General features: G+C 66.1%; 84 protein-coding genes, 2 pseudogenes and 1 riboswitch (1 of these 87 running past the window's edge). Of the genes and pseudogenes, 52 read left to right on the top strand and 34 right to left on the bottom strand.

Annotated elements, in window-relative coordinates; genetic code table 11:
- The 4 genes from EO174_RS18775 to pbpC all read left to right on the top strand — a co-directional run.
- Nucleotides 1-1921, top strand: partial view of a TonB-dependent receptor gene (locus EO174_RS18775; protein WP_126946670.1) — the 3' portion only. 1205 nt of this gene lie to the left of the window's left edge; only the last 1921 of its 3126 coding nucleotides appear in the window; its start codon lies beyond the left edge, outside the window; the stop codon is at nt 1919-1921.
- 155 nt (nt 1922-2076) lie between these two features.
- Entirely contained in the window at nt 2077-3024 is a 948-nt protein-coding gene (locus EO174_RS18770; RefSeq protein ID WP_164740265.1) for a glycerophosphodiester phosphodiesterase family protein, read from the top strand.
- A 136-nt stretch (nt 3025-3160) separates the two neighbouring features.
- Nucleotides 3161-3937 carry a CPBP family glutamic-type intramembrane protease gene (locus tag EO174_RS18765; RefSeq protein ID WP_232099325.1) on the top strand — a complete coding sequence of 259 codons (777 nt, stop codon included), beginning with the start codon at nt 3161-3163 and terminating at the stop codon, nt 3935-3937.
- Between the two features lie 179 nt (nt 3938-4116).
- Complete coding sequence (pbpC, locus tag EO174_RS18760) at nt 4117-6468, top strand: penicillin-binding protein 1C (RefSeq protein ID WP_343132551.1); 2352 nt, start codon at nt 4117-4119, stop codon at nt 6466-6468.
- 313 nt (nt 6469-6781) lie between these two features.
- On the opposite strand, the gene EO174_RS18755 is transcribed toward pbpC, so the two are convergent.
- Both EO174_RS18755 and EO174_RS18750 read right to left on the bottom strand, forming a co-directional pair.
- Entirely contained in the window at nt 6782-7339 is a 558-nt protein-coding gene (locus tag EO174_RS18755) for a ferritin-like domain-containing protein (RefSeq protein WP_104649799.1), read from the bottom strand.
- A 43-nt stretch (nt 7340-7382) separates the two neighbouring features.
- Complete coding sequence (locus EO174_RS18750) at nt 7383-7865, bottom strand: peroxiredoxin (protein WP_104582349.1); 483 nt, start codon at nt 7863-7865, stop codon at nt 7383-7385.
- Between the two features lie 162 nt (nt 7866-8027).
- Between EO174_RS18750 and EO174_RS18745 the strand changes: the two genes are divergently transcribed.
- The 8 genes from EO174_RS18745 (at nt 8028) to EO174_RS18710 (ending at nt 16184) form a co-directional block, all read left to right on the top strand.
- On the top strand, nt 8028-8504 hold the full coding sequence (locus EO174_RS18745) for an Hsp20/alpha crystallin family protein (RefSeq protein WP_104582350.1): 477 nt from the start codon (nt 8028-8030) through the stop codon (nt 8502-8504).
- A gap of 140 nt (nt 8505-8644) precedes the next feature.
- Nucleotides 8645-9535: a DnaJ C-terminal domain-containing protein gene (locus EO174_RS18740; protein WP_115676307.1), complete on the top strand. Its 891-nt coding sequence runs from the start codon at nt 8645-8647 to the stop codon at nt 9533-9535.
- A gap of 386 nt (nt 9536-9921) precedes the next feature.
- Nucleotides 9922-10308 (top strand): twitching motility response regulator PilH, encoded by a 387-nt coding sequence (pilH, locus tag EO174_RS18735; RefSeq protein ID WP_115676308.1) that lies wholly within the window; start codon nt 9922-9924, stop codon nt 10306-10308.
- A gap of 586 nt (nt 10309-10894) precedes the next feature.
- On the top strand, nt 10895-12034 hold the full coding sequence (gene hflK / locus EO174_RS18730) for an FtsH protease activity modulator HflK (RefSeq protein ID WP_115676309.1): 1140 nt from the start codon (nt 10895-10897) through the stop codon (nt 12032-12034).
- Nucleotides 12034-12897 carry a protease modulator HflC gene (locus EO174_RS18725; protein ID WP_039523939.1) on the top strand — a complete coding sequence of 288 codons (864 nt, stop codon included), beginning with the start codon at nt 12034-12036 and terminating at the stop codon, nt 12895-12897. Before hflK ends, EO174_RS18725 begins: the two co-directional genes overlap by 1 nt.
- Before the next feature lie 431 nt (nt 12898-13328).
- The gene (locus EO174_RS18720; RefSeq protein WP_126946666.1) at nt 13329-13793 is read left to right on the top strand and encodes a transposase; all 465 of its coding nucleotides are present in this window, start codon (nt 13329-13331) and stop codon (nt 13791-13793) included.
- 495 nt (nt 13794-14288) lie between these two features.
- Nucleotides 14289-14474, top strand: a complete 186-nt coding sequence (locus EO174_RS18715; protein WP_126946664.1) for a DUF2065 family protein — start codon at nt 14289-14291, stop codon at nt 14472-14474.
- A 417-nt stretch (nt 14475-14891) separates the two neighbouring features.
- The gene (locus EO174_RS18710; protein ID WP_046341959.1) at nt 14892-16184 is read left to right on the top strand and encodes an adenylosuccinate synthase; all 1293 of its coding nucleotides are present in this window, start codon (nt 14892-14894) and stop codon (nt 16182-16184) included.
- Between the two features lie 264 nt (nt 16185-16448).
- On the opposite strand, the gene EO174_RS18705 is transcribed toward EO174_RS18710, so the two are convergent.
- The 3 genes from EO174_RS18705 to bdcA form a co-directional block, all read right to left on the bottom strand.
- Entirely contained in the window at nt 16449-17774 is a 1326-nt protein-coding gene (locus tag EO174_RS18705; protein ID WP_164740264.1) for an XVIPCD domain-containing protein, read from the bottom strand.
- 27 nt (nt 17775-17801) lie between these two features.
- Nucleotides 17802-18665 (bottom strand): hypothetical protein, encoded by an 864-nt coding sequence (locus EO174_RS18700; protein WP_126946662.1) that lies wholly within the window; start codon nt 18663-18665, stop codon nt 17802-17804.
- Nucleotides 18666-18920: 255 nt separating this feature from the next.
- Nucleotides 18921-19634, bottom strand: a complete 714-nt coding sequence (gene bdcA / locus EO174_RS18695; protein WP_126946660.1) for an SDR family oxidoreductase — start codon at nt 19632-19634, stop codon at nt 18921-18923.
- Between the two features lie 71 nt (nt 19635-19705).
- On the opposite strand from bdcA, the gene EO174_RS18690 reads away from it, so the two are divergent.
- The 10 genes and pseudogenes from EO174_RS18690 (at nt 19706) to EO174_RS18640 (ending at nt 30583) form a co-directional block, all read left to right on the top strand.
- Nucleotides 19706-20296 (top strand): TetR/AcrR family transcriptional regulator, encoded by a 591-nt coding sequence (locus EO174_RS18690; RefSeq protein WP_126946658.1) that lies wholly within the window; start codon nt 19706-19708, stop codon nt 20294-20296.
- Between the two features lie 259 nt (nt 20297-20555).
- Nucleotides 20556-21086: a MarR family transcriptional regulator gene (locus EO174_RS18685; protein ID WP_126946656.1), complete on the top strand. Its 531-nt coding sequence runs from the start codon at nt 20556-20558 to the stop codon at nt 21084-21086.
- 147 nt (nt 21087-21233) lie between these two features.
- Nucleotides 21234-21641: pseudogene (locus EO174_RS18680) on the top strand (hypothetical protein); the annotation flags it as partial.
- Nucleotides 21642-21856: 215 nt separating this feature from the next.
- Nucleotides 21857-22120, top strand: a complete 264-nt coding sequence (locus EO174_RS18675) for a YlcI/YnfO family protein (protein ID WP_126946654.1) — start codon at nt 21857-21859, stop codon at nt 22118-22120.
- 6 nt (nt 22121-22126) lie between these two features.
- Nucleotides 22127-22435 (top strand): type II toxin-antitoxin system RelE/ParE family toxin, encoded by a 309-nt coding sequence (locus tag EO174_RS18670; protein WP_126946652.1) that lies wholly within the window; start codon nt 22127-22129, stop codon nt 22433-22435.
- Between the two features lie 274 nt (nt 22436-22709).
- A complete protein-coding gene (locus EO174_RS18665; protein WP_126946650.1) occupies nt 22710-25724 on the top strand; it encodes a type I restriction endonuclease subunit R in 3015 nt (1004 codons plus the stop codon).
- A 22-nt stretch (nt 25725-25746) separates the two neighbouring features.
- On the top strand, nt 25747-26958 hold the full coding sequence (locus EO174_RS18660) for a restriction endonuclease subunit S (RefSeq protein WP_164740263.1): 1212 nt from the start codon (nt 25747-25749) through the stop codon (nt 26956-26958).
- Nucleotides 26955-28073 (top strand): AAA family ATPase, encoded by a 1119-nt coding sequence (locus tag EO174_RS18655; RefSeq protein ID WP_126946646.1) that lies wholly within the window; start codon nt 26955-26957, stop codon nt 28071-28073. Before EO174_RS18660 ends, EO174_RS18655 begins: the two co-directional genes overlap by 4 nt.
- 303 nt (nt 28074-28376) lie before the next feature.
- Entirely contained in the window at nt 28377-29984 is a 1608-nt protein-coding gene (locus EO174_RS18650; protein WP_126946644.1) for a type I restriction-modification system subunit M, read from the top strand.
- Nucleotides 29985-30313: 329 nt separating this feature from the next.
- Nucleotides 30314-30583 carry a hypothetical protein gene (locus EO174_RS18640; RefSeq protein ID WP_126946642.1) on the top strand — a complete coding sequence of 90 codons (270 nt, stop codon included), beginning with the start codon at nt 30314-30316 and terminating at the stop codon, nt 30581-30583.
- A 5-nt stretch (nt 30584-30588) separates the two neighbouring features.
- Here the strand turns inward: EO174_RS18640 and EO174_RS18635 are convergent, their stop codons facing one another.
- The gene (locus tag EO174_RS18635; protein WP_104582370.1) at nt 30589-31218 is read right to left on the bottom strand and encodes a TetR/AcrR family transcriptional regulator; all 630 of its coding nucleotides are present in this window, start codon (nt 31216-31218) and stop codon (nt 30589-30591) included.
- Between the two features lie 173 nt (nt 31219-31391).
- Here EO174_RS18635 and EO174_RS18630 point away from each other — a divergent pair, with 173 nt between their 5' ends.
- The 3 genes from EO174_RS18630 to EO174_RS18620 all read left to right on the top strand — a co-directional run bounded on the left by EO174_RS18630 (nt 31392) and on the right by EO174_RS18620 (nt 34949).
- Entirely contained in the window at nt 31392-32180 is a 789-nt protein-coding gene (locus tag EO174_RS18630; RefSeq protein ID WP_126946640.1) for a histidine phosphatase family protein, read from the top strand.
- Nucleotides 32180-33049, top strand: coding sequence for an NAD(P)H-hydrate dehydratase (locus EO174_RS18625; protein ID WP_126946638.1), 870 nt, complete (start codon nt 32180-32182; stop codon nt 33047-33049). Before EO174_RS18630 ends, EO174_RS18625 begins: the two co-directional genes overlap by 1 nt.
- 583 nt (nt 33050-33632) lie before the next feature.
- On the top strand, nt 33633-34949 hold the full coding sequence (locus EO174_RS18620) for a glycoside hydrolase family 30 protein (RefSeq protein ID WP_126946636.1): 1317 nt from the start codon (nt 33633-33635) through the stop codon (nt 34947-34949).
- 343 nt (nt 34950-35292) lie between these two features.
- On the opposite strand, the gene EO174_RS18615 is transcribed toward EO174_RS18620, so the two are convergent.
- Complete coding sequence (locus EO174_RS18615; RefSeq protein ID WP_104582375.1) at nt 35293-36195, bottom strand: SDR family oxidoreductase; 903 nt, start codon at nt 36193-36195, stop codon at nt 35293-35295.
- Nucleotides 36196-36378: 183 nt separating this feature from the next.
- On the opposite strand from EO174_RS18615, the gene EO174_RS18610 reads away from it, so the two are divergent.
- Nucleotides 36379-37083: a DUF429 domain-containing protein gene (locus tag EO174_RS18610; RefSeq protein WP_126946634.1), complete on the top strand. Its 705-nt coding sequence runs from the start codon at nt 36379-36381 to the stop codon at nt 37081-37083.
- Between the two features lies 1 nt (nt 37084).
- Here the strand turns inward: EO174_RS18610 and EO174_RS18605 are convergent, their stop codons facing one another.
- Nucleotides 37085-39439: a GH92 family glycosyl hydrolase gene (locus EO174_RS18605; RefSeq protein WP_126946631.1), complete on the bottom strand. Its 2355-nt coding sequence runs from the start codon at nt 39437-39439 to the stop codon at nt 37085-37087.
- A 308-nt stretch (nt 39440-39747) separates the two neighbouring features.
- On the opposite strand from EO174_RS18605, the gene EO174_RS18600 reads away from it, so the two are divergent.
- Nucleotides 39748-40386, top strand: coding sequence for an alpha-ketoglutarate-dependent dioxygenase AlkB (locus EO174_RS18600; protein ID WP_126946628.1), 639 nt, complete (start codon nt 39748-39750; stop codon nt 40384-40386).
- Nucleotides 40387-40810: 424 nt separating this feature from the next.
- On the top strand, nt 40811-42505 hold the full coding sequence (locus tag EO174_RS18590; protein ID WP_104649775.1) for an FAD-dependent oxidoreductase: 1695 nt from the start codon (nt 40811-40813) through the stop codon (nt 42503-42505).
- Between the two features lie 248 nt (nt 42506-42753).
- Here EO174_RS18590 and EO174_RS18585 read toward each other — a convergent pair whose 3' ends face one another.
- Nucleotides 42754-43500: an EAL domain-containing protein gene (locus tag EO174_RS18585; protein ID WP_104582379.1), complete on the bottom strand. Its 747-nt coding sequence runs from the start codon at nt 43498-43500 to the stop codon at nt 42754-42756.
- A 148-nt stretch (nt 43501-43648) separates the two neighbouring features.
- On the opposite strand from EO174_RS18585, the gene EO174_RS18580 reads away from it, so the two are divergent.
- Nucleotides 43649-44293, top strand: coding sequence for an HD domain-containing protein (locus tag EO174_RS18580; RefSeq protein ID WP_126946622.1), 645 nt, complete (start codon nt 43649-43651; stop codon nt 44291-44293).
- 670 nt (nt 44294-44963) lie between these two features.
- Complete coding sequence (locus tag EO174_RS18570; protein ID WP_126946619.1) at nt 44964-47507, top strand: excinuclease ABC subunit UvrA; 2544 nt, start codon at nt 44964-44966, stop codon at nt 47505-47507.
- Between the two features lie 527 nt (nt 47508-48034).
- On the opposite strand, the gene EO174_RS18565 is transcribed toward EO174_RS18570, so the two are convergent.
- On the bottom strand, nt 48035-50317 hold the full coding sequence (locus tag EO174_RS18565; protein ID WP_126946616.1) for a glycoside hydrolase family 3 N-terminal domain-containing protein: 2283 nt from the start codon (nt 50315-50317) through the stop codon (nt 48035-48037).
- A gap of 171 nt (nt 50318-50488) precedes the next feature.
- On the opposite strand from EO174_RS18565, the gene EO174_RS18560 reads away from it, so the two are divergent.
- The gene (locus EO174_RS18560; RefSeq protein WP_126946613.1) at nt 50489-50986 is read left to right on the top strand and encodes a YetF domain-containing protein; all 498 of its coding nucleotides are present in this window, start codon (nt 50489-50491) and stop codon (nt 50984-50986) included.
- A gap of 81 nt (nt 50987-51067) precedes the next feature.
- Here EO174_RS18560 and EO174_RS18555 read toward each other — a convergent pair whose 3' ends face one another.
- From EO174_RS18555 to EO174_RS18535, 5 genes are read right to left on the bottom strand one after another with little or no spacing between them, the layout of a single operon-like run.
- Entirely contained in the window at nt 51068-52231 is a 1164-nt protein-coding gene (locus EO174_RS18555) for an SGNH/GDSL hydrolase family protein (RefSeq protein WP_126946930.1), read from the bottom strand.
- 35 nt (nt 52232-52266) lie between these two features.
- Nucleotides 52267-53019, bottom strand: a complete 753-nt coding sequence (locus tag EO174_RS18550) for a glucose 1-dehydrogenase (protein WP_126946610.1) — start codon at nt 53017-53019, stop codon at nt 52267-52269.
- Nucleotides 53020-53069: 50 nt separating this feature from the next.
- Nucleotides 53070-54380: an MFS transporter gene (locus tag EO174_RS18545; protein ID WP_126946607.1), complete on the bottom strand. Its 1311-nt coding sequence runs from the start codon at nt 54378-54380 to the stop codon at nt 53070-53072.
- Nucleotides 54377-56620, bottom strand: a complete 2244-nt coding sequence (locus EO174_RS18540; RefSeq protein WP_126946604.1) for an oligoalginate lyase — start codon at nt 56618-56620, stop codon at nt 54377-54379. Before EO174_RS18540 ends, EO174_RS18545 begins: the two co-directional genes overlap by 4 nt.
- Nucleotides 56617-58809, bottom strand: a complete 2193-nt coding sequence (locus tag EO174_RS18535) for a polysaccharide lyase 6 family protein (RefSeq protein ID WP_241240047.1) — start codon at nt 58807-58809, stop codon at nt 56617-56619. The genes EO174_RS18540 and EO174_RS18535 overlap by 4 nt, the downstream gene beginning before the upstream one ends.
- 313 nt (nt 58810-59122) lie before the next feature.
- On the opposite strand from EO174_RS18535, the gene EO174_RS18530 reads away from it, so the two are divergent.
- Nucleotides 59123-61957, top strand: a complete 2835-nt coding sequence (locus tag EO174_RS18530; RefSeq protein ID WP_241240046.1) for a TonB-dependent receptor — start codon at nt 59123-59125, stop codon at nt 61955-61957.
- An 83-nt stretch (nt 61958-62040) separates the two neighbouring features.
- On the top strand, nt 62041-62784 hold the full coding sequence (locus EO174_RS18525; RefSeq protein ID WP_104582388.1) for an FCD domain-containing protein: 744 nt from the start codon (nt 62041-62043) through the stop codon (nt 62782-62784).
- A gap of 262 nt (nt 62785-63046) precedes the next feature.
- Here the strand turns inward: EO174_RS18525 and EO174_RS18520 are convergent, their stop codons facing one another.
- Genes EO174_RS18520 through EO174_RS18510 form a run of 3 tightly spaced genes read right to left on the bottom strand, consistent with a single transcriptional unit; the run spans nt 63047 to nt 66980 of the window.
- Nucleotides 63047-65344, bottom strand: a complete 2298-nt coding sequence (locus tag EO174_RS18520; RefSeq protein WP_126946598.1) for a xanthine dehydrogenase family protein molybdopterin-binding subunit — start codon at nt 65342-65344, stop codon at nt 63047-63049.
- Nucleotides 65341-66429, bottom strand: a complete 1089-nt coding sequence (locus tag EO174_RS18515; RefSeq protein ID WP_164740262.1) for a xanthine dehydrogenase family protein subunit M — start codon at nt 66427-66429, stop codon at nt 65341-65343. The genes EO174_RS18520 and EO174_RS18515 overlap by 4 nt, the downstream gene beginning before the upstream one ends.
- Nucleotides 66402-66980, bottom strand: coding sequence for a (2Fe-2S)-binding protein (locus EO174_RS18510; RefSeq protein ID WP_126946592.1), 579 nt, complete (start codon nt 66978-66980; stop codon nt 66402-66404). Before EO174_RS18510 ends, EO174_RS18515 begins: the two co-directional genes overlap by 28 nt.
- A gap of 274 nt (nt 66981-67254) precedes the next feature.
- Here EO174_RS18510 and EO174_RS18505 point away from each other — a divergent pair, with 274 nt between their 5' ends.
- From EO174_RS18505 to EO174_RS18490, 4 genes are all read left to right on the top strand, one after another.
- The gene (locus tag EO174_RS18505; RefSeq protein WP_126946589.1) at nt 67255-68586 is read left to right on the top strand and encodes a DUF763 domain-containing protein; all 1332 of its coding nucleotides are present in this window, start codon (nt 67255-67257) and stop codon (nt 68584-68586) included.
- Entirely contained in the window at nt 68583-69173 is a 591-nt protein-coding gene (locus EO174_RS18500; protein WP_126946586.1) for a GIY-YIG nuclease family protein, read from the top strand. Before EO174_RS18505 ends, EO174_RS18500 begins: the two co-directional genes overlap by 4 nt.
- Before the next feature lie 69 nt (nt 69174-69242).
- Nucleotides 69243-69584 carry a cupin domain-containing protein gene (locus EO174_RS18495; RefSeq protein ID WP_126946583.1) on the top strand — a complete coding sequence of 114 codons (342 nt, stop codon included), beginning with the start codon at nt 69243-69245 and terminating at the stop codon, nt 69582-69584.
- Nucleotides 69585-69733: 149 nt separating this feature from the next.
- The gene (locus EO174_RS18490; RefSeq protein WP_126946580.1) at nt 69734-70411 is read left to right on the top strand and encodes a DNA-binding protein; all 678 of its coding nucleotides are present in this window, start codon (nt 69734-69736) and stop codon (nt 70409-70411) included.
- Nucleotides 70412-70491: 80 nt separating this feature from the next.
- Here the strand turns inward: EO174_RS18490 and EO174_RS23270 are convergent.
- A pseudogene (locus EO174_RS23270) lies at nt 70492-70815 on the bottom strand (hypothetical protein); the annotation flags it as partial.
- Between the two features lie 125 nt (nt 70816-70940).
- Here EO174_RS23270 and lexA point away from each other — a divergent pair.
- The 9 genes from lexA (at nt 70941) to EO174_RS18440 (ending at nt 87508) form a co-directional block, all read left to right on the top strand.
- On the top strand, nt 70941-71546 hold the full coding sequence (gene lexA / locus EO174_RS18480; RefSeq protein ID WP_104582395.1) for a transcriptional repressor LexA: 606 nt from the start codon (nt 70941-70943) through the stop codon (nt 71544-71546).
- A gap of 1 nt (nt 71547) precedes the next feature.
- Nucleotides 71548-72201 (top strand): translesion DNA synthesis-associated protein ImuA, encoded by a 654-nt coding sequence (imuA, locus tag EO174_RS18475; RefSeq protein WP_164739239.1) that lies wholly within the window; start codon nt 71548-71550, stop codon nt 72199-72201.
- Nucleotides 72202-72210: 9 nt separating this feature from the next.
- On the top strand, nt 72211-73629 hold the full coding sequence (locus EO174_RS18470; RefSeq protein ID WP_126946577.1) for a DNA polymerase Y family protein: 1419 nt from the start codon (nt 72211-72213) through the stop codon (nt 73627-73629).
- A gap of 166 nt (nt 73630-73795) precedes the next feature.
- On the top strand, nt 73796-77047 hold the full coding sequence (locus EO174_RS18465; protein WP_164740261.1) for an error-prone DNA polymerase: 3252 nt from the start codon (nt 73796-73798) through the stop codon (nt 77045-77047).
- A gap of 271 nt (nt 77048-77318) precedes the next feature.
- Nucleotides 77319-79289: an oligopeptide transporter, OPT family gene (locus tag EO174_RS18460; protein ID WP_104582397.1), complete on the top strand. Its 1971-nt coding sequence runs from the start codon at nt 77319-77321 to the stop codon at nt 79287-79289.
- A gap of 830 nt (nt 79290-80119) precedes the next feature.
- Nucleotides 80120-80962, top strand: a complete 843-nt coding sequence (locus tag EO174_RS18455) for a transporter (protein ID WP_126946921.1) — start codon at nt 80120-80122, stop codon at nt 80960-80962.
- A gap of 301 nt (nt 80963-81263) precedes the next feature.
- Nucleotides 81264-83690, top strand: coding sequence for a glucose/quinate/shikimate family membrane-bound PQQ-dependent dehydrogenase (locus EO174_RS18450; RefSeq protein ID WP_241240045.1), 2427 nt, complete (start codon nt 81264-81266; stop codon nt 83688-83690).
- Between the two features lie 234 nt (nt 83691-83924).
- The gene (locus EO174_RS18445; RefSeq protein WP_126946574.1) at nt 83925-85211 is read left to right on the top strand and encodes a carbohydrate porin; all 1287 of its coding nucleotides are present in this window, start codon (nt 83925-83927) and stop codon (nt 85209-85211) included.
- A gap of 176 nt (nt 85212-85387) precedes the next feature.
- Nucleotides 85388-87508: a S9 family peptidase gene (locus EO174_RS18440; protein ID WP_126946571.1), complete on the top strand. Its 2121-nt coding sequence runs from the start codon at nt 85388-85390 to the stop codon at nt 87506-87508.
- Between the two features lie 98 nt (nt 87509-87606).
- On the opposite strand, the gene EO174_RS18435 is transcribed toward EO174_RS18440, so the two are convergent.
- The gene (locus tag EO174_RS18435; protein WP_241240044.1) at nt 87607-88011 is read right to left on the bottom strand and encodes a hypothetical protein; all 405 of its coding nucleotides are present in this window, start codon (nt 88009-88011) and stop codon (nt 87607-87609) included.
- A gap of 322 nt (nt 88012-88333) precedes the next feature.
- On the opposite strand from EO174_RS18435, the gene EO174_RS18430 reads away from it, so the two are divergent.
- Complete coding sequence (locus tag EO174_RS18430; RefSeq protein WP_126946568.1) at nt 88334-88801, top strand: hypothetical protein; 468 nt, start codon at nt 88334-88336, stop codon at nt 88799-88801.
- A gap of 130 nt (nt 88802-88931) precedes the next feature.
- Entirely contained in the window at nt 88932-89657 is a 726-nt protein-coding gene (locus EO174_RS18425) for an AraC family transcriptional regulator (RefSeq protein ID WP_119129211.1), read from the top strand.
- A 723-nt stretch (nt 89658-90380) separates the two neighbouring features.
- On the opposite strand, the gene EO174_RS18420 is transcribed toward EO174_RS18425, so the two are convergent.
- From EO174_RS18420 to gcvP, 4 genes are all read right to left on the bottom strand, one after another.
- Nucleotides 90381-92489 carry a catalase gene (locus EO174_RS18420; RefSeq protein WP_126946565.1) on the bottom strand — a complete coding sequence of 703 codons (2109 nt, stop codon included), beginning with the start codon at nt 92487-92489 and terminating at the stop codon, nt 90381-90383.
- 206 nt (nt 92490-92695) lie between these two features.
- Nucleotides 92696-93550 carry an aldo/keto reductase gene (locus EO174_RS18415; RefSeq protein ID WP_126946562.1) on the bottom strand — a complete coding sequence of 285 codons (855 nt, stop codon included), beginning with the start codon at nt 93548-93550 and terminating at the stop codon, nt 92696-92698.
- 21 nt (nt 93551-93571) lie between these two features.
- Entirely contained in the window at nt 93572-95269 is a 1698-nt protein-coding gene (locus tag EO174_RS18410; RefSeq protein ID WP_126946559.1) for a carboxylesterase/lipase family protein, read from the bottom strand.
- Nucleotides 95270-95623: 354 nt separating this feature from the next.
- Nucleotides 95624-98497, bottom strand: a complete 2874-nt coding sequence (gene gcvP, locus EO174_RS18405) for an aminomethyl-transferring glycine dehydrogenase (protein WP_206515090.1) — start codon at nt 98495-98497, stop codon at nt 95624-95626.
- Between the two features lie 89 nt (nt 98498-98586).
- A riboswitch (glycine riboswitch) is annotated at nt 98587-98701 on the bottom strand.
- Nucleotides 98702-98968: 267 nt separating this feature from the next.
- Here gcvP and EO174_RS18400 point away from each other — a divergent pair.
- Together EO174_RS18400 and EO174_RS18395 are read left to right on the top strand one after the other, a co-directional pair.
- Nucleotides 98969-100222 carry a multidrug effflux MFS transporter gene (locus EO174_RS18400; protein WP_115676351.1) on the top strand — a complete coding sequence of 418 codons (1254 nt, stop codon included), beginning with the start codon at nt 98969-98971 and terminating at the stop codon, nt 100220-100222.
- A gap of 16 nt (nt 100223-100238) precedes the next feature.
- On the top strand, nt 100239-100640 hold the full coding sequence (locus EO174_RS18395) for a hypothetical protein (protein WP_126945872.1): 402 nt from the start codon (nt 100239-100241) through the stop codon (nt 100638-100640).
- Nucleotides 100641-100759: 119 nt separating this feature from the next.
- On the opposite strand, the gene EO174_RS18390 is transcribed toward EO174_RS18395, so the two are convergent.
- The 5 genes from EO174_RS18390 to EO174_RS18360 all read right to left on the bottom strand — a co-directional run bounded on the left by EO174_RS18390 (nt 100760) and on the right by EO174_RS18360 (nt 110003).
- Nucleotides 100760-102694, bottom strand: coding sequence for an XVIPCD domain-containing protein (locus EO174_RS18390; RefSeq protein ID WP_126946552.1), 1935 nt, complete (start codon nt 102692-102694; stop codon nt 100760-100762).
- A 131-nt stretch (nt 102695-102825) separates the two neighbouring features.
- On the bottom strand, nt 102826-104844 hold the full coding sequence (locus tag EO174_RS18385; RefSeq protein WP_126946549.1) for a M2 family metallopeptidase: 2019 nt from the start codon (nt 104842-104844) through the stop codon (nt 102826-102828).
- A 902-nt stretch (nt 104845-105746) separates the two neighbouring features.
- Complete coding sequence (locus EO174_RS18370) at nt 105747-107402, bottom strand: phosphoethanolamine--lipid A transferase (RefSeq protein ID WP_119132555.1); 1656 nt, start codon at nt 107400-107402, stop codon at nt 105747-105749.
- Nucleotides 107399-108163, bottom strand: coding sequence for a phosphatase PAP2 family protein (locus EO174_RS18365; RefSeq protein WP_104650293.1), 765 nt, complete (start codon nt 108161-108163; stop codon nt 107399-107401). Before EO174_RS18365 ends, EO174_RS18370 begins: the two co-directional genes overlap by 4 nt.
- Nucleotides 108164-108263: 100 nt before the next feature.
- The gene (locus EO174_RS18360; RefSeq protein WP_164739873.1) at nt 108264-110003 is read right to left on the bottom strand and encodes a glycosyltransferase family 39 protein; all 1740 of its coding nucleotides are present in this window, start codon (nt 110001-110003) and stop codon (nt 108264-108266) included.
- A 136-nt stretch (nt 110004-110139) separates the two neighbouring features.
- Here EO174_RS18360 and EO174_RS18355 point away from each other — a divergent pair, with 136 nt between their 5' ends.
- Complete coding sequence (locus EO174_RS18355) at nt 110140-110856, top strand: response regulator transcription factor (protein WP_104650291.1); 717 nt, start codon at nt 110140-110142, stop codon at nt 110854-110856.
- Nucleotides 110849-112132 carry a HAMP domain-containing sensor histidine kinase gene (locus EO174_RS18350; RefSeq protein WP_126946540.1) on the top strand — a complete coding sequence of 428 codons (1284 nt, stop codon included), beginning with the start codon at nt 110849-110851 and terminating at the stop codon, nt 112130-112132. The genes EO174_RS18355 and EO174_RS18350 overlap by 8 nt, the downstream gene beginning before the upstream one ends.
- On the opposite strand, the gene EO174_RS18345 is transcribed toward EO174_RS18350, so the two are convergent.
- The 5 genes from EO174_RS18345 to minC all read right to left on the bottom strand — a co-directional run.
- Complete coding sequence (locus EO174_RS18345; protein ID WP_126946537.1) at nt 112129-112944, bottom strand: sugar phosphate isomerase/epimerase family protein; 816 nt, start codon at nt 112942-112944, stop codon at nt 112129-112131. The two genes, EO174_RS18350 and EO174_RS18345, sit on opposite strands and share 4 nt — an antisense overlap.
- A 328-nt stretch (nt 112945-113272) precedes the next feature.
- The gene (locus tag EO174_RS18340; RefSeq protein WP_126946912.1) at nt 113273-113770 is read right to left on the bottom strand and encodes a hypothetical protein; all 498 of its coding nucleotides are present in this window, start codon (nt 113768-113770) and stop codon (nt 113273-113275) included.
- Between the two features lie 63 nt (nt 113771-113833).
- Nucleotides 113834-114091 (bottom strand): cell division topological specificity factor MinE, encoded by a 258-nt coding sequence (gene minE / locus EO174_RS18335; protein WP_005994583.1) that lies wholly within the window; start codon nt 114089-114091, stop codon nt 113834-113836.
- A 2-nt stretch (nt 114092-114093) separates the two neighbouring features.
- Nucleotides 114094-114903, bottom strand: a complete 810-nt coding sequence (gene minD, locus EO174_RS18330; protein WP_016901689.1) for a septum site-determining protein MinD — start codon at nt 114901-114903, stop codon at nt 114094-114096.
- Between the two features lie 36 nt (nt 114904-114939).
- Nucleotides 114940-115343 (bottom strand): septum site-determining protein MinC (gene minC, locus EO174_RS18325; protein ID WP_164740260.1); only part of this gene is annotated, 404 nt, incomplete at its 5' end.

Below are 115343 nucleotides of genomic sequence, written 5' to 3'. Positions count from 1 at the left end.
CAAGTTCGAGGTGCATCCCAGTGCTGCGCTCGAGGCCTATGCAACGGCCGGTTACTACTATTTCAAGGACAACATGGAGCGCAACGAGGTCATCATCGACCCGCGCAACCGTGGCCAGGTGTTCAACCAGACCGCCACCTCCGGCAGCTACCCCGGTGGCGATATCGAAGTGGGCTACTCGAACCAGATCGTCACCACGCGCACCAAGGTCGCGCAACTGGGCACGATCTGGCGGCCCACCGACCGGCAGCAGTTCTCCGCGCGCGGGGCGTGGTCGGATGCGACCTACGACGAGCCGATCCGCATGATCAAGTACGCCACCGGCATCACCCGCGCCGCGCCGGTACCGGTGGGCCAGACCGGCAGCGGCGTGACCGTCAATGCCACGCCCGATTACGCGTTCAACTACGATACCTCCGGCGTCGACCAGCGCTTCGGCGTGTCGCCGCGGGCCTATAACGATCTGGGCAACTACAGCCTGTCGTACTGGCGCCCGGACTACAAACGCACCGCCGCCGACCGCATTCTCACCGGCCGGCTCGACTATGGGTTTAACCAGGGCGAGAGCGACCAGGGCATCGGCTTTGCGGCAGGCGTGTCGTACACCACCGACAGACCGTCCTACGATATCTATCGCGTCGAGTACCAGCCCAATACCAGTGCGCCGGCGTTGGGCCTGGCCGATGTGGCAGGCACCGGCCGGGCGCCGATGCGCTATGCCGGCCTGAACCTGATCACCATCGATCCCGACAAGGCCAATCGCGCGTTGGCCGCCACGCCGCTGAGCGCCTTCAACAGCACCGACCAGCAGGCCTTCAGCAATCAGGACAACTTCACCCATACCGAAAAGACCTTCGGCAGCTATGGGCTGGTCAGCTATCGCAGCGAACGTTTCAACGTGCAGGGCGGCCTGCATTTCGACAGCACCAGGCTCAACACGGTCGGCCGCCAGCGCCAGCTGGATACCGCGACTAACCGCTATGTGTATATCGATAACCCGACCAACGCGGACTACGATTATCTGCTGCCCTCGGCCATCATGACCTACCACCTGAGCGATGCATTGGACCTGCGCGCCGGCGCAAGCCGCACGCTCGGCCGCCCGCCATACGATGCGTATGCGGCGCGCACTTCGATCGGCTTCGTCAACACCGCCGATGCCGGCAACCCGAATGCGCAAGGCGTCACCGTCACCATCGGCAACCCGGACATCAAGCCGCGCGTGTCCAATAACCTGGATTTGTCGCTGGAATGGCGCCTGCCCGGCGATTTCGACGCGTTCGCGTCCGCGGCCGTGTTCGACAAGCGCATCCAGGACGAGATCTTTACGCTCTCGCGCACCGACAGCTTCAGCTTCGACGGCACCACCTATGCCAACGCACTGATCAGCACGCCGGCCAATGCTGCCAAGGCGCGCATCCGCGGTGTGGAATTCAACGGCATCGTCAACACCCTGGCGCCGATTGCACCGTGGTTGAGTGGTGTGGGTTTCAGTGCGAACTTCGCGGTGCTCGATGGCAGCCTGGATGTGCCCTACAGCGTCGGCAGCGGCAGCAACGTGCGCCAGCGCGAGCGCAAGCTCGACAACCTGGTCGGCCAGCCGGACTACACCGCCAATGCCACGCTGTTCTACAACACCGGCGGGCTGGAGCTGCGTGCGGCCTACAATCGCCAGGGCAAGGCCTTGCGCGCCATCGTCAGCAACATCGAGTGGCAGGATCTGTACTGGTCGCCGCGTTCGCAGCTGGATTTCACCGCCACCTATGCCATCAGCAAGCAGCTCAGCCTGATCGGCCAGGTCAGCAACCTGACCCACAGCCGCATCACCAGCGTGACCGGTCCCGGGCAGAACCTGCTCAAGGACAGTTATTCGGTGCCTACGACCTACTGGTTCGGCCTGCGCTTTACGCCGACGCTTTGAGCGGCGACCGTACTGCGGCGAGCGGACGTCGGCAGCGTGCGGGCAGGGTGCAGCAAGCGAGGTCTACGCATGACAGATCTCGCATCGTCTGCCTGCCGCGCGCCCCTGACGAAAAGCGCAGTCATTCTGTTACTTCCTACAAGCGGAGTTGTTCGATGACCTTACGTTCTGTCGCCGCCGTCGCGGCCATGCTGGGCGCGGCGCTTGTCACCCCTGCCAGCGCAGCACCTGGCGGCGTCGCCGCGATCCAGGCCCGGCTGAGCAATCCCGGCGGCGGTATCGTGGTGGTGGCCCATCGCGGTTGCCATGCACCGGCACCGGAGCATGGTTTCAAGGGCAGCGCACCGGAGAATTCGCTGGCCGCACTGGAGCGCTGCATCGCCATCGGCGCCGACGTGATGGAGACCGACGTGCGCCGCGCCGCCGATGGCACCCTGGTGATGCTGCACGACGCCACCGTGGACCGCACCACCGACGGCACCGGCAAGCTGTCAGAGCTGACCCTGGCCGACCTGCAAAAATTGCGGCTGCGCAGCGACGAAGGTGGCGCGCAGGCGCCGCTGACCGACCAACGCGTGGTCACGCTGGAGCAGATGCTGGCCGCCTCCAAGGGCCACATCCTGCTCAACCTGGACGTCAAGGATGCGATCTACGTGCAGGTGGTCGATGCGGTTGCCCGTGCCGGCATGCAGCACCAGGTGATCGTCAAGGCCGAAGCCGGCATCGCCACGCCGCCACTGGCCGCGATGCTGCCGTTCGACAAGGTCTATTTCTTCCCGATCCTGATCAACGCACATGGCACTGCCGATCTGGCCGCGATTGCCACTGCGCAGACGCGCAACGCACATCCGGCTGCGTTCGAGCTGCCCAGGATGACCGCAGCGCAGTTGCCGGCGTTGGCGGCGGTCAGCAAGGCGCACAAGGTGCGGCTGATGGTCAACTCGTTGTGGGACGGCTTCATTGCCGGCTACGGTGGCGACGCCGATGCGGTGCGCGACCCGGACAAGGTCTGGGGCCGCCTGTACCGCGATGGCGTGTCGATCATCCAGACCGACGCGCCGGAAGCCTTGCTGCGTTATCGCGCCGCGCTGGAGCAGCAGTAGGCCACCCATTGCATTGCGGCAGGCAGCTGGCGCGCGATGCGAACCGGATCTGGCCGCGCCACATCAACCCCGGACGCTGCGCCGATGTCGCCGCCAGCGGTATAGTCACCCGCTGTTTGCACGCAAGGATGTCTGCATGCCGCTCGATACACCCCTGCGCCGCGTCGGTCGGCATGTGGTCTGGTTGGTGGTGCTGCTGGTCGCGCTGCAGGTGCGTGATGTGGCCAAGGCCCTTGGTTTTCCAATCCCGAAAATTCCGGTGCCCTACGGCGGCGGGATTGCCGACAATCTGCTCAGCGTGGTGGTCGTGCTGGTCGCAGCGGCATTGCTGCGTCCTGGGATGCCAGGCGAACTCGCGGCGCGTCTGGGGCTGCGCTGGAACGGCATACGTGGCCCTGCGCTGACGTTGCTGGCCACGCTGCCGTGCTGGGTTGGGCTGTGGACGCAGTCCAGCTCGGTCGGTACCGACGATCTGCTTGGCCTGCTGTGGCTGGCACTGCTGTTTCCGCTGGCCGAAGAAATCGTTTTTCGCGGTTTCGGCTTCGTCTTTGCCTGCCGTGCGCTGGCCTGGCGCCCGGCGATCGCCGCGCTGGTGCAGGCGCTTGTGTTTGGCGGTGTGCATTGGCTCGGGGCCGGCGGTGGAGGTGGCGAGGCGTTGTTGATCTTCGCCATAACCGGTATCGGTGCGCTGCTGTTTGCCATCGTGGACGCGCAGGATGGCTACACGATCTGGAGCGGCTGGGTGTTGCATGTCTCGCTCAACGCGGCCTGGACCGTCTTTGCAGTCTCCGATTCGGCGGCCAGTGGCTGGCTCGGCATTGCGTTGCGCCTGTCTGCGGTGTTCCTGGCGATGGGCTTGTTGCGGTTGTTCGCACGGCCGCCTCACCCGCTGCGCGCGGCGGTCGTGGGCTAGCGCGCGTGTCCTCGCCTAAGGCAGCAGCGTGCAGCAACGTTGATCGCGCGTTGCCACAGCATGCCGCGCGATAGTGGCCGAAATGCGTTTTGCCCTGCATCCTTGGCAGGATGGATGAGCAGCAGCACGTGCAGGCAAGGACCGACCGGACGCAGGAACGCGCCGCTGGCGACGATGGTGTGGCCCGGCATGGCCGCCGCTGGTTGACGGGGCTACGCTGGGGCGCTGTAGCACTGCTGTCTGCCGTGTTGCTGCTGGACCTGGCCTTCCCGCTGCCACTGCCCAAGTCGCGTGACACCTCCACGCTGGTGGTGGCACGCGATGGTACGCCGTTGCGCGCCTTCGCCGACCGCAACGGGGTGTGGCGCTATCCGGCCAGCCCGCAGAGTGTGTCGCCGCTGTACCTGCAGGCGTTGCTGAACTACGAGGACCGCTGGTTCTGGCGCCATCCCGGGGTCAATCCGTGGGGCCTGCTGCGTGCCGGCGGGCAGTGGATCGGGCAGGGGCGCATCGTCTCCGGCGGCTCGACGCTGACCATGCAGGTGGCGCGCATCCTGGACCCGCACACGCGCACACCGTGGGGCAAGGCCAAGCAGTTGTTGCGCGCGCTGCAGCTGGAAGCGCACCTGAGCAAGCGCGAGATTCTGACGCTGTACCTGGAGCGCGCGCCCTACGGCGGCACCATCGAAGGCGTGGAAGCGGCCAGCTGGGCGTATCTGGGCAAGCCGGCCAAGGCTCTGTCGCAGGCCGAAGCCGCATTGCTGGCGGTATTGCCGCAATCGCCCAGCCGCCTGCGCCCGGATCGCCATCCCGAGGCCGCGCAACGCGCGCGCGACAAGGTGCTCGATCGCATGGTGGAGCTGGGGGTGTGGTCGCGCGCGCAGGTGGACGATGCGCGGATCGAGCCGGTGGTGACGCGCTCGCTCACACCGCCATTGCATGCGGCCTTGCTCGCGCAGCGGCTGCACGGCGCGCAACCGCGTGCAGCGCGCATCGTCACGACGCTGGATGTCGAACTGCAGCGCACCCTGGAGGAGCGCGTGGCCACCTATTTCTCGCAGCTGCCCGAGCGCACCTCGGCCGCCTTGCTGGTGGTGGACAACGCCAGCATGGAAGCGCGCGCGTATGTGGGTTCGGCCAGCTTCGGCGACCGCAAGCGGCTGGGGCATGTGGACATGGTGCAGGCCTGGCGCTCGCCCGGGTCCACCCTCAAGCCGTTCCTGTATGGCATGGCCCTGGACGATGGGGTGATCCATTCCGAAAGCCTGTTGGTGGATGCCCCGCAGAGCTTTGGCAGCTACCGGCCCGGCAATTTCGATGCGGCCTTCAATGGCCCGGTGAGCGCGGCGACGGCGTTGCGGTTGTCGTTGAACGTGCCGGCGGTGGATCTGCTCGACCGGATCGGCCCGGCGCGGTTTGCCGCGCGGCTGTCCAATGCCGGTATCGGCCTGCGTTTCGCACATGGCAGCACGCCGTCGCTTGCATTGATATTGGGCGGCACCGGTGCGCAGCTGCAGGAGTTGGTCGGTGCCTTTGCGGCGCTCAATCGCGGCGGCATCGCCGGGCGCGTGCGCTATACGCCGGACGATCCGCGCATCGAGCGCCGGCTGATGTCGCCGGGCGCGGCCTGGATCGTGCGCGAGATCCTGCAGAGCAATCCGCGCCCCGGGTATGGCGGCGGGACCTTCGACACCACTGCGCGCCCGGGCGTGGCCTGGAAGACCGGCACCAGCTACGGCTACCGCGATGCGTGGGCGATCGGCGGCACGCGCCGCTATACGGTCGGGGTGTGGGTGGGGCGGCCGGACGGCACGCCGCTGCCCGGCCAGTACGGCGCCGTCACCGCGTTGCCGTTGATGTTCGAAGTCATCGACGCCTTGCCCCGCAGCGCCGGCGACAGCGCGCCGGTGCCGATGCCGCCCACCGTGCAGGCGCTGGCCATCTGCTGGCCGCTCGGCGGCGCGGCCGATCAGACACCACCGGCGCAATGCGCACGCCGCGCCGACGCCTACGTGCTCGATGGCGCCGTGCCGCCCACCTTTGCCGAACGCGATGCGCGGCTATGGCACGGCGGGCAGCTGCATTTCGATGTGGATGCGCGCAGCGGGCAGCGGTTGTCGCAGGAGTGCAGCCAGCCGCATCAGCGCGTGCCGCAGGCCGTGGCACGCTGGCCGGCGTTGGTGTCGCCCTGGCTCAGTGCGGCCGAGCGCAAGGCCGCGCAATTGCCACCACTGGCCGCGGACTGTCTGCCGGATGGACGCATGACCGGTGGCGGTGTGCTGCGGATCGACGGGCTGAGCGATCGCGCCACGCTGGCGCGTGCCAACGCCGCATCGCGCCCGGTGCGCCTGCACCTGCGTGCCCTGGGCAGCGATGCGCGTATCGACTGGTTGCTGGACGGCCGCTGGATCGCACAGACCAACGGACGCCAGGGATTTCAGCGCGATTTCGCGGAAGTCGGCACGCATACGCTCACCGCAATGGCCAGCGACGGTGCCTGGACACAGCTGCGCTTTCGCGTATTGCGCTGACCGGGTCGGTAACGGGCATGTGCGGTGGCCGGCACCCCCGTAGGAGCGCACCCGGGCGCGACAGGGCATTCCCGGTAACGCCCCGTCGCGCCCGGGTGCGCTCCTACGCGGCGCTTGGGCGGCACAAAAAAAACAGACAGGGCGCTCTAGGCGCCCTGTCTGTTGCATCATCGAGTCGACTTCGACTTCGACTTCGACTTCGACTTCGACTTCGACTTATTCGACGTCGATGCCGATGCTGATGTCGTTGTCGATGCGACGCCACCATCGATCGCAACGCATCGCTACGTTGCAATCACGGGGCTCGCTCAACTCACTCGCCGATCCAGCCTTCCAGCAGGTCCGCAAACTCGTCGGCATGCTCTTCTTCCTGGGCCAGGATGCTTTCCAGGATGCGCTTGGTGGTGGTGTCCTTGTCGCCGATGAAGTCGATCATCTCGCGGTAGCTGTCGATGGCGATGCGTTCGGCGATCAGGTTCTCCCTGACCATGTCGCGCAGGTCGGTGCCTTCCTTGTATTCGGCATGCGAGCGCTTGGTCAGCGTGTCCGGGTTGAGGTCCGGTTCGCCGCCCAGTTGCACGATGCGCTCGGCAAGCTTGTGCGCGTGTTCCTGTTCCTGCTGCGCATGCTCCAGAAACTCGCCCTTGACCGCGTCGGCAAGCATGCCCTTGGCCATGAAGTAGTGGCGGTAGTAGCGCAGGGTGCACACGTATTCGGTGGCCAGTGCGGTGTTGAGCAGGTCGATCACCGCCTCGCGGTCGGCGTGGTAGCTCTCGGTGATGGCACCGTCTTCGATGCTCTGGCGTGCGCGGCTGCGCAAGGTGGCGGTATCGGTAATGCCGGGGAGTTGCTTGGCTGGCTGGGTAGACATGGCTGGCCGGTTTCCTTCTGAGTGGACGGGGGGAATCAATGCATCAATCGGGCAGGTGCTGCAGCACGTAATCGGCGGCAGACACCTTGAATTCGCCAGGTTCTTCGACAAACAAGGCCTTGACCACGGCATCATCGGCATACAGCGCGTAGCGGCGCGAGCGCAGGCCCATGCCCGAGCCGCTGGCGTCGATCTCCAGGCCCAGCGCGCGGGCCAGTTCGGCGTTGCCGTCGGGCAGCAGGTGCAGGCCGTCGGGAATCAGCTGGCTGCGGCCCCAGGCCTGCATCACGAACGGGTCGTTGACCGCGGTGCACAGCACTTCGATGCCGCGTTTACGGAATTCATCGAAGTGCTCCACATAACCGGGCAGGTGCTTGGCCGAGCAGGTCGGGGTGAAGGCGCCCGGTACCGCGAACAGCAGCACCTTGCGCCCCGCGAACAGGCTGTGGGTGTCGACCGCCTCGATGCCCTCACGCAGGCGCTTGAGCACGACTTCGGGAATGCGGTCACCAACGTGGATGGTCATGGGGCGGGCTCCTGTGGCTGAACGAATTCTAGAAAGGGGCAGGGGAAAAGCGCGTCAACGCGCTTGAAATCCGCAGCCGCACGCCTATCTGACGCACATGGCCGGCGCAACGTGCGCACGCCGCGGCAGCCGGCCCCTCACCCAACCTTTTGGAGGCTCGCAATGAACATCGTTCGTTATCCCCAGTGGCCCACCCACGCGCTGCAAAACGAGATCAAGCACGTGTTCGACCGTTTCTTCGAGCACAACGGCGACACCGACGAATCGGCGGTGGTGACCGCGCAGTGGGTGCCACGCGTGGACATCAAGGAAGAGCCCAACCACTTCGTGCTGTATGCCGACCTGCCGGGCATCGACCCCAGCCAGATCGAGGTGCAGATGGACAAGGGCATCCTGTCGATCAAGGGCGAGCGCAACAGCGAGTCCAGCACCGAGACCGAGCGTTTCTCGCGCATCGAGCGCCGTTACGGCAGCTTCCACCGCCGCTTCGCGCTGCCCGACAGTGCCGACCCCGACGGCATCACCGCCGCCGGCCATAACGGCGTACTGGAAATCCGCATCCCCAAGCGCCCGGCGGCCACCCCGCGCCGCATCCAGGTCGGCACCGGCCAGGACACCAGCGGCGGCACCGTGCAGTAAGGCCGCAAAACCTGGAGCGAAGCGGCCTGCTTCGCTTCCCGGCGGCAACCGCACCGTAGAATAGGTGCGGTTGCCCGCCCGGCTGCGATATGACTGGCTCGTGGCCTCGGCTGCGGGCCGTTTTTTTCAGAGGTGATTAGATGGAATTCAAGGATTACTACGCAACGCTGGGCGTGGAGCCCAGCGCAGGCGATGCGGAGATCAAGACCGCCTACCGCCGGCTCGCGCGCAAGTACCACCCCGACGTCAGCAAAGAAGCCGGCGCCGAAGACAAGTTCAAGGCCATCAACGAAGCCTACGAGGCGCTGCGCGACCCGGCCAAGCGCAAGGCCTACGACCAGCTCAAGGCACAGGGCTTCCGCCCGGGCGACGAGTTCCAGGCCCCCCCCAGCTACGGCGGCGGGCAGGGCTACGACTTCGAGGAAGTGTTCGGCAATGGCGGCGCCGGTGGCGGCTTCAGCGATTTCTTCGAAAGCCTGTTTGCCGGCCAGCGCGGCGGCCGGCCGCGCGGCCCGGGGGCTGGTGCCGGCGCAGGGCCGCAGGCGCGCGGCGATACCCGCGCCAAGCTGGCGGTGCCGTTGGAAGCGGTGTATGCGGGCGACAGCGTGCGCATCACCATCAACGGCAAGCAGCTGGACGTGCGCGTGCCCAAGGGTGTGCAGCCTGGACAGGTGATCCGCCTGAGCGGGCAGGGCAATGGCGGCGGCAACCTGCTGCTGGAGATCGAATACGCCGCGCACCCGCAGTTCGAGGTGGACGGGCGCAACATCCTGTACACCTTGCAGGTCATGCCCTGGCAGGCGGCACTGGGCACCACGATCAGCGTGCCGACCCTGGGCGGGGCGGTGGAATTGAAGGTGCCGGCCGACTCCGACGCCGGCCGCAAGCTGCGCCTGCGCGGCCGCGGCCTGCCGGGCGCCACCCCGGGCGACCAGATCGTGGAGCTGGAGATCCTGGCCCCGGCCCCCACCGACGATGCGCAGAAGAAGGCCTACCGCAACCTGGCCAAGGCGTTCGGCGAGTCGGTGTAGGCGGCGTGGGGTGACGCGGAAAATGGATGAGGGTTCGGCAGGCAGGTGGTGCGCCAGTGAACGTCGATCTGCGCGGTTGAATCGCCGCCGTCCCCTCATCCGGCGCTGTGCGTCCCCTTCTCCCGATGGGAGAAGGGACCCGTCGTCCCCCTCGTATCGATGAGGGATTGAGGGCAGGGCAGCATGCACGTAATACGTGGGCGAGCGGCTTTCTGCGACGTTGTTGCATCCAGCTGCGTCTTGTCCAACGTAGTACGCATCGGCTGGGCAATCGCGCCGCGCCACTGGATCACGCCTCGTAACGGCATCGCCGGGCGTACCGTCTGGCCCAGCTACCGCAAGCGCGGCCGGCGCACTACACTCGCCGCGCACATTAGGGGAAACACATGGCACGCATTCTGATCGTCGACGACTCGCCGTCGCAGCTGCTGGGGATTCAGCGCATCGTCGAGAAGCTGGGGCACGAGACCATCACTGCAACCGATGGTGCCGCCGGCGTGGAAGCGGCCAAGTCGTCACTACCGGATCTGGTGCTGATGGATGTGGTGATGCCCAACCTCAACGGCTTCCAGGCCACCCGCACGCTCAAGCGCGAGCCGACCACCCAGCACATCCCGGTGATCCTGGTGACCACCAAGGACCAGGACACCGATCGCATGTGGGGCATGCGCCAGGGCGCACGCGCCTACATCACCAAGCCGTTCTCCGAAGACGAGTTGCTGGAAGTGATGGAGCGCGTGTTCAACCAGAAAGACGAACCGCCGATGGCGTGAGTGCGGCGACGAGGGGGAAGCAGGGTTGGCGGACGCGTTCCGGACTGCGTCGTGCCAGCGCAGCATCGCCCCAGCCGCATGCCCCTCAGCGCTGATGCCAACGTCAGCTGCGCCGCCAGTGCCGTTTGGACACCGATGCTCGCCTGCCATCGGCGGCATCCTGCGCCGCAACCCGGGGTCGGCAAAGCGCAGCGGTTGCTTGGCCTGACCGCGACCCTGGGCTATCCAGCCAGGCCAGACGCCGGATCGGTCGACTGACAATGGCCACGCGTCAGCGAGCAGCACGATGTCGTCGGCCTCATCGTGCAGCGCATCGCAGGCCGGGTCTGCGTCCAGTCTCGGCGTGATCCCCATTGGCCAACTCCAGAACGCGCGCCCGGTGCTTGCCCCCAGATCGCGCTGACACCGTGTCCTTCCCGTCTGCGAACCCGGCCATCGGCTCGATCCACCCCAGCGGCTAAACCGGGATGCACCAATTGGGGCCTTTCAAAACGGTCGGTCTGCCCCATCTAGTAGAATCAGCGAATCAAACAACACGGCGGCACTGCGGGACTGGCCCGCACAGCCCCTCGATCATGGAGCGTGCATGGCCTGGAACACACCCGGCAACAAGGGCGGAGACGGCCCGGACCCCAACCGTCGCAGGTCCTGGGGCCCGCGTGGTGGTGGTAACGGTGGTGGCTGGGGCAATCTGCCCGCCCCGTTGAAAGAGCTGTTCGATGGTGGCGTGGGGCGCTGGATCCTGGTCGCGGTGGTGCTGATGGTGCTGTTCTCCAGCTTCCAGCTCATCGGCGAACAGCAGCGCGGCGTGGTGCTGCGCTTCGGCCAGTTCTCGCGCATCCTGCAGCCCGGCCCGAATTTCAAGCTGCCCTGGCCGGTCGAGTCGGTGCGCAAGGTCAACGCCACCGAGATCAAGACCTTCAGCAACCAGGTGCCGGTGCTGACCCGCGACGAGAACATCGTCAACGTCTCGCTCAACGTGCAGTACCAGATCAGCGACCCGCGCAAGTACCTGTTCGGTTCGCGCAATGCCGATCTGGTGCTGGAGCAGGCCGCGCAGAGTGCCGTGCGTGAGCAGGTGGGCCGTTCCGACCTCAATACCGTGCTCAACAACCGTGGCCCGCTGGCCATCGCCTCCAAGGATCGCCTGCAGGCGGCACTGGACGCCTACAACACCGGCCTGGCCGTCACCGGCGTGACCCTGCCCGACGCCCGCCCGCCGGAAGAAGTGAAGCCGGCCTTCGACGAGGTCAACGGTGCCCAGCAGGTGCGCGAGCGCCTGATCAACGAAGCCCAGGCCTACGCCGCCAAGGTGGTGCCCGAGGCACGCGGCCAGGGCGCGCGCACCCGCACCGGCGCCGAAGGCTACAAGCAGGCGGTGATCTCCAAGGCCGAAGGCGACGCCGATCGCTTCACGCTGTTGCAGGAGCAGTACGCCAACGCGCCCGAGGTCACGCGCAAGCGCCTGTGGCTGGAAACGGTGCAGAAGGTGCTGTCGGAGAACCGCAAGGTGATCGGCAGCGATGGCCGCCAGGTCATCTACGTGCCGTTGCCGGCCGACGCCGGCAAGTCCGCCAGCAACAGCGGCACTACGGGCAACAGCGGCATGCCGTCGATGGTGCCGCAGGATGTGCTGTTGAATCCGCCGCAAACCAGCGGCGGCAGCGAGGGCATCCGCAATCCGGAGCGCGGCCCGCGCCCGACCGGCCGTGAGGGAACCGAATAATGAAGAATTCGCTAGTCATCGGCCTGATCGTCGCCGTGTTGCTGACCCTGATGGGCTCGGTGTTCGTGGTGCGCGAGGACCAGACCGCCATGGTGCTCAACCTGGGCCGTGTGGTGCGTGCCGACCTCAAGCCCGGCCTGCACTTCAAGATCCCGGTGGTGGAATCGGTGCGCGTGTTCGATCGCCGCTTCCAGGTGCTGGACACCGCCCCGGCGCGCTACTTCACCGCCGAGCAGAAAGACGTCAGCGTGGACTTCTTCGCCATCGGCTACATCTCCGACGTGCGGGCGTTCTATCGCGCCACCGGTGGTGAGGAGTCGGTCGCCAATTCGCGCCTGGCCCCGATCATCACCGACTCGCTGCGCAACCAGATCAACTCGCGCACCCTGCAGCAGCTGGTCTCCGGCGACCGCAGCGAATTGATCGCCAACCAGCTCAAGGGCATCAACGGCGCCATCAAGGGCTTAGGGATGCAGATCACCGACCTGCGCATCAAGCAGATCGACCTGCCGACCGACAGCCAGGTGATCACCGACGTCTACGAGCGCATGCGCGCCCAGCGCAAGCAGGAAGCCAGCAAGCTGCGTGCCGAAGGCGAAGAGCAGGCCCTGACCATCCGCGCCCAGGCCGACCGCGAATCCACCGTGATCGTGGCCGACGCCGAGCGCGATGCGCAGAAGCTGCGCGGCGAAGGCGATGCCGACGCCGCCCGCATCTACGGCCAGGCCGGTGCCAAGGATCCGTCGTTCTACGCGTTCTATCGCAGCCTGGAGGCGTACCGCGGCTCCATGACCGACGGCAACGGCGTGGTGGTGCTGGACAAGAACGACCCGTTCCTGCAGTACCTCAAGAGCGATCGTTGATCGCTGGCTGATCGCCATGCCTTGAAACGCCAACGCCCGCCTAACGCGGGCGTTGTCGTATGTGCCTCTCACTGCCGGGCAGACAGACGCGCGCCCAACCGTAGGAGCGCAGCCGGGCGCGACTGCTTTACCGGGAATGCCCGTCGCGCCCAGGCGCGCTCCTACGCGTGGCGCGTGTGGGCCGATGGATCGGGCCGATGGCGTTTCGTGGACTGCGATGGTGGTGGGTATGCCCGGAGTCCGCAGCTGCCTGGAGCGCCTCTCCCGTCGGGTTGGCCAGACTCGACCCGGTAGGAGCGCACCCGGGCGCGACGGGCCTTGCCGGCCGACCCCGCTGGTTGCCTTTGACAGTCAGCCGCCACATGGATCCCTAGCGCAGAACGCGGCAACCGCCGATATCTCGCGTGGTCCAAGGCCGTCAGCATCGCGCCATGGCCAACATCGACACTCCCGGGCATCGCGCGCTGCGCCGTGGCAGGCAGTCTTCGCCCAACAGCGCTTACCTGCTGACCACCACGACATGGCAGCGTCGCCCTGTGTTCGCAGATGTGCTGCTGGCCGCAGCGGCCTGCCGCGCGTTCACCGCGGCAACGCCCTCCGACGCCAGGCTGTTGGCCTGGGTATTGATGCCGGATCATGTGCATTGGTTGTTGCAGCTCGGAAGCACCACCGGGTTGACCAACGCCGTCTCACGCATGAAAGCGTGTGCAGCGCGCGCGGTGAACGATCAGCGCCAGCATCACGCACCGGTCTGGAGCCGCAGCTACCACGACCACGCGTTGCGCAAGGACGAGGACCTGCACGCAGCCGCGCGCTACCTCATCGCCAATCCCCTCCGTGCCGGGCTGGTCAGCCGCGTGGGCGATTACCCGTTCTGGGACGCAATCTGGCTTTGAGAGGTGATTAATGCGCATCCAAACCCCGGCATCCTCGTAGGAGCGCACCCGGGCGCGACTGCTTTACCGGCAATGCCTGTCGCGCCCAGGTGCGCTCCTACGAGGTGCGGCGTGTCGGGATGTTGATCCGGTGCCTTTCGTGGATCGAATGGTCGTGCGTCAGGCGGTCTGCAGATCTCGCGAGGCACGCCACCTCGCCGCGTAGGAGCGCACCCGGGCGCGACTGCTTTACCGGCAATGCCTGTCGCGCCCAGGTGCGCTCCTACGAGGTGCGGCGTGTCGGGATGTTGATCCGGTGCCTTTCGTGGATCGAATGATCGTGCGTCAGGCGGTCTGAAGATCTCGCGAGGCACGCCACCTCGCCGCGTAGGAGCGCACCCGGGCGCGACCGTTTTACCGGCAATGCCCGTCGCGCCCAGGTGCGCTCCTACGGTGTGGCGTGGCAGGCTGCCGAACCGGGCACACTGCAGCTCCCACGTTGTCCTGGTGTTGCTGATGCACGAGTTCCTGTCCGCGTTATGCCTGATCGCCGTCATCGAAGGCCTGCTGCTGTTCGCCGCGCCCGCCGCCTGGAAGCGGATGGTCGAGCAGCTGTTCAGCCTGCCAACGGCCCAACTGCGTGCCATCGGCGGTGTGACCCTGGCGCTGGGCGCGATCGCGCTGTGGATCGTGCGTCACTGAGTGGGTGGTCCATTCCGACCGCAACGGGCAGCGTAGGAGCGCACCCGGGCGCGACAGGCGTTAGCGGTGAAGCAGTCGCGCCCGGGTGCGCTCCTACGACCCGCGATGGGGGCTTGGGATTGCCAGGGACCGGCAGCGCCCGGAGCACCGCGCAACCGATGGCCAGCGGCAATCCGACGAGCCCCCCGATCCGCCGTTCGCCGGGGGTAGTGCACGTCACCGGAAACCCGGATAATGCACAAAAGCCGGCCGGGCACGCTCACACAGGGCACCTCGTTCGGCTTTTTCCGTGTCAGGGCTTTACGCGCCGCTGCAAGGCTCCCCGATGGAGCCGCGCGCCAGGCGACGCCGCCAGCCGTGAACCGGTCCCATCCCGCGGCCCCGATGGCCGCAGCAAAACTCAGGAGTTCACCCGTCATGGGTCAGTCAGTTGTCGTGCTCGGTGCCCAGTGGGGCGATGAAGGCAAAGGCAAGATCGTCGATCTGCTCACCGAAGAGATCGGTGCGGTGGTCCGCTTCCAGGGTGGCCACAACGCCGGCCACACGCTCGTCATCAATGGCAAGAAGACCGTCTTGCACCTGATTCCGTCCGGCATCCTGCGCGACGACGCGCTGTGCCTGATCGGCAATGGCGTGGTGATCTCCCCGGCCGCGCTGATCAAGGAGATCAGCGAGCTTGAAGGCGCCGGCGTGGAAGTGCGCTCGCGCCTGAAGATCTCTCCGGCTGCGCCGCTGATCATGCCGTACCACATCGCCCTGGACCAGGCGCGCGAGAAGGCCGCCGGCGGCAAGGCCATCGGCACCACCGGCCGCGGTATCGGCCCGGCGTACGAAGACAAGGTCGCCCGCCGCGGTATCCGCATCGCCGACCTGCACTACCCGCCGCAGCTGGAAGAGCTGCTGCGCACCGCGCTGGACTACCACAACTTCGTGCTGACCAAGTACCTGGGCGTGGAAGCGGTGGACTTCCAGAAGACCTTCGACGAGGCACTGGCCTTTGGCGACTACGTGCAGCCGATGAAGTCGGACGTGGCCGGCATCCTGCACGACCTGCGCAAGCAGGGCAAACGCGTGCTGTTCGAAGGCGCGCAGGGCGCGCTGCTGGACATCGACCACGGCACCTATCCGTATGTCACCAGCTCCAACACCACCGTCGGCGGCGCACTGGCCGGTACCGGCGTGGGCGCTGACGCCATCGACTACGTGCTGGGCATCGCCAAGGCCTATGCCACGCGCGTGGGCGGCGGCCCGTTCCCGACCGAGCTGGACGACGCAGTGGGCCAGGGCATCCGCGACCGCGGTGCCGAGTACGGCGCCTCCACCGGCCGCCCGCGTCGCTGCGGCTGGATGGACATCGTCGCGCTCAAGCGTGCGGTGGCCATCAACGGCATCTCCGGCCTGTGCATCACCAAGCTCGACGTGCTCGACGGCATGGAAAAGCTCAAGGTCTGCATCGCCTACGAATACCGCGGCAAGCGCACCGAATACGCCCCGCTGGACGCGCAGGGCTGGGAAGAGTGCACCCCGGTGTACCTGGAGTTCCCGGGCTGGACCGAGAACACCCACGGCATCACCGAGTGGGACAAGCTGCCGGTGGCCGCACGTGCCTACCTGCGCGCGCTGGAAGAACTGGCCGGCTGCCCGATCAGCATCGTCTCCACCGGCCCGGATCGCGACCACACGATGGTGCTGCAGGACCCGTTCGCCTGATCGGCTGACGCCTATCGCGGCATCGTCCAACGGCCCGGCTTGTCCGGGCCGTTGGCGTTTGAGGATTGCTGGTTTGCCATGAGTTCCAGCGGCGCCGGGGTGCAGCTGGCGCGGTTACGCCGGTGCATTGTCATCGTGGGGCACGCTGCGTTGTCGCGGATGTGCGCAGACCTACACTGGCTGGCTCCGGTAGGGCCAATGCCGCGCGTCATGCATCGAGATCGGCCGGAAGTAGACAGGGGAGGTACTCTGAGCAGCGCTGCCTTATCCCATGCGCATCGACGCGCTCTCACGCTGCCGGTTGTCCATTTCCTGCTGCTGGCTCTGTGCCAACGCCTGCTGGCGGTCGGTACTGGCCACCTCCAGCTGCTGCAGCGACTGCTCCACCGGCGTCTGCACGGCCACATCGGTCGGCATATGGGCGCGCAGGTGCGCCGGGTTGTTCAACTCGCCCTGCACCACAAACACGTGGCGGCCGGCCGGGCTGTCGGCGGTCTGTTGGCTCAGCACCACATGGTCGGCCCGGTCCAGGTTGTTCTGGCGGGCGAGGGTCATCACGCTGGCGATGAGACGCTCGCTGTTCTCGTCCGGCGTGCGCCCGGCTTGCGCATCGATCGCGCTTACGCCCGCACGTACCTGCTGCAGCAGTGCGTAGTCCCGGTGGTCAGGGCCGATATCGGTCAGTTTGGTGGGCGCCTGCGTCGGATCCGGCAGGCCGTCGGCCGACGCCGTGAACGGGCTGCGGGTGATGGAGCGGTACGGGTCGTCTTCGTGGAACTGCGTGGCTTTCTGCTGCCGCTCCAGGCGCACGGCGCGGGCATCGTCGAGTTCGGCGATACGGCCGGCATTGGTTTCTTCGCGCATGGACAGATGCCCGCCGCCTGCGCTGACGTTCACCCACTTCTGTTCTTTCTCGAAGTACATCGCGTAGAAGCTGTTGCTGCCGATGACGTTAGGGTCGACGGCGGAGCGGCCCTCCAGCATCTGGATCGCCTCGGTGGTGCCCAGCTTGGCCAGGTACTGGCTGCCGGCCGCCAGTCCCATCTGGGCAAAGGTCTCGTAGCCCGTGTTCCCGATACGAGTGGCGCCGGCGGCTTCGTTGTCGAGCATGTTGGTCCAGATCTGTTCCAGCTTCTGGGGGCCGCTTTTTTCCAGGGCGGCTTGCAGGAGCACGCGTGGGGTCCAGCAGTTGGGGTCGAGACGATGCTGCTCAAACGCGCGGTCGTGCGCGAGCATGACGGAGGCGCCTGGTAGGTTAAGTGCCAGATCCGGACGGTCTCGACGGAGCCATGCTTGCCGAAGTTCCAAATCCCTCTCCAGCAACGTCTGTCCGAAGCTCTCCCACTGACGTTCGCTCAGTTGAGCATTAGCAAAGCGCGAGCCGCTGTCGTGCTGCGTGTTCGCGTAATCCTGCGCGTAACTATTCGCAACGCGCCCCGGCAAACTGTCATTACGCACGACACCAAGCGCGAGCGTCCCGTAGCCGTCTGCACCGGGCAGTTGCGAGAGGTAGTTCCAGTACAGCTCACGATTGCCTGCTTTTGCGTAGCTGCGCAGGATCGTCAAGTCCTGCTGAGTTAATCCACCCATGATGTACTCCTTGCAAAAAAGTGTGGATCACCCAACTTTGGTGCGTGCCAAAACGTCCCGAATCGCTTTTTCCATACGTTTCCAGTCCCTTAGAAACGCGCGATGGTAGTTGAGCGTGATGGATAGTTTGTTCTCGACATCCACAAGGTAGTGCGTACATCCGGCGATAACTGGTTCTTCTTCGTCAATGACTTGGTCGCCCTCAAGCCGGATGCCGTCCTTACGAAACTTGGCGCTATCGCACTTGATGAAAGTGGTGAGATTGCCGCCGGAATCGCGCGCGACATACCAATCGTCCTCAAACGCAGGGTTGCGTGTCGGAGGTTTGCTGTAGCGGGCTTCGTACGCTTTAACGTACACCGCCATCTTTTCTTCATCGATGGCATAGGGCGTCAATCCGAGTGTTTCAGGCTGTGCGATACGCAGATCGAGTCTGTCGACGGGATCACCCCGTTCGACCGAATCAGGCTCGGTAATTGCTTCGTTAGATGAGTAGCGTGCCAGCAATGCCTCGATGGGGACGCGGTCGACATAGTCAACCGAGGCATGGATTTCCTTGCGGAAATCATTCGTACGCGGGTTGGCCCGTGCCCCGGGCGGGGTGGGGGTCATGCCTGGCCACTCGATGACAAGCGTGACGCCTTCACCCGGCCATGGCGCGATCTGGCTGTCCAGGTAGTTGGCGGGGATGCGGAAGGTGTTCGGCCCCAGCTTTACGTCAACCGGAGCGTCCGAATAGGTGTGCCCGTTGATGGTGCGGCCTGTGGTGACGTTGTCTGGCATGGGGGAAGTCCTTTTCTGTTCGGGTGATGGCGTCCGTGCACAGGCACTGCCGGTCACAGCAACGGCGAGTGCAAGGGCCAGGCACCGGCCGGATGACATCATGTGCATTGGTCAATCCATTGCAGGGTTCGCCGCAACTATAGGCAACCTGGGATCAGCGCGACAGCAAGGACCAGGCCTGCGATCACCCGTGCCATGCGCCGCATGACATGGGAATGCGATCACGCGCTGCCGGCAGGAGATACAGGCGGACCAGGAGGCTGGCCGTGCAACGGCAGCTCGCCATGTGTGTTGACGAAGGGCGTTTGCCGCCATCGGTCGCACGTGTCTAGCTGCAGTGCCATCAACGCAGACGTCGCCACGTCACGCCCCAAACGCACCATCGATCGTGTGCATCGCCCCGGTGACAAAGCCTGCTTCCGGGCCGGCCAGCCAGGCCACCATGCCGGCCACTTCCTCGGCGCGGCCGTGGCGCTTGATCGCCATGAAGCTGTGCATCAGGTCTTTCATCGGCCCGTTTTCCGGGTTGGCGTCGGTATCGATCGGGCCTGGTTGCACCACGTTGATGGTGATGCCGCGCGGCCCGAAGTCACGGGCCAGCCCGCGCGCCAGCCCTTGCAGGGCGGATTTGCTCAGCGCGTAGGACGCCATGCCGGGCAGCGGCATGCGGTCGCCGTTGACCGAGCCGATCACGATGATCCGCCCGCCGGGCGGCATCTGCCGCGCGGCCTCCACGGCGGCGTGGTAGGGCGCGTGCACGTTGATGCGGAACAGCCGGTCCACCGCGTCCGGATCCTGGTCCAGCGCGTCGCCGAACAAGGCGATGCCGGAGTTGACCACCAGCACATCTAGCGGCCCGCTGCGGCGCACCGTGGCGATCACCGCATCGCGGTCAGCGCTGTCGGCCAGCACCGCGGTGCTGCCGGTGTCGCTGGCCAGGCGCTGCGCCGCCTCGGCGGAGCCGGCATAGGTAAACGTCACCCGCGCGCCCTCGGCCACGAAGCGCCGCACGATGGCGGCCCCAATCCCCCGGCTGCCACCGAGCACCAACACCGACTTGTTTTTGAACGCTGACATGCACTCACCTCGCTATTAATGTAGCGAGTAATACATAATAGATTTCGCCTGCCGTCAAGGATTTTGTAACTATGACTACAGAAACATCCCGGGCCCGCGGCCGGCCGCGGGCGTTCGACCCGGACCAAGCGGTCGCAACTGCACAGCAGCTGTTCCATGCGCGCGGCTACGACGCACTAAGCGTGGCCGACCTCACCCAGGCCCTGGGCATCAACCCGCCCAGTTTCTACGCCGCCTTCGGCAGCAAGGCCGGCCTGTATGCGCGCATCCTCGACCGCTACGCGCAAACCGGTGCCATCCCGCTGCCGCAGATTCTGGACGCCAGCCGCCCGCTGGCCGACGCGCTGGCCGACGTACTGGAGCAGGCCGCCCGCTGCTACGCCGCAGACCCCGCCGCCACCGGCTGCCTGGTGCTGGAAGGCACGCGCAGCAACGACGCGCAGGCGCGCGAGGCCGCCTGCGGGTTTCATGTCGCCGCCCAGGAGCTGATCCGCTCCCACATCGCCAAACACTGCCCGCACGACGCAGACCGGCTGGCGGATTTCGTCAGCACCACCATGGCCGGGCTGTCCGCCAGCGCCCGGCATGGGCAGAGCCTGGAGCGTCTGCTGGCGAGCGCGCGGTTGGCGGGGGAGGCGATTAGGGCGGCGCTGCCAGGCTAGGCAGGTCGCGCGAGGTCGCAGGCGCAGGGGCGTTATCAGGTGGACCTACCTGCGTGCCAGCAGGTCCATCGGCGGATTAGTCAGCGCGCCGGTGGAGCGGTTGCTTCAGGTTGCAAGAGCTCGACGCACACACTGGCACAGACGCAAAGCCAATGAGCGCGGGAGAGATCGTTGTCGCAGATAGCGGAGACCGCTTGCAAAAACAGCTCGCTCGCTGGATATTCCATATTCCGGAATATGGAATAAGGCGGGCTCGGCTGTGGAACTGAAGCCCCAGGATCTGGTGGTGCTGTACAAGCAGGTCGCCCAGGCGGGCCAGGTCTGGACGTATGCATCCCTTGGAGAAGCGCTGGGCATGAGCCCTTCTCAGGTGCATCGCAGCGTCAAGCGCGCGGTGGCCTCCGGCTTGGCGCTGGAAAAAAGCCGCGGCGAGTGGGAGACGGTGCGCACGGCGCTGCACGAGTTTGCGGTCCACGGCGTGCGTTACGCCTTTCCTGCCGTCATCGGGCCGCTAAGGCGTGGCATTCCTACCGCCTTTGGCGTGCCCCCACTGTCCATTGCGATTGCCAGCTCCCCCGGGGATGCACCAGTGTGGCCAAGCGCGCAGGGCACGGCCAAAGGCCCCAGCTTGTCGCCGTTGTCGACCGGTGTGCCCAACGCTGCGCTGGCCGACCCTGCCTTGCACCAACTTCTGGCGCTGCAGGACGCCCTACGCAGCGGGCGTGCCCGCGAGCGCACGCTGGCAGCAAGCTATCTCAAACAATTGCTGAGGCTTGGCGATGCGCTCTGACGATCCTAACTACCGCATCTGCTTGTGATTGCGAATGCATTGGGCGAGCTTTGCGACCACGTAGTCTTCCTTGGCGGCGCAGTCGTTGGCCTGCTGGTATCCGATCCATTGGCTGAAAACGTCCGCGCCACCTATGACGTCAATGCGGTGGTCAATCTTGATTGGTCCCGGTTCCGCGGTATCGAGGCGCGTGTGGAATCGTAGGGCTTCGCGCGCGAGATGCAGAGCGGTGTCGTCTGCCGCTGGCTACACCAAGCGTCGGGCGTCCTCTTCGACCTGATGCCGGTGGATGCCGGCGTGCTTGGCTTCTCCAACCGCTGGTACGCCCATGCTGTAGAGACGGCCCAAGTGGTGGCCTTGAGCGATCGCCTGTCCATCCGTTTGGTGACAGCGACAGCATTCGTGGCGACCAAGCTCGAAGCCTTCGTTACCCGAGGCAACAGCGACTTCCTTTCCAGTCACGACCTGGAGGACGTGCTCAATGTCGTCGATGGCCGGGCCGAGCTGGTGGAAGAGCTTGCCGTGGAGCATGCAGACCTTCGGCAGTGGGTTGCCGACGTGTTTGTGGGGCTAGTGGCTACCCCGGCGTTTGTGAACGCGTTGCCGGGATTGGTCGCCGAACCGGAGCGCGCAAGCGTCGTGCTTCAGCGTCTAGGTACCATTGCATCAGCGTAGCTGCGACATCGTCGGCTTAGGTCTGCAAACAAAACCTTGAAGCACCGCCGCCCGCTTGCGATGATGCATCGCAATTGCAACGCACTGGGCCTGCCATGAAATCCGCATCTCTTCCATCGCTTCGGGTAGACCCGGCGCTGCGCGAAGCGGCTGAAGCCGTGTTGCAGGAGGGTGAGACGCTGTCCAGCTTCGTCGAGTACTCCGTGCGCGCCCAGGTGCAGCAGCGGCAGCAGCAGGAAGCCTTCATCGCACGCGGGCTGGCCTCGCGTGACAGCGCCAAGGCATCCAACCGCTACATCGACGCGAAGGATGTGGTGGCCGGGCTGCAGTCCCAACTGGACAAGGCGCGCAAGGGCTAAGCCAACGTGGGATTTTCCGTCCGCTTCACTCAGCAAGCGCGCGAGGATCTCGCGCGTCTTTACGACTGGCTGCTACAGCGTGCCGAAGGCGACTTCACCGTGGCCGAGCGTGCGCTGCAGGCCATCCGCGATGGCGTCACCGTGCTTGAACTGGCCTCGTTGAGCTGCCGCAAGGCGGGGGTGGCAGACCCGTTCTTGCGGGAGCTGGTGATCGGCTTCGGCGCCAGCGGCTACGTGCTGCTGTTTGAGGTGGAAAGCGACCAGGTCGTCACCGTTTTGGTGGTCAGGCATCAGCGTGAAGACGACTATCATTGAGCACGGCGTTAGCGCAGAAATCGGGAATTAGTGAAGCAGACGCCAACTATGAGCAGATGTCGCGCCGGGGGTGAAGAATGCACTTCTATATTCCGTCAAGAGGTGGCGGCAGAGCAGGCAGGAGCGGGGACAAGCTGTCTCCTAAAATCAGGGGCGGTTCAATAAGCCCTTCTGGAGCACTCTAAGCGGCGAAATATGTGCGCCTTAGACGCTAAAATGACTGTCGCCACACTCTCCGTCACCAGGGAGTCTGGCCACCTGCCACGAGGGTCTCATGTACGTCAAAGAAAGCGATATCGAGCGGGATCTCATCGCCAAGCTCGACGAGCTGAAGTACACGCTGCGCCCGGATTTGCGGGATCGCGCGGCACTTGAGCGCAACTTCCTAAGGAAGTTCGAGACGCTTAACCGCGTCTACCTGACGCAGACCGAATCCCAGCGGCTTCTTGAAGACATCGTGACCAGCGACGTCTACAGCGCGTCGCAACGTTTGCGCGAGACCTCAACATTCATCCGCGACGACGGCACGCCGCTGCATTACACGTTGGTCAACACTCGCGATTGGTGCAAGAACACCTTCGAGGTAGTCAATCAGCTGCGTATCAACAACGACAACAGCCATCATCGCTACGACGTAATCCTGTTGATCAACGGCGTGCCGGTCGTGCAGATCGAGTTGAAGACGTTGGGCATCAATCCACGTCGTGCCATGCAGCAGATCGTTGACTACAAAGCCGACTCGGGCAATGGCTATACCCGCACGCTGCTTTGCTTCATGCAGGTGTTCATTGTCAGTAATCGGACGGAAACGTATTACTTTGCCAACAACAACCCGCGCCACTTCAATTTCAGTGCGCAGGAACAGTTTCTGCCCATCTACCAGTTTGCCAACGAGGCCAACCGCAAGATTGGCCGCCTTGACGCGTTCGCCGATGCCTTCCTGCCCAAATGCACGCTAGGGCAGATGCTCAGCCGCTACATGGTATTGGTGGCGAGCGAACAGAAGCTGATGATGATGCGCCCCTATCAGATCTATGCGGTCAAGGCGATTGTCGACTGCATCGAGAAGAACGGCGGCAACGGCTATGTCTGGCACACCACAGGCAGCGGCAAGACGCTCACCTCATTCAAAGCATCCACCCTGCTCAAGGACAACCCGGACATCGAGAAGTGTCTGTTCGTGGTGGACCGCAAGGATCTCGACCGCCAGACCCGGGAGGAATTCAACCGCTTCCAGGAAGGGTGTGTCGAAGAGAACACCAATACCGAGGCTCTGGTGCGCAGGCTGGTGTCTGACGACAAGGCCGATAAGGTCATCGTTACCACTATCCAGAAGCTGGGCTTGGCGCTGGATGGCAGCAACCGCCGCAACTATGCGCAACGGTTGGAACCACTGCGTGACAAGCGCTTGGTCTTCATCTTCGATGAGTGCCATCGCTCTCAGTTCGGTGACAACCACCAGGCCATCAAGGAGTTTTTCCCGCGTGCGCAGTTGTTTGGTTTCACCGGCACGCCGATCTTCGACAAGAACGCCGCCAGCGTTCAGCGCGACGGCCAGAGCGGCCGCTACCGCACTACTCAAGATCTGTTTCAGCGCGAGTTGCATGCGTACACCATCACCCACGCCATTGATGACCGGAATGTGCTGAAGTTCCATGTGGACCACTTCAAGCCCGAGGGCAAACACCCGCCCAAGCCGGGCGAGGCCATCATCAAGCAAAAAGTAATCGAAACGATCCTGAGTAAACATGACGCGGCGACGTCCCAGCGCCGGTTCAATGCCGTGTTTGCCACCGCATCGATCAACGACGCGATCGAGTACTACGACCAGTTCGGCAAGATGCAAGCCGAACGCCAGGCAAAAGCAGCCGACTATCGTCCGCTGAAAATCGCGTGTGTGTTTTCCCCGCCGGCGCAAGCGGTGGCTGCCGAGGGCGGTGAAGACGCCGGCAAGAACGCCGCCGATGTGCGCCAGTTGCAAGAAGACCTGCCGCAAGAGCAAGCCGACAACCGCGAAGACCCGGAAGGCAAATATGCCGCGCTCAAACAGATCATTGCCGATTACAACGCCCAGTACGGTGGCAACTTCCGTATCGGCGAATTCGACGGGTATTACAAGGACGTGCAACAGCGTATCAAGCTGCAGCAGATCCCCGACACCGATCTGCCTGGCAAGGGTGCTGAGAAAATCGATATCACCATCGTGGTGGATATGCTGCTGACCGGCTTCGACTCCAAATATCTCAATACCTTGTATGTGGATAAGAATCTGAAATATCACGGCCTGATCCAGGCGTTTTCGCGCACCAATCGCGTCCTCAACGATGCCAAGCCTTACGGCAGCATTCTTGATTTCCGTCAACAGCAAGACCCGGTGAACGAGGCTATCAAGCTGTTCTCCGGCGAAGGCAACGAAGCGCCCGCGCGCATCTGGCTGGTGGATCCTGCGCCTGAGGTCATCGATCAGCTTACGGGCGCCATGCAGCGGCTGGAGGAGTTCATGCAGTCGCAGGGCTTGCATAACGCGCCCGATGAAGTGGCTAACCTGCGCGGCGACACCGCGCGCAGCCGCTTCGTGGAGCTTTTCAAAGATGTACAGCGGCTCAAGACCCAGGTGGACCAGTACACCGACATCACGCCTGAGCAACGGGTGCAGGTAGACAAGGTGATCAGCCCGGACGACCTGCGCGCCTGGCGCGGCACCTACTTGGACACCGCGCAGCGGCTCAAGGCTCAGCAGCAGGCCCAAGGCAGCGCCGCGTCGCAGGAGGTGCAGAACCTGGAGTTCGAGTTCGTGCTGTTTGCCTCCAACCTGATCGACTACGACTACATCATGGCGCTGGTGGCACGCGACAGCGCCAAGCCACCGGCCGAGCGCAGCATGACCCGCGAGCAGCTGATTGGCCTGATCCAGGCCGATGCCAAGTTCCTGGATGAGCGCGACCTGATTGCCGACTACCTGCGTAGCCTGCCCATGGATCAGCCGCTGGAGGAAGCCGCTATCCGCAAAGGATACGAGACCTTCAAGGCGCACCGCCGAACCGACGTGCTTAACGCCATCGCGCAGGCGCACGGACTGGAGCTTGATGCGTTCAAGGCCTTCGTAGACGATATCCTGCGCCGCCGCGTGTTCGACGGTGAGGCACTGAGTGCATTGATGGCGCCGCTGGGGTTGGGCTGGAAAGACCGCACGCGCCGCGAGTTGGAATTGATGGAGCAGCTGACGCCAGTGCTGGAACGGTTGGCGCAGGGGCGAGAGATTGCGGGGTTGAGTGCGTATGCGCAGTAGGGGCAAAGGCAATGTGTCAAAAGTGATTAGGACCCTGGAAATAGTCCCAAGGTGGCGCTTTCCAGATTATTTTGATGCTGGTGGCTGGGAATTCGATAAATTAGGAGATCATTTGGAATATCTCCAGCCGACACCGTACTTGGTGCGTTCCACAAAATACGATAATAATTATCCTGTGCCAGTGTTGACGGCTGGAAAGACATTTTTGCTTGGTTATACAGATGAGGTTGATGGAATTTTCGATCAAGATTTGCCCGTTATTATTTTTGATGATTTTACAACTTCATCAAAATTTGTAAATTTTCCATTCAAGGTAAAGTCATCAGCGATGAAGATTTTGCTGCCAAAGAATAATTCCAACATCAGATTCTTCTACGAGCTGTTGCAAGTTATTGACTACGAAGTGGCTGGACACGGACGGCACTGGATTTCATTTTTTGCAAATATGAAAGTGCCAGTCCCCGGTGCTGGCGAACAAAAAAAAGTTGCGGACTGCCTGTCATCCGTTGATGACCGTATTGGTGCAGAAACCCGTAAACTTGACGTCCTCAAGGCCCACAAGCAGAGCCTGATGCAGCAGCTGTTTCCCGCCGAAGGCCAGCGCTTGCCGCGCCTGCGGTTTCCGGCCTTTCGAAGCGATGTAATTTGGGTTTCAAGCAAAGTCGGCGATATTGCGGAAATTCGTTCCGGTGGAACTCCGCGCCGTACAAATTTGGATAATTGGGGCGGGGATATACCGTGGGTCACCACATCTTTGATTGATTCTAATATTATTAGAGATGCAAACGAATGCATCACCCAGATGGGACTAAAGGATTCTGCTGCAAAGGTTTTTCCCAAGGGGACCGTGTTGATGGCTATGTACGGTCAAGGAAAGACTAGAGGAAAGGTTGCTATACTGGGAATTGACGCTGCAACGAATCAGGCGTGCGCTGCCATTTCGGTGGGTGACCGAGTGAATGCCAATTTTCTATTTCATAATCTCGATTATCGCTATGCAGAAATACGAAGTATCAGCAATCCTGGTGGGCAGGAAAACCTAAGCGGAGAGTTGATTAAAAATATCAATTTCACCTATCCCAAAGAACGAGAGGAACAGCAGAAAATCTCTGATTGTCTTTCTTCTTTAGAAAGCCTGATCGCCGCGCAGGTTTGCAAGATCACACTACTCCAACAGCACAAAAGAGGGCTGATGCAGGGCCTGTTCCCAGCTCTAGAGACAACTGTTTCATGAGCCCACCGCCAAAATTTCCCGATATGCCCGCGCTCGCGGCCCACGTCCGCACAGCGCTGGTCGGTCAGGCGGGCGCGCCAGAGAATGCTAAACGCTTCGTACTGCTCTACGGCCATAACGGCGTTGGCAAGACACAGTTGTCAATGGCGTTCAAGAATATCGGCCGGCAAGGAGATGCCCGCGACACGCTGTACTTCAATGCCTATACCGAAGATCTGTTTGGCTGGGACAACGATCTGGCCGGAGACAGCGACCGCAAGCTGGTGCTCAATACCGCTTCCCGCCTCTTTGCGGGCCTCTCAGAGCTGGAGATGGATACCCGTATCCGCCCGCTGCTGCAGCGCTACGCCGATTTCGATTTCCAGATCGATGCCGAGGCCGGACTGGTGCGCTTCTACCCGAAAGGCGATGCGGAGCAGCCGATCAAGATCTCCCGGGGCGAGGAAACCATGTTCATCTGGTGCTTCTTTCTGGCCATAGTGCAATTGGCGATGGACGGGGCGGAGGCATACCAGTGGGTTAAGTACATCGTCATCGACGACCCCATTTCCTCGTTGGACGAACATAATGCCATCGTGGTTGCTAATCATCTAGGGCAATTTCTGGCGCGGAAGGATCACGCCATCAAGACTGTGATCTCGACGCATCACGCCTTGTTCTTTAACGTGCTTTGGAACGAGATCAAGCTGATCGACCGCAGTAAGTTCCAGCCATGGTTGCTGTCGCGATCGCGCGCTACGGGCGAATTCACGCTGACCTACAGCGGCGACACGCCGTTCTTCCATCATCTGGCACTGCTGGAGGACCTCTGTCGTGCCCGTGACTCGGGCCAGATCTATACACACCACTTCAATGCGCTGCGCGGTCTGTTGGAGAAGGCGCAGATCTTCCACGGCCATGACAAGTTCTCGGTCTGCATCCAGCAGGATGCCGATGGCGACCCCGACGCTACCTTGTACGGGCGCGTGGTGAACATCATGAGCCACGGAAATTACTCGTTCTACGACCCGGTGGAAATGTTGCAGGAAAACAAGGAGCATTTCGAAAAAGTGCTCAATGATTTCCTGGCTTTCTATCCGTTCAATAGGGCGCCGCTGCCCGGTACGGATGCCTGACATGCCGATTCTCGACACCACCGAAAGACGGCCGCAGTCAGATGCACCTGCAGGCCCGCCGGTAGACCGTCTGGCTCAGCCCTGCCGGGATTGCCGAGCTATTCGACACCAGCTAGCGGGACATTTTCCTGTACCTGAGACGATTTTGAAGACAACGAGTTAGAGGCGCTGGCAACTGTCAAGAAATTCTTGACAGTTGAAACAGAGGGCGGGAACGAGGCCGACGCCGACGTCCGATCACGCTCCACTCGCTAGAAGCCACACGGCAACAACTCAATCACCGCGAGAAATCCTAAAAACCCAATGACGCACGACGAAAAAAACAAGCTCGGTGATTTGCTATGGTCCATCGCCGACGACCTGCGCGGCAGCATGGACGCGGACGACTTTCGTGACTACATGCTCGCGTTTTTGTTTCTGAAGTATCTGTCAGATAACTATGAGGCCGCTGCACAGCGCGAGCTGGGCGACGAATACCCCGAACTGGAGCCTGACGACCGTTTTGCGCCGCTGTCGTTCTGGTACGCCGACAACGCTGGCGACGTACCGGCCTTCGAGACGCAGATGCGGCGCAAGGTGCATTACGTGATCCTGCCGGAGTACCTATGGACCAACATCGTCAATATGGCGCGCGAGCAGAGCGAGGACCTGTTGACCACGGTGGAGGAGGCGTTCAAGCATATTGAAGAAGACTCGTTCGAGAGCACGTTCGTTGGCCTGTTCTCCGAGATCAATCTCAATTCGGACAAACTGGGCAAAACGCGCAAGGCGCGCAACGACCAGTTGGTCAAAATCCTCGGCAAGATCGCCAAGGGCCTGGCCCAGTTCTCCACCGACAGCGACACCTTGGGCGATGCCTACGAGTATCTGATCGGCAAGTTCGCGGCCGGGTCCGGCAAGAAAGCAGGCGAGTTCTACACTCCACAATTCATCTCGGACATTCTGTCGGCCATCGTCACGCTGGACAGCCAGAACCCGGCTGCCGGTCCTCGCACGCATCTGGACCAGGTGCTGGATTTCGCCTGCGGGTCAGGGTCGCTGTTGCTCAATGTGCGCAGGCGCCTCGGTCCGCACGCCATCGGCAAGCTCGTAGGGCAAGAGAAGAACGTCACCACCTTCAACCTGGCGCGCATGAATATGCTGCTGCACGGGATGAAGGACACGGAATTCGACATCCACCATGGCGACACGCTGAAGAACGAGTGGGACTGGCTGCGCGAATCCAACCCCGCACGCATGCCGCGCTTCGATGCGGTGGTGGCCAACCCGCCCTTCAGCTACCGCTGGGAGCCGAACGAGGCGCTGAGCGAAGACATGCGCTTCCGCAGCCATGGTCTGGCGCCCAAATCGGCGGCGGATTTCGCTTTTTTGCTGCACGGGTTTCATTACCTCAAGGACGATGGCGTGATGGCCATCATCTTGCCGCACGGTGTGTTGTTTCGAGGCGGCGCAGAAGCGCGCATCCGCACCAAACTGCTCAAGGACGGGCATATCGATACGGTGATCGGGCTGCCGCCGAACCTGTTCTATTCCACCGGCATCCCCGTGTGCATCTTGGTGCTGAAGAAGTGCAAACAGCCCGACGACGTGCTCTTCATCAATGCGGCAGAGCATTTCGAGAAGGGCAAGCGCCAGAACCGACTGTTGCCTGAGCATATCGACAACATTGTCGAGACCTACCGCGACCGCAAGGAGGCACTACGCTACGCACGTCGCGTGGAGATGGCGGAGATCGAGAAGAATGACTTCAACCTCAATATCTCGCGCTATGTCAGCACCGCACAAGCCGCAGAGGAGGTCGATCTGCATGCCGTGCATGCGCAGCTCAAGCAGATCGAAGAGGAGATTGGCGAGAGCAAGGCGCGACACAACGCGTTCCTGTTGGAGCTGGGGCTTCCGCCGTTGCCTTGATGCTGATGTTCGCCATGGTTGTAATCAGGAGAGCAAGTGCGCAGACGCACGTGGGACGCCCTCTTGACGGGCCGCGTCTGCGGTAGCACGCTTACGGTACGGAGCCTCGAAACTCCGCTAACAGCGGTACCCACCTCCGACAAACCGGTGGGTTTTTTGTGCCTGCAACTTTGTAGGTGCAACCGACGTGATGCCTGCGTCGGGAGGGCGGCTAATACAACACCCGCAAGGGGAATACGCCCGCCGGCTGTTAGCGGTTTCGAGCCTCCCGACTTCCCGTCCGTCGCCTAGCGGCGGGCGGGCTGATTCCATGGAATGAGGAGCAGGCCATGTCGGACGTTGTACGTGATGCGCAGTCACACCCGGGCTACTACCTGCCAGAAGGCGCGCAGTACCGCTTGCAGCAGCTGCGCGACCATATGCGCTTTCTGGCGCGTTTGGCGCAGCCACGCACGCAGGCCGAAGAGCAGGCGCGGCAGCCGGCCATTTGCATGGACGAGCTGGCATTTTGTCTGGAGCTGCTTGCCGATCAGATGACCCATGCGCTGAAGCAGATGCAGTGGCCGGCGAGCCTGGAAGAATCAGGCGGAAAGAAGTAGCGCTCCTACACCGGCGCAGACTTCAAAATCCCCGACAGACTCTCGCGCAGAATCAGCTGCAGGTGCATGCGGTTGAGTTCCATGCCGCTGGTCATCACGCTGTGCAGGCCGCCGCACATGGCGGCAACGGCGAAGACGCGGGCCTGGAATTCCTGCTCGCTGCTGGCCGGGTCGGCGTGGCCGCGGAGCAGGCGTTTGAGCAGTGCGCTGAGGTGTTCGATCAGCGATGCGCTCTGCCGGCGCATGAAGGCGGCCAGCACCGGGTCGCGCAGGGTGGCCAGGTGCAGTTCCAGGTCGATGCGGGTGCGCTTGATGTTGATTTCCTGCAGCAGCCATTCTTCGAGCAGGCCGGCGATGAAATCCACCACGTGCACGTTGGCCGGGCGTTCCACCAACCACATCTGGCGGATGGCGCGCATGTAGTTGCGCTCCAGCAGTGCGCGCACCAGCGCGTCCTTGTCTTCGAAGCGTTGCAGCAGGCTGCCGCAGCTGACCCTGGCGCGCTCGGCGATCAATTCGAAACTGGTGGCGCCCAGGCCGATGGCGTCGATGCATTGCTCGGTGGCGTCCAGCACCTCTTCCAGCAGCAGTTCTTCGCGCTCTTTTGCCGTGCGCAGCAACAGGACGTTGGACATGGGCGGCGGGCTTGTGGGGGGCTGCAGTATAGCGGCGCGGCGTTCGTCGTCCGTTGCGTTCGCTTGTTGCTGTGCCATCAGTCATGGATGCGCGTGCGTATTGAAACGCCGGTCACGGATGCGCTGGTCGACCATGTTTTCACGGCGGCTGTGCGACACCTGAGGCCGACGTTGTGCAGGAGAAGCATGTGAGTGAGAACAGTGCGGTAGCCGGTGTCTCGGCGCAGTGGCCGGCGCGGTTGTGGGTGGTGCGGCATGGGCAGAGCGCGGGCAATGTGGCGCGTGATCTGGCCGAGTCCAACGGGGCGGCCTTGATCGACCTGGAGCACCGCGATGCGGATGTGCCGTTGTCGGACCTTGGCGAGCGCCAGGCCGAGGCGCTGGGGGCGTGGATGGCCGGCTTGCCCGAGCAGGAGCGCCCGACGCTGATCCTGAGTTCCACCTACATACGTGCGCGCCAGACTGCCGCCGCGGTGGCGCGTGCGCTGGGGCAGCCGGCCGATTCGGTCAGCGTGGACGAGCGTTTGCGCGAGAAGGAATTTGGCGTGCTCGACCGCTATACCACGGCCGGCATTCTTGCGACCTTTCCGGAGCTGGCCGAGCAGCGCAAGCTGGTGGGCAAGTTCTACTTCCGCCCGCCCGGTGGCGAGAGCTGGTGCGATGTGATCTTCCGCCTGCGTGGGGTGGTGGGCGATCTGCAGCGCAACCATGTGGGCGCGCGGGTGCTGATCGTGGGGCACCAGGTGATCGTCAATTGCTTCCGCTATCTGATCGAGCGGATGGACGAGGCCACCATCCTGGGAATCGACCGCGAGGGCGATGTGCCCAATTGCGGCGTCACCGAATATGCGGCTGCGGCCGATGGGCAATCGCTGGAGTTGCTGCGTACCAAGTTCGTGCCGCCGGAGCTGGCCGACGAGCCGGTGACCACCGAGTCCGACCGCCCGGCCGGGGCACGCTGATGGCCGCCCCGCGCATGCGCATGCTCACCGCTGCGGCCTTGCGGTCGATGCCGTTGCCGGCCCCGGGGGGCGACAAGGAGCAGCGCGGGCGCGTGTTGATCGTGGGTGGCTCGATGCGCGTGCCGGGCGCAGTGCTGCTGGCCGGCGAGGCGGCGCTGCGCACCGGTGCCGGCAAGCTGCAGATTGCCACCGCCGCCAGTGTGGCGCCGGGCATGGCCTTGGCGGTGCCGGAGGCGCTGGTACTGGGGCTGGCGCAGAACGGGCAGGGCGAGATCGTGCGCGGGCACCGCGCACTGGACGGGGCGATGGCGGCCTGCGATGCGGCAGTGATCGGGCCGGGCATGGCGTCGTCGGCCACCACCACGGCGATGGTCAGGCGCGCTGCCGAACAGGCGGTTTGCACCTTGGTGCTGGATGCCGGCGCGTTGTCGCGTGGCCTGCGGGCGCCGATCGGGCGGCCGTTCGTGCTGACGCCGCACGCGGGCGAGATGGCGACCCTGGCCGGCGACGACAAGGCAGCGGTGGAAGCGGCGCCGGGGGAGTACGCGCTGAAGTTTGCGCAGAAGCTGCGTAGCGTGGTGATCGTCAAGGGTGCGGATAGTTTTATTGCCGGGCCGGATGGTGCGCTGTGGATGCATCGTGGGGGCGCATCCGGGTTGGGCACCTCCGGGTCTGGCGATGTCCTGGCGGGATTGATTGCGGGTTTTGCCGCGCGCGGCTGCGATGCGTTGGGCGCTGCGTTATGGGGCGTGTTTGTGCATGCGGCGGCGGGCAGGCAGTTGGCCAGGCGGATCGGGCCGGTGGGGTTTCTGGCGCGCGAGCTGGGGTTGGAAGTGCCTGGGATTCTGGATCGGTTGGCGCGCCGCTGATCGCCGCGCGTCGCGGTGATGCCGCACGCTGACCAAAGTCCCTCTCCAGCGGGAGAGGGGTTGGAGTGAGGGTACGTTTGCTGAAAGCGTGGGGCTGTCTTTCCAGTTGGGGTTTAGGTTGTTGCCTTGATTGCAGGGGGCGGGTTGCACTCTTGGCAGACGTACCCTCATCCGGCACTTCGGGCCACCTTCTCCCGAGGGGAGAAGGGAAAGTCCGGCGATGGAAGGATGCATGGTTGCGCTCGTTTGTTGCGCGATGTTGCGCCGCGTTGGTCGGTTAGGCTTGGTCACCAACCTGGGAGGGTGCACGGTGAAGCGAGCGATTGCGTGGTCGATGGTGGGGGTTCTGGGAGTTTGGGGTGCTGCGACTGAAACGGTGTTGGCATCTGCATCTGCAACAGCAGCAACAGCAGCATCTGCAACAGCAGCAACGCCGATTCCGATGCCGGCATCGACGGCACCGTCTGCGTCCACGCCCGCATCGACGGCGGTAGAGGCTGCGGTTGCGGATGCTGCTACTCCGCCAGCCGCCGCCGGCGGCGCACTACGCGTCTACACCACCGCCCAAGGCGCAACGCAGCAGATGCGTGTCAGCACTGTCGATACGCCCAGGGCAGGGCATGCGCTGACCGAGAAGGAGAACTCCATCTTCGTCAATCCGCAGCGGCGCTTCCAGGAAGTGCTGGGCATTGGCGGGGCGATCACCGATGCCAGTGCCGAGACCTTTGCCAGGCTGCCCAAGCCTGCGCAGCGCGCCTTGCTCACTGCCTACTACGACCCGCAAGAGGGCATCGGCTATACGCTGGCGCGCACCACCATCCACAGCTCGGACTTCAGCAGCGGTAGCTACACCTACATCAAGGACGGCGATGCGGCGCTGAACAGCTTTTCGGTCAGGCACGATGAGCGTTATCGCATTCCGATGCTGCGCCAGGCCATCGCGGCGGCCGGCGGCACATTGACGACATTTGCCAGCCCGTGGAGCGCGCCGGCCTTCATGAAAGACAGCAACAACATGCTCAAGGGCGGCAAGTTGCTGCCCGCGTATGCGCAGGCCTGGGCAACCTATTACACGCGCTTCATTGCGGCCTACGAAAAGGCCGGCATCCCGATCTGGGGCATCAGCCTGCAGAACGAGCCGATGGCGGTACAGACCTGGGAGTCGATGGTGTTTTCCGCCGAGGAAGAGCGCGACTTTCTGAAAAATCATCTTGGTCCGACGATGGAGCAGGCGGGCTATGGCGACCGCAAGATCATCGTGTGGGACCACAACCGCGACATGATGCTGCACCGCGCGCACGTGATCTTCGACGATCCGGACGCGGCGAAATACGCGTGGGGCATGGGCTTCCACTGGTACGAGACCTGGGCCGGGTTCGCGCCGATGGTGGAGAACGTGGCGGCGGTGGCGCAGGCGTACCCGGACAAGCCGCTGTTGCTGACCGAAGCGGCGGTGGAGAAGTTCGACCCGGCAAAGCTGCAGCACTGGCCCAACGGCGAGCGCTATGGCACTGCCATCATCAATGATCTCAATCATGGGGCGGTGGGCTGGACGGACTGGAACATCCTGCTCGACGAACATGGCGGGCCGAACCATGTGGGCAACTACTGCTTTGCGCCGGTGCATGCCGATACACGCACCGGCGAGGTGATCTACACGCCGAGCTATTGGTATATCGGCCACTTTTCCAAGTTCATCCGCCCCGGTGCGCGGCGGGTGAGTGCGGCCAGCAGCCGCAGCAATCTCGCAACGACGTCCTTTCTCAATACCGATGGCAGCCTGGCGACGGTGGTGATGAATGCCAGCGACGTGGCGATCCGCTACAACCTGTATGTGGGCGCCGCGTCCAGTGAGTTGGAGATCCCGGCGCATGCGATCCAGACGGTGGTGATGCGGTAAGCGCGGACTGTGGGCGGAGTTTTAGTAGAAATTGCGTACCCTCATCCGCCCTTCGGACACCTTCTCCCGGGGGAGAAGGGGGAGCTTACGGGGTGCTCGTAGCCAGCGTTGCGTCGCCGGTTTAACCATCGTGCGTGTACGTCCCGCCGATGCGTCACCCGTCGATACCGTCGCCGGTACCAAGAACGCCACCGAAGAAACGCCGTCAAAGAAACCCGCCAAAGAAATGCCCTCCGAAGAAACGCCACCAAGGAAATGCCACCGAGGAAATGCCGATCGCTGCGCACGCAGCAATCGGCGGGGCCCTGGTGGCGCTAGGCTGGAAACGCGTTCGCTAGGCTGCTCAGGACAGCAACAAGCCGCCGGTGGCGCCGAACACTTCGCCGGTGACGTAGCTGGATTCCTGCGAGGCCAGGATCACGTACAGCGGCGCCATTTCCACCGGCTGGCCGGCACGCTTGAGCGGGGTTTCCGAGCCGAACTCGGGAATCTTTTCCGGCGGCTGGCCGCCGCTGGGCTGCAGCGGGGTCCACACCGGGCCGGGTGCGACCGCGTTGACGCGGATGCCCTTGTCGGCGACCTGCTGGGCCAGGCCCTTGGTGAAGTTGACGATGGCGGCCTTGGTGGAGGCATAGTCCAGCAGCGTCGGTGAGGGCTGGTAGGACTGGATCGAGCCGGTGTTGATGATGGATGCGCCCGGCGGCAGGTGCGGGATGGCCGCCTTGCACAGCCAGAACATCGCGTACACGTTGGTCTTGTAGGTGGCGTCGAACTGCTCGGTGGTGATGTCGGCGATGTCTTTCATCGCAGTCTGCTTGCCGGCGATATTGACCAGCAGGTCCAGCCCGCCAAGCTCCTTGACCGCGCGTGCCACCAGTTCGTTGCAGAACGCTTCGTCCTTCAGGTCGCCCGGGATGCTGATGGCTTTGCGGCCTTCGGCCTGGATCAACTTCACCACTTCCGCGGCGTCCTGCTCTTCTTCCGGCAGGTAGTTCAGCACGATGTCGGCGCCTTCGCGTGCGTAGGCAATCGCGGTGGCGCGGCCGATGCCGGAGTCGGCGCCGGTGATCAGCGCCTTGCGGCCCTTCAGGCGGCCGAAGCCCTGGTAGCTCTGCTCGCCGTGGTCGGCCTTGGGCTGCAATGCGTGGATGGTGCCTGGCGCTTCCTGGGTCTGCTCGGGGAACTTGGGCTGCGGAAACTGGGTAAGCGGGTTCTGCATTTCGTACTGGTTCTTGGTGCTGGACATGCACTGGCTCCTGCATTGGGGGACGACAAGGCCGCAGCGTGCTGCGGCCGATGCGGAGCAGTCTGGAAACCACCGCGATGCGTGCGGGTGAACGAATGTTGTGCATGATGTGAACGCGTCACGCAGCTAGCGTGCGGGCGATGCCGTAGCGCCGTGCACGCACGGCAGACCGGGAGGACAGCAATGCAGTGTGTAGGGATCGATGGCGCCGGCAGCGGCTGGCTGGCGGTGTGGGAGGCCGGCGATGGCTTGCAGTTCGCCGGCTACCCCAGTGTTGCCGCGCTGGCGAGCGCATTGGGCGGCGTCGCTGTGCTGGGCGTGGACATTCCGATCGGCTTGAGCGAGCACGCGCCCCGCGTTGCGGATGCGCAGGCGCGGCGCTTTGTCGGTGGGCGCCGCGCATGCAGCATCTTTTCCGCGCCGCTGCGGGGCATGTTGCATGCGCGTACGCAGGCGGAAGCCTCTGCGCTGCATCGGGTACTGGACCACGACGGCCAGCGTGGCTTTGGCGTGCAGTCGTTTGCGCTGTCGAAGATTCGCGACTGGGACGATGCCTTGCGCGCCGATCCGGCTTGGGCGCAGCGCGTGTTCGAGGTGCACCCGGAAGTTTCCTTCGCCGTGCTCGCTGGCGGGCAGGGCCTGGCGGCGGGCAAGAAGAGCCGTGCGGGCCATCAGCAGCGCGCCGCCCTGCTGGGCCAGTGCTACGGCGCCCGGCAGGTGGCTGCGTTACTGGAGTGTGTGCCGCGTGCGCTGGCCAAGCCGGACGATGTGCTGGATGCCTTGGTGGCCTGCTGGAGTGCGCAGCGCATTGCCGCGGGCACCGCCGGCAGCCTGCCGGCGGTGGTGGAGCGCGATGCCTGCGGGCTGCGCATGGGCATCCACTACTGACTCAGCGCGTCTGCGTCGACATCGAATACGGCCGCTGCGCCGGATCGGTGGCCCATTGCGTATTCGGCGTGGCCTGCATGCGGAAGCGCAACTCGCCACCGGCCTGGATTTCCTCGTGGGTGAGGTAGGCGCGATTCAATGCCTGGCCGTTGAGGGTGGCGCTGCCGATGTAGCTGCGCGCCTTGCTCAGGCCATCGGCGATCACGCTGAAGCGCTTGCCGTTGGGCAGGTGGAGCGTGGCGCGCGGCAGGAACGGTCGGCCGATGATGTACTGGTTGCTGCCCGGCGCCACCGGGTAGAAGCCCAGCGTGGTGAACACGTACCAGGCCGACATCTGGCCGAGGTCGTCGTTGCCGGCCAGGCCTTCGGGGCCGGCGTGGTACTGGGTGTCCATGATCTGGCTCAGCCGCGCCTGGCTGCGCCAGGGCTGGCCGGCGTAGGCGTACAGGTAGGCGACATGGTGGCTGGGTTCGTTGCCGTGCGCGTACCAGCCGATCAGGCCGGTGATGTCTTCCATGTGTGCGAACACCTTGGGGTCGACCTTGGCATCGAACACCGCATCCAGGCGCGCGAGCAGTTGGTCGTCGCCGCCATGCGCGGCTGCAAGCCCCGCGACGTCCTGCGGCACATACCAGGAGTACTGCCAGGCATTGCCTTCGGTGTAGTCGCTGCCGTAGCCGCTGGCCGAGGGGTCGAACGGCGCGCGGAAGTCGCCGGCACGGGTGCGCGCGCGCATGTAGCCGGTGGCCGGGTCGAAGGCGTGCTTCCAGTTGCCGGCGCGCTTGCTGAATTCCGCAGCGATGGCGGGCTTGCCGAGCTTGTCGGCCATGCGCGCGATGGTCCAGTCGTCGAAGGCGTATTCCAGTGTCTTGGAGGCGGCTTCGCCTTCTTCGTCGATGGGCACGTAGCCCAGTTCGCGGTACTGCGCGATGCCGTCGTAAGGGCCGTAGTTGGCGCTGGCGACCATGGCGTCCAATGCTTCGTTGGCATCGAAGCCGCCGATGCCCTTCATGTAGGCGTCGGCGATCACCGGCACGGCGTGGTAGCCGATCATGCACCAGGTTTCCAGGCCGTGGAACGCCCAGACCGGCAGGATGCCGTAGGCGCTCTCACGGCGCGAGGCGAGCAGGGAATTGACCATGTCGCTGCTGCGTTGCGGCGGCTGCACCAGGGTGAGCAGCGGATGCAGCGCGCGGTAGGTGTCCCACAGCGAGAAGGTGGAGTAGTTGGTCCAGCCACGCGCCTGATGCACGGCATTGTCCGGCCCGCGGTACTGGCCGTCGCTGTCCATGAACAGCGTGGGGCCGAGCAGGGTGTGATACAGCGCGGTGTAGAGCTGGGTGCGTTGTTGCGGCGTGCCTTGCGCGTCGATCGCCGACAGTGCCTGCGTCCATTGCGCGCGTGCCTCGGCGCGCACGCGGTCGAAATCGAAGCCGGGCACCTCCGCATCGAGATTGGCAATGGCACCGGCTTCGCTGACCGGCGACAGCGCAACCTTGACCACCAGCGGCGTGCCATCGTTGGCGACATCGAACACGCCGACCAGTTGCCGGCCTTCGATCTGTGCGCGCTGCGCGGGGTTCTTCTCGCCTGGCGGCGGAAAGCCCTTGTACGGGATGTCCTGCTCGGTGTCGTGCAACTGCGTGGCGGTGAGCGGGCGCGAAAAGCGCATGGCGAAGTACAGCTGGCGGCCGGGTGCCCAGCCGCGGGTTTCACGAAAGCCGGTGACGGTGCCGTCGCTGCGCACGCGCAGCCGCGACCACTGCACCTTGCCGGGGTAGTCGTACAGGCTGGTGCGCAGGTCCACCAGCACATGCGCCGGTACGCCCTTGGGGAACTGATAGCGATGCACACCCACGCGCGCACTGGCGGTGAGTTCGGCGCGGATGTTGCGGTCTTTCAAGGTCACCGCGTAGTAGCCGGGCTGCGCCTGCTCGCTGGCGTGGTCGAACTGCGCGGTATAGCCGCTGCCCGGTGTGGCGGCATCGCCGCGTTCGAGCTTGACCTGGCCGGTTTGCGGCATCAGCAGGATATCGCCCAGGTCCGAATGCCCGGAGCCGGAAAAGTGCGTGTGCGAGAAGCCGACAATCGTGCTGTCGCCATGCCGGTAACCGGCGGCCCAGCCATAGGCCTCCTTGCGCGGCTTGATCTGCGTGTCCGGGCTCAGCTGCACCATGCCGAACGGCAGCGTGGCGCCGGGATAGGTGTGGCCTTCGCCACCGGTGCCGATGAACGGATCCACCGCGCTGAAACCCGCGTCGTCCGCGCGTGGCGCCGCGTTGCCGGCGAAGCTGACGCAGGCGGCAAGCAACGCCAGCCAACGCAGGGGAGAGAAGGCGATTGAGCGATGCTGCATGCGAACGGTTCCAGGCGGATGCAGCGCCGGACCGTAGCACAGCTGTCGGGCCTGATCGCATGGCATCCATGGCTGCATCGTTGAGCTCGCTAACCCGTGCGCGGGCCGCGGTGGGCGCTGGACGCGCGGGCCGCCACGGGCTGCCAGCCTTGCGCGCCGGAGGCTGCGGGTGCGCAGGTCGGTTGCCCCGATACACGCAGCAAGGCCTCGCAGCAGATGCGAGACAGCGTGCACCTGCACTGCTCCGGTCGCAGGCAAGCGCAACGCCCGGCCGCTGAAATCGCGCAAACCGCCCGCATATCACTGCGATGGATCTGTTCGATGCTCCCACCGCGCCGGTGCAGCTGCTGCACGATGCGCAAGGCGGCGTGCGCTATTGGCCGCAGCTGCTGGCACCTGCCATGGCGCAGCAGTACTTTGCCGCGCTGCGCCAGGCGACCGACTGGCGCAGCCAGCGCCGCGAGATGTATGACCGTGTGGTGGAGGTGCCGCGCCTGCTGGCCTCGTATCGGCTGGATGCACCGCTGCCGCCCGGGCTGCCGCTGCAGGCGCTGCTCGCTGCGGTGCAGGCCGTGTTGCCTGCGCCGTACAACGCGGCGGGCCTGAATCTGTATCGCGACGGCCGCGACAGCGTGGCGATGCATCACGACAAGCTGCAGACGTTGCTGGCGCCGTATCCGATTGCATTGGTGTCGCTGGGCGCCACGCGGCGGATGCAGCTGCGCGCAAAGGACGGCAACACGCGTGCGATCGCTGTGGAGCTGGCGCCCGGAAGCCTGCTGGCGATGAGTCATGCCTCGCAACTGAGCCACGAGCACGGCATTGCCAAGACCGCACGTGCGGTGGGTGAGCGCATCAGCGTGGTGTTTCGCGTGCGCCCGGCCGAGCGCATGGCCGCCGGCCAGCACGGGCCGCACTGGGAGCAGGTGCAACCGGAGCGGGGCTGAGAAGGCGTGGTGCACGTTTGTCGGCATGCTGCGGAGCAACCGGAGTAACCAGAGCAACCCGAGCAACAGCAGCAACAGGAGTAACCGGAGCAACCGGAGCAACCGGAGCAATCGGAGCGTTCGAGCGCTGCGTACGGGCAGCGGCTCCAGGGCCGTGTTCGCTCGGCGGCCAGCGCAGCGGCTGCGTCAGTTACGTTCTGCGCGCACGGTTGCGGCTGGTCGTGCCGATCGCCGCTGGTGAGCGTGAGATGCGCTGACACCTGCGTGATGCGTTGTGCCTGCGCGAACACCGCACTGACGTACCCACCCGTGCTGGTCGTGCATGCGCGCTCTGTCGCGCCCGGCATGGCCCATTCGGGTGATTGCCATCGCCCTCACGGCTGGCCATGCTTGCATGCACTCCCCCCCTCAGCGTCGCCCCTCCATGTCCCTGGCCGATACCCGCCACCATCAGATGTTTCCCGAGCTGGACTCGGGCCAATTGGCGATCACGCGGCGTTTTGCCAGCGGGCCGGCGCAGCGTTTCGCTGCCGGCGAGATCGTCTTCGACGTGGGCGATGCGCACGCGCCGGTGTGGGTGGTGCTGGAAGGCGCCATCGAAGTGGTCCGGCGCGACGGGCTGGGCAACGAAAAGCCGGTCACCTCGCACACGCCCGGGCAGTTCACCGGTGAGGTGAGTCAACTCGCCGGGCGCGCGTCGCTGGCCGGCGGACGTGCCGGGCCGCAGGGCTGCCTGGCGCTGCCGTTCGATACTGCGCATCTGCGCGCGCTGATGATCAGCTCGGCCGAAGTGGGCGAGGTGGTGATGCGTGCGTTGATCCTGCGCCGGGTCGGCCTGATCGAAGGCGATGCCTCGGGCTCGGTGCTGATCGGCGAGCCGGACGATCCGCACCTGACCCGGTTGCAGGGCTTTCTGACCCGCAACGGTTACCCGAACACGGTGATCGATGCCTCCGACGAGGAAGGCCGCGCGCTGGTGCAGCGCTTCGGCATCCAGGAGCAGGAATTGCCGGTGATGGTGTGCCCCAGCGGGCGGGTGCTGCGCCAGCCCAGCGATGCCGAAGCGGCGCATTGCCTGGGCATGACCCCGGATATCGACCCGGACAAGCGCTACGACGTGGCGATTGTCGGTGCCGGCCCGGCCGGCCTGGCGACGGCGGTGTACGCGGCGTCCGAGGGCCTGTCGGTGCTGGTGCTGGACCAGCGCGCCATCGGCGGGCAGGCCGGCGCCTCGGCACGGATCGAGAACTACCTGGGCTTTCCGACCGGCATTTCCGGCCAGGCGCTGGCCGGGCGCGCCTACAACCAGGCGTTGAAATTCGGCGCCGAGCTGGCGATTCCGATCGAGGCCGGCACGCTGGAATGCGGGCGCGACGACGGCGCGCTGAAGCTGGATCTGGCCGACGGCAAGCAGCTGCTGGCCAGCACCGTGGTGATCGCCTCGGGGGCGCGTTACCGGCGTCCGGAGATCGACGGGCTGGAGCGTTTCGAAGGCCATGGCGTGTCGTACTGGGCCTCGCCGGTGGAAGCACGGCTGTGCGAGGGCGGCGTGGTGGCGCTGGTGGGCGGTGGCAATTCCGCCGGCCAGGCGGTGGCGTTCCTGGCACCGCGGGTGAAGGAGCTGCACCTGATCATTCGCGGCGAAGGGCTGGAATCGTCGATGTCGCAATATCTGATCGACCGCATCGCCGTGCTGCCGAACGTGCAGCTGCATGCCGGCACCGAGGTGTCCGCGCTGGAGGGCGATCCGGAGCGCGGCCTGCAGGCGGCGGTGTTGCGCACGCGCGCCGACGGGCAGACCACGCGGGTGGAGTTGCGGCATCTATTCCTGTTCGTCGGCGCCGACCCCAACACCGGTTGGCTGCAGCAATGCGTCGAGATGGACAAGCGCGGTTTCGTCGTCACCGGCAACGCGCGTGGGGATGGCGTGCCGGCCTGCCTGCCGCTGGAAACCAACCGCCCCGGCGTGTTCGCCATCGGCGATGTGCGGGCCGGCTCGGTCAAGCGGGTGGCCGCGGCGGTGGGCGAGGGCGCGGCGGTGGTTGCGCAGATCCATCAGTACCTGGCACATCAGGCCAACCCGGTGCCGGCTTCCGAGCTGGCCAGTGCCGGGGAATAGGGGAGCGGGAGTCGGGATTGGGGAATCGGGAATCGGGAATCGGGATTGGGGAATCGGGAATCGGGAATCGGGAATTGGAAGAGCGAGTGCTTTTGGCGGCTCGATTCCTCCATTCCTTGGCCATCCGGCTGTTACCACTCGGTACGCGCGATCTGAGGTCGTTGGCTCCACGCCTCGTCACACTGCGTGCGCCGGCAGCTGCCGGCGCGCAGCGGAGCTACACGCTGGCGTGGTGGCGCGCCTGATCCCTAGTCTGGCCAATGTACCTGCGGCAGTTCGCCGATCTGCGGGCGGGCGAACAGGTAGCCTTGCTGCAGGTGGATGCCCATGTCGCGCAGGGCGCGGCATTCGTCCGGGTGTTCGATGCCTTCGGCGATGACGGCGATCCCGAGTTCTTCGCACATGCGGGTGGTGTGGCGGACGATGGCCTGGCGGCTGCGGTCGGCGTCGATGCCGCGCACCAGGGCGATGTCCAGCTTGAGCAGGTCCGGCTGGAAGTCGGCCAGCAGGCCGAGGCCGGAATAGCCGGCGCCGAAGTCGTCGATGGCAGTCTTCAGGCCGCGTGCCTGGTAGGTGCGCATGATGTCGAGCAGATGCGCCGGCTCGGCCAGGTGTTCCTGTTCGCTGACCTCGAAGATGATGGCGTCCAGCGGCCAGCCGTACTGCGCGGTGGCCGAAAGCGTGGCGCGCAGGCAGTGTTCGGGGTTGTAGACCGCATTGGGCATGAAGTTGATCGACAGCAAGGCCGGCAGCGGGATCTGCGCGGCGCATTCGATCGCCTTGATGCGGCAGGCTTGGTCGAAGGCGTAGCGGTTGCGCTCATCCACGGCGGCCAGGATGCTGCCGGCCGATTCGCCATTGACCCCGCGCACCAGCGCTTCGCCGGCGTAGATGCTGCGGGTGGACACGTCCACGATCGGCTGAAACGCCATGGTGATGGCGGTGGGAAAGTCCTGGCCGTCGCGGCAGGCGTTGCAAACGGGAAGCGTGGGCATGGCTGGGCAATCGTGCGGCGTGGGGTGAGCCTAGCGGTATCGGCCGCAACGCCGCGTCATTGAGTCTGCACATGCACCCTCGCGCCATCCTCACCCGGCGCGTCACCGCGCTCGGCGATAATGCGTCCTCGCTCGCATCGGACGCCCCATGACCGCTCTCACCGAACGTTACGCCCTGGCCGTGGATTACGCGCGCATCGCCCATGCCGGGCAGGTCCGCAAGGGCACGCAGATTCCGTATCTGAGCCACTTGCTGGGCGTGTCCACGCTGGTGCTGGAATGCGGCGGCGACGAAGAACAGGCCATTGCCGGGCTGCTGCACGATGTGGTGGAAGATTGCGGCGGCGGCCATGAAGCTTCGATCCGCGCGCAGTTCGGCGATGCGGTGGCCGACATCGTGATGGCATGCACCGATGCCACCGCCGAAGACAAGGCCGAGGTGGACAACACCGACAGCGCACGCAAACGCGACTGGCGCGAACGCAAGCTGGCCTATCTGGACCACCTGCGCAACACGCCCGAGCGCGCCTTGCTGGTGTCCGGCTGCGACAAGCTCTATAACGCGCGCACCATCGTGCAGGACCTGGAAAACCCGGATGTGGGCCAGGACATCTTCAACGTGTTCACCGCCGGGCGCGCCGGCACGCTGTGGTATTACGGCGAGCTGGAAGCGATCTTCCGCACGCGCGATGCCGCCACCGCGCGGTTGTTCACTGGCGTGGTGACACGCATGCAGGCCTTGGCCGAGACCGGCGAGCAGCCGGTGCCGGTGCCGGCGCACGCGCTGGGCTGATCGCGTTTTACGCAGCTGATCTGCGACCTGGCAGCAGGGCCCTTGCCCGCCAGCTATCGCGGAACACGTCTCTGTAGGCGCTTATGCGGGATCCATGCCGCGTAGGTAGCTTGAATGAATGCGTGGTTGTTGGGTGATAGGGCTGCGGCCTGGCAGCAGGGCCCTTGCCCGCCCACCATCGCGAGACACGCTGCAAGTACGTCCATGTAAGCTCTTACGCGGCATCCATGCCGCGTAAGGTCCCGCGACGGTGAGCGGGCAAGGGCCAGTCGAGATGGTCGGTATGCGCAGTTACAAGCAGGGCATGGCGTGCGTTGTTCGAATCAGGTGCGTCCGACCAGTTCCCTGCGCAAGCCGAGCGAAACGCTTTCAATAAAATAGCCGACTAACTTCCTGGTGCAGTGTCCTTCCTGGTGCGGTGTCCTTGCCGGTTGCGGGACCGTGTGGCGGCGTGGATGCTGCCACCGAGCCCCCAAGGACGGGTTCACGGCGTGTCCCGCAAGCGGTGAGGGCACCGCGCTCTCGACGCTGCGCGTTGGCTGCAGGGCCTTCGACCGGCGGATGTCAAGGCGATCAGCGCCAGGCGCCGCAGCATTGGCCGTTGCCCCTGACATCGGCTGCATGCGTCCCGCGCTAGGCTAGTGCGTTGTCGAATGTCGGTCTGGTGGTCATGTCCAATCCAATCTCGTCATCCTCCGGCCTGGTGCGCGTGCGCGGTGCGCGCGAGCACAACCTCAAGAACGTGGACGTGGACATCCCGCGCGATGCGCTGGTGGTGTTCACCGGTGTGTCCGGCTCGGGCAAGTCGTCGCTGGCGTTCGGTACCGTGTTCGCCGAAGCGCAGCGGCGCTACCTGGATTCGATCTCGCCATATGCGCGCCGCCTGATCGACCAGGTTGGCGTGCCGGAGGTGGATTCCATCGAAGGATTGCCGCCGGCGGTGGCCTTGCAGCAGGCGCGCGGCGCGCCGAGTGCGCGCTCGTCGGTGGGCAGCGTCACCACCATCTCCAATTCCCTGCGCATGCTGTATTCGCGTGCGGGCAGCTATCCGCCGGGGCAGGACATCATCTATGCCGACGGCTTTTCGCCCAATACCCCCGCCGGTGCCTGCCCGACCTGCCACGGCCTGGGGCGCATCTACGAAGCGACCGAAGCGACCATGGTGCTGGATCCCACGCTGAGCATTCGCGATCGCGCGGTCGCCGCCTGGCCAGGTGCCTGGCATGGCCAGAACCTGCGCGACATCCTCACCACGCTCGGCCACGACGTGGACCAGCCGTGGCACAAGCTGCCGAAGAAGACCCGCGACTGGATCCTCTACACCGACGAGCAACCGGTGGTGCCTGTGTATGCCGGCTACAGCCTGGACGAGGTCAAGCGCGCGCTGCGCCGCAAGGAGGAGCCCAGCTACATGGGCACCTTCACCAGTGCGCGGCGCTATGTGCTGCATACCTTTGCCACCACGCAGAGCGCGCAGATGAAAAAGCGCGCGGCGCAGTACCTGATCAGCACGCAGTGCCCGCAGTGCGACGGCAAGCGGCTGCGGCGAGAAGCGCTGTCGGTGACGTTTGCGGGCCTGGACATCGGCGAGCTGTCGCGGCGGCCGCTGGACGAGGTGGCCGACTTGCTGCGCCCGGCTGCCGACGCTGCCGATGGCCAGCGCAAGCGCAACGACAAGCGCAGGCAGACCGACACGCACCCGGAACAGGCGATCGCCGCGCAACGCATCGCCGCCGACCTGCGCGCGCGGATCGCCGTGGTGCAGGCGCTGGGCCTGGGCTATCTCAGCCTGGAGCGCAGCACGCCGACGCTGTCGCCGGGCGAGCTGCAACGGCTGCGGCTGGCCACGCAGATCCGCTCGCAGCTGTTCGGCGTGGTGTATGTGATGGACGAGCCATCGGCGGGCCTGCATCCGGCCGATGCGCAGGCCTTGCTGGGCGCGCTGGATCAGCTCAAAGCCGCCGGCAATTCGGTGTTCGTGGTCGAACACGAGGTGGATGTGATCCGCCACGCCGACTGGATCGTCGATGTCGGTCCGGCGGCCGGCGTGCACGGCGGGCAGGTGCTGTACAGCGGCCCGCCGGCGGGACTGGAGCAGGTGGAAGCCTCGTCCACGCGCCGCTACCTGTTCGGCACCCCGCCGCAGGTGCACAGCCACGCGCGTGCGGCCACCGGCTGGCTGCAGCTGCGCGGCATCACCCGCAACAATGTGCGCGACCTGGATGTGGACCTGCCGCTGGGTGTGTTCACCACCGTGACCGGTGTGTCCGGCTCGGGCAAGTCGTCGCTGGTGAGCCAGGCGTTGGTGGAATTGCTCGGCGCCCATCTTGGACAGGCGCAGGCAGAGGACGACGAAGCGCTGGATCCGCTGGAGCGCGGCACGCAGGTGCCGCTGGGTGGCGCGATCGTTGGCGGGCTCGACCAGGTGCGGCGTCTGGTGCGTGTGGATCAAAAGCCGATCGGCCGCACGCCACGCTCCAATCTGGCCACCTACACGGGCTTGTTCGACCCGGTGCGCAAGTTGTTTGCGGCCACACCGGCCGCGCGCCGCCGCCGTTACGACCCGGGGCAGTTTTCGTTCAATGTCGCCAAGGGCCGCTGCGCCACCTGCGAGGGCGAGGGCTCGGTGCACGTGGAATTGCTGTTCATGCCCAGCGTCTATGCGCCATGCCCCACCTGCCACGGCGCGCGCTACAACGCCAAGACCCTGGAGATCGCGCTGCGTGGCCAAACCATTGCGCAGGTGCTGGAGATGACGGTGGACCAGGCCGCCACGTTCTTTGCCGACGATGCCAGCGTGTTGCGCCCGCTGCAGGTGTTGCGCGAAGTGGGGCTGGGCTATCTGCGGCTTGGCCAGCCGGCCACCGAACTGTCCGGTGGCGAGGCGCAGCGCATCAAGCTGGCGACCGAACTGCAACGCGCGCAGCGACGCGACACCGTGTACGTGCTGGACGAGCCGACCACCGGCCTGCATCCGGCCGACGTGGATACCCTGATGCGGCAGCTGCAAGGCCTGGTGGAAGCCGGCAATACGGTCATCGTGGTCGAACACGACATGCGCGTGGCCGCCAGCAGCGATTGGGTGCTGGACATGGGGCCGGGCGCGGGCGGGGCGGGTGGCGCTGTCGTGGTGGCCGGTGCGCCGGAGGCGGTCGCGCGGCAGCGTGACAGCCGCACCGCGCCGTTCCTGGCAGAGGTGTTGCGCGGGGAATAAGCGTGGCGAATAACCCTTTTCGAGCGTCGTGGCGATGGCGGGAACGTGTTGGCCAGACGCGCCTTCGTTGACGAGTGAAGTGATCTCGGCACGGCAGCGAGATTGCTCGCATCGCAGAGAACCGATCAGACCGTACTGCCTCTGATCGCATCGCATCGCAGGGCCGTACGGCAGGCACGGCGCGTCCATGCGCACCGACCACCTCGCCTGGTCCTTGCCCGCCCGCCGTCGCGGGACCTTACGCGGCATGGAGGCCGCGTAAGCGCCTCCATGGATGGATTCACGGCGTGTCCTGCGAGGGTGGGCGGGCAAGGGCCCTGCAGCAACGTCACAGATCAGCCGCTCTGCGGCTGATCTACCCCCCACCTGTTCAACCACGCCTGGGCAAGACATCCGGGATGCCACGTCGTGGCCGCATTTGAATTCAGTCAAAAGCTGGGTCAGCCCAAGTCGCTGGACTCTCACCACTAGCAGGACATGCGGTAAATCCATCTCCTTGGTCGGGCCATTCCGAGCGCGATTCCTACTCAGCCCATCAATTCAAAACTCGCAGACAAGCCCTCAGCCTCCGACGAGGGCGCCACCCAGAGATCGAATACGCCAGGCTCTACCGTCGGCTTCAATGCCTGGCCGATAAACAGCAGGTCCTCACGGCGCAGCACGAACTCCACCGCGACGCTGCCGCCTGCCGGCACCGCCAGCTTGCGAAAGTCCTTCAGCTCGCGCACCGGGCGGGTGACGCTGGCGCTGCGGTCGCGGATGTAGAGCTGCACCACTTCCTCGGCATCGCGGTTGCCGCGGTTGTGGATGCGCGCGCTGATGCGCAGGTTGCCGGTCGCCGCCAGCCGTGCATCGCTCAGGCGCAGCTCGCCGTATTCGATGCGGCCATAGGTCAGGCCATGCCCGAACGGAAACAACGCGGCATTGGGCGCGGTGCGGTAGCGGGTCTTGAACGGCTGCAAGGCATCCGGGCGCGGGTCGGCACGGCCGCTGGGCTTGTGCGCATAGCTGTAGGGCAGCTGCCCGGATGCATGCGGAAAACTCACCGGCAAGCGCCCGGACGGACCGTGCTCGCCGAACAAAATATCCGCCAGCGCGGTGCCCGATGCCGAGCCCAGGAACCAGCTGACCAGGATCGCCGGTGCCTTGAGTACCGGGCCATCGATCACCAGCGCACGGCCGTTGCTGAGCACCACCACCACCGGCGTGCCGGTGGCCGCCACCGCCGCCAGCAGCGCTTGCTGCCCGGAGGGAATGACGATCTCGCTGCGCGACTGCGCTTCGCCGGAGTAGCGCATCGGCTCGCCGATCGCCAGCACTGCCATATCCGCGGACGCCGCTGCGGTGACGGCCGCCTGCACGCCGCCGGGCAGGCCATGTTCGAAGTCGCAGCCTTGCACCACCTGCAGGCTGCCCGGGTCGCGCAGCCGCGCGCGCAGTGCGGTGGCCAGGTCGTTGCCGCTGTCGTCGCCGCCGAACAGGCTCCATGGGCCTGCGCTGTCGATCCAGTTGCGCGCCATCGGCCCGATCAGCGCGATGCGTTGCCCGTGTGTCTTGAGCGGCAGCAGCTCGCCATCGTTCTTGAGCAGCACGATGGATTTGCGTGCCGCCTCGCGTGCCAGCGCCAGTGTTTCGGGGCGCCGCTGCCGCGCCTGTGCGCGTGCCGGCACGATGCGCAGGAACGGATCGTCGAACAATCCAAGCGCGGCCTTGAACTGCAGCACGCGGCGTACCGATGCATCCAGTTGCACCATGGTCACCTCGCCGGCGGCCACCAGCGCCGGCAGATGCTGCAGATACAGCCCGCTCTGCATGCTGATGTCCACACCGGCCAGGAACGCCAGCTTGGCTGCCTCGCGCGCATCGCTGGCGATCCCGTGCCCGATCAGCTCCAGATCGCCGGTGTAGTCGGACACCACCAGGCCGCGGTAGTCCCACTCGCCGCGCAGCACCTCGCTCAGCAACCAGCGATTGGCCGTGGCAGGGATGCCGGCGATCTCGTTGAACGCTGCCATCGTGGTCACTGCGCCGGCATCGAACGCGGCCTGGAACGGCGGGAAGTAGACCTCGCGCAGGCTGCGCTCGGAGATGTCAACGGTGTTGTAGTCCAGTCCCGCTTCGGCGGCGCCGTAGGCGGCAAAATGCTTGGGGCAGGCCGCCAGTGCATCGGCATGATCCAGTCCTTCGCCCTGGAAGCCGCGCACGCGCGCCTGCGCAAACCGCCGGCCAAGCAGCACGTCTTCGCCACTGCCTTCCACGCCGCGCCCCCAGCGCGCATCGCGTGCGATATCCACCATCGGTGCGAACGTCCAGTCGATGCCGACTGCGCTGGCTTCCAGTGCGGCGGCGCGCGCGGTGCGTTGCGCCAGCGCCGGCTCGAAACTGGCGGCCTCGGCCAGCGGCACCGGAAACACCGTGGTGAACCCGTGGATCACATCGGCGGCGAACAGCAGCGGAATCTTCAGCCGGCTCTGCAGCGCGGCCTGCTGCAGTTGCCGGTGCCACAGCACATTGGAGCCATTGAAGATGCCGCCCACCCGCCCGGCACGCGCGGCGGCAAGCTGGCCCTCGGCGGTGGGCACGGTGTTGACCGGATTGGCCGCCGCCGCCGCATCGGTCTGCTGCGCCGAACCGGACAGCGTCAGCTGGCCGGCCTTTTCCTCCACGCTCATGCGCGCGATCAGCGCATCGATAAAGGCCGGCGCCGCGGCCGCACGCCGCGGTAGCGCAACCCCCAGCGGCACCTGTGCCGACAACGCTGCCGACGCGGCACCCAGCAGCAACCCGCGACGTGTGATTCCAGTCCCCATGCCCGCCATCCCCGTGTGTCCAGGCCAGACGCTAACGGATCGCCAGCGAAAAGCCGTGCTGCGGTGCACGAGGGTTGTCGAATTGTCGGCCGCGGTAACGCTGCGACAGCACGGCCCCTTCACCGTTTGCGCACTAGCGTGCGCCATCGATCAAACCGGTCAGGACACACGATGCTGGACGTGGAAACACGCGTGCGCTTCTACGAAATGATGCACCTGGGCATGCCGTGGTGGGAGTTCGTGCTGCGCGCGGTTGCGGTCTATAGCGTGGTCCTGCTGTTGACGCGCCTGACCGGCAAACGCGCGCTGGGCCAATCCACCCCATTCGACGTGCTGCTGATCGTGCTGCTGGGAACCGCGGTGCAGAACTCGCTGATCGGCGAAGACGTCTCGTTGCTGGGCGGCATGATCCTGGCGGCCACCTTGAACTGGCTGGTGGGCATGGCGACCGCGCGCAGCCGGCGGATCGATACCTGGGTGCAGGGCACCCCGGCGCTGCTGGCGCGTGGCGGGCAGATCTACTGGAAGGAACTGGTCCGCCACAACGTCAGCTACGCCGATTTCGAGGTGGCAAAACGCAAGGCCGATTGCCGCGACGATGCCGATATCGACATGGCGATCCTGGAGACCTCCGGGGAGATCAGCATCCTGAAAAAGCGCCGGGGCTGAAGGCAGGCAAGCGTGCATGCGGCCGTGCCGCCACCGTGGCAGCGCGCCTGGCGCAGGCGCGTCACCGTGTGGCAAGCCGCCTCAGCGGGCCTTGCAGAACAACGACAGGTCCACTGATTCGGCCATGCGCTGGTAACCGGCATCGTTGGGATGCAGGAAGTCGCGGGTCAGCGCGGCAGGCAGCCACTCCGGCCTGGCCGGGTCGCGCAGCGCGGCGTCGAAGTCGATCACCGCATCGAATGCCTGCCCGTCGCGGATGAAGCCGTTGAGCGTCTGGCGCGTGGCCGCCGCCACCGGCTCGTAGCGGTCCGAGTTGCCGAACGGGGTCAGCGTGGCACCGATCACGGCGATGCCGTGTTGCTGCAGCCGGGTCACGATCTGGCGATAGCCCAGCACCATGTCGGCAGCAGTGCGGCCGGCAATCGCATCCGGCGGACCGCTGTGGCGAATGTCGTTGATGCCTTCGAACAGGATCACCTGGTCCACGCCGGGCAGTGCCAGCACGTCGCGATCCAGACGCGCCAGCGCGCTGGGGCTGCGGCCATCGTCGAGCAGCTTGTTGCCGCTGATGCCGGCGTTGAGCACCACCACGCTGCCGGGGCAACGCTGCTCCAGCCGCCTGGCCAGCAGGGCCGGCCAGTCGCCATTGGCGCCGCGCGTGGCGGTGGCGCCTTCGGTGATCGAATCGCCCAGCGCCACCACCACGGTCTGGCGGGGATGCGGCGGTTGCACGTAGAGGGCGGAGATGACGTTCTGGCGATACGCCAGCGCCTTGCTGTCTGGTACCTCGGCCTGGCCCTTGGCCACCCGCAGCGCGGTGCGGCGTACCGCCGGGCGCGCCGGCGTGGGGAAATACAGGCTCACCGCCACCTCGGCCAATGCCGGTGCGCGCAGCGGCACCGGGTCGCTGAGCAGCACGCCGCCGGGCGGCACGGTGATGCTGGCGCGTCCGTCGAAGCGCAGCGGGTGCGTGTCCCCGGCGCCGCCGAGCAGGCGCGCCGTGCCCGCACCGATCGTCAGCGGGGTGGTGCCCAGCTCGTTGCTGATGCGCACGCGCAGGGCCACCGCCGCACTGCCCAGGCGCATGTCCTGGCGCACCGTTTCATCGGCAAATTGCAGCGGCGTGTCGGCGCCGCCGTCGAGCCGGTCCGGCGTCGCCGAGGCGATCCAGGCCGGCACCCAGCGGGGTGCCGGGTGCGCAGTGGCCGGGCCTGCCAGCACCACACTCAGTGTCGCAGTCATCATCCATCGCCAGACCATGCGCAAGCCTCCTTTGTCGATCAGGAAAAGAACACGCCGCCGTTGACGTCCAGGTTGGCGCCGTTGATGAAGCTGGCCGCATCCGAGGCCAGGTACAACGCCGCATCGGCGGCTTCCTCCGGGCGGCCTTCGCGCCGCAGCGGGGTGGCATTGGCGACGAAGGCGCGTACTTCCGGCTTGGTGAAATCGTCATGGAAGCGGGTGGCGATCATGCCGCAGCACAGTGCGTTGACGCGGATGCCGCGCGGGCCCAGTTCCTTGGCCATTGCGCGCGAGAACGTCATCACCGCCGCCTTGGCGGTGGCATAGATGGCCGCGCCCGGCCCGCCGCCATCGCGCCCGGCAAGCGAGGCGAAATTGACGATCGCGCCGCCTTCGCGCATATGCGGCGCCACCGCCTGGGTGGTCAGGTAGACCGATTTGAGGTTGAGGTCCATCACCTGATGGAAGAAGGCCTCGTCGATATCGGCCAGCGGCTTGCGCGCCAGCATGCCGCCGGCCACGTTGATCAGCACATCGATGTGCTGGCCGAAGGCGGTGCGCGTGGCGGTCAGCAGGCCGGCCACGGCGGTGGCATCGGTGACGTCGGCGCGGTGCAGGATGCCCTGGCCGCCGGCGGCCTGCAGCTGTGCCAGCGTGTCGCGCGCGCTGGCGTCGTCGTTGGCGTAGTTGATGCAGACCTTGGCGCCGGCAGCGGCCAGCTTGAGCGAGATGGCGCGGCCGATATCGCGGCCGCCGCCGGTGACGATGGCGACCTTGTTGTGGAAATGCATGCGGGTATGTCCTGTTGGTGTTGGGAAAGCGGAGTAGGCAGCGGGCACGGTCAGGTGCCCGGTGCGTCGAGTCGGTGGATGCGGCCGGTGACCAGCCACAGCGCGGCCAGCGAGGCCGGCACCAGCGCGGCGACCAGGATGAACATCGGTGCGTACGAGGTTGCGGTCATCACCGGGACCAGCCAGGTGGTGATCAGGGTGCCGGCCACCGCGGCCATGCCGCCGATGCCGGCCAGCGAGCCGACCGATTTACCGGCGAACAGGTCGCCGGGCAGGGTCTGGATATTGCCGATGGCGATCTGGAAGCCGAACAGCACGGCGGCAATCGTCAGCACCGCCATGCGCGGGTCGGCCGCCTGCACGGCGCCCAGCAGCGCCGGCGCCATGATGGCCCCGCCCAGGGTGATGGTCCATTTGCGCGCGCGGTCCACGCTCCAGCCGGCCGCGATCAGGCGCCCGGACAACCAGCCGCCGCACAGGCTGCCCAGCATCGCGCCGACGAACGGCACCCAGGCGAACGCACCGATCTGCTTGATGTCGAAGTGGAAGGTCTCGGCCAGGTAGATCGGCAGCCACGACACGAACAGCCACCAGATTGGATCCAGGAAAAACCGCGCCAGCACGATGCCCCAGCTTTGCCGGTGCGACATCAGCTGGCGCAGCGTGGGCAGGTAGGCCGGCGGCGGCGCGCTGCCGGCCTCGGGCGCATCCAGGATCAACGCCCGCTCGGCCGCGTCGACCCAGGGATGCCGGTCCGGCCCGGCACGGTAGATCACCAGCCACGGCAGCAACCAGAGCATGCCCAGCACGCCGACCAGCACGAAGGTGCCCTTCCAGCCGAACGACAGGAACAGCAGCGCGATCAGCGGCGCCGAGACGATCGCGCCGATGGAGGCGCCGGCATTGAAGATGCCCTGCGCCAGCGCACGCTCGCGGGCGGGAAACCATTCCGCATTGGCCTTGACCGCGCCCGGCCAGGCGCCGGCTTCGCTGATGCCCAGCAGCGCGCGCACCACCGAGAACGCCATGATGGAGTGGGTGATGGCATGCAGCGCAATGGAGAGCGACCACACCGCGATGGACAAGGCAAAGCCGAGCCGGGTGCCGATGATGTCGAACAGCCGCCCGAACACGAACTGCCCGGCGGCATAGAACAGCATGAAGATGGTGACCAACAGCGCGTAGTCTTCCTTGGTGGCGCCGATGTCGCGCGAGATCGCCGGCCACATCACCGCCAGCGCGTTGCGGTCGATGTAGTTGATCACCGTGGCCACCGCGATCAGCGCCACGATCAGCCAGCGCACCGCAGAGCGTTTGCCCGCCGGGCGCGTGGGTGTGGTGGAGGTGGAGTGGGTGCTCATTTTTCACCTGCAGCGCGATCGAAGCGCGCGTAACCGCCGCGCCAGCGGTAGTGCTGGCCGGCGGCCTGCACCTGGTGGGCGCGTTGTGCATCGGCGTCGTCGGCCACTGCCAGCGCGATGCGCTGGCCGCCGACCAGGGTGAGCACGATCACCTCGGCATCGTCGCCGCGCACGTGCTCGATGGCGCGGATGCGGCTGTCGGCGCCATGCACGTATTCGGCGGTGCCGTTGTATTCGCCATGCGGTTCCAGCACGCCGAAGAAGCTGACGTTCGCCTGCCCATCGACACGCTGGATCAGCGCCGGTTCGCGGCGCAGGTTGAAGTCCGGATCGTTGGCGCCGCTTTCCACCAGCAACGCACGCGCAGGTGCGCTGCTGCCGAAGCGGTAGCTGTAGAAACGGCCGGCGAGCAGCCAGCTCAGGCTGCGCGTGTCGGCGCTCGCATCGCTGGAGGCATCCACCCACAGATGCTGATAGCCGTTGGCCTTGCCCAGCACCGGGCGTTGCGTCAGTGCGCGCTCTGCGGTGAAGCCGACCTGCATGATCTGCCCGTTGAAGTGCAGCGGCAGGTCGTAGCGTGCCGGCGCGCTGCTGCTGACGCGCAGCAGGTCGACCACCACCGGCAGGCGCAGCTGCGGGTGCGACAGCAGCGCCTGGGTGCGGGTGAAGCTGACCCCGTCGTAGGCCTGCGGCATGCGCGCCGAGGCGATCTGGGTGTCGGCACTGCTGGCGAACAGCAGCTGCGTCGGTGCGTGTTGCTCGCCCACCTTCCAGTCGCCGTTGAAGTGGCTGGTCTCGTTCACCACCAGCGTGTTGTGCGCAATGGTCTGCTTGGCCCAGCTGCTGTTTTCCGGCAGATAGATGCCGCCGGCCTTGGCTTCCACGTTCAGGAAACGCGCCGCGCCGTAGTCGGTGACCACGCGCTGGCCGTTGTCGTAGAACAGCCAGTTCAACTTGTCGAAATGGCCGTGGCCCATGCCTTGCGAGGTGTTCTTCATCACCAGCGTCTGGCCGTCGCCGCCGCCGCTGCGCAGGATCGCCAGCGCGCCCTGGTCGCCCTGTGCGCCATCGCGCAGCAACACGCTGCCGAAGGCGAACGGTTGGGCGCGGTCCTGCGCGAGCGCGCTGGCCACGGCCAGGCCTTCGGGCGTGAGCAGCACGCGGCGCTGGCGTTGTGCGATGGACAGCAGTTGCGCATCGTGGGTCTGCGCGTAGGCGATGCCGATGCCGGCCACCAGTTCCTCGGTGTCCAGGCCCTTGTCGAGGATGGCGTCGTTGATCGGGAAGAAATAGCCGCCGTAGCTGCTCTGCACCAGGCTGTTTACGGCCTTCAGCAGCACGCCGTCGCGGCGCTGGAAGATGCGCTGCTGCGGCTGGTTGCGCGCGATCGCATTGGCGAACAGCACGAACGGCGCCAGGGCATAGCGTTGGTAATACGGGCCTTCGGCGTAGTAGCCGTCCGGCGAGAACAGCTGGTCCACCTGGGCCAGGAAGCCGGCCTTGCCATCGCGCTTGCTGCCACGCAGCGCCTTGTCCACCAGCGCCTGGTCGCGCAGCACATAGCCGGTCATGCCGACGGCGGCCACCGCCCAGGTGGCGTGGTTGTGGATCTTGTCGAAGTTGTCGGCGCTTTCGTCGCACAAAAAGTGCGCCATGCGCGCGAACACGTCGCGGTCGATAGTGGCGCGGTCCTGCGCGCTGAGCGTGTCGCGGATGGCGTCGTAGCCCTGGCTTGCGTAGACCAGCCACACCGAGTCGTTCAAGGACTGCCAGAACAGCCGCCCCGGCACCTGGCCGCGCCCGGCGGGGTGTGCGCCCAGCGTGGGATACAGGCGCGCGTAGGCCAGCAACACGTCGCGCGCATAGTCGGCATAGGCGCGGTCGCCGGTGAGCCGGTACAGCGCGCCGGCTGCCTGGATGGCCTGGTAGTTGCGTTTGTGCTGTTCGTGGCTGGCGCCGCCGCCGGGGTCCCTGGGCACCGGCACGTCCACACCGGCCCGCATCGCCGCGCGCACGCTGGCTTGTGCGCGTGCCTGTTCGCGGGCGAATACCGGCAGCCTGGCGCCATCGCTGGCCATGGCGCGCCATTGCTGGGCGGTGACCAGCACCGGGGCGGCATCGGTGGCGCGCGGTTGCGGCTGCGCCGCTTGCTCGGCCGCTGGTGACGGGGCGGCGCTGCAGGGCAGGGCGCTGCCGGTGCCGACCAGGACCAGCAGCAACAGGCGGGTGGAACGGGTCATAGCAGGGGCTCCGCTGCGTCGGCATGCAACGCCGGGGTGCGGACGAACCGGTTGTCGCTGGCGATCAGGTGGGGCGTGCCGGTGGTGTGTTGCGCCAGGATCGCGGCGCTGTCGACGAAGCGGTTGTTGCGCAGCGCGACACGCTGCACGCCGTGCAGGCGCAGCGACGCATCCGCAGCGCGGCCGACCTGCGTGAAGTGCGAATCGCTCAGCTGCAGCACCGGGCCGAAGGTGCTTTCATCGCGGCCGCCGCGATACAGGTCCAGCACCGGCCCGGCGACGCGGTGAAACTGCGACTGCCGCACCGTCACCTGTTCGACGTTGTAGGTGCCACGGTCGTCGGTCTCGGCGCGTGCGGACAGCACCCGGCCGGAGACGTCTTCGACCAGCAGCCGGTCCAGCAGGATGTGGTCGGCCAGGCTGCCCTTGCCGAGCGCGATCACATCGAAGCCGGGCTGGGCGTCCAGATGATGCAGGTGGGTGTCGCGCAGCGTGAGCTGGTACTGCGCCACGGCGGTGCCGGGGCTGGTGCGGATCACTGCGTTACCCGGCTGTGCGGGCGCGGCGCGGCCGTCGATCTCGAGCCGGGCCAGGCTGAGTGTGCCGCCGGGCGCGATCTGGAACAGCGCCGGCTGCGAAAAGCGGATCCGCGCGCGCCCGTGTTGCGGGCCTTCCAGCGTCAGTGGCCGGTCCACGTCGAGGATGTCATCGACCTGGTAGCGCCCTGCATCCAGCTGCAGGCGATCGCCGGGGGCGGCGTGCGCCACGGCGTCGGTCAGGCTGGTTGGGCCCGGCCGCACGCGCGTACGGCGGCCGCTGTCGGCCACCGCCTGCGGCGCCTGCTTGGGATACCAGCTCACGCCTACCTGGTCGCGTGCGATGTAGCTCAGCGCCGGGTCGGCGCCGACGCCGGTGGCATTGTCGGCGACCAGCAAGCCGGTGCTGGCGCGGGTCATCGTTACCTGGCGGCTGTCGACGCCGCCGGGCAGGCGGGTGGATGCCAGCGGGCTTTGCAGGTTGCCGGCAAACGCAATGCCGGACAGATCGCCCAGCACGCGCACCGGGTCGCTGGCGGCCACGATCAGGTTGCCGACAAAGTGGCTGTTGATCGGCGCGGCGGTGCGCTCGGCATCCATGCCGGCACCGAAGAACAGCTGGTTGACGCTGACGAAGGTATTGCGCTCGATGCGCGCCTGGTCCACCTGCACGTAGCGGTTGGCGGGCGAATTGGGCACCCCGTACATGATGCTCAGCGCCGACGAATAGCCATCCCCGGCCAGGTTTTCCAGGTAGTTGTGGCGCACGGTCTGCTTGCGGTTGATCACGCGGATGCCGCCGGTGTTGGCCTTGCCGTCGCCGAAGAACACGTTGCGCTCGACCAGGTTGCCATCGCCATGCCGCAGCACCAGCGCGCCGCGCGATTGCTTGAACACATTGCCGCGGTAGGTGTTGCCGCCGGACTTGTTGGAGACCACCTCCACCTCGCCGTCGCAGCCTTCGAACCAGTTGTTGTCCACCACCGAGTTGGAGGCGCTGTCGGCGTCGCTGCTGGTGCCGATGCGCAGCGTCTCGCCGCCATTGGCGCCCAGGTTGGGGCGTGGCCCGAACCAGTTGTGGTCGATGCGATGGCGATTGTCCAGGCCCTGGGTGGCGTCGCGCACCACCACCAGGGTGGGGCCGGCATTGGTCTTTCCGACCAGTTGGTTGTGGTCGAAGCGGTTGTCGCTGTCGTACAGCGCCACCCAGTTGTCCGAATCGTTGCGGGTGGGCTTGCTGAAGCCGTCCACCACCACCCGGGTGATGCGGCTGTGGCGCGCGCGTTCCTTGCTGGAGATGCGGTACGAGAGCACCGCGTCGCCCGGGCCGTGGCCGTCGCGGAACACCAGGTCCGACACCACCAGGTAGGTGCCGGCCATGCGCAGGTCGGAGGTGCCGCTGATGATCACCTTGCCGGGCGTCTGCGCGGTGAGGGTGATCGGCTGCTCGGCGGTGCCTTGCCCGCGCAGCACGATGGCGAAATCCCGCCACTGTCCATCGGCCAGCACGATGCGATCGCCGGCACGCAGCGCGGCCGCTGCCACGGTGTATTCGCTCTGGTCGTGCACCAGGTACGAGGTGGCCTGGGCCGAGCCGATCCAGGCGGGCGCGCACAGCAGCAACAGGCAGGCAAGGGAAACGGGGGATCGCATCGGGATGCTCCTGGACGCTGGCGCGTCGGTGATGGCCGAGGGTAACAGTGCAGGCTGGATCGTCAACCAAAAGAGTAGTCCAGTTGGTCGCTATTGAAGCTCGGGAAACACTGAATGTCATGCTGCGTACGCACAAAAATTGTCCCAAAATTGGCCTAGATAGGTGGCTCGCTCGGTAAATCAAAGAAATGATTGACTTGCCGTGTATCCCCGTGGAATCTCCATCGCGCTCGCTTTCGAGCATCCTTTGGGAGGAGGAATTGTGCGATACACAGAAATAATCCAATTGCGTATACCAGTTAGTCGGACCGTCTTGGCGCAGGCACTGCTGGGCGCTGTTGCGCTGGCCGGCACACACGTGGCCATGGCCCGGCAGACCAATGCTGCCCAGTCGCCGCCGCAGCAGGCGCCCACCACGCTGGACCAGGTCAAGGTCACCGGCATCCGCAGCTCGATCCAGTCATCCATCGACAGCAAGCGCGAGCAGACGGTGGTGGCCGACGTGCTGTCGGCCGAGGACATCGGCGATCTGCCGGCGCTGTCGATCGGCGAGGCGATCGAGACCATCACCGGAGCGGCCACGCACCGCGAAAAGGGCGGCGCGTCGGAGATTTCCATCCGTGGCCTGGGGCCGTTCCTGGGCTCGGCCACCTTCAACGGACGCGAGGCCAGCAACGGCAGCGGCGACCGCTCGGTGAACTTCAACCAGTTCCCCTCCGAACTCATCAACACCGTGGCGATCTACAAGACCCAGCGCGCCGATTTCGTCGAAGGCGGCATCGCCGGCACGGTCAACATGCAGACCGTGCGGCCGCTGGAATTCGGCAAGCGCCGCGTGCAGCTGGACGGGCGGGCGACCTATGCCGACGGCGACAGCAAGCTGCGCGACGCCGATGGCGTGGGCTGGCGCGGCACCGTCAGCTACCTGGACCAGTTCGACCTGCGCGGGGCCGGCAAGCTGGGGGTCTCGCTCGGCCTGCAGCGGCTGGAAGGCACCAACCCGGAAGAGGTGATGAGCAGCAGCTCCACCTGGACGGCCTGCAACGCCAACGAGGTGGTGGGCGCCAGCCGCAACTGCACCGCCGTGACCCCGGCGCAGGTGCAGGCGGGCACGCCGTACTACCTGGCGCCCGGCAGTCGCGTGTACCGCCAGATCAGCGAACACGATCAACGCGATGCCGCCTTCGCGGCGCTGCAATGGCGGCCGTTCGACGGCCTGGACGTGGCTTTGGATTACCAGGACTCGCAGCGCACCGTCACCGAAGACCGCGCCGAGCTCAATTTCTCCGAGACCTTGCGCAACCTCAACAACCGCCAGGTGGGCGACAACGGCGCCTTGCTCGGCCATACCGGCAGCAGTACGGTGGAATCGTCCACCGACTACAAGGTGCGCGACGAGCAGTACCGCGGTGGCGGGCTGCGCGTGGAATGGCGCCCGAACGCGGCCTGGATGCTGTCCACCGACCTGTCGTATTCGCGCACCGAGCGCAGCGAGATCGACCGCATGATGCGGCTGCGCTCCAATGCCACCGACATCAACGGCAACCGCGTGCCCGGGATCAACGGGCAGCGCGTGGACTACACCTATACCTATGCCGGCGATGTGCCGGGGATCGTGGTCGATCCTGCGTTCGACCTGAACAACCCGGACAATTTCAGCGCGGCCGCGCGTGCGCGCCGCGACGAGTTGCGCCGCGAGCACACCATCCGGGCCTGGCGCTTCGATGGCGCCTTCACCCCGGAAAGCGGGCTGCTCACCTCCATCAAGGGTGGCGTGCGCCTGTCCGAGGCGACCTACCGCGACCTGGACGACCGCGTCGAGCGCAACGTCACCGATGCGGCCACGATCCGCGCCGCCAACCTGGCCTGCCGGCAACCGTTCCCGCAGGAGGATTTCCTCTCCGGCGCCAGCGGCAACACCATCCAGCAATGGGCCACCTTCGACAGCCGCTGTCTGTTCGGCGCCATTACCGGCGTGGACGACACCGGCCGCAATGCCGACCCGCGCGGCACCGCCGACGCCGACGTGGAAGAAAAGACCCGCGCGCTGTACGTGATGGGCGAATTTGCCAGCACGCTGTTCGGGTTGCCGCTGGATGGCAACCTGGGCGTGCGCTGGGTGCGCACCGATGTGAGCTCGGTGGGATTGCGCGGCGAGCTGGACGTCATCGACAACCCCGACGGCACCATCCAGCTGGTGGAAACCGGACGCTTCGCCGCGCAGACGGTGCGCGCGTCCAACCGCGTGTTCCTGCCCAGCTTCAACGCCAACATCGGCCTGACCGACCAGACCCAGCTGCGCTTCGGGCTGTACCGGGCCATGGCCCGCCCGGATCTGGTGGCGCTGTCTGCCGGGCGCACCTTCATCCTGGAACCGGGGACCGAGTTCACGACCGTCGGCGAGGCGATCGGCAGCATCACCGCCACCGGCAATCCGCGCACGCGGCCGCTGCTGTCGTCCAATGCGGACGTGTCGCTGGAGTGGTACCCCAATGCCGACTCCCTGCTCAGCGCCGCGGTCTACTACAAGCAGTTCACCGGGGGCGCGGTGCCCACGGTGGTGGACGAACGCTTCGTCATCGACGGCACGTCGGTGGTGGTGCCGGTGGTGCAGGACGTCACCACCGGGCAGAAGAGCGATCTCACCGGGCTGGAGCTGACCGGCACCCACCGCTTCTCCTACCTGCCGGCACCATTCGACGGCCTGGGCGTCAAGCTCAGCTACAACTACGCCGATTCCAACTACAAGACCCAGGATCTGCGCCTGGGCGACCAGATCGATCCGGCGACCGGGCTGGTGAGCGGCGGCATCGTCGCGCCGGCCAACATCTTCGGCCTGTCGCGGCACGTGTTCTCCGGCCAGCTGTATTACGCCATCGGCGCGGTCGACCTGCAGGCCATCTACAAGTACCGCTCGGAGTATTTCCAGAAGTTCGTCGGTGCCCCGGCGCAGAACCGCTACGTGCGCGACAGCGGCACCCTGGACCTGCGTGCCAGCTACCGTTTCAATGCGCAGCTGTCGGTGTCGCTGGAGGCGTCCAACCTGACCAACGAGCCACGGATCTCCGACATGCCGGTGCCCGGCAGCTTCCGTGAGTACAACACCTACGGGCGACGCTATTATTTGGGGGTGCGCTACCGGTTCTAGCGTCGCCACCGGCGCGGTTTCCGCCGCGCCACCTGTCCGGCACCCGCGTGCCGGGCCGATCACCTTGAGGGTTTGAGTCGCCGATGTCCGAAAACCGCCTGTACCACTCCGTTGCCGCCAAGATCCGCGCGCTGATCGACACGGGCGAATTCCCGGTCGGCTCGCGCCTGCCTGGCGAACGCGAGTTGGCCGAGCGCTTCGGCGTCAGCCGCGTGACCGTGCGCGAGGCCGAGATCGCCCTGGAGGCGCAGGGCCGCATCGTGATCAAGATCGGCTCGGGCGTGTACGTCAAGCCACGCCTGGCCTCGGACGAGGGCGCCTTGCCGGATGTCAGCGCGTTCGAGCTGACCGCCGCGCGCGCGGTGATCGAGGCGGAAGCGGCCGCGTTGGCGGCCAGCCACATCACCGATGCGGAGCTGGATGAATTGAATGGCATGATCCAGGCGCTGTCCGCACCAGGGCTCAGCGATGCGGCCGCCGCCGACTACGACCGCGCCTTCCATCTGGCGATCGCGCGGATCAGCGGCAACCCGGTGGTGGCGCACTGCGTGCAGCTGATCTGGCGCATGCGCAACGAGTTGCCGCGCGTGCGCGAGGTGTACGCGCGGGTCTGCCACGACGACGGCGCCACCCGTGTGGACGAACACACCGCCATCCTGCAGGCCCTGCAGCAACGCGACCCGATGGCGGCACGCACGGCCATGCGCAACCATTTCCAGCGCCTGTTCGAATCCATGCTGGAAGCAACCGAAAGCGATGCACTGGCGGAGATCCGCCGCCGCACCCAGCAGGACCGCGCGCATTTTCTGGCGGCCACGCGCACCTGAGTGCATGGCATGGTCGGTTGGGCGCAATGCGTCGACCGCCAGCGGCACTTTTGTGCCGCTGACGCTGGATCCTCCGAAAGACCCATCCTCCAATCAGCTGGACGCGCCGTCTGTCCTGTTCGGCACCACCGACGCGCGGCTGACCGGATTGTTGCGCCTGCGGTTGCCGCAGACGCTGCAGCGCCAGCACACTGCTGGCGCGTCCGCCCTCAGGCAGATGGCTCTACCTGAGGGGCGCGCGCGGGCACCTGCAGTGCAGGCCTCAGTCCGCCATCACCTTGTCCGGCGTCATCGGGGTACTGCGGATGCGCTTGCCGGTGGCATGGAAGATTGCATTGCAGATCGCCGCCGAGACGCCGACCAGGCCGATCTCGCCCACGCCCTTGGCACCGAGGCTGCTGACGATGCGGTCGTCCTCGTCGGCGAAGATCACATCGATGTCGTGGATGTCGGCATTGGCCGAGACGTGATACATCGCAAAATCGTGATTCATGAAACGGCCGAAGCGGTGATCGGACTGGGTGTGTTCGTGCAGCGCCTGGCCGATGCCCCAGACCACGCCGCCGACGATCTGGCTGCGCGCGGTGATCGGGTTGAGGATGCGCCCGGCGGCAACGGCGCTGACCACGCGGGTGACCCGCACCGTGCCGAGCTCCTCGTCCACCCGCACTTCCACGAACACCGCGCCATGGGTGGCACGGGTGTAGTTGCGTTGCTTGAGCACATTGGGCAGCAGCAGGAACTTGTCTTCGATCTGTTCCAGCTGGGAAGCACGCAACAGCTCGGTCAGGGCCATGGTGGTGCCGGCGTCGGCGCGCAACGCCAGCGTGCCATCGGCAAAGACCACCTCGTCCAGCTTGGCCTTGGTGAAGCGCGAATTCGGTAACGCCTGCGCCAGCCGCAGCAGCCGCGCGCGCAATTTGCCGCACACGCCATCCACCGCCGAGCCCACCGTGGTCACGTGCGAGGAGCCGCCTTCGATCGGTGCCACCGGCAGCGTCGAATCGCCCAGCTGGAAGGTAACCTGTTCCAGCGGCAGGCCCAGTGCTTCGGCCGCGATCATCGCCATCACCGTATAGGTGCCGGTGCCGATATCGCTGGCTGCGCTGCTCACCACCAGCCGGCCATCGGCGTGCAGCACCGCGTGTGCGCGCGCAAACATCTGCATCGCATCCCATTGCCCGGTGGCCATGCCCCAGCCCACCCATTCGTTGCCTTCCTTGCGTGCGCGCGGCTGCAACGGGCGCTGCGCCCAGCCGAAGCGCTCGGCGCCTTGCTGGTAGCACGCGCGCAGTGCCTTGGTGGAGTAGGGCTTGTCGTCAGCCGGGTTGACCTCGGCGTAGTTCTTCAGGCGCAGCGCCAGCGGATCCATGCCCAATTCATAGGACAGCTCGTCCATTGCCACTTCCAGCGCATGCACGCCGTGTGCGGCGCCGGGGGCGCGCATGTCCATCGGGCTGAACTGGTCCAGGCTCACCAGGTTGTAGCCCAGATGCACGTTGTCGCAGGCATACAGCTGCCCGCTCCAGTTGACCACCACCTCGACGTAGTCCTCGATCCGCGAGGTCTCGGCGATGGCCTCGTGCCAGATCGCCTGCAGGCGGCCATCGCGGTCGGCACCAAGCTTGAGCCGCTGCAGCGTCTCCGGGCGATGGCCGAAGGTGAACATCTGTTGCCGCGTCAGCACCACGCGTACCGAGCGGTCCAGCAGGATCGAGGCCATCACCGCCAGCGGCAACTGGTACTGCGGGCGCAACCCGGAGCCGAAGGCGCCGCCCACGTAGGGGTTGCGCACGGTGACCTTGCGCTTGCTCAGGCCGAACACATGCGAGACGTACCAGCGGCTGTTCTGCGAGCCCTGGGTCTTGTCGTAGATGGTGAAGTGGCCGTCGGCGTCGCGGATCACCGTGGAGGCGAACAGCTCCATCGGATTGTGGTGCTCCACGCCACTGTAATAGTCGGCCTGCACCTGGACGGCGGCATTGGCGAAGGCGCTGTCCGGCTCGCCCTTGTCCTTGGGGGGCGGCGAGAAACCGGCCTTCATGGCCTTGGGCTTGTGCGCACGGTCCAGGTTGGTCATCAGGTTGGTGTCGTGCGGGTCCTGCAGCAGTTCCACTTCCACCAGATGCGCTGCATGGCGCGCCGCTTCGAAGGTGTCGGCCACCACCAGCGCGATCGGCTGGCCGCTGTACAGGATCTTGTTGTCGTACAAGGGACGGAACGGCGAACCGGCCGGTGCGGTCATGTCCTTGTAGAACACGTCCATGCCGCGCATATGCGGGCGGTTTTCATGGGTGACGATCTCCAGCACGCCGGGTACCGCACGCGCGGCGTCGAGATGGAAGGCGACGATCTCGCCCTTGGCGATGCTGCTGTTGACCACCACGCCGTAGGCCAGGTCGGGCACCGGCCATTCGGCGGCATAACGTGCCTGGCCGGTGACCTTGGCGCGCCCGTCGATGCGGGTGACGCCGGTGCCGGTGGGGCGATAGCCGGTGCCGCTGTCGGCAACCGGCGGGCTCAGGTCGTTGTCGGGTGCATCGGTGCTGCGTGCGTTCATGGCGCTTCCTCCAGCGCGCTGGTTCGCCCGCGGTTGTCGATGGTGCCCTCGCGGGCGACGTCCAGCGCACGCACGATCGCGCGGCGTGCCAGCGGCAGCTTGAAGGCGTTCTTGCCTTGCGGTTGCGCACCCTGCAGCAGGGCATCGGCCAGGATGCCGAAGCTCTCGGCCGTGGCCGGCTTGCCCACCAGCTGCGCCTCGGCGTCGGGATTGCGCCAGGGCTTGTGCGCCACGCCGCCCAGGGCAACGCGCACCTCGCGGATGCTGCCGTCCTCGGCCAGGTCCAGCGCGGCGGCCACCGACACCAGCGCGAATGCATACGACAGCCGCTCGCGGATTTTCAGGTAGGCGCTATGCGCGACGAAGCGCTGCGCATCGGGCAGGTCGATATGCACGATCAGCTCGTCCGGGGCCAGCGTGCTGTCCAGCTCCGGGTGCTCGCCGGGCAGGCGGTGGAACTGCGCGAACGGGATGTCGCGCTCGCCATTGGGGCCTTGCACGTGCACCACCGCGTCCAGCGCAGCCAGGGCCACGCACATGTCCGACGGGTGCGTGGCAATGCACTGCGCGCTGGCGCCGAGGATGGCGTTGTAGGTGGTGAGCCCGCCGATGGCCGAGCAGCCGGTACCAGGCTCGCGCTTGTTGCACGGAGTGGCGTGGTCGTAGAAATACAGGCAGCGCGTGCGCTGCAGCAGGTTGCCACCATTGCTGGCCATGTTGCGGATCTGCGGCGAGGCGCCGGCCAGGATCGCCGCGCTCAGCAAGGGGTAACGCGTTTCCACGTCCGGGTGGTAAGCGGTGTCGGCGTTGCGCGCGAGCGCGCCCAGGCGCAGGCCGCCATCGGGGAGCGCACTGATGCTGTCCAGCGGCAGGCGATTGATATCGACCAGGCTACCCGGCCGCATCAGCTGCAGCTTCATCAGGTCGGTGAGATTGGTGCCGCCGGCGATCAGGCGCACCGGGGCTTCGGCGGGCACCGGGTGCGGGTCGCTGCCACGCACCGACAACGCAGTGAGGGCCGCATCGACGGAGTCCGCGCGCGTGTAGGTGAGCGGAATCATGCCGGCACCGTCCCTGGGGTCCATGGCGTGGCGGCGCTGTCGCTGCTGTCGCTGGGCTTGCCCATGACCTGCATCACCGCATCGGTGATCTGCGGATAGGCGCCGCAGCGGCACAGGTTGCCGCTCATCAGTTCGCGGACCTGGTCGCGGTCGTGTGCCTTGCCTTCCTTGATCAGGCCCACCGCCGAACACAACTGCCCGGGCGTGCAATAGCCGCACTGGAAGGCGTCGTTGTCGATGAAGGCGCGCTGCAGCGGATGCAGCTGGTCACCCTCGGCCAGGCCTTCGACGGTGGTGATCTCGGCGCCGTCCTGCATGACGGCAAGCGTCAGGCAGCTGTTGATGCGGCGCCCATCGACCAGCACCGTGCAGGCACCGCACTGGCCGTGGTCGCAGCCTTTCTTGGTGCCGGTGAGGTCGAGCCGGTCGCGCAGCAGGTCGAGCAGGCTGACCCAGGCTTCGAGCTGCAATTGGTAAGGCTGGCCATTGATGCGCAGGTTGACCGGGTAGGTTGGCGCGGTAGTGGTGGCGGTGGCCGGCGCCGTGTCACGGGCTGCGGCGGGAGTGGCATTCATGCGAGCCCCGTGGCGATGGCTGAGAGGGCCTTCACCTTGACCACGCGACGGTCAACGCAGGGTGTAGGCAATGCGGTGATGGTGTTCACATCGGTACGTGGGTGATGCCCGGGCATGCGCGGCACTGCGCGATGGCAATGGGCCGAGCTCGCCGCGCCGGTTTCAGAGGCCCGCTGGAACTGAACTCGTCAGTTGCGCGTTATTGCGGTCCACGCCAATCGCACGGCGTGCGACGGCGGTCTCGGTATCCTGTGCAGATGACGACGAGGTTGCAATGAGCCGGCGCGGCGGCAGTGCCGATCTTCCGCTGCATGGCGGGCGCGTGCCGCGCTGGTTGGGTGAGCGGATGACGCGCCTGGGCACGGTGATGTGCGAGGCGATCGTGCACACCTATGGGCGCGATGAATTGTTGCGGCGGCTTGCGCATCCGTTCTGGTTCCAGTCCTTTGGCGCGGTGATGGGGATGGACTGGCATTCCTCCGGCATCACCACCAGCGTGATGGGCGCACTCAAGCGCGGGCTCACGCCGTTGTCCGGCGAACTCGGCATCCATGTCTGCGGTGGGCGCGGGCGGCACTCGCGCGCAACGCCGGCCGAATTGCTTGCGGTAGGTGATGGGGTCGGGCTGGATGGCGCTGCGCTGGCGCAGGCCAGTCGCCTGGTGGCCAAGGTGGACAGCGCCGCGGTGCAGGATGGCTTCGACCTGTATCTGCACAGTTTCATCGTCAGCGACGACGGGCGCTGGATGGTGGTGCAGCAGGGCATGAACGGGCAACGCAAGCAGGCGCGCCGCTATCACTGGTTGTCGGAAGGGCTGGGCAGTTTTGTGGATGCGCCGCATGCGGCCATCGACGGGCCGCAGCAGGGCAATATCGTCAACCTGGCCGACCATCGCGCCGCTGCCGCGCGTGCGGCGCAGGTGGCGTTGTTGCAGACGCTGCCGCCGGATCGCCTTGCCCGTGAGTGGCAACGCATCGACGCCGCGCAGGCACCGGTTGCGCCTGCTGTGGCGCAGGCGCCGGTCACCGGTGACCTGTTTGCAGGCCAGGGCTGGGACCCCGCGCAGCAACCGCATCTGAGCATGCCCGGCCATCACGACGTGCGCAGCGAAAACGTGATCACCCGCCGGCTGCACGCCAGCCTGGCGGCTGCGGCCGAGTGCGGCCCCGCCGATTTCACCGCGCTGTTGCAGGTGCCGGGCGTGGGCGCGCGCACCGTGCGTTCGCTGGCGATGGTGGCCGAGGTGTTGCATGGCACCCCGTGTCGTTTCAGCGACCCGGCGCGCTTTTCGCTTGCCCACGGCGGCAAGGACCGGCATCCGTTCCCGGTGCCAACGCGCGTGTTGGATCACACCATCGGCGTGCTCAAGCAGGCGATGCAGCAGGCCCGGCTCGGCAACGAGGAGCGGCTGCAGGCCATCGCGCGGCTGGATGCGCAGGCACGTCGGCTGGAGGCCGGCGCACGCGGTCCGTCGGTGGAGGCGTATATCGCGCAGGAGCGTGTGGATGCGCATCGCTATGGCGGGCGCAGCGTGTTCGGTTGGGAGCCGCCGGTCGAGGATCATCAACCGCGTGAGTCGCAGGCGCAGCGCAAGGCAGGCCAGTGAGTATCCAATTGCGCCGTGACAAGGTGGCCATCGACGGCCGCTGCTTCACCTATGTGTTCCCGTGCCAGTGGGAAGACCATTGCAAGATCGGCTTTTCGCGCGACCCGCTAGGCCGCATCGGCAGCCTGCATCCGCGCTGGTTTGCGTTCTTCGACCTGGAGCGCGGCGTGCTGGTGGAAGCCGAGCGCGAACGCGATGCGCGGGATCTGGAACTGCAACTGCGCCGGCCTCTGGGTGAGCACAACGCACCGGCCCCATTGGCGATTCGCAGTGCGGCGGGCGGGCACACCGAATGGTTTCGTGGTGTGGGGCAGGCGCTCGAGGTGGCAGTGGCGCAGCTGGAGCAGCAGGGGTATCGCGTGTTCGCACTCCAGGCTTGGCTGCAGGCGGCAATGGCCCAGCGGATCGATCGCCTGTACGACTGGTCGCTGCTGCAGTTGAGCCAGGATGAACTCGACGGCGTCACCGGGCCCACCGCAGCGCAACAGATGCTGCGCGATGTGCTGGATGGCTACCGCGCACTGGAGCTGCCACTGCAGGCGCATCTGCCCGATGTGATCTGGGACTGGTACTGCCGCAGCCAATAGCCAAGTGCATTGCCGCCGCCTTGACGTGTGCGGCGACAGCATCGGCGCAACCGATGAGGAGACGCGCGCATGCAGTACGCAACGCTGGAATTGAGCAACGCCTTCAAGGTGCTGTTTTCGCTGCGCCAGGTGCAGGCGGCAGAAATGGTGATGGCACCGGGCGATCGCGAGGGTGGCCCGGACAATCGCCATCGCGGCGCCGACCAATGGCTGTTCGTGGTGGACGGCACGGGCGAGGCCATCGTGGATGGCCACACGCAGGCATTGCAGGCCGGCAGCCTGATCGCGATCGAGCGTGGCCAGGCGCACGAGATTCGCAATACCGGTGACACGCCGCTGAAGACGGTCAACTTCTATCACCCGCCAGCCTACGATTCGCAGGGCGAACCATTGCCGGCAGGCGAAGGCTGACAAGCAACGCGATGGATGCAGGCTGGCAGCGTGCTGTTTAACGGCATGCTGTTCAACGGCGTGCTGTTCAACCGCAAGCGCGTTGTCGACCATGCGTTGACGTGGCGGTTGCTTACATCGGCACGTCACAACGCACCGGGAGCATCCCCATGCCAGAAGCCAAGACGCGGCGCGCGGCCGCCCAGGACAAGCGCGAGGGCAAGTCGGCCAGTACCCAGGCCGGTGAATACGTCAAAGAAGAAATCGACCACGTGCGCGAAGGCAAGCATGGTGCCAAGAGCACCAGGCAGGCAATTGCGATTGGCCTGTCCAAGGCGCGCCGCGATGGCGTGGATGCCAAGCCGTCCAAGAGCGCCTCCAGGAGCACCAGGAAAAAGGCGGCGCAGGACAGCGAGGCGGCCAAGAAGACCACCGCCAAGACCGCAAGCAAGACCACCCGCAAAGCGACCAAGCAGACGGCGAAAAAGGCCACCAAGAAGACCACCAGGAAGACGACGAAACAGCCGGCCAAGAAGGCCACCAAGAAGGCCACCAAGAAGACCACGAAACAGGCCGCCAAGAACGCCACCAAGAAGACCTCGCCCACGCGGTCGGCAGGCGCCAAGAAGGCCTTGAAGACGGCCAGCAAGAAGACCACCGCCAAGCAGGTTGCCGGCACCCAGGCGCTGTCGCGCCAGGCCAGGAGTGCAGCGGCCAAACGCAGTTCCAGCAGCCGCTCGGCAGCGGCCAAGAAAGCTGCCAAGACCAAGGGGCCTGGCGTGCGCAAGGCTGCCGCCAGGAAAGCGGCGGCGACGCGGAAGCGGCCGGCGAGCACGCGCGAGAGCTGATCGATGCTGCTGCCGTCTTGGGCGCCCGACGAGAGGGCGGGCGCCTGGCCACGCGCGATGTCCCAGCGCCCCGAGGTTCTTCAGAGCAAGGTTCTTGAGAGTGAGCCTGCGCCGTGACCTCGGCGGTAGTACGCCGCAGATGGGTGGACCCGCTCCTGCTGCCGGGGTTGCACGGGCGGCCGCAAGCAATCGGCAAAGGCGGGTGCTTCAATCGTGACGTCGGCCAGCCCGATGTAGCTGCCGTAGAGTTCCGGATCGCCGGCTAACAGCGCAGCGCCATTGAGCACGATGACGGTTTTCGCCGGCGACCGCAGCGGTGCGCTTGTTGCCATCCCAGACGGATGCGTGCGCGATAAACCAGGCGCAAGCGCAGCGGCCAGCGCGGCCAGGCCCGGCGGTGGGTCGTATCCGGCCGGGCGCAGGCCGGTCCTGGCTGAAGCGGCTCAGCAACCTGCACGGGCCAATCTCGCCTGCTGCGACCGATAGGTGTACAAATGTACACCTTGCCCCGTCCGGCCGTTGCACTCCCATGGAACCTCTCTCTCCCAAGCGTCTGGCCGTGCTGGCTTTCCTGCAGGAGCAGGCCCGCGCAGGGGTGTCGCCCAGCCTGGCCGAGATTGCGCAGGCATTCGGGTTCGCCTCGCGCAATGCCGCGCAAAAGCACGTGCAGGCGCTGGCCGAGGCCGGCTTGATCGAGTTGCTGCCCAATCAGAAGCGGGGCATCCGCATGCCGGGCGGCGCCGCGCGCGATGCGTTGCTGGCCTTGCCGGTGCTGGGGCGGGTGGCGGCCGGCGTGCCGATCGGGGCGGATATCGGCCTGGACCGGCAGCTGTGGCTGGACCGTGCGCTGTTTTCGTTGCGCCCGGACTATCTGCTGCAGGTGCAAGGCGATTCGATGATCGACGACGGCATCCTGGACGGCGATCTGGTCGGCGTGCATCGCAGCAGCGAGGCGCGCGATGGGCAGATCGTGGTGGCGCGGGTGGATGGCGAAATCACCATCAAGCGGCTGGAGCGTGGTGCCGAACGCATCCGCCTGCTGCCGCGCAACCGCGCGCATGCGCCGATCGTGGTGGCCGCCGATGCCGACTTCGCGATCGAAGGGCTGTACTGCGGTCTGATCCGGCAGGGTTGAGATGAGCCAGGAGCCCGCGCGCATCAGGCAGGACGGCAACGCGGCAGTCGCCCTGCCGCTGGACGCCTTGCTGGCCGCACGCACGGTATGGCGCGCAGGTCACGGCACCGCCATCGCCCATGGCGGCGAATCCACCGGGCATGCGGCACTGGACGCATTGCTGCCCGATGGCGGCTGGCCGCGGCGGGCACTGACCGAGTTGCTGCTGCCCGCGCACGGCGTGGGCGAGATCGCGCTGCTGTTGCCCACGCTGGCGCGCATGACCGGCGCCAGCAGCCGGGTGGTGCTGGTGGCGCCGCCGTTCATTCCCTATGCGCCGGCCTGGCAGGCGGGCGGGGTGGTGCTGGACCATCTGGAAGTGGTGCAGGCCGAGCCGCGCGATGCCTTGTGGGCGTTCGAGCAATGCCTGCGCAGCGGGGCCTGCGCGGCGGTACTGGGCTGGCCGCAGACCGGCGATGCGCGCGCATTGCGGCGGCTGCAAGTCGCCGCCGACAGCGGCAACTGTTGCGCGTTCGCGCTGCGCGATCGCAAGCATGCGGTCAATGCATCGCCGGCTGCGCTGCGGCTGGAATTTCTGCCCGAGCGCGATGCCTGGCAGGTGCGCAAGTGCCGCGGCGGGCAGGTCCCGTCGCAGCCGTTGCGGCTGGCGCATTGAGGCGCGCGCATGTTGTGGGCCTGCATCTTGCTGCCGCAGCTGGCGCTGGACGCCGTCCTTCGGCGCCTGGAAGAGCCTGACGCACCGCTGGTGCTGGTGGAAGGGCCGGCGCAGTTGCGCACCCTGCATTCGGTCAATCCAGCGGCGTCCGCCGCCGGCCTGAAAGCCGGCATGCGGCTGTCGGCGGCGCATGCGCTGATGGCCACTGTGCGCACCATCGACTACGAGGCGCAGGCCGAGGCGCGCACCCAGCGGTTTCTTGCGGCGTGGGCGTACCGGCACAGTTCGCTGGTGAGCCAGCAATGGTCGCGCGCCATCGTGCTGGAGGCCGGCGCCAGTTTTCAATTGTTCGGGCCGTGGCCGCGTTTCGAGCGTCGGCTGCGCGATGAACTGCAGGCCTTGGGCTTCCAGCACCGGCTTGCCCTGGCACCGACACCGCGTGCCGCGCGTGTGCTGGCCGGTTTGCGCGATGGCATGGTGGTGACGCAGTTGCCGGCCTTGCACGCCGCGCTGGACCAGGTGCCGGTACGCCGCGCCGCGTTGCCGGGCGATGCCGGTGAGCGCCTGCAGCACATGGGCGTGCGCACGCTGGCGGCGGTGCGCGCGTTGCCGCGCGATGGGCTGCGCCGGCGGTTCGGTGCGGGCCTGCTCGAGCATCTGGACCGCCTCTACGGCCAGGTCGACGCCCCCCTGGAGTGTTACGCACCACCGGATCACTTCGACCAGCGGGTGGAACTCGGCTACGAGGTGGAAATGCATCCTGCGCTGTTGTTCCCGCTGCGGCGCCTGATCGGCGACCTGTGCACCTACCTGTCCATCCGCGACGGCGGCGTGCAACGGTTCCTGCTGCGGCTGGAACACGAAGAAGGCGCCACCGATGTCGAGATCGGCCTGCTCACCCCGGAACGTGCGCCGACGCTGTTGTTCGAGCTTGCGCGCAACCGGCTGGAGCGGGTGGAGATCCCGCGGCCGGTGGTGGCGATGCGCCTGCTGGCGCGGCAGCTGCCGCCGTTCGTGCCGGCCATGCGCGATCTGTTCGATCAGCGTGCGCAGCAATCGGTGGAGTGGCCGCAACTGCGCGAGCGCCTGCGTGCGCGGCTCGGCGACGAGGCGGTGTATCGCGTACTGCCGGCCGACGACCCGCGCCCGGAACGCGCCTGGCGGCGCGCCATTGGCGATGCGGTGCGCGAAACCGGTGCGCCGCCACGTCCGCCACGCCCGACCTGGCTGCTGCCGCAACCGGTGCCCCTGCACGAGACCCAGCTGCGCATCGTCTCCGGCCCGGAGCGGCTGGAAAGCGGCTGGTGGGACGACGACGAGGCGCGTCGCGATTACTACGTGGTGGAAACCGCACGCGGGCGGCAGGCCTGGGTGTTTGCCGCACCAGGCCGTGTCGATGGCTGGATGCTGCACGGGTGGTTTGCATGATCCGATCCATCCCGTTGCAGCACCGGCGCACTGCCTGCCGGGCCGGTCGTCGCAGCGGTGGCGCAGGCGCCCGATGCCGCGCAGCGAAGCGGCAACGGCAACGCATCGACCTGCAGCGCACTGGAAAACCCGTGCGCTGGCAGCGCGAGGCTGATGGTGTGCGCGCATGAGCTGGGATGACGCCGTCGATGGCGTGGACCGCGATACGCCCGGTGGGCGCATGCCGCGCGGCTGGACGGTCGCCGCGCGCTTGCGCGCCGCAAACGACGACATCGCCCATGCCATGGTTGCCGATGGGCTGCCCGCGTATGCCGAGCTGCACTGCCTGTCGGACTTCTCGTTCCTGCGTGGCGCCTCCAGCGCGGAGCAGTTGTTCGCGCGCGCGCAACACTGCGGCTACAGCGCCCTGGCGATCACCGACGAGTGCTCTCTGGCCGGCATCGTGCGCGGGCTGGAAGCCTCGCGCGCCACCGGCGTGCGCCTGATCGTCGGCAGCGAGTTCACCCTGGTCGATGGCACCCGCTTCGTCCTGCTGGTGGAAAACGCGCACGGCTATCCGCAGCTGTGCGCGCTGATCACCACCGCGCGGCGTGCGGCAAGCAAGGGCGCCTATCGATTGGGGCGTGCCGAGGTGGAGGCACAGTTTCGCGGCGTGGAGCCCGGCGTGTTCGCAGTGTGGTTGCCCGGTACGCAGCCGCAGGCCGGGCAGGGCACCTGGTTGCAGCAGGTGTTCGGCGCGCGTGCATTCCTGGCGGTGGAGCTGCATCGCGAACAGGACGATGCGGCGCGCTTGCTTGCCTTGCAGGTGCTGGCGCAGCAACTGGGCATGAGCGCACTGGCCAGCGGCGATGTGCACATGGCGCAGCGGCGCGAGCGCATCGTGCAGGACACCTTGACCGCCATCCGCCACGGCTTGCCGTTGGCCGAGTGTGGCGCGCATCTGTTCCGCAACGGCGAGCGCCATCTGCGCACGCGGCGGGCCTTGGGCAACATCTACCCGGATGCGTTGTTGCAGGCTGCCGTGGACCTGGCGCAGCGCTGCAGCTTCGATATTTCCAGGCTTGAATACACCTATCCGCGCGAGCTGGTGCCGGAAGGACATACGCCGGCCAGTTATCTGCGACAGCTCACCGAAGAGGGGATGCGTGAGCGGTGGCCGGATGGAACGCCGGCAAAGGTACGCGCCGTCATCGAGAAGGAACTGGCGCTGATCGCGCACAAGAAGTACGAGGCGTTCTTTCTCACCGTGCAGGACGTGGTGCAGTTCGCACGGTCGAAGAAGATTCTCTGCCAGGGCCGTGGCTCATCGGCCAATTCGGCGGTGTGCTATGCGTTGGGCATCACGGCGGTCAACCCGGATGAAACGCGTCTGTTGATGGCGCGCTTCCTGTCCGAACAACGCAACGAACCACCGGACATCGACGTCGATTTCGAGCACGAACGCCGCGAGGAGGTGCTGCAGTACGTCTACAACAAGTACGGCCGCGAACGCGCGGCATTGGCGGCGACGGTGATCTGCTATCGCGGCAAGAGCGCGGTGCGCGATGTGGCCAAGGCCTTCGGCCTGCCGCCGGACCAGATCGCGCTGCTGGCCAATTGCTACGGCTGGGGCAATGGCGAAACGCCCATGGAACAGCGCATCGAAGAGGCCGGGTTCGATCTGGCCAACCCGCTGATCAACAAGGTCCTCGTCGTGACCGAACACCTGCGCGATCACCCGCGCCATCTGTCGCAGCATGTGGGCGGATTCGTCATCTCCGATGAGCCCTTGTCGCTGCTGGTGCCGGTGGAAAACGCGGCCATGGCCGACCGCACCATCATCCAGTGGGACAAGGACGACCTGGAAACGATGAAGCTGCTCAAGGTCGATTGCCTGGCGCTGGGCATGCTGACCTGCATCCGCAAGACGCTGGAGCTGGTGCGGGGCCACCGCGGGCGCGATTACAGCATCGCCACGCTGCCAGGCGACGACAAGCCGACCTACAAGATGATCCAGCGCGCCGACACGGTCGGCGTGTTCCAGATCGAGTCGCGCGCGCAGATGGCGATGCTGCCGCGGCTCAAACCCGCAGTGTTCTACGACCTGGTGATCGAAGTGGCGATCGTGCGCCCCGGCCCGATCCAGGGCGATATGGTGCACCCGTATCTGCGCAGGCGGCAGGGCCGCGAGGAGGTGAACTATCCCTCGCCGGAGGTGGAGGACATCCTCAAACCGACGCTCGGTGTGCCGCTGTTCCAGGAACAGGTGATGGAACTGCTGATGCACGCTGCCGATTACAGCGAGAGCGAAGCGGACAATCTACGTCGCTCGATGGCGGCCTGGCGGCGCGGCGGCGATATGGAACAGCACCGTACGCGGGTGCGTGAGCGCATGCAGGGCAAAGGCTACGCCTCCACTTTCATCGACCAGATCTTCGAGCAGATCAAGGGCTTCGGTTCCTACGGCTTCCCGCAAAGCCATGCCGCCTCGTTCGCCAAGCTTGTCTACGCCAGCTGCTGGCTTAAGCGCCACGAGCCGGCGGCCTTCGCCTGCGGGCTGCTCAATGCGCAGCCGATGGGTTTCTACTCGGCCAGCCAGATCGTGCAGGACGCGCGCCGCGGCAGTCCCGAGCGCGCGCGCGTGGAGGTGTTGCCGGTGGATGTGCTGCACAGCGATTGGGACAACACGCTGGTCGGTGGCCGGCCCTGGCGCAGCGACCAAGACCCCGGCGAACAACCGGCGATCCGGCTGGGCATGCGCCAGGTCGCCGGGTTATCGGAGGTGGTGGCCAATCGCATTGTCGCCGCGCGCGCGCAGCGGGCCTTCGCCGATATCGGCGATCTGTGCCTGCGCGCCGCACTCGACGAAAAGGCACGCCTGGCATTGGCCGAAGCTGGCGCCCTGCAGGGCATGGTCGGCAACCGCAATGCCGCGCGCTGGGCGATGGCCGGCGTGGAAGCACGCCGGCCGCTGCTGCCGGGCAGCCCGCAGGAACGCGTGGTGGAGTTTGAAGCACCGCGCGCAGGCGAGGAGATCCTGGCCGATTACCGTTCGGTCGGCCTGAGTCTGCGCCAGCATCCGATGGCGCTGCTGCGCCCGCAGATGCGGCAACGGCGCATCCTCGGCCTGCGCGAATTGCAGGGACGCCGCCACGGCAGCGGCGTGCATGTCGCCGGCCTGGTCACCCAGCGCCAGCGCCCGGCCACTGCCAAGGGCACCATCTTCGTCACCCTGGAAGACGAGCACGGCATGATCAACGTCATCGTCTGGTCGCACCTGGCGCTGCGCCGCCGCCGCGCACTGCTGGAATCGCGCCTGCTGGCCGTGCGTGGCCGCTGGGAACGCGTGGACGGCGTGGAGCACCTGATCGCCGGCGACCTGCACGACCTCAGCGACCTGCTCGGCGACATGCAGCTGCCCTCGCGCGATTTTCATTGAGCCAGTGTGGCTGGCGCGCCTGCTGCGGCGAACGGCCGCGCCAACGCTGCCAGCGTCGGTGCAGCAGCCGACGCATCGTCACCGGTAGAAGATCCCCGATATGACGATGCAGCCGCTGGCACGCGTTGATTCACGCCTGCCGCCCTGGTGGACACACCTTCAGGCATTCCAGTCGCCACATCACGCACACTGTCACGCCGCGGCGCAGCTGGACGGAACCCTGCGTAGGCGCTAGCGTGGTGCGGATTTTTTGCCACAGGGGAACTGCCCAATGAGCCATGACGCGCAACCGCGCCAGCTCACCTTCCGCGCCGTCGTGCTGGCCATCGTGCTGGCGGTGGTGCTTTCGGCCGCCAACGCCTATCTGGGCCTGTTTGCCGGCCTGACCATCGCCACCGCCATTCCGGCCGCGGTCGTCTCGATGGGCGTGCTGCGCCTGCTCGGCGGCGGCACCATTCTGGAAAACAACATCGTCCAGACCGGTGCCTCGGCCGGTTCGTCGATCGCGGCCGGGGTGATCTTCACCATTCCCGCGCTGGTGATCATGGGCTATTGGCCGGACTTCAAGTACTGGTGGGTGCTCGGTATCGCCGGCATGGGCGGGTTGCTCGGGGTGCTGTTCTCGGTGCCGCTGCGGCGCTCGATGATCGTCGAAGACCCGCTGCCGTTCCCCGAAGGCAAGGCCGCGGCCGAGGTGCTCAAGGCCGGCGAGAATCCCGGCCCGGGCCTGAAGATCCTGGCCATGTCCGGCGCCATCGGTGCGCTGGTCAAGCTGGGTGCGGCCAGCGGTCTGCGGGTGATCCCGGACACCTGGGCGCAGGCCACCTACCTGGGCAGCAGCCGCCTGGTCGGCTATCTGGGTACCAACCTGTCGCCGGCGCTGCTGGGCGTGGGCTACATCGTCGGGCTGAATGTCGGCATCGTGGTGCTGTCCGGGTCGATCCTGTCCTGGCATATCGCCATTCCGCTGTACCAGCAGTTCTTCATGGGCAGCGACCCGGCACTGGCGCAGAGCCTGGTCGGCGCGCCGGCGGCCGATACGGCATTCGGCATCTGGGGCGCGAAGATCCGTTACCTCGGTGTCGGCGCGATGCTGATCGGCGGCGTGTGGACGCTGTTCTCGCTGCGTAAATCGCTGTTGTCCGGGGTCAAGAGCGGCTTCGCCGCCGCGCGCAAGAGCGGTGGCGGTGTGGTTGCCGAGACCGAACGCGACCTGCCGATGAAGTGGATGCTGGTGGCGCTGGTGCTGTGCACCCTGCCGCTGCTGGGCCTGTACCAGGCAATCGTGCAGCAGTGGCACGTGTCGATCCCGATGACCATCATCATGATCGTGGCCGGCTTCCTGTTCGTGTCGGTGTCCGGCTATCTGGCCGGCTTGATCGGTTCGTCCAACAATCCGGTCTCGGGTATCACCATCTCCACCATCCTGTTCGCCTCGGCAGTGCTGGTGCTGCTGCTGGGCAAGGATGGCCTGGTGCCGGTCGGCATCGGCGCCGCGCCTCTGGGTGCGGTGGCGGCGATCATGATCGGCGCGGTGGTGTGCTGCGCGGCAGCGGTGGGCGGCGACAACCTGCAGGATCTCAAGGCCGGTTATCTGGTCGGCGCCACGCCGTGGAAGCAGCAACTGATGCTGGGCATCGGCGCGTTTTCCTGCGCGCTGATCATGGCACCGGTGCTGAACCTGCTTGCGCAGGCCTACGGCATCGGCCCGGCTACCCCGCAGCATCCAAATTCGCTCGCTGCGCCGCAGGCCACGCTGATGGCCTCGGTCGCCAAGGGCCTGTTCGGTGGGCAGTTGCCGTGGTCGATGATTGCCATCGGTGCCGGCGTGGGCGCGGCGATCATCGCGCTGGACGAATGGCTGAAGAAGACCGGCAAGCGCTTCCGCGTGCCGGTGCTGGCGGCGGCGATCGGTATCTACCTGCCGCTGGAGCTGATGGTGCCGATCTTCATTGGCGGCCTGATCGCGCATCTGGTGGAACGCTTCCACAAGATCCGCGCCGACGACGAGGAAGGCCGCGACCGCGTGCACCGCCCGGGCGTGCTGTTCGCCGCCGGCCTGATCACCGGCGAGGCGTTGATGGGAATCGCCATCGCGGTGCCGATCGTGCTGTCCAGCCGTGCCGATGTGCTGGCGTTGCCGGCCAGCCTGCAGCTCAACCAATGGTTCGGCCTGGCGATCCTCGCCCTGGTCGGCTGGCTGCTGTACCGCGTTGGCAAGCGCGGCGAACAGACCGCCTGAGGGTGACGCTTCACTAAGGCATGTGCCTGCGCGCTGCCTCTGGACGGACACGCATCGCTGGATGCGTGTCCGTTTTTTGTTGTGGCATTGACCGGATTGCCGCGGTTCTGATTGCCTCGCAAGAGGCGCGGTTCGAATGCGGCCCTGCTGCCGAGCGCGCAAGTGCAGCAGCATGCCGGCACGGCACGGTGCACCGAAGCGGCGCTGCGACCGCACAGCGGCATATTCAATTCAAACATCCCTGCAAGCTCGTGCATTGCTGCCGTGAGCAGATCTGCCTTGTCGATGCAGGGCAACGACATCGGCGCGCCCGGCTGACCTGCTGATCGGCCGACACGCGCGCAGCTGCAATCCGGCGACGCCTTACACGCCTGCGCTCAGGCAACGCACGCCCAACGCCCAGGCCATCGCGTCTGCACCACCGCAGCGCCTTTGCGCCGGCTTTACGCCCTGCGCCGGCCGCGTGCATAGCGACTTTATGCCACTGCTCCGTATCGTGCCGTCTCCCGCACCGATGGGTGCACCACGGCGACCGCATGCCTCGATCGATCCCGATGACGCGCCACCGCGCACGTCCTCGCACCACGTAACCCCATCCACGATGGGCGTGGAAAAGCGACTCACATCACGCTGTGCGACATCCGCACACTGTTGAGGCCGCTTTTGTCACCGACGGCGTCTTCAGGCCCGCCGACGCCTATAAGATCGATTGGCAACACGCCGCCATCAGGCGGCCATGCAGTCGTTCGACATCCACGCGCATTCCCCCTCCCCAACGCTGACCGTTCACGCGAGCTGTCCAGCGTCTTGCCATGGAAACCACTGCAATGCTGACTGCCATCTCCCACCGCTCCACCCGCGCACGACGCGTCCCCTTGTTGAGCCTCGCCCTGGCCGGCGTGCTGTGCAGCCTCGCGCTGCAGGCACAGGCACAAGAGGCCACCGAAGCGGCGCTGTGTACCGATCGCCCGACCAAGGCCAATTCCACCTGTACCGTGCCAACCGGCGCCTGGCAGCTGGAGACCGATATCGGCAGCTACACCCGCGACAGCCAGCCCGCCACCCGCGTCGAAACGGCGTACTTCACCAATCCCACGCTCAAATACGGCGTCAGCGACCGCATCGATCTGCAGCTGAACTGGGCACCGCAGCTGCAGGTCAAGACCACCGACCGCGCCACCGGCGCGCGCAGCAGCCTGAGCGGCGGCGGCGATATCTTCCTGCGCATGAAGGCGCGTTTCTACGAAAGCGATACCGCCAGCGTGGCGTTGCTGCCGTTCGTCAAGGCACCGACCGCGCGCACCGGCCTGGGCAACGACGAGTGGGAAGGCGGCGTCGCCTTGCCGATCAATTTCGTGCTGCCCAACAGTTTCTCGCTGACCTTCGGGCCCGAGGTGGATTGGTTGGCCGACAGCGATGGCAGCGGCAAGCATGTCGCCATCGTCAACGCGATCAACCTGGCGCATCCGTTCACCGCAAAGTTATCGATGGCGGTGGAAGTGTGGTCGTCGATCAACCGCGACCCGGCGCAGACCATCGAGCAGTATTCGGCCGACATCGCCGCTGCGTATCTGCTCAATCCGCTGCTGCAGCTGGATGTGGGCGCCAACTTCGGCCTCAACGACCGCACCCCGGACGCGCAGGTGTATGTGGGCATGTCGCACCGCTTCTGAGGCGCGCAGCGCGCGCTGCGCACACAAAAGCCGCTGCGGTCCGCGCCTGTGCGGACTGCAGTGTTCCGCAGGCAACCGATTCAGATATGTAATAAATGCCCGGTGCGGTGCGACACTATGTCGTCAGTCTGCCGGGCATGCCGGTGCCGGTCCCACCAGCGGTACGTGGGCCGGGGAGGGGAGTGACGGAAAGTGGGCAGTGATGCTGCCTCTACTGGCCGCCGTGCGGGCACCTTGCAGCATCCAGATCGGAATGCCGGGCGCAGTGCAGGGCGGAATCTCCTGATCGAGGTGTTGCAACGTGGAAACGAAATCGAAGTTGCCGGTCCCGGGCCGGGCATTGCTGCTGGTGCTGGGCATGCTGATTGCGCTGGTGGGGCTGATCTTTCTGCTGGGTGGCGCGAGGTTGGCCAGCCTGGGCGGCAGCTGGTACTTCCTGCTGATGGGCCTGGCGACCGCCGTGGCCGGCGTGCTGATCGTGCTGCGTCGGCCGGCCGGTGCGCTGGTGTACGGCGCCGCCTTCGTGCTGACGCTGGTCTGGGCGCTCTGGGAGGCGGGGCTGGAGTTCTGGCCGCTGATCTCGCGGCTGATGCTGCCTGCGGCGTTCGCCGTGCTGGTGGCGCTGGCCTGGCCGGCGCTGCGGCGTAGCCGGGCCTTGCCGGCCGGGCGTACTGCCTATGGCGTGGCAACGGTGCTGGCGCTGGCGGTCGTGGCCGGTATCGGCGGCATGTTCGTGCCGCATCCGCCGGTGGCAGGCGAGCACGGGCCCGGCATGACGGCGGTGCAGCCGGCAAGCGCGCAACGGAACTGGTCCGCCTACGGCAATACCGATGGCGGTAGCCGCTTCGCTGCGCTAGACCAGATCAACCGCAGTAATGTCGGCCAGCTGCAGGTCGCCTGGACTTACCACACCGGCGAGATCGCCAACAGCGACGGCAACGGTGCCGAAGACCAGTTGACCCCGCTGCAGGTGGGCGAGACCGTGTTCCTGTGCACACCGCACAACAATCTGATTGCGCTCGACGCCAGCACCGGCAAGCAGCTGTGGCGGCGCGAGATCAATGCGACCTCGTCGGTGTGGCAGCGCTGCCGTGGCCTGGGCTACTTCGATGCCGATACCGCGTTGCCGACGCCGAGCGTGGCCAACCCCTCGCCGATCACCGCAGTGACGGTGGCGCAGGATGCCAACTGCCGTCGCCGCCTGTTCACCAACACCATCGATGGTCGCCTGATCGCGGTGGATGCGGACACCGGTGCGTTCTGCCAGGGTTTCGGCAGCAACGGCCAGATCGATCTCAAGGCCGGCCTGGGCGCTGCGCCGGATCCGTTCTACCAGCTGACCTCGCCGCCACTGGTGGCCGGCACCACCGTGGTGGTGGGCGGACGCGTGGCCGACAACGTGCAGACCGACATGCCCGGTGGCGTGGTGCGCGGTTTCGATGTGGTCACCGGCGCGCAGCGCTGGGCCTTCGACCCGGGCAATCCGCATGATCGCCAGGCGCCGGCCGCCGGCAGCAGCTATGTGCGCAGCACGCCGAACGTGTGGGCACCGATGTCCTACGACGCGGCGATGAACACCGTGTTCCTGCCGCTGGGCGGGCCATCGACCGATCTGTACGGCGCCGAGCGCACCGCGCTCGATCACCGTTACGGCGCCTCGGTGCTGGCACTGGATGCCACCACCGGTGCGGAGAAGTGGGTCTACCAGACCGTGCACAACGATCTGTGGGACTTCGACCTGCCGATGCAGCCCAGCCTGATCGACTTCCCCAACCAGGACGGCAGCCACACCCCGGCCGTGGTCATCGGCACCAAGGCCGGGCAGATCTACGTGCTCGATCGCGCCACCGGCAAGCCGCTGACCGAGGTCAGGGAGGTGCCGGTGAAAGGCTCGGATATTGCGCACGAGCAGTACGCGCCGACCCAGCCGCTGTCGGTCGGCATGCCGCAGATCGGCACTAAGCACCTGACCGAATCGGACATGTGGGGGGCGACCGCGATCGACCAGATGCTGTGCCGCATCGCGTTCAAGCAGATGCGGTATGAAGGCCTGTACACCGCGCCGGGCACCGATGTGTCGCTGAGCTTTCCCGGCTCGCTGGGCGGCATGAACTGGGGTGGCCTGTCGACCGACCCGGTGCATGACGTCATCTTCGCAAACGACATGCGCCTGGGCTTGTGGGTGCAGATGATTCCTGCCGACACCCGCAAGGCCGAGGCGTCCGGTGGTGGCGAGGCAGTCAATACCGGCATGGGCGCCGTGCCGCTGAAGGGCACGCCGTATGCGGTCAACAAGAACCGCTTCCTGTCGGCGCTGGGCATTCCATGCCAGGCGCCGCCGTACGGCACGCTCAGCGCCATCGACCTCAAGACGCGCAGCATCGCCTGGCAGGTGCCGGTGGGGACGGTGCAGGACACCGGCCCGTTCGGCATCAAGATGCATCTGCCGATCCCGATCGGCATGCCGACGCTGGGTGGCACGCTGTCCACGCAGGGCGGGCTCGTGTTCATCGCCGGCACCCAGGACTACTACCTGCGCGCGTTCGACAGCGGCACCGGCAAGGAGCTCTGGAAGGGCCGCCTGCCGGTCGGCAGTCAGGGCGGGCCGATGACCTACGTCTCGCACAAGACCGGCAAACAGTACGTGGTGATCAGTGCCGGCGGTGCGCGGCAGTCGCCCGATCGTGGCGATAACGTCATCGCCTACACCTTGCCCGACGCGCACTGACCCACCGCCCACGCAGGACCACGCCGGCATCTGCCTCGCGTGGTCCTGGAGCGGCCAACACACCGCGCGCGCCTGACGGGCGCGCACCGGCGTGTCAGCCGCGCTTGGCGCAACCCGACGGCCGGATGCCTGGCGCATCCGGCCAACGGTCCCGTTACCGCAGCGGCGCCCGGGCATCACCGCCCTGCATTGCCACCGCCGGCGGTGCACGCTGCCCCGACTCAGAGAACCACGATGCATCGTCTGACTTTTTTCCCGCGCCGCAGTGCGCTGGGCTATGCCTTGCTGCTGGCACTGCCGGCCACCGCAGTCGCCGCGGGCGACACCACGCTGACCGGCGATTGGGGCGGGCGTCGGTCCGCCTGGGCCGAGCACGGAGTGAGCGTTCGCGGCGACTACGTGTCCGAGACGTTCGGCGTGGTGGACGGCGGCTACGAAAAAAACAGTGCGCGCTATGCGCAGCAACTGCGGGTGGGCGTGGATCTGGACATGGCCAAACTCGCCGGCTGGGACGGTGGCAACCTGCATGTCACCATCAATGACCGCCGCGGCCGCAGCACTTCCGCCGACCTAGTGGGCAACCGCTTCCCCATCCAGGAAGTGTACGGGGGCCAGTACACCCGCCTGAGTGAGTTCAGCTACGACCGCAGCTTCCACCAGGGCGGCACGTATCTGAAACTGGGCTTCTATGCGATGGGCAACCAGTTTGCCTCGCACACGCTGCTGGTGAACTTCGTCAATGCCGCGTTCTGCGCGCATCCGCTGGCGTTTTCGGCCAACAGTGGCTGGTACAACTACCCGGCCGCGCGCTGGGGCATCGAAGGGGCGCAGCAGCTGACCCCGCAGCTCAACCTGCATGCCGGCTGGTTCCAGGTCAATCCGAATCTGGGCTTCGGCGCCCGCGACACCTACGCGTTCAAGCCGTTCGCCAGCGGCACCACCGGTGCGATCTTCCCGCTCGAATTCACCTGGAAGCCGGCCGCCTCGCGCTATCCGGGCGTGTACAAGTTCGGTGGCTATTACGACTCCTCGACGGTCGCCAGGCGTGGGCTGGATACCAGCCGCAGCACCGGACGCGACGGCGCCTATCTGCTGGTCGAACAGAAGCTGCTCACTCCCGGAGCGGACGCCAGCATCGGCCTGACCGGATTCGCCCAGTTCATGGCCAGCGACCACGACAGTGCGCTGATGACACGCTGGTATTCGGTCGGTGGCGTGTACCAGGGCATTGGCGCACGCACGCAGGACCGCATCGCCCTGGGTTATGTGGCCGGCCGGATCAATCATCGGCTGCTCGATGCACGCCGCGCCGAGTCGATCGATGCCGGCGTGCCGGCCGATTCGCCACTGGTCGGCCTGAGCGCTGCCGAAGAGCTCTATGAGCTCGCCTATAGCGCGCAGCTCACGCCGTGGCTGATGCTGCGCCCGGACGTGCAATACATCGTCAACCCCGGAACCTACGCCTATACCCGCACGCACAACGCACTGGTGGTTGGGCTGCAGGCCAAGCTCACGTTCTGAGCGCCACCTGCGCTGCAGCGTAGGGCGCCGTTGCCAGACCTCCAATGCGCACGGCGCGCATCGGGCCGCTACCGGGCGCAGCAACGTGCGGCACCTGTGTGCGCATGACCTCCTACCTTTGCGCGTGCGCTGCAGCAACGCCTACCATCGGCGTTTTGCCGTTGCGGGAACTCTCGATGAAGCTGCGTCACGCCGTATTGCCCCTGTGTTTGCTGGCTACCTTGCCAAGTCTTGCCGCCGCGCGCGGATTCGATGTGCGCGACATGGTCGCGCTGGACCGGGTGTCCTCGCCCACGCTCAGCCCCGACGGCAGCGTGCTGGTGTTTGCCAAGCGGCAGGCCAAGAGCAGCAACGGCAAGCCGTCCACCGGCCTGTGGACGCGCAACCTGCGTACCCGCGATGCAGCGCCTCCCAGGCGGCTCACGCCCGACGGCTGGAACGTCAACAGCCCGGCGCTGTCGCCGGACGGCAAGACGGTGTATTTCCTCAGCAGTAAATCCGGCACGCAGCAGTTGTACGCACAGCCGATGACTGGCGGCACGCCGCAGCAAATGACCGCGTTCCCAGTGGACGTGGACAGCTACAAGCTCTCGCCCGATGGCAAGCGCATCGCCTTCAGTGCCGGCGTGTTCCAGGACTGCGGCTCGGACCTGGCGTGCACCAAGACCAAACTCGCCAGCGTCAAGAACGCCAAGGCCAGCGGCGTGGTCTACGACCAGTTGTTCGTGCGGCACTGGGATACCTGGAACGACGGCCGCCGCAATACGCTGTTCGTCGCCGAGCTGCCGGCTGCCGGCGCCAAGGCCGTGGTCGGCGCCTCGGCGATCAGCGCCACGCTGGCCGGCGATGCGCCGTCCAAGCCGTTCGGCGGCAACGACGACTACACCTGGTCGCCCGATGGCGCCAGCGTGGTGGCCAGCGTGCGCATCCCGCAGCCACATGGCCCGGAAGCGGGCAAGAACGCCAAGGCCGTCGGCAAGCCCACCGGCAACGACGAGCCGTGGCAGACCAACTTCGACCTGTACCGCCTGGATGCGGCCGGCAAGGCCGCGCCGGTCAATCTGACCGCAGCCAACCCGGCTTGGGATGCCGGCCCGGTGTTCAGCAGCGACGGCAGGACGCTGTACTACCGCGCGATGAAGCGCCCCGGTTTCGAGGCCGACCGCTTCGGCCTGATGGCGATGGACGTGGCCAGCGGCAAGACGCGCGAGATCGCGCCCAAGTGGGACCGCTCGGCCGGCGAGATCGTGTTGAGCGATGACGGCGCAAGCATCTACACCAGCGCCGACGACCTCGGCGAGCATCCGTTGTTCAAGATCGACATCGCCACCGGCACCCCGACCAAACTGGTCGGCCAGGGCGTTGTGCATGCACCGACGCTGGCCGGCACCACGCTGGCGTTCACCCGCAACTCGCTCAAGAGCGGCGACCAGGTGTTTGTCAGCGACGTGCAGGGCCAGGGCCTGCGTGCGATCACCCAGAGCGCCGGCGAGCTGTTGCCGGACGTGCAGTTCGGCGACTATGAGCAGTTCCAGTTCAAGGGCTGGAACAACGACACCGTGCACGGCTACGTGGTCAAGCCGTACAACTACCAGGAAGGCAAGACCTACCCGGTGGCATTCCTGATCCACGGCGGGCCGCAGGGCAGCTTCGGCAACGGCTGGAGCAACCGCTGGAATCCGCAGACCTATGCCGGGCAGGGCTACGCGGTGGTGATGATCGACTTCCACGGCTCCACCGGCTACGGCCAGGAATTCACCGACGCGATCAGCCAGCATTGGGGCGACCGCCCGCTGGAAGACCTGCAGAAGGGCTGGGCCGCCGCGCAGAAGCAGTACGGCTTCCTCAACGGCGACAAGGCCTGCGCGTTGGGCGCCAGCTACGGCGGCTACATGGTCTACTGGATGGCAGGCAACTGGAACCAGCCGTGGAAGTGCCTGGTCGACCACGACGGCGTGTTCGACAACCGCACCATGGGCTATGCCACCGAGGAACTGTGGTTCAGCGAATGGGAAAACGGCGGCACGCCGTGGCAGAACCCGGCCGGCTACGAGAAGTTCAACCCGGTGCTGCACGTGGACAAGTGGAAGGTGCCGATGCTGGTCATCCACGGCCAGCAGGATTTCCGCATCCCGGTCGAGCAGGGCCTGGCCGCGTTCACCGCGCTGCAACGCAAGGGCATCGACTCCAAGTTCCTGTACTTCCCGGACGAGAACCATTGGGTGCTCAAGCCGGACAACAGCGTGCTGTGGCACGACACCGTCAACAGCTGGCTGAAGCAGCATATCGGCCAGTGAGGGTGCGACCGGCACGCCGCCTGGGGCGGCGTGCCGGTTGGTGGGCTGATGCAGCGTGACGGCCCGGGCTTCAGTGTTTCGACAGGCGCCGGGCTTGGTCAGCGTCGCTGCTGATCGCGCCTGGCCAACTGGCCTTCCACGATCTGCAGGATCTCCGCCACCGCGATCCCGAACGAGCCGGCATTGCCGGCGTCGAAGGCGGCTTTCCATTCTGCATAGCCCGGCAGGTAATCCTGGGTGGGCGCGGCATCGCCGACGTATTCGGCGGCGCTGCGCTCCAGGGTCTGCGCAATCACCGGGATGTGTGGCAGCGTGTCGAGGATTCCATCGGGCAATCCCGCGTGACGCACCCGGATGTCGCTGATACTCACGTGCAGGATCTGGCCACCGTGGGGATGCACATCGATTTGGTTGATCAGCAGCAACGGCGTCTCCGTCGCGGTGCGCCCACGGCAGCGCCACAGCTGGCCAACCGCATAAGCGGGAGAGGTGGTATCGGGCATCGGGTACTCCACGCGCAAACCGCAATGATGCAACGCGCTCGCAAGGATGGCGACCGGGCGCGGTGCCCGCCCTGGATGGGATGGTTCGATCGGCCCCCCGTCGCAAGTGCAGTCGCGCGTTGCCTGCCGGACGATATTCACAGGTAGGCGTCAAGGTCGATGACGCCTGAAGGATGAGTCCGCTTGTGGCTGATAGACTTGGCCTGGATCACTGCGCCCGGCTGAATGGCCGGCGCCAGCAGTGCCGCAGCGCACGCGCGCCATGTCAAAATAGCGATTCTTTAACTTCCCCAGTTCCCTGCAGGCCGCAAGGACCGTTCGCATGCGCACGCTGTTCCGCCCCTCATTGTGGGCGCTCGCCCTAGTCTGTAGTCCTGCCCTGAATGCCGCATCGCGGCCCACGGTGCCCGCGCGTGCGCCCGTTTCGGCACCCGCGACTGCCGCCGGTACCGACGCGGCCAGCGACCCGAGCGTGCCGCTGCCGGCCACGCTGAAGTCCGGCATGGGCTACCGCGCATTCGCACAGGCGGTGATGGAGCAGGGCTGGCAGCTGGTGGATCCGCTTGCCGCCGACAGCTGCATGGCCGCCGGCGATTGCGCCGTCGAGTTCATCGCGCCCGGCGGCAGTGCGCGCCTGCAGGTGCAGGTCGGCTCGCAGTCCGGTGCGGCGGTGGTCAGTGGCTGGCGCGCGCAGCAGGTGCCGTTGGATCGCATCGGCAATCCCACGGCTGCGGCGGTGGACAGCAAGGCCGCGCCGGCCGCGGCCAACGTGGCCGACAACCCGCGCTGAGCGCGGGCGGCGGCGTCTGATGCGCGCGGCGTATCATGGCGCTGCATGCGCTACGGCCTGCATCGGCGGCAGGTGTCATCGCCAGCTGCGTCTTTTCTGATCCCGAGTCCAGTCCTGCATGACGTCCTGCATGAAGAGCATCGATCCTGCCGATCTGGAAGCGTTGTTCGATGCCGTGCCGGACGTGCTGTTCTTCGTCAAGGATCGCGAGGGCCGCTATACCCACGTCAACCAGACCATGCTGCGGCGGTTGGGGCTGAAGTCGCGCAAGGACCTGATCGGCAAGCGCGTTGCCGAGGTCTATCCCAGCGGTCTGGGCACCAACTACGCCAACCAGGACGAGCAGGTGCTGGCCGGCGAAGTGATCGACAACCTGCTGGAACTGCATCTGTTCGCCAATCGCGAACCGGGCTGGTGCCTGACCTGCAAACGTCCGCTGCTGGTCGACGGCAAGGTGCAGGGCATCATCGGCATCTCGCGTGATCTGGGACCGCAGGACGGGCACGAATCGCAGTACGAAAAACTGCGGCTCGCGCTGGCGTACCTCAACGCCAACTACGCGCAGAACGTGCGCATGCAGGCACTGGTGGAGATCACCGGGTTTTCGATGTCCAAGCTGCAGCGCTCGTTCCGCAAGGTGTTTCAGCTGACCCCGCAACAGGTGCTGGCCAAGCTGCGTTTGCAGATGGCGATGCACCTGCTGCACGGCAACAAGAGCCTGACCGAAATCGGGCATGCCTGCGGCTTCAGCGATCAAAGCGCCTTTGCGCGGCAATTCAAGCTGGCGGTGGGCATGACGCCACGCGAGTACCGCGCGCTGGCGAACGCTGCGCAGTTTCCCGCCGAAGCGTCCTAGCGCATCTGACAAGACGACTGCTACACGGACGTGCTTGCGGCGTGTCCCGCGATGGTGGGCGGGCAAGGGCCTTGCAGCAAACTCGCAGCGTCGACCGCTCTACACCAGCATCCATCCACGCGACCCAATCCCGCAAAGACCTAGGACACAAAGGCAGCCGAGATTCCGAGTCGCAGTCTCGTTTGTTAGATGTAGTCAAAAGCCTGACCAGTCGAGCGCGCGGTCGGTGGCCGCGTGAAAAGCTGCCTATCGCTCGACGTGCGTCTGACATTGCGCCGGCACATCAGTAGCGAGCAATCTGCAGCGTGCACCGCTCTTCACTTTGCGCACCGACCATCTTGACTGGTCCTTGCCCGCTCACCGTCGCGGGACCTTACGCGGCATGGATGCCGCGTAAGAGCCTACACGGACGTACTTGCGGCGTGTCCCGCGAGGGTGGGCGGGCAAGGGCTCTGCAGCCAAACCGCAGCCCGCGGCTCTATGCCGACCTGGCCGCGCGCGCCGACACCCCAAAGACACGGCCGCGCAACAACGTAAAGACAGCCGGATTCCAAATCGCTGCGTCGTTTATGAGACGCGGCCAAAAGACGGGTTGAAGGCTGGCCGTTGCAGAGGATGCGCTGGTTTTCCGTTGAGGATGAATTGCTGCCCGCATAAACGCCTTGGGCGCGAACGACGTAGAAGTCGTTCGCGCCCAAGTCTGTGCAGCCTATGCGGATGCGGTTACGCCAGCATGCGCACCTTCGGTTCGCGTGCCCACTGGCGGGTCTTGGCGGCAGTGATGAAGGCCTTGGTATCCGCTGCGGCGATCACGCCGGCGTCCTTGCCGACATTGCCGGCCTTCAGCAGCAGCTGCGCGCCATCGTCGAAGGCGATCGCCTTCAGATGGGCCCAGGCATTGCTGACGAAATCCAGCGCTGCCGATTCACGTGTCAGCGCCTTGGCTGCTTCCGACGACAGCAGCACCGCCACCGCATCGAACATCACCGACGGCGTGCCGGCCAGCTGACCATCGGCGGCCAGTTGCTTGCCGTCGCTGAGCTTGGCGCCGCCCAGTTTCGGCGCGACGATCTTGACCGTGGCACCGGCGGCTTCGGCGGCCTTGCGCACGGCCTTGATCGTCGCCGCGTCGGAGCCATCGTGAATCAGGATGCCCACGGTGCGGCCCTGCAAGGTGTCCTTCATCTTGCCGATCAACTGCAGGGCGGGCGACAACGGCATGTCGGTCGGAGCGACCGCCGCCGGCGGTGCCGGCGGCAATGCGGTCATCCCCATGCCATCGGCCACACGCTGCGCCAACGTCGGGTCGATGTGACGCAGGTGACCGACGATGGCTTCGCGTACGTGCGGGGTTTCCACCTTGGAAAGCTCGAACACCAGCGCCGATGCCATGTGCGCCTGTTCCGGTACGGTCTGGCTGCGGAAGAACATGCGCGCCTGGCTGTAATGATCGGCAAAGCTCTCTGCGCGTACGCGGCCCTTGGCGCCGTCTTCGGCCGGGGTTGCGTGGCTGGGGAATCCACGCAGCGCCTCACGCGGCGCATCGGCCTGCAGCGAGCTGGGCTCGTAGGCGACACGGCCCTTGGGCACGCCCATCTGCATGTGCCCGTCGCGCTGATTATTGGCGAATGGGCACTTGGGCGCATTGACCGGGATCTGGTGGAAGTTCGGTCCACCCAGACGGCTCAGCTGCGTATCCAGATACGAGAACAGGCGGCCCTGCAGCAGCGGATCGTTGCTGAAGTCGATGCCGGGCACGATGTTGGCCGGGCAGTACGCCACCTGCTCGGTCTCTGCGAAGAAGTTGTCCGGCCAGCGGTCCAGTACCATGCGGCCGACGATCTGCAGCGGCACCAGTTCTTCCGGGATGACCTTGGTCGAATCCAGGTGATCGAACGGGAAGGCCTCGGCCTGCGCCTCGGTGAACAGCTGCACGCCCAGCTCCCACTCGGGGAAATCGCCGTTCTGGATCGCCTCGAACAGATCGCGACGATGGAAGTCCTGGTCGGCGCCGGCGATCTTCACCGCCTCGTCCCAGATCGTGGACTGCAGGCCGAGCTTGGGGCGCCAATGAAACTTGACGAAGGTGCTGTCGCCATTTTCATTGAGGAAACGGAAGCTGTGGATGCCGAAGCCTTCGATCATGCGCAGCGAGCGCGGGATCGTGCGGTCGCTCATCGCCCACATGATCATGTGCATCGACTCGGGGCTCAGCGAGATGAAATCCCAGAAGGTGTCGTGCGCACTGGCGGCCTGCGGGAAACCACGGTCCGGCTCCATCTTCACCGCGTGGATCAGGTCGGGGAACTTCATCGAATCCTGGATGAAGAACACCGGGATGTTGTTGCCCACCAGATCCCAGTTGCCTTCCTTGGTGTAGAACTTCACCGCGAACCCGCGCACGTCGCGCGGCGTGTCCACCGAGCCGGCGCCGCCGGCGACAGTGGAAAAACGCGTGAACAACGGGGTCTTTTCGCCGACCTCGGTAAAGATCTTGGCGGTGGTGTACTGGCTCAACGACTTGGTCAGCTCGAAATAGCCGTGCGCCGCGCTACCGCGCGCATGCACGATGCGCTCGGGAATGCGCTCGTGGTCGAAGTGGGTGATCTTCTCGCGCAGGATGAAGTCTTCCAGCAACGTCGGCCCGCGCGGCGTGGCGCGCAGCGAGTTCTGGTTGTCGCCAACCGGAATGCCCTGGTTGGTGGTCAGCTGCGGATGCGTGCCGCCGGCCTTCTGGTGCAATTCGTCGCCCGTGCCGCGCAGCGTCTCGGGAGTTGCGCTGACAGCAGCGGTGGATGGAAGTTGCGCGGGCTTGCTGGGGGACTTGGCCATGGGGACTCCACTCTGGCGGGCTGGGATGCGGGCTGATCCGTTGAGCGTGGGAGTGGTGCTGTTAAATGCACGTGTCTGCATGCGAACGAATACTCACATGCAGCCGAAAGCTTGCGTTGGATCGCAGCGGGCTGATGCGTAGGTCACGCAATGATCCGGCGCGCTGTCTGCGAACGCATGTAGCGGGCCCAAGCGTTACATGTGGGCTACAGCAGATCCAATGGCTGTTTGCGTGTCGGCGGCGGGAATGCACGGTCCAGGTCGGCAAGATCCTGCGCGTCCAGTTGCAGCGTGCATGCTGCTGCATTCTCGCGCACATGGGCAGGCGTGCCCGATTCGGGAATGGCAATGACCTGCCCGCTGCGGATCGCCCACGCCAGCGCCACGGCGGTTGCAGCCACGCCGCGTCGCTCGCCGATCGCGTGCAGCACCGGATGATCCAGCAATGCGCGGCTGCCCAATGGCGAGTACGCCATCACCGTTACCTCGTGCTGTGCACACCACGGCAGCAGATCGAACTCGATGCCGCGGCTACCGGCGTGATACAGCACCTGATTGACCAGGCAGTGTTGCCCGCCATCGATGCGCCACAGGTCCTGCAGATCATCGACATCGAAGTTCGATACGCCCCAGTCGCGGATCTTGCCGGCATCGCGCAAGGCCTCGAAGGCATCGACCACTTCGTGCAGATCGCTGCCGCCGCGCCAATGCAGCAGATACAGGTCCAGTGTACGCACGCCGAGCCGCTGCAGGCTGGCCTCGCAGGCACGCGCGATACCGCGCGCGCTGGCATTGCTCGGCAGGACCTTGGACACCAGATAAGGCCGCTGCACGCTATCCATCACCTGGCCGATCAGTTGCTCCGACCGGCCATTGCCGTACATCTCGGCGGTGTCGATCAGGCGCATGCCCAGTTGCTGGCCCGTCTGCAGCGCATCGATCTCCTGCTGCGGCGCGTGGCGGCCCTGGCCCAGGTTCCATGAGCCGAGCCCGAGTGCCGGCACGCTGCGTCCGTTGCGCAGGCGCACCGTGGGGCAGGGGGATGAAGTGGAAACGGGCATGGGTGGCTCCTGATGATGCGATCAATGCGAGGGTGACTGTGCCGGCGTTGCGGTCGCGTGCGGTGACGTCAGCGTTGCCTGTGCATCCCAGAACGCGCAGCGATGCCGTTGCGCGAAGTCGGGCGTTGCGCCGATCCTGCCGGGCGACAGCGTCAACGGAGCGTCGCCATCGAAGCGTGGCCACGGCGGACGCCCAGCTCCATTTGGATCGCCGGTGCGCGCGAACGCGCCCCAGTAATCCTGCAGCGTATCGGCCAAGGCCTGTTGCGCCGGAGTGAACGCCGGCTCGCCACTGAGCACCCACGGCCGCTGGAACAGGTACACCAGTTCGGAGGCGTGATACGCGCCCAGCGGATGCGAGAACGGCAGACGCCACAGGCCGTACGGCGCCTGGGGGTCGTCGAATTCGTACGCATACACCGGCGTGCGGGTACGCAAGGCCTGGCCCAGCCGACGCGTCGGGCAGGCGAAGCCGCCATCGGTGACGATGTCGGCGAATGCATCCCAGCGCGATTGCCCGGCAATGTCTGCATAGCGCGCCATGATCGCTGTCGGGTTGGCATGCATGCGCTGCAGGCGTGCCTCATAGCCGCTGCGCAGGTTGAGCTTGCCCACATAGGACAGCAACTGCGCAAACAGCCGCCCCTCGTTGCGGTTGGTGCCGATCAGCACCGGCACCTGCACATGGTGCAGGTTGGCGATCGCCTCGGCGGGCGGCAACGGCAAGACGTCACCGCCAGACATCGGCGCCCAGGCATCGCTGCCGGTCAGGCCGCGTCGCTGGGATTTGGCATCGGCCACGGTATCGGCAGGCAATGCGCGCAGGCACGCGCCCACATCGCTTGCATGCGCGCAGCCAAGCGTCTGTGCCATGCGCGCACCGCCGCGCTCGGCCTCGGCGCGCGGCACACTGGAATCGCTGGCCAGGCAGCTGCCGCTCTGCAGGATTGCGCGTTGGAACAGACCGGCCGCGCCCGGCGAGGCGAGCTGATAGCAGATGCTCCAGGCACCGGCCGATTCACCGAACACGGTGACGTTGTGGGCATCGCCACCGAAGGCGGCGATATTGCGCTGCACCCAGCGCAACGCGGCCTGTTGGTCGAGCAATGCATAGGCCCCTTCGCCTTCGCCACGCAGCGCCGGATGCGCGAAGAAACCAAACACCCCCAGCCGGTAATTGGGAGCCACCACGATGACGTCCTGCCGCGCCGCCAAGGCACTCAGGTCGTAGTCGACATTGCTGCCCAGCTCCAGCGCGCCACCGTAGATCCACACCATCACCGGGCGCGGATGCGCCGGCGCCGGGCCGGGCGGCGCATAGATGTTGAGGGTGAGGCAATCCTCCGATATCTGCTTCTGCCCGAAGCGATACCGCGGCAGACAGGCCGGCCCGGCCCGGGTGGCATCGCGGACGCCCTTCCAGGCGGGCACAGCTTGCGGGGCGCGAAAGCGCAACGCGCCCACCGGCGGCGCGGCGAACGGCACGCCCAAAAACACCCGCCCCTGCGCGCCGGCGACACCGCGGACTGCACCGGCATCGGTCTGCACCACCTCGGCCTGCGCATCGGCCGCATGCACCAGCGCCGGCACCTCGCCAGGGCGGCGTGGTGCGCACGCGGTCAACGCAAGGCCTGCAAGCAGCAGGCTGGCCAGGTTGCGTTTCAATGAACCTCTGTCGCGCTTGATCACGGTCTGTTGTGTCCTATCCCGGACACACATCATCGCGAGTGCACGTGTAGGGAAGGAAAACGCGCAGTCCGCCCGACCAAGCGCGGCTGACACACGCTTTCGAACGCCGTGGATGGTGAGCAGCACGATCCTGCAGCCAGGCTGCAGATCAGCCGCCCTGCCACTGACGCTTCTGCCGTTCAATCACCTTTCGCAGTGACCGCGACAGTGAGCCTTGGCGTCGCTTGATGGCCCCACCCAAGCCGTGCCAGGCTACGGCGCAGGCGCTTGCCAGCAACGCGCGATGCGTCCAGACACTGACTGCTGCCGCCAGAAACGAAAAACCCAGCCCGGCAATTCCCGGGCTGGGTTTGAATGCCACACGTCAGCGCGACAGGGCAGCGCTTACGCCTCCACATCGTCCTTGTAGGCATCCACCGGGATGCAGGCGCACATCACGTTCTTGTCGCCGTAGACGTTGTCCACGCGTGCGACCGGCGGCCAGTACTTCTGCTGCTTGAGGCTGGGCAGCGGGAAGGCGGCCAGTTCGCGCGGGTAGGCGTGGGTCCACTCGCTGGCCGACACCTGCGTGGCGGTGTGCGGGGCGTGCTTGAGCGGGTTGTCGTCGCGGTCCAGGCGGCCGTCTTCGATGGCGCGGATTTCCTCGCGGATCTGGATCATCGCGTCGATGAAGCGGTCCAGCTCATGCTGCGATTCGCTTTCGGTCGGTTCCACCATCAAGGTGCCGGCGACCGGGAAGCTCAAGGTCGGTGCGTGGAAGCCGAAGTCGATCAGGCGCTTGGCGATGTCCTCGGCGCCGATGCCGCTGGTCTTTTCCAGCGGGCGGATGTCCAGGATGCACTCGTGTGCCACCAGGCCATTGCGGCCGGTGTACAGCGTCTTGTAGTGCGGCGCCAGGCGCTTGGCGATGTAGTTGGCGTTGAGCAGGGCCACCTGGGTTGCCTTGCGCAGGCCGGCGCTGCCCATCATGGTCACGTACATCCAGCTGATCGGCAGGATCGAGGCCGAGCCGTAGCTGGCTGCGCTGACCATGCCGACGTCGCCTTCGCCGCCCAGCGTACGCGGTAAAAACGGCGCCAGGTGCGACTTCACTGCGCACGGACCCACACCCGGACCGCCGCCGCCATGCGGAATGCAGAAGGTCTTGTGCAGGTTCAGATGCGACACGTCCGAGCCCCACTTGCCGGGCTTGGCCACGCCGACCAGGGCATTCATGTTGGCACCGTCGGTATAGACCTGGCCGCCATGCGCATGCACCGCTTCGCAGATCGCCACCACGTCCTCTTCGAACACGCCGTGGGTGGACGGGTAGGTGATCATCAACGCGGCCAGGCGCCCGGAGTACTTCTCTGCCTTGGCGCGGATGTCGTCCACGTCCACGTTGCCGTTGGCATCGCACTTGGTCACGACCACGGTCATGCCGCACATCTGCGCCGAGGCCGGGTTGGTGCCGTGCGCGGATTCGGGAATCAGGCAGATATCGCGGTGCGCCTCACCGCGCGAGCGGTGATAGGCGCGGATCGCCAGCAGGCCGGCGTACTCGCCCTGGGCACCGGAGTTGGGCTGCAGACTCACCGCGTCGTAGCCGGTGCATTCGACCAGCATCGCTTCCAGCTCATCGATCAGCTGCGCGTAACCGGCCGATTGCTCGGCCGGTGCCAGCGGATGGATCGCACCGAACTCGGGCCAGGTCACCGGGATCATCTCGGCGGTGGCGTTGAGCTTCATCGTGCAGCTGCCCAGCGGGATCATGGTGCGATCCATCGCCAGGTCCTTGTCGGCCAGCGAGCGCATGTAGCGCAGCAGTTCGTGCTCGCTGTGGTGGGTGTTGAACACCGGGTGGGTCAGGAAGGGTGTGCTGCGCAGCAGGCCCTGCGGCAACGCGTCGGCGGTGGCGGCGTCGAGCGCGTCCACATCTGCCTGCGCGCCGAACAACGCGGCCAGTGCGACCACGTCGGCGCGCGTGCTGGTTTCATCCAGGCTGATGCCGACCGCTTCGCTGTCGATCGCGCGCAGGTTGATGCCGGCGGCGCGGGCCTTGGCGTGGATGGCGTCGGCATCGATCGCCTTGACGTGCAGGGTGTCGAAGAAGTGCTGGCCCACCGTGACGCCGGCACCGCGCAAGGCGGCGGCCAGGATCGCGGCCAGGCGATGGGTACGCCGCGCGATGCGGGTCAGGCCCGCGGGGCCGTGGTAGACCGCATACATCGAGGCCATCACCGCCAGCAGCACCTGCGCGGTGCAGATGTTGGAGGTGGCCTTCTCGCGGCGGATATGTTGTTCGCGCGTCTGCAAGGTGAGGCGATAGGCCGGGTTGCCGGCGGCATCGATCGACACGCCGATCAGCCGGCCCGGCATCGAGCGCTTGTAGGCATCGCGGCAGGCCATGAAGGCCGCATGCGGGCCGCCGAAACCGAACGGCACGCCGAAGCGCTGCGAATTGCCGACCACGATGTCCGCACCCCATTCGCCGGGCGCGGCGATCAGCGTCAGCGCCAGCAGATCGGTCGCCACCGCGACCAGCCCGCCTTGCGCGTGCACCGCATCGGCCAGCGCGGCGTGATCGCCGATATGCCCGAAGCTGTCCGGGTACTGCAGCAGCACGCCGAAGCACTCGGCCTGCAGCGCTTCCTCCGGGGTGCCGACGCGCAGCACGATGCCCAGCGGCTCGGCGCGGGTGCGCAGCAGTTCCTGGGTCTGCGGATGCACCGCGTCGTGCACGAAGAAGGTCTCCGACTTCGACTTGGCCGAGCGCTTGGCCAGCGTCATCGCTTCGGCCGCGGCGGTGGCCTCGTCCAGCAGCGAGGCGTTGGCGATCTGCATGCCGGTGAGATCGGCGCACAGGGTCTGGAAGTTGATCAGCGCTTCCATGCGGCCTTGCGAAATCTCCGCCTGGTACGGCGTATAGGCGGTGTACCAGGCCGGGTTTTCCAGGATGTTGCGCAGGATCACCTTCGGCGTATGGGTGCCGTAGTAGCCCTGGCCGATGAAGCTGCGCTGCACCTGGTTCTTGCCGGCAATGGCGCGGATCTTGGCCAGCGCTTCTTCTTCGGTGATCGCCTCGGGCAGCGCCAGCGCCGCCGGCGACTTGATGTTGCCCGGCACGATCGCATCGGTCATCGCATCCAGCGAGGCGTGGCCGACCACGTCCAGCATCTGTGCGATTTCTGCGTCGTTGGGGCCGATATGGCGTTCGACGAACGCGCTGTGGTGTTCGAGGTCGCGCAAGGAAGACGTGGTCTGGGACATGGCGGGCATCCGGGGCAGGGGGCAGACGAATGGTCGACAACCACCGGACCGGCGTGACGCGCGCAGCGCATCACCTCCTGTCGCAGCGACAGTCTTCCTCGCGCCCCTCTGTCCTTTTGCCTGAGAGTTTAAGAACGCGGCATGGCGCTGGGCCTGCCTGCGTTCCGTGCCCCTTCGGCGCCGGCATCGGCCGGTCTCTCCAGAGTTGTACTGCGGATGGTATCGGGCCTGAGCGATTACGGGCTGTTGCGCCTTCGGCAGCGGCAGTGCCGCTTCTCCCACCGTGTTGCCGGCCGATTATAGCCTGCGTGCGCAGCGGCGGGCGCGTCCGCCAGGGCGGGCGCACGCCCCATGCACTCGGGCCTGCTTAACCTTGCAACGGCGAGCGCCTATCATCGACGCCCTTGTGCCCATCCCGACGCGCCCCCCCAGGCCAGCGTCGGCGTGCGTCCCCCGGTGCACCACGTTTCGGATCCCTGCATGCCCCCCACCACGCCTTCCACCCGTCGCATGGCGCTGCTGCTCGCCGGGCTGGCGATGTTTGGTCCGTTTTCCATCGACACCATCTTCCCGGCGTTCTCGCGGCTCAGCCGCAGCCTGGCGGTGGACGAGGTGGCGATCCAGCAGACCATCAGCGTCTATCTGCTCGCCTACGGGCTGATGAGCATCGCGCACGGCCCGCTGTCCGATGCCTGGGGCCGCAAGCGGGTGATCCTGGGCGGGCTGGTGCTGTTCATCGCCGGCTCGGTGGGCTGCGCGCTGTCGCAGGATCTGCCCACCCTGCTGGCGTTCCGCGCGTTGCAGGGCCTGTCGGCCGGGGTCGGCATGATCGTCGGGCGGGCGGTGATCCGCGACCTGTTCCAGGGCCCGGACGCGCAACGGCTGATGAGCCAGGTGTCGATGATCTTCGGCATCGCCCCGGCGATCGCGCCGATCATCGGCGGCTGGATCCTGCTCAGCGGTGCCGGCTGGCCGCTGATCTTCTGGTTTCTGGTGGCGTTCGGGCTGGTGCTGCTGGTGGCCACGCTGACCTGGCTGCCGGAGACCCACCCGGTGGAGGCGCGCACGCCGCTGCAGCTCAAGCGCCTGCTGCACGACTACGTGCGGATCGGCTTCAACCCGCGCTTCCAGCGCCTGGCCGCGGCCGGTGCGTTCAACTTCGCCGGCATCTTCCTGTACATCGCCTCGGCGCCGGTGCTGATCATGCGCCACCTGCACCTGGGCGAAGGCGACTTCGCCTGGCTGTTCATTCCCACCATCGGCGGCATGACGCTGGGCTCGTTCCTGTCCGGGCGCATGGCCGGCAGCATGGACCCGGTGCGGCAGATCCGCATCGGCTTCATCTGCTGCGGCGTGGCGGCGCTGGCGAACCTGGGCTACACCATGACGGCAGCGCAGATCGCCCTGCCATGGGCGGTGCTGCCGATCTTCCTGGCCGGCGTGGGCATGGCGCTGATCTTTCCGATCCTGGCGCTGGCGGTGCTGGACATGTACCCGCACCAGCGCGGCCTGGCGTCCTCGCTGCAGGCCTTCACCCAGTTGATGACCAATACGCTGGTGGCCGGGGTGCTGTCGCCGCTGCTGAGTGAACACCCGCGCCACCTGGCGATCGGCATGACCGGTTTTTTCCTGCTGGGCTGGCTATTCTGGCGCTGGGAGCGCCGCAGCGGCCGCCGTCTACGCCGCCGCCAGGCCGAAGAGGCCGTGCCTCTGGAGCCGGCCGACCATCTCTGACCTCACAGGAGCCTGCATGTCCACCGATTCCAAGCTGCGCCGCGACGCCCGCAAGCGCGCCGCCGAGCGCCTGCGCAACCAGGCCGCCGCCAATCCCGTGCCGGTTTCGCCGATCGAGCCACATGCCGAACTGCGCGACCAGCAGCGCACGCTACTGGCCGGCATCGTCCGCCGCGACGGCGAATGGGTGCTGGGCATGGACGGCCGCATCGCCGGCGAGAGCACCAGTGCCGCCCAGGTGCTGGCCCTGATCATGCGCGCGGCCGAGTTGCACGAACGCCAGGGCACGCCGGTACGGCTGACCTACTCGGACACGCTCAAGGATGCGGCGCATGCCGAGGCCGCTGCCGACGGCAGGGATTTCGAGGCGTTCCGGATCGAGTTCGCGCAGAAGCTGGTGCCCGCGCGTCCCAACTGAGGCCATACACGCAGCGGTGTCGGCGAAGCCGATTCCGACCACTGCCCATTCCGCGTGGATGGGCAGTGGTCGGGCTGAACTGCGCCAGCGCCTGGCTGCGGATCAGCCAGTGCGCCGGATCAGCGCGCCGGTGCCTGTCGCTGCAGGTCCTGTTGCTGCGTCTGTTCCTGCGCGGCGGCGTTGCGATCCTGCCCGGCGCCCAGCGCCTGCGCGCGCTGCAGACTGTGGTCCACCGGCGTCTGCTGCGCGGCCTGCGCATCGAAGGGTCCGCGCAAGTGGGCCGGCGAATCCAGCGCCCCCTGGACCACGAAGCCCTGTGCCGGGTCGCGCCCCAGCACCACGTGATCCACGCGCTGCAGCCCATGCTCGCGCGCGGCCACCAGCGCTCCGGCTGCCAGGCGCTCGCTGTCCGCATCGGGCACGCGGCCACGCGCGGTCTCCAGCTGCTCCACCGCTGCGGTGCATTGGTTCAGCAGCGCATGGTCCGGATTGGCCGGATGGCGTGCATCCGAGGCGGCGGTCGCCGTCGCTGCCTGGCGCGGAACGACCTCGGCATCGATGCGCTGCAACTGGCCGTCGTATGTCCCATCGGCACCGTCGGCGATGCGCTGCAGCCGCTCGACGAATGGATACGGCGTGCTGCCCACATTGCGGGCCATCGCGATCGCGAAGCGTTCGGGTGACTGCGGCGCGGCGCCGCGGTCGCCGACCAGCGAGCTCAGCGAGCTGCCGCCGATCCTGCTGGCCTCGACGCTGGCCTGGGTCTGCTCCATCAGCGCCTGCATCTGCGCCTCGCTGAAGGCCAGCGTGGTCTTCTGCCCTGGCGCGATCGCACCGGTGCCCGCCATCTCGCCGCTCAGCGCACTGTTGAGATTCTGCGCGATCGCCTTTTCCTCGCTGGCCTCGTTGCGCCCGCCCAGGCGTTGCAGCAGCCCCGGCGTGGCAACGTCGCCATCGATCTCGAAGCGGTAGCTGCGGTCCTGCACGCGTTCGGTGTCGTTGCCGTCGTACTGGCGCACGATCGTCAGCGGCACGTTGTCTCCGTATTGCAGCTGTTGTACCACCGTGTAGCCGTCCTGGCCCGGTGTGCTGATGCGCACCTGGCTGCCCTGGTTGCGGTTGCCGGCCACATCGGCGCTGAGCGGGCCCAATTCCAGCTGCAGCCGCTGCTGCGAGCTGAAGTTGATGCGCTCCAGCGTCTGTTGTTCGTCGACGCCGGGCACGCCTGATTCCAGCGTGCCCTCGCGCACGAACTGGCCCATGGCCGCGAGCGCACGCGGATCGGCCAGGTCGAACTGCGCACTCTCCACCCGCGACTGGCCCAGGGAGTCGGCGCGCCCGAGCAGAGCCTGCGCCGGTCCCACCTTGAAGCCAGCTGCGTTCACCGCCTCGATGGCTGCGTTGGGTCCAGTCACCACCCGCACGTGGCGCTCGTCCACACGCTCGATCAGGTAGCTGCGGCCGCTGGCTTCGGTGATCTCGCTCTGCATGCTGAGGTGTTGCAGGCTCGCCGAGGAATCGCGCTGGGTGTAGGTCTGCGTGTCCATCACCGCACGCGCGCCGACCGGAAGGCTCTCCGGCTGTAGCGGATTGACGCGCGCGGCAGCCTCTGCAGGCTGGTCGGCACCGGGCAGCGTCAGTGCGTAGCGCATGCGCTGCCCGCCACTGACACCAGCTTCGATGTTCAATTTGCCGTCGCCGAGCTTGGTCTGCAGGCTTTGCTGCTGTCCGGTACGCGCGTCGGCCTCCAGATTGAAGGTGGTGGCCTTCGCGTCGGCATCGCTGAGCTTGCCCAGGCCCAGCGAGGTGCTGGTCTGCAGGCTGTTCTCGCCCAGTGGCCGGGCCTGGCTGCCGTTGCTCTGCTCACTGGTATGGGAATACTTGACCGACTGATCTTCGGGGTTGAGCTCCACGGTGCTGCTGCCCAGTTCCACCGAATAGTCGCTGTTCTTGCTGCTGTAGGTCGGGTCGAACGCGCGGTCGTTCGCGTCGTCGATGAGCTGCTTGTTGGTGTCCGCGTCGCGCGGGTCCGGGCCGGTGGAGGCGTTGTTCATTGGATGCATCCTGCATGCTGCGCCGGTGCAGCGGGCGCGCAGTATATCGCCGGCGTTTTTGGCATTTATCAAATCAATGTTATGCGGCGGCCAGGGCGGCGGCCGCCGCATGCCGCAGGGAAAGCGGCGCGTCAGTGCATCGCGGCAGGCGGCGGCGCGTTGCTGGCGGCAGCGGGCGCGGTCGCCTGCCAGCCGCACAATTTCCCCTGGTTCTGCTGCTTCAGCCACTCGTTCATCGGTGCGAAATATTCCAGCATCGGGCCGGCATCCAGGCGCTCGTTGCCGGTGAGTTCCTTCAGCGTGATCTGCCAGGGTTGGCTGGCGCCACGTTGCAGCATCGACCAGAACTTCTGCCCGGCGTCCTTGTTGCCGTAGAAGCTGCACTCGTACAACGGGCCTTGGTGGCCTGCGGCTTCGCACAGGCCCTTGTAGAACTGGAACTGCAGGATATGCGCCAGAAAATACCGGGTGTACGGCGTATTGCCCGGCACGTGGTATTTGGCGCCGGCATCGAAGAACTCCTCGCCGCGCGGGGTCACCGGCGCCACGCCCTGGTATTTGGCTTTCAGCTCCCACCAGGCCTGGTTGTAGTGCTCGGGGGTGATCGAGCCATCGAACACGCCCCAGCGCCAGCGGTCGATCATCAAACCGAATGGCAGGAAGGCAACCTTGCTCAGCGCCATGCGCATCTGCGAATTGATCAGCGCCTCGCGGCCGGCCTGTTGTTCGCCCACCATGCCGATCGACTGCAGATACTTGGGCGTCATCGCCAGCACGATGGTGTCGCCGATCGCTTCATGGAAGCCATCGTTGGCGCCGTTCTGGAACAGCGGCGGCAGCGGGTTATAGGCCAGGTCGTAATAGATGTGGCCGAGCTCGTGGTAGATGGTGGTGAAATCCTCTTCGGTTGGCTTGATGCACATCTTGGTGCGCACGTCCGCACCGATGTTCTGGTTTGGCTCGCCGCCCATGTTCATGTCCCACGCGCTGGCATGGCAGACCACGTCGCGGTCCAGGGGCTTGATGAACTGCGACCGCTGCCAATAGGTGTCGGGAAGCTTGGGCATGCCGAGCGAGGTGTAGAAGTCCTGCGCACGCTCGGTCATCTGTTTTGCTGTGCGCAGTTGCGCTTCACGCTCGGCCTGGAAGCGGGCGCCGCTGCCGCCTTCGGTGCCCGTGGTGCGTGCCAGCACCGCACTCAGGTTGCCCTGGTATTGTTTTTCCAGCGCGGCGGTGATGTCCAGATCGCCGGCACCTGGATACGGCTGCAGCAGGTCCCACAGATTGCTCCAGTCCTGCTGCCACATATTGCCCATCAGATGTGCGGGCAACATGCCGCCGGCAAGCTCGCCCTTGTCCTTGCCGTATTGCGTATCGAGTTTGCCGCGCGCATAGCACTGCAGTTGTGCGTACAGCGGTTTGACCTGCTCCCAGAGACGGTCGGTTTCGCTGGACAGTTGCGCTGGCGGCATGTCGTAGCCGCTGCGCCATAGCACGCCGACATCGGCAAAGCCCAGTCCGCGCGCGCCCTCGTTGGCGAGCTCGACAAATCGCTGGTAGTCCTTGCGCATCGGGATTGCGGTGCCATGCCAGCCCTGCCAGGCATCCAGTTGCTCTGCGTAATCGCGGCTGCTGGCCAGCACCTGCTCCAGCTCGCCGAGCTGGCGGCAGCGGCGTTGCTCGCCATCGCCCACGCAATAACTGCCCGCGCCGTAGTCGCCTTCCATCTTGGCGGCGATCCGGGTGAGCTCCGCCAGCTTGGCTGGGTCGCGTGGCGCGGGCAGGGCGCTCATCAGTTTCAGCAGTTGCAATGCACGCGCGCTGTCGGCCGACATCGGGGTACCTGCGTACTGCTTGGATTGTTCGATCCAGCGGTCCAGCTGCGCCAGCGAGCGCTCGTTGGCCTTGGCGGCCAGCAACTGGGAATCGCCATTGATGTAGGTCGAAGACAACCACTGCGCGGCAGTGACTTCCGGGTACGCGGCCTTGTACTCGGCGCTGATGCGAGCAACAAACTGGTCGGCGCTTTCCTGCGGGGCGGTTTTGGCCGCAGCGGGCCTGGCGGGTGCTGCCGTATCCCGACGGCAGGCCGACAACGACAGCGTGCCGGCGGCCACGGCCAGTGCCAGCCACAACAAACGAGGATTCACGGGTGGTCCTTGCGGTGAAGTCCGACGCAGGCTAGAACGCAGCGCGGTCTACCGCAAGCACTGTCACTGCGCACGCGACGCGGACGTCTGCAGGTGCATATCTGCTGATCAGGGGAGACGAAGGTCCCGCGACGATGGGTGGCAAGGACCCGTCGAGATGGTCGGTGTGCATGGCTTTCAGTAAAACAGTCAGCACACTGTCTGGTGCGGTGTCCTCGCCGATTGCGGGACCGTGTGGCGGCATGGATGCCGCCACCGAGCCCCCAGGGACGGGTTCACGGCGTGTCCCGCAAGCGGTGAGGGCACCGCGCCCTCGACGCTGCAAGTGTGCTGCAGGGCCCTTGCCCGCCCACCATCGCAGGACACGCCGCAAGTACGTCCTTGTAGGCTCTGGCGCGGCATCCATGCAGCTCAAGGTCCCGCGACGGTGGGCGGGCAAGGACCAGTCGAGATGGTCGGTGTGCATGGTTTTCAGTAAAACAATCAGTACACCGTCTCGTGCGGTGTCCTCGCCGCGCCCTCCACTGACTAAGCTCTTGGCTCAAGCATTTGATCGCGCTTAAACGATGCCAGTGTTCTAAGTCCCGATTGCTCTGGATGTCGTGCTTTAAAGGCCTGGGCAGCATCGATAGATTAGTTGCAGGGGGCTGATCTGCGGCGTTACTGCAGGGCCCTTACCCGCCCACCCTCGCGGGACACGCCGCAAGTACGTCCGTGTAGGCTCTGGCGCGGCATCCATGCCGCGTAAGGTCCCGCGACGGTGAGCGGGCAAGGGCCAGTCGAGATGGTCGGTGCGCATGGAAGAGCAGTGCTGGATGCGCCCTGCTCGATCATGACGTGTCGGCTCCATGTCTGAGGGGCGCTGCGCACTCGATAACCAAGTTCGGAGTATCCAACCGCGTTTATCCCGTGCACTGCGCAAACAGATCGCGCTCGCGTGCATAGGCGCTGGTCTTGACCTGCATCAGCCCAAGCACCGATGGGAACAGCGCGTCCTGGTCGGTGTATTGGCCGGCACGGTGGCGCAGGCAGGTTTCGTCCAGGCCGCGGTCGCGAGCGAACTCCGGCGAGAACCACATCACCATCGGGACATGGGTCTGCTCCTTGGGGGCGATCGCGTACGGCACACCGTGCAGGTAGAGGCCTTTTTCGCCTAGCGATTCGCCGTGATCGGAGAGGTAGATCATCGCGGTGTCGTAATCCTGCAGCCCGCGCAGTGCGTGGATGGCCTGGTTGAGGAAGTGATCGGTGTAGGCGATGGAATTATCGTAGGCGTTGACGATGTCCTGGCGGCTGCAACTGCCCAGGTCGGCGGTCTTGCATACCGGCTTGAAGCGCTCGAACCGTGCCGGGTAGCGCTCGAAATAACTCGGTCCGTGGCTGCCGAGTTGATGCAGCACCACCACGCGGTCGCCGGGCTTTGCCCGCACTTGTGCAGCCAGATCGCTCAGCAGGATCTCGTCCATGCAACGGCCGTCGGCGCACAGCCCTGGCGTGGTGGCATCGTCCAGCTTCTGGATCTCCAGTCCGTCGCAGACGCCCTTGCAGCCGGATTGGTTATCGCGCCACAGCGTGGAAATGCCGGCATGTTCGAGCACATGCAGCAGCGACTGGTGGCTGCGGATCATGTCCTCGTTGTAATCGCGGCGGCCGAATGGCGAAAACATGCACGGCACCGAGACCTCGGTGCTGGTGCCGCACGAATGCATGTCGGGGAAATTGATCACCCCGGCCTGCGCCAGCTCGGGTGTGGTCTGGCGCGCATAGCCGTTGAGGCCCCAGTTCTGCGCACGCGCGGTTTCGCCCAGTACCACCAGCAGCAGGCGCGGACGACTTCCCGGTGCGCGTGGCGTGGCCATGGCATCGTGCTCGACCGGTTGCCTGGGCGCGTGCTTGATCGGCGAATCGGACTTGAGGTTCTGCCGCAGCGCAACGATGTAATTGATCGGCGTGGCCAGGTAACGCACCTCGCGGTGGTTGCGCATCAACGCGGAGACGTCTTGCGAGGACAGCATCGCGCCGGCCGCGCCGAGCACTGCCACCACCAGCAGAAAGCCGGCGCGGGTTGCCAGCGATCTGCCGATGCTGCGCGCGTGCAGGCGAATGCGCCACAACAGCGTGGTCGGAATCAGGAAGTAGCACAGCAGCGGCAGGATCAAGCCGGGTGTGAGCAGCTCGCGCGATTCCTTGTGGTCGGTATGCAGCACGTTGCGCAGCATGTCCGCATCCAGATAGACGTTGTAGCTGTCCATGTAGTGCGCGGCCAGCGCTGTGGTGAACAGCAGCAGCGTCAGCAGTGGCTTGGCGTTCCAGCGCCAGACCAGCAGGCCCAGCAACAACGCATGCACGGCCACCAGCAGCGCCATCAACGAGATGGCAAACCCGAGGCTGCCCGGATGCGTGGCCATGGCCGTGTGCCAGAACAGCTGATTGCACACCAGTGCAAAGAACACGCTCGATAACAGCACCAGCGTCTCGGTCGAGACCGTGGGGCGCGTTGTCCAGGTCAGTGCGCGCAGGCGTTTGCGCCCACGCGATTGCGGTAGATAGGTGCTCATGCTGCATCCCCCGATTGCAACACCACTTCATTGGCGCGATGCGGTCGAGCCAGCATCCCCCAGTACAGTGCAAGTGCAGTTCCCCAGCACACCGCCAGCGACCACAGGTCGTGCGACAGGAAATGCGCGCCGCGCAGTTGCTGCGCAATCCCGAACAACAGCCCTGCCGCGATGCCCAGCCACAATGCAGGAACACGCCATGCAGGACGCAGTGCCAGCGCACAGAAATACAACGCCACCCACGCATAACCGGCACTGGCGTGACCTGCCGGAAAACAACCGGACGCGGCAATGCCATGGCGCGATTCGAACAGCCCGATCATCGGCTGGGTGCCGCCATAACGGCTCAAATCCCAGGGGCAATCCATCGCCGTCCACGACTTGAGCAAGGACACCAGCGAGGTCGACAGTGCGATCGATGTAGCCAGATAGGTCAGCGGCCAGCGCAGCACACGCAGGCGTGGCCGGCACCAGGCCACCAGCGCCAGCACCAGCACGCTGACAGCGGCTGCGGTGCTCAGCCATTTGCCGACGCGGTGAATCACGCCGCTGGTGAACCAGTGGTCCTTGAGCAGCCAATGCCCGCCTTCCAGCCGATACAGCGCATCGGCAATCCACTGGTCGCCACCGGCACTCATCAACAACGCGCTGAGCACTAGCACGCCGGCCAACGGTAGCCACAGATGCCGAACCAGGAAGCGGGTTTGCGCAGCAGTGGCTGTGCGCGTCAGGGCAGGTGCGTATACGGGAAACGTGGTCATCGAAGCATCGGCCGGTGGTCTATGCCCGGCATCTTCGAAAGCGGCATGTCGGAAAGCGGTCGGACCGGGGTTGCTCGGCCGTTAACACGCTATCCGGCGTTCAGTCTGTCTCGCTGTCGCCGGCACCAGGATCGGTATCGGTATCGGTATCGGCGGCAACGCAGCCGGCATGCCATGCCGTGCCCGGCACCAACTGCCATTGATTGCGATTGGATTCGCCAACATCGAAACGTTGCGCCGGATCGATGCAGGCCGGTACTGCCTGCTTGAGGACGAACAACCAACGACGCTCGGGGGCGTGTGCAAGCCAGGGGCCTGCCTTGGCCCATTGCTGCTGCCAGCTTGCCTTGAAGCCGAAGTCGGTCACCGCCCGGTCCGCCTGCAGCATGTTCTGTTCGCGCCAGGCCAGCATGCCCAGCTCGGCATCCGGGCCGATGTGCTGCCCCACGCGCTGCATCACCCGCGCAGCAGAGCTGTAGGGATCCAGTGCAGGCATCAAGCCCAGGCCGTAGACGATCCATAGCGCGGCGGTCACCGCCACCACCGCGGTGCCGGTGCGCTTGCCGCGCGACCACGCAAGTGCCGCCAGGCCGACCACGCCCAGGCCGATCAACCACACGCCGACCGACTGCAGCGAGGCCAACGCCATGCCACGCTTCAATGCAGTGTTTTCCGCCCAGTGCAGATGCAGTGCGATGCCGCTGCCCAATGCAAGAGCGGCCAGCGCAAGCAGCAGCAGGTAGCCGGTCAGCAACATGCGGACGCCACGCTTGCGCAGCAGCCCGGCCAGCAGCGGTGCGGCGGCGATGCACAGGGCCGGCAGCATCGGAAAGATGTAGACCTCGCGCTTGCCCGGGCTGGCACTGAAAAACACCAGCACCAGCAGGCTCCAGGCAAGCAGCAACAGATAGCGCGGGTCGCCGCGCCGCAGCCGTCGCCACCACGCCGGCAGCAACCATGGCAACACCAGGCAGCCCGGCAACCACAGCGTGGCGATCACCTGCAGGTAGTACCAGGCCGGTTTGAGGTGATGCCAGGCGTGCGCGTAGCGGGTGCCGGTCTGCTTGAACAACAACTCGTGCGCGTAGGCGTGCAGCGCCGGCTCGTTGCTCTGCCACAACGCGATGCCGAGCGGACCAAGCCAAACCGCAGTGCCGGCCAGAAACGCCGGCAGCACCAGCAACCAGCTGCGCCCAGCTTGTGCGCGTGCCGGCAGCACGCTCCAGTGCCTGCGCGGCAGCGCCATCCACGGCAGCAACAGCAGCAATGGCAGAAAGCCCACGCCCTTGGTCACCGTACCCACGCCGGCTGCGAACACCCCCAGCATCCATGCGCGCCAGTCCGGCCCGCGTAGCAGATGCCGCAGCATCCCCCACAACGACAGCGTGGTCAGCGCCACCAGCACCATGTCGATCTGCGCACGCTTGGCCATCAGGCCGAACTGCAGCACCGCAAACAACCCCAGCACCGCATGACGCGCCACGCGCCTGTTCCATAGACGCCGTGCGATGTCCCAGGTCAGCCACAAGGTGGCGAGCGCAGCCAGCAGCGAAGGCAGCAGGAAGGCGACGGTCCAGTGCGGCACCAGCTCGTAGCTGGCCGCCTGCAACCACATGAACACCGGCGGCTTTTCGGCATACAGGTCGCGGCCGCGATGCGGCAGCAACCACTGGCCGGTCTCGACCATGCTGCGTGCGGCCAGCACAAAGCGCGGCTCATCCGGTGGGTTGGGCTGGCGCAGGCCCAGGCCTGCCAGCAGGCTGACGATGATCAGCACCACGGCGGCAAGCAGTGCGCGCTGGCGGGAAGTGGCGGCGGAGATGGCAGGCGACACGCGCACGCCCCGAGCGGTGGGGCGCCACACTATCCGGCTGGCAGGTCGGAATTTTGTCGGAACCCTCCAGAGCGGCCGTGTTCGGCCAGGCTCGGTTAGGATGCGCACATCGTCCCTGCCGGGCCGCCCTGGAAACGCGCTCATGCGGCTGCTGGTCATCGAAGACAACCGCAACATGGTTGCCAACCTGTTCGACTATTTCGAAGCGCGCGGGCACACCCTGGACGCCGCGCCCGATGGCGTCACCGGCCTGCACCTGGCCACCACCCAGCACTACGATGTGCTGGTGCTGGACTGGATGATGCCGCGCATGGACGGCCCGGAAGTACTGCGCCGCCTGCGCGAGCAGCACCAGTCCGAATTGCCGGTGATCATGCTCACCGCCCGCGACGAGTTGCCCGACAAGATCGCCGGCTTCCGCGCCGGTGCCGACGACTACCTGACCAAGCCGTTCGCGCTGCCGGAACTGGAGGTTCGCATCGAGGCCCTGCTGGCGCGTGCGCATGGGCGCCGACGCGGCAAGTTGCTGCAGGTGGCCGATCTGCGCCTGGACCTGTCCACCCTGGAAGCCACCCGCGCCGGCCAGGTGCTGCACCTGTATCCGGCCTGCCGCAAGTTGCTGGAAGTGCTGATGCAGGCCAGCCCCGCCGCCGTCACCCGGCAGCGTCTTGAGCAATCGCTCTGGGGCGACGATCCGCCCGATGGCGACATGCTGCGCTCGCATATTTACGAGTTGCGCCGCAGCGTGGATGGCCCATTCGCGCAGAAACTGATCCATACGCTGCCGCGGCTGGGCTATCGCCTGGCGCCATTGGAAGGCGCCGGCGATCAGTCCACGGGCGAGTGCAGCGATGCTTAGGCAGCGCCCGTTGGGCCGTCGCGTGCTGGTGTGGTTGTTCGGCTACACGCTGCTGATGGTGCTGGCGGTGTTCGGCACCGCGCAGTATCTGCACGAGCGCGCGGAACACGGCGTGTGGCGCTCGTTGTTGAATTCGGAACTGGACAGCATCCTGGACCGCAGTGCGCAGAATCCGGATTACCGCTGGCAGGACTCGGACACCCTGCGGTTGTATCGCGTCGACGGCAGCGCGACGGTGCCGCCGGTCCTGCGCACGCTGCATCCCGGCCTGCACGACGAGCTGGAGATCGCCGGCCGCCAGAGCGCGGTGATGGTGCGCGACACCCCGCATGCCGGGCGCCTGGCGCTGGTGCTGGATATCACCGACTTCGAAGCGCTGGAGCAGTTCATCACCCGCTGGATGCTGGCCGCCGGTGTCGCGTTGATCGGCATCACCTTGTTGATGGGCACGTATGCGATGGCGCGGCTGGTGCGCCCGCTGGTGGAGCTGGCGCGCGACATCGGTGCGCTGCGTCCGGAGCGGCGTGCACAACGCATTGCTGTTGGCCCGCAGGGCAGCGCCGAGCTGTACGTGATTGCCGATGCGCTCAACGATTATCTCGATCGCAACGGCCAGTTCGTCGAACGCGAACGCGCCTTCATCGACAGTGCCAGCCACGAGTTGCGCACCCCGCTGGCGGTGATCGGCAACGCTGCCGAACTGGCACTGGAACAACCCGGCACCCCGTCGGCGGTGCGTCATCAACTGGAGCGCATCGCGCAGACCAGCGCCGCGGTAGAGCAGTTGATCACCTTGTTGCTGGTGCTGGCCAAGGACCCCGGCCGGCTGACGCGCAGCAGCGATCCGCTGCGCCTGGATCTGTTGCTGCCGGAGATCGTCGCCGACCACGCGCATCTGCTCGCCGACAAGGATCTGCAGGTGCTCACCGACCCGCTTCCGCCATGCAGCCTCACCGCACCGGTGGCGATCGTGCAGACCGCCATCGGCAATCTGTTGCGCAACGCGATCGAGAACAGCGACCGGGGCATCATCCGTGTTTCGCTATCGGCACCAGGGGTAGTGCGCATTGCCGACCCGGGCCACGGCATGACGCCGGAGGAGATCAGCGCGATCTACGCGCGCCTGGCGCGCGACAACGCACGCCAGGGCAACGGCATCGGGCTTGAGCTGATCGGACGGCTCTGCGAGCATCTGGGCTGGCATCTGCACTTGGATTCCAGCGCGGGGCAGGGCACGGTGGTGACGCTGGATCTTAGCGGCGCGCAGCGCAACTAATCGCCGGCACGCTCAAGGCAGCTGCGCAGTGCGGCCATCGCCGCCGCCGCGGTGGCCGGAGCAGCGGCAGCCTTGCGGACATCGTTGAAGACCTCGATGCCGATCGGCCCTGTGTAGCCCATGCCGGCCAGGCGCCGCAACAGCGCCGACAGCGGAAAGCAGCCTTCGCCCGGCAGCAGCCGCGCATGCCGCGCCACCGCGGCCAGCGCACCTGGCGCCACCGGCTGCGCCACATCGCATAACTGCACATTGGCGATGCGCGTGGCCGGGATGGCGTCCAGGTCGTCCAGCCCACGGCCTGGCGCGAACAGGTGGTAGGCATCCACCACCAGATCGATGTTGTCCGCGCCGCTGGCACGCACGCTTGCCCACGCGGCAGGCAGGGTGTGATTGACCGTGCTCCACGCCATCGGTTCGTAGGCGATGCGCAGGCCGTGCTCCGCCGCGGCACGGCCCAGCCAGCGCAGATCCTCGACGATCCGTGCAGGCACGACGTCGGCACGCGTGTTGGCCGGTGCCTGCACCACACCCGCGCCCAACGCGGCGGCGGTTTCCAGCATCTGTAGCGCGTGCGCGCGGCAACGGTCGCGTTGCGCGTCAGCGGCACCGTCCACATCGCGCAGCACCTGGTAGTCGGTCAGTCCAAGCCCGAGCTGGTGGAGGGCGCCGCGCACCTGCGCCGGCGATCGCGCCAACTGCTGCAGATCCTGTTCCCACAATTCGATCGCATCGAAGCCGGCCGCCTGCGCGGCCGACAATTTATCGGCTGCGGTGCCGCCCAGCAGCACCGTGTTGAGAAACAGGCTATGCATGCGCTGCAGCCTACGCGGCGTGGCGTTGAGGACATGTCTGCGCCGTCGTGATGCTGCGCGGCGTGACCTGCAGTCCTACGAAACGCCGCGCCTGGCGATGCGCGCGACCTGCACGGAGACGGCAGCCGGCATGTTTTACACGCGAGCATTCGGCATGGTCTATGCGGATGCTGACGACCCCGTCGTCTGCAGCCTGCTTGTGCCACACAGTGAAGTGGCACTGCAGTGCGTGGCCGCTGGCTCGATTCGGGGGCTGCATGCTGGCAGCCTGTGCATGCCGGCCTGCAGGTACGCCACGGCCTGACGATCAGGTAGCGGCGATCCGGCGTTACTGCGGCAACAGGTTGCGCGCGAGCAGCCAGCTGCGCGCATTGTCCGCGTCCTGCTCGAACCAGGCGCGCGTGGATCCGAGCCGGTAGGTGTAGCCCCAGGTATCCATGTCGGCCATCAGGCGCGCGCTGCCCACGCCGGGCAATTGCTCGGCCAGCAGGATCTGCAGGTAACAGGTGGCGTCTTCTTCATCCACCGAATCGGTCGCGTCGGTATGCACGGCCGCGCGTTTGTCGGCCGGCAGGACGATCAGGTGCCCGGCCTCGTGCAGCAGCGAATGCACCGGCGTGTCGTCACGCACATAGACATCGCAGCCGATGATGCCGGCCTCCGGTTCGCCCCAGAAACTGCCGGGGATCGGCGCGCCGGCGTCCACCCGATGCAGGCGCAAACCATAACCGGAGAGCAGGGCAGTGGGTGCATCCAGGCCGATATCGCCCACGCACAACACGCTGGCTGGCTCGGCGCTGGAGGAAGGTTCGATGGTCACACGCAAGGGCTCGCGGTCGGTTCGGGCCGTCACCGCAGCACCGTGCAGGCACGGTGCCACGGCGATCGCCTACTTGTCGCCGTCTTCGGGCAAGGCGACGGAAATATCGAGCACGTCATGCTCGCCATCCTTGACCAGGTCCACCCGCACCGCATCGGCGTCGATGTTGACGTACTTCTTGATCACTTCCAGCAATTCACGCTGCAGCAGCGGCAGGTAATCCGGACCGCCGCGGTGGTTGCGCTCCTGCGCAATGATGATCTGCAGGCGGTTCTTGGCCGTCTCGGCGGTGTTCTTCTTGCTCTTGAGAAAATCGAGCAGGCCCATGCTTACCCTCCGAACAGCTTGCTGAAGAAGCCTTTCTTCTCCACGGATATGAATCGCATCGGGCGCTCTTCGCCCATGATGCGGGCGACCGCGTCGTCGTAGGCCTGGCCGGCCGGGGACTCGGCATCCAGGATCACCGGCTCGCCCTTGTTGGAGGCATTGAGCACGTCGCCGGATTCGGGGATCACGCCGATGGCCTTCAGGCCGAGCACTTCTTCCACGTCGGTGATGCTGAGCATCTCGCCGCCTTCCACGCGGCCCGGGCTGTAGCGGGTCAGCAGCAGGAAGGCCGGCACGGTCTGGCCTTGCTCGGCCTTGCGGGTCTTGGAATCGAGCAGGCCGATGATGCGGTCCGAGTCGCGGACCGAGGAGACTTCCGGATTGACCACCACCACCGCGCGGTCGGCGAAGTACATCGCCAGGAATGCGCCTTTCTCGATACCGGCCGGCGAATCGCAGACGATGTAGTCGAAGCCGTCGGCGGCCAGGTCCTTGAGCACCTTCTCCACGCCTTCCTGGGTCAGCGCGTCCTTGTCGCGGGTCTGCGAGGCAGCCAGCACGTACAGGTTGTCGAAGCGCTTGTCCTTGATCAGCGACTGCTTGAGCGTGGCTTCGCCATGCACGACGTTGACGAAGTCGTACACCACGCGCCGCTCGCAGCCCATGATCAGGTCCAGGTTGCGCAGACCGACGTCGAAGTCGATGACGGCGACCTTCTTGCCGCGCCGTGCCAGCCCGCAGGCCAGGCTCGCGCTGGTGGTGGTCTTGCCGACGCCGCCCTTGCCGGAGGTGACTACGATGATTTCAGCCAAAGGATTTCTCCGAAATATTTCTGTGGTTGGGCTGCGTCAATCCAGCGCAGCGATCTTGATCTGATCCTGCTCCAGCCAGACCTGGACGGCCTTGCCACGCAGGTCCATGGGAACATCGTCCAGCACCTTGTAGTGGCCAGCGATGGCAACCAGTTCGGCGTGGAAGTCGCGGCAGAAGATGCGCGCGTCAGGGTTGCCCTGGGCGCCGGCCAACGCGCGGCCACGCAGGGTACCGTAGATATGGATGCTGCCGTCGGCGATGACCTCCGCTCCGGCACCGACCGTACTGAGGACAGTCAGGTCGCAGTTCTCCGCATATAGCTGCTGGCCCGAGCGCACCGCGTTGCGTTGCATGCGTCCAGGTGCCGGCCGCGCGGCAGGCACCTGGACGCATGCAACGCAACGCGGTGCGCTCGGGCCAGCAGCTATATGCGGAGAAC

This window comes from Xanthomonas sp. BRIP62418 (genome assembly GCF_003993495.1).
In the GTDB taxonomy this organism is placed as follows: Bacteria; Pseudomonadota; Gammaproteobacteria; order Xanthomonadales; family Xanthomonadaceae; genus Xanthomonas; species Xanthomonas euroxanthea.
The sequence above is the reverse complement of the archived record's forward strand: the minus strand, read 5'-3'. Positions and strand labels throughout refer to the sequence as shown.

What these genes read in the sequence shown, in the direction of transcription:
- EO174_RS18770 (WP_164740265.1), top strand. Translation starts at nt 2,077, where the DNA reads ATGACCTTACGTTCTGTCGCCGCCGTCGCGGCCATGCTGGGCGCGGCG.
- EO174_RS18765 (WP_232099325.1), top strand. Translation starts at nt 3,161, where the DNA reads ATGCCGCTCGATACACCCCTGCGCCGCGTCGGTCGGCATGTGGTCTGG.
- EO174_RS18755 (WP_104649799.1), bottom strand. Translation starts at nt 7,339, where the DNA reads ATGTCTACCCAGCCAGCCAAGCAACTCCCCGGCATTACCGATACCGCC.
- EO174_RS18750 (WP_104582349.1), bottom strand. Translation starts at nt 7,865, where the DNA reads ATGACCATCCACGTTGGTGACCGCATTCCCGAAGTCGTGCTCAAGCGC.
- EO174_RS18745 (WP_104582350.1), top strand. Translation starts at nt 8,028, where the DNA reads ATGAACATCGTTCGTTATCCCCAGTGGCCCACCCACGCGCTGCAAAAC.
- EO174_RS18740 (WP_115676307.1), top strand. Translation starts at nt 8,645, where the DNA reads ATGGAATTCAAGGATTACTACGCAACGCTGGGCGTGGAGCCCAGCGCA.
- pilH (WP_115676308.1), top strand. Translation starts at nt 9,922, where the DNA reads ATGGCACGCATTCTGATCGTCGACGACTCGCCGTCGCAGCTGCTGGGG.
- hflK (WP_115676309.1), top strand. Translation starts at nt 10,895, where the DNA reads ATGGCCTGGAACACACCCGGCAACAAGGGCGGAGACGGCCCGGACCCC.
- EO174_RS18725 (WP_039523939.1), top strand. Translation starts at nt 12,034, where the DNA reads ATGAAGAATTCGCTAGTCATCGGCCTGATCGTCGCCGTGTTGCTGACC.
- EO174_RS18720 (WP_126946666.1), top strand. Translation starts at nt 13,329, where the DNA reads ATGGCCAACATCGACACTCCCGGGCATCGCGCGCTGCGCCGTGGCAGG.
- EO174_RS18715 (WP_126946664.1), top strand. Translation starts at nt 14,289, where the DNA reads ATGCACGAGTTCCTGTCCGCGTTATGCCTGATCGCCGTCATCGAAGGC.
- EO174_RS18710 (WP_046341959.1), top strand. Translation starts at nt 14,892, where the DNA reads ATGGGTCAGTCAGTTGTCGTGCTCGGTGCCCAGTGGGGCGATGAAGGC.
- EO174_RS18705 (WP_164740264.1), bottom strand. Translation starts at nt 17,774, where the DNA reads ATGGGTGGATTAACTCAGCAGGACTTGACGATCCTGCGCAGCTACGCA.
- EO174_RS18700 (WP_126946662.1), bottom strand. Translation starts at nt 18,665, where the DNA reads ATGCACATGATGTCATCCGGCCGGTGCCTGGCCCTTGCACTCGCCGTT.
- bdcA (WP_126946660.1), bottom strand. Translation starts at nt 19,634, where the DNA reads ATGTCAGCGTTCAAAAACAAGTCGGTGTTGGTGCTCGGTGGCAGCCGG.
- EO174_RS18690 (WP_126946658.1), top strand. Translation starts at nt 19,706, where the DNA reads ATGACTACAGAAACATCCCGGGCCCGCGGCCGGCCGCGGGCGTTCGAC.
- EO174_RS18675 (WP_126946654.1), top strand. Translation starts at nt 21,857, where the DNA reads ATGAAATCCGCATCTCTTCCATCGCTTCGGGTAGACCCGGCGCTGCGC.
- EO174_RS18665 (WP_126946650.1), top strand. Translation starts at nt 22,710, where the DNA reads ATGTACGTCAAAGAAAGCGATATCGAGCGGGATCTCATCGCCAAGCTC.
- EO174_RS18655 (WP_126946646.1), top strand. Translation starts at nt 26,955, where the DNA reads ATGAGCCCACCGCCAAAATTTCCCGATATGCCCGCGCTCGCGGCCCAC.
- EO174_RS18650 (WP_126946644.1), top strand. Translation starts at nt 28,377, where the DNA reads ATGACGCACGACGAAAAAAACAAGCTCGGTGATTTGCTATGGTCCATC.
- EO174_RS18640 (WP_126946642.1), top strand. Translation starts at nt 30,314, where the DNA reads ATGTCGGACGTTGTACGTGATGCGCAGTCACACCCGGGCTACTACCTG.
- EO174_RS18635 (WP_104582370.1), bottom strand. Translation starts at nt 31,218, where the DNA reads ATGTCCAACGTCCTGTTGCTGCGCACGGCAAAAGAGCGCGAAGAACTG.
- EO174_RS18625 (WP_126946638.1), top strand. Translation starts at nt 32,180, where the DNA reads ATGGCCGCCCCGCGCATGCGCATGCTCACCGCTGCGGCCTTGCGGTCG.
- EO174_RS18620 (WP_126946636.1), top strand. Translation starts at nt 33,633, where the DNA reads ATGCGTGTCAGCACTGTCGATACGCCCAGGGCAGGGCATGCGCTGACC.
- EO174_RS18615 (WP_104582375.1), bottom strand. Translation starts at nt 36,195, where the DNA reads ATGTCCAGCACCAAGAACCAGTACGAAATGCAGAACCCGCTTACCCAG.
- EO174_RS18610 (WP_126946634.1), top strand. Translation starts at nt 36,379, where the DNA reads ATGCAGTGTGTAGGGATCGATGGCGCCGGCAGCGGCTGGCTGGCGGTG.
- EO174_RS18605 (WP_126946631.1), bottom strand. Translation starts at nt 39,439, where the DNA reads ATGCAGCATCGCTCAATCGCCTTCTCTCCCCTGCGTTGGCTGGCGTTG.
- EO174_RS18600 (WP_126946628.1), top strand. Translation starts at nt 39,748, where the DNA reads ATGGATCTGTTCGATGCTCCCACCGCGCCGGTGCAGCTGCTGCACGAT.
- EO174_RS18590 (WP_104649775.1), top strand. Translation starts at nt 40,811, where the DNA reads ATGTCCCTGGCCGATACCCGCCACCATCAGATGTTTCCCGAGCTGGAC.
- EO174_RS18585 (WP_104582379.1), bottom strand. Translation starts at nt 43,500, where the DNA reads ATGCCCACGCTTCCCGTTTGCAACGCCTGCCGCGACGGCCAGGACTTT.
- EO174_RS18580 (WP_126946622.1), top strand. Translation starts at nt 43,649, where the DNA reads ATGACCGCTCTCACCGAACGTTACGCCCTGGCCGTGGATTACGCGCGC.
- EO174_RS18570 (WP_126946619.1), top strand. Translation starts at nt 44,964, where the DNA reads ATGTCCAATCCAATCTCGTCATCCTCCGGCCTGGTGCGCGTGCGCGGT.
- EO174_RS18565 (WP_126946616.1), bottom strand. Translation starts at nt 50,317, where the DNA reads ATGGGGACTGGAATCACACGTCGCGGGTTGCTGCTGGGTGCCGCGTCG.
- EO174_RS18560 (WP_126946613.1), top strand. Translation starts at nt 50,489, where the DNA reads ATGCTGGACGTGGAAACACGCGTGCGCTTCTACGAAATGATGCACCTG.
- EO174_RS18555 (WP_126946930.1), bottom strand. Translation starts at nt 52,231, where the DNA reads ATGATGACTGCGACACTGAGTGTGGTGCTGGCAGGCCCGGCCACTGCG.
- EO174_RS18550 (WP_126946610.1), bottom strand. Translation starts at nt 53,019, where the DNA reads ATGCATTTCCACAACAAGGTCGCCATCGTCACCGGCGGCGGCCGCGAT.
- EO174_RS18545 (WP_126946607.1), bottom strand. Translation starts at nt 54,380, where the DNA reads ATGAGCACCCACTCCACCTCCACCACACCCACGCGCCCGGCGGGCAAA.
- EO174_RS18540 (WP_126946604.1), bottom strand. Translation starts at nt 56,620, where the DNA reads ATGACCCGTTCCACCCGCCTGTTGCTGCTGGTCCTGGTCGGCACCGGC.
- EO174_RS18535 (WP_241240047.1), bottom strand. Translation starts at nt 58,809, where the DNA reads ATGCGATCCCCCGTTTCCCTTGCCTGCCTGTTGCTGCTGTGCGCGCCC.
- EO174_RS18525 (WP_104582388.1), top strand. Translation starts at nt 62,041, where the DNA reads ATGTCCGAAAACCGCCTGTACCACTCCGTTGCCGCCAAGATCCGCGCG.
- EO174_RS18520 (WP_126946598.1), bottom strand. Translation starts at nt 65,344, where the DNA reads ATGAACGCACGCAGCACCGATGCACCCGACAACGACCTGAGCCCGCCG.
- EO174_RS18515 (WP_164740262.1), bottom strand. Translation starts at nt 66,429, where the DNA reads ATGGACCCCAGGGACGGTGCCGGCATGATTCCGCTCACCTACACGCGC.
- EO174_RS18510 (WP_126946592.1), bottom strand. Translation starts at nt 66,980, where the DNA reads ATGAATGCCACTCCCGCCGCAGCCCGTGACACGGCGCCGGCCACCGCC.
- EO174_RS18505 (WP_126946589.1), top strand. Translation starts at nt 67,255, where the DNA reads ATGAGCCGGCGCGGCGGCAGTGCCGATCTTCCGCTGCATGGCGGGCGC.
- EO174_RS18495 (WP_126946583.1), top strand. Translation starts at nt 69,243, where the DNA reads ATGCAGTACGCAACGCTGGAATTGAGCAACGCCTTCAAGGTGCTGTTT.
- EO174_RS18490 (WP_126946580.1), top strand. Translation starts at nt 69,734, where the DNA reads ATGCCAGAAGCCAAGACGCGGCGCGCGGCCGCCCAGGACAAGCGCGAG.
- lexA (WP_104582395.1), top strand. Translation starts at nt 70,941, where the DNA reads ATGGAACCTCTCTCTCCCAAGCGTCTGGCCGTGCTGGCTTTCCTGCAG.
- imuA (WP_164739239.1), top strand. Translation starts at nt 71,548, where the DNA reads ATGAGCCAGGAGCCCGCGCGCATCAGGCAGGACGGCAACGCGGCAGTC.
- EO174_RS18470 (WP_126946577.1), top strand. Translation starts at nt 72,211, where the DNA reads ATGTTGTGGGCCTGCATCTTGCTGCCGCAGCTGGCGCTGGACGCCGTC.
- EO174_RS18465 (WP_164740261.1), top strand. Translation starts at nt 73,796, where the DNA reads ATGAGCTGGGATGACGCCGTCGATGGCGTGGACCGCGATACGCCCGGT.
- EO174_RS18460 (WP_104582397.1), top strand. Translation starts at nt 77,319, where the DNA reads ATGAGCCATGACGCGCAACCGCGCCAGCTCACCTTCCGCGCCGTCGTG.
- EO174_RS18445 (WP_126946574.1), top strand. Translation starts at nt 83,925, where the DNA reads ATGCATCGTCTGACTTTTTTCCCGCGCCGCAGTGCGCTGGGCTATGCC.
- EO174_RS18440 (WP_126946571.1), top strand. Translation starts at nt 85,388, where the DNA reads ATGAAGCTGCGTCACGCCGTATTGCCCCTGTGTTTGCTGGCTACCTTG.
- EO174_RS18435 (WP_241240044.1), bottom strand. Translation starts at nt 88,011, where the DNA reads ATGCCCGATACCACCTCTCCCGCTTATGCGGTTGGCCAGCTGTGGCGC.
- EO174_RS18430 (WP_126946568.1), top strand. Translation starts at nt 88,334, where the DNA reads ATGCGCACGCTGTTCCGCCCCTCATTGTGGGCGCTCGCCCTAGTCTGT.
- EO174_RS18425 (WP_119129211.1), top strand. Translation starts at nt 88,932, where the DNA reads ATGAAGAGCATCGATCCTGCCGATCTGGAAGCGTTGTTCGATGCCGTG.
- EO174_RS18420 (WP_126946565.1), bottom strand. Translation starts at nt 92,489, where the DNA reads ATGGCCAAGTCCCCCAGCAAGCCCGCGCAACTTCCATCCACCGCTGCT.
- EO174_RS18415 (WP_126946562.1), bottom strand. Translation starts at nt 93,550, where the DNA reads ATGCCCGTTTCCACTTCATCCCCCTGCCCCACGGTGCGCCTGCGCAAC.
- EO174_RS18410 (WP_126946559.1), bottom strand. Translation starts at nt 95,269, where the DNA reads ATGTGTGTCCGGGATAGGACACAACAGACCGTGATCAAGCGCGACAGA.
- gcvP (WP_206515090.1), bottom strand. Translation starts at nt 98,497, where the DNA reads ATGCCCGCCATGTCCCAGACCACGTCTTCCTTGCGCGACCTCGAACAC.
- EO174_RS18400 (WP_115676351.1), top strand. Translation starts at nt 98,969, where the DNA reads ATGCCCCCCACCACGCCTTCCACCCGTCGCATGGCGCTGCTGCTCGCC.
- EO174_RS18395 (WP_126945872.1), top strand. Translation starts at nt 100,239, where the DNA reads ATGTCCACCGATTCCAAGCTGCGCCGCGACGCCCGCAAGCGCGCCGCC.
- EO174_RS18390 (WP_126946552.1), bottom strand. Translation starts at nt 102,694, where the DNA reads ATGAACAACGCCTCCACCGGCCCGGACCCGCGCGACGCGGACACCAAC.
- EO174_RS18370 (WP_119132555.1), bottom strand. Translation starts at nt 107,402, where the DNA reads ATGAGCACCTATCTACCGCAATCGCGTGGGCGCAAACGCCTGCGCGCA.
- EO174_RS18365 (WP_104650293.1), bottom strand. Translation starts at nt 108,163, where the DNA reads ATGACCACGTTTCCCGTATACGCACCTGCCCTGACGCGCACAGCCACT.
- EO174_RS18355 (WP_104650291.1), top strand. Translation starts at nt 110,140, where the DNA reads ATGCGGCTGCTGGTCATCGAAGACAACCGCAACATGGTTGCCAACCTG.
- EO174_RS18350 (WP_126946540.1), top strand. Translation starts at nt 110,849, where the DNA reads ATGCTTAGGCAGCGCCCGTTGGGCCGTCGCGTGCTGGTGTGGTTGTTC.
- EO174_RS18345 (WP_126946537.1), bottom strand. Translation starts at nt 112,944, where the DNA reads ATGCATAGCCTGTTTCTCAACACGGTGCTGCTGGGCGGCACCGCAGCC.
- minE (WP_005994583.1), bottom strand. Translation starts at nt 114,091, where the DNA reads ATGGGCCTGCTCGATTTTCTCAAGAGCAAGAAGAACACCGCCGAGACG.